Source organism: Actinacidiphila sp. bgisy145, assembly GCF_057708125.1.
In genome coordinates this window covers 167,750-275,309 of sequence record NZ_JBYIRL010000004.1, presented here as the reverse complement: position 1 = coordinate 275,309, position 107,560 = coordinate 167,750, and the positions used below count along the sequence as shown (strand labels likewise).

Annotated in this window: 99 protein-coding genes and 2 pseudogenes (1 of these 101 only partly in view); 49 read left to right on the top strand and 52 right to left on the bottom strand. The window is 73.3% G+C overall.

Features of this window, described 5'->3' with window-relative positions; translation table 11 throughout:
- Positions 1–16: 16 nt before the first annotated feature.
- The 4 genes and pseudogenes from tnpA to AC3ERT_RS06220 all read left to right on the top strand — a co-directional run.
- A pseudogene (gene tnpA / locus AC3ERT_RS06235) lies at positions 17–409 on the top strand (IS200/IS605 family transposase); the annotation flags it as partial.
- Positions 410–781: 372 nt separating this feature from the next.
- Positions 782–1,042: a hypothetical protein gene (locus tag AC3ERT_RS06230; protein ID WP_435173086.1), complete on the top strand. Its 261-nt coding sequence runs from the start codon at positions 782–784 to the stop codon at positions 1,040–1,042.
- Positions 1,043–1,075: 33 nt separating this feature from the next.
- Positions 1,076–1,867, top strand: coding sequence for an inositol monophosphatase family protein (locus tag AC3ERT_RS06225; protein ID WP_435173084.1), 792 nt, complete (start codon positions 1,076–1,078; stop codon positions 1,865–1,867).
- A gap of 49 nt (positions 1,868–1,916) precedes the next feature.
- A complete protein-coding gene (locus AC3ERT_RS06220) occupies positions 1,917–2,897 on the top strand; it encodes a phosphotransferase family protein (protein WP_435173082.1) in 981 nt (326 codons plus the stop codon).
- Here AC3ERT_RS06220 and AC3ERT_RS06215 read toward each other — a convergent pair.
- On the bottom strand, positions 2,822–4,156 hold the full coding sequence (locus tag AC3ERT_RS06215; RefSeq protein ID WP_435173080.1) for an MFS transporter: 1,335 nt from the start codon (positions 4,154–4,156) through the stop codon (positions 2,822–2,824). The genes AC3ERT_RS06220 and AC3ERT_RS06215 overlap by 76 nt on opposite strands.
- 89 nt (positions 4,157–4,245) lie before the next feature.
- Here AC3ERT_RS06215 and AC3ERT_RS06210 point away from each other — a divergent pair, with 89 nt between their 5' ends.
- A complete protein-coding gene (locus tag AC3ERT_RS06210; RefSeq protein ID WP_335977084.1) occupies positions 4,246–5,007 on the top strand; it encodes a DeoR/GlpR family DNA-binding transcription regulator in 762 nt (253 codons plus the stop codon).
- 93 nt (positions 5,008–5,100) lie between these two features.
- Entirely contained in the window at positions 5,101–6,105 is a 1,005-nt protein-coding gene (locus tag AC3ERT_RS06205; RefSeq protein ID WP_435173078.1) for a hypothetical protein, read from the top strand.
- 130 nt (positions 6,106–6,235) lie between these two features.
- Here the strand turns inward: AC3ERT_RS06205 and AC3ERT_RS06200 are convergent, their stop codons facing one another.
- Positions 6,236–6,373: a hypothetical protein gene (locus AC3ERT_RS06200; RefSeq protein ID WP_435173077.1), complete on the bottom strand. Its 138-nt coding sequence runs from the start codon at positions 6,371–6,373 to the stop codon at positions 6,236–6,238.
- Between the two features lie 250 nt (positions 6,374–6,623).
- Here AC3ERT_RS06200 and AC3ERT_RS06195 point away from each other — a divergent pair, with 250 nt between their 5' ends.
- A complete protein-coding gene (locus AC3ERT_RS06195; protein ID WP_435173076.1) occupies positions 6,624–7,025 on the top strand; it encodes a hypothetical protein in 402 nt (133 codons plus the stop codon).
- Positions 7,026–7,226: 201 nt separating this feature from the next.
- Here the strand turns inward: AC3ERT_RS06195 and AC3ERT_RS06190 are convergent, their stop codons facing one another.
- From AC3ERT_RS06190 to AC3ERT_RS06180, 3 genes are read right to left on the bottom strand one after another with little or no spacing between them, the layout of a single operon-like run.
- Complete coding sequence (locus AC3ERT_RS06190; RefSeq protein WP_435173075.1) at positions 7,227–8,015, bottom strand: SDR family NAD(P)-dependent oxidoreductase; 789 nt, start codon at positions 8,013–8,015, stop codon at positions 7,227–7,229.
- A 32-nt stretch (positions 8,016–8,047) separates the two neighbouring features.
- On the bottom strand, positions 8,048–8,263 hold the full coding sequence (locus tag AC3ERT_RS06185; RefSeq protein ID WP_435173074.1) for a DUF397 domain-containing protein: 216 nt from the start codon (positions 8,261–8,263) through the stop codon (positions 8,048–8,050).
- Complete coding sequence (locus tag AC3ERT_RS06180) at positions 8,260–9,081, bottom strand: helix-turn-helix domain-containing protein (RefSeq protein WP_435173073.1); 822 nt, start codon at positions 9,079–9,081, stop codon at positions 8,260–8,262. Before AC3ERT_RS06180 ends, AC3ERT_RS06185 begins: the two co-directional genes overlap by 4 nt.
- 437 nt (positions 9,082–9,518) lie before the next feature.
- Here AC3ERT_RS06180 and AC3ERT_RS06175 point away from each other — a divergent pair, with 437 nt between their 5' ends.
- Both AC3ERT_RS06175 and AC3ERT_RS06170 read left to right on the top strand, forming a co-directional pair.
- Positions 9,519–10,115: a DUF6907 domain-containing protein gene (locus AC3ERT_RS06175; RefSeq protein WP_435173071.1), complete on the top strand. Its 597-nt coding sequence runs from the start codon at positions 9,519–9,521 to the stop codon at positions 10,113–10,115.
- Positions 10,112–10,741: a hypothetical protein gene (locus tag AC3ERT_RS06170; protein ID WP_435173069.1), complete on the top strand. Its 630-nt coding sequence runs from the start codon at positions 10,112–10,114 to the stop codon at positions 10,739–10,741. Before AC3ERT_RS06175 ends, AC3ERT_RS06170 begins: the two co-directional genes overlap by 4 nt.
- 87 nt (positions 10,742–10,828) lie before the next feature.
- On the opposite strand, the gene AC3ERT_RS06165 is transcribed toward AC3ERT_RS06170, so the two are convergent.
- Together AC3ERT_RS06165 and AC3ERT_RS06160 are read right to left on the bottom strand one after the other, a co-directional pair.
- Positions 10,829–11,368, bottom strand: coding sequence for a class IV adenylate cyclase (locus tag AC3ERT_RS06165; protein WP_435173068.1), 540 nt, complete (start codon positions 11,366–11,368; stop codon positions 10,829–10,831).
- Positions 11,369–11,509: 141 nt separating this feature from the next.
- Positions 11,510–12,418 carry a helix-turn-helix transcriptional regulator gene (locus tag AC3ERT_RS06160; RefSeq protein WP_435173066.1) on the bottom strand — a complete coding sequence of 303 codons (909 nt, stop codon included), beginning with the start codon at positions 12,416–12,418 and terminating at the stop codon, positions 11,510–11,512.
- Positions 12,419–12,614: 196 nt separating this feature from the next.
- Between AC3ERT_RS06160 and AC3ERT_RS06155 the strand changes: the two genes are divergently transcribed.
- Positions 12,615–13,472: an SDR family NAD(P)-dependent oxidoreductase gene (locus AC3ERT_RS06155; protein WP_435173064.1), complete on the top strand. Its 858-nt coding sequence runs from the start codon at positions 12,615–12,617 to the stop codon at positions 13,470–13,472.
- On the opposite strand, the gene AC3ERT_RS06150 is transcribed toward AC3ERT_RS06155, so the two are convergent.
- Entirely contained in the window at positions 13,469–14,272 is an 804-nt protein-coding gene (locus AC3ERT_RS06150; protein ID WP_435173062.1) for an SDR family oxidoreductase, read from the bottom strand. The genes AC3ERT_RS06155 and AC3ERT_RS06150 overlap by 4 nt on opposite strands.
- A 198-nt stretch (positions 14,273–14,470) precedes the next feature.
- On the opposite strand from AC3ERT_RS06150, the gene AC3ERT_RS06145 reads away from it, so the two are divergent.
- Positions 14,471–15,352 (top strand): MmyB family transcriptional regulator, encoded by an 882-nt coding sequence (locus AC3ERT_RS06145; RefSeq protein WP_435126299.1) that lies wholly within the window; start codon positions 14,471–14,473, stop codon positions 15,350–15,352.
- Between the two features lie 251 nt (positions 15,353–15,603).
- On the opposite strand, the gene AC3ERT_RS06140 is transcribed toward AC3ERT_RS06145, so the two are convergent.
- Positions 15,604–16,335, bottom strand: coding sequence for a TetR/AcrR family transcriptional regulator (locus AC3ERT_RS06140; RefSeq protein WP_435173060.1), 732 nt, complete (start codon positions 16,333–16,335; stop codon positions 15,604–15,606).
- 194 nt (positions 16,336–16,529) lie between these two features.
- On the opposite strand from AC3ERT_RS06140, the gene AC3ERT_RS06135 reads away from it, so the two are divergent.
- From AC3ERT_RS06135 to AC3ERT_RS06125, 3 genes are all read left to right on the top strand, one after another.
- Positions 16,530–17,123, top strand: coding sequence for a flavodoxin family protein (locus AC3ERT_RS06135; RefSeq protein WP_435173058.1), 594 nt, complete (start codon positions 16,530–16,532; stop codon positions 17,121–17,123).
- Positions 17,124–17,191: 68 nt separating this feature from the next.
- Positions 17,192–18,181 (top strand): aldo/keto reductase, encoded by a 990-nt coding sequence (locus AC3ERT_RS06130; RefSeq protein ID WP_435126162.1) that lies wholly within the window; start codon positions 17,192–17,194, stop codon positions 18,179–18,181.
- Positions 18,182–18,239: 58 nt separating this feature from the next.
- Entirely contained in the window at positions 18,240–18,746 is a 507-nt protein-coding gene (locus AC3ERT_RS06125; protein WP_435173057.1) for a DUF1990 domain-containing protein, read from the top strand.
- Here AC3ERT_RS06125 and AC3ERT_RS06120 read toward each other — a convergent pair.
- The 6 genes from AC3ERT_RS06120 to AC3ERT_RS06095 form a co-directional block, all read right to left on the bottom strand.
- Complete coding sequence (locus AC3ERT_RS06120; RefSeq protein ID WP_435126156.1) at positions 18,743–19,267, bottom strand: DinB family protein; 525 nt, start codon at positions 19,265–19,267, stop codon at positions 18,743–18,745. The two genes, AC3ERT_RS06125 and AC3ERT_RS06120, sit on opposite strands and share 4 nt — an antisense overlap.
- Before the next feature lie 160 nt (positions 19,268–19,427).
- Positions 19,428–20,078, bottom strand: coding sequence for an ABC transporter permease (locus AC3ERT_RS06115; protein WP_435173097.1), 651 nt, complete (start codon positions 20,076–20,078; stop codon positions 19,428–19,430).
- Positions 20,079–20,092: 14 nt separating this feature from the next.
- The gene (locus tag AC3ERT_RS06110) at positions 20,093–20,842 is read right to left on the bottom strand and encodes an ABC transporter permease (protein WP_435126150.1); all 750 of its coding nucleotides are present in this window, start codon (positions 20,840–20,842) and stop codon (positions 20,093–20,095) included.
- Complete coding sequence (locus AC3ERT_RS06105; RefSeq protein ID WP_335977147.1) at positions 20,839–22,023, bottom strand: ABC transporter ATP-binding protein; 1,185 nt, start codon at positions 22,021–22,023, stop codon at positions 20,839–20,841. Before AC3ERT_RS06105 ends, AC3ERT_RS06110 begins: the two co-directional genes overlap by 4 nt.
- 157 nt (positions 22,024–22,180) lie before the next feature.
- Positions 22,181–22,693, bottom strand: coding sequence for a hypothetical protein (locus AC3ERT_RS06100; protein ID WP_435173055.1), 513 nt, complete (start codon positions 22,691–22,693; stop codon positions 22,181–22,183).
- Between the two features lie 5 nt (positions 22,694–22,698).
- Complete coding sequence (locus AC3ERT_RS06095) at positions 22,699–22,860, bottom strand: hypothetical protein (RefSeq protein WP_435173054.1); 162 nt, start codon at positions 22,858–22,860, stop codon at positions 22,699–22,701.
- Between the two features lie 5 nt (positions 22,861–22,865).
- On the opposite strand from AC3ERT_RS06095, the pseudogene AC3ERT_RS06090 reads away from it, so the two are divergent.
- From AC3ERT_RS06090 to AC3ERT_RS06080, 3 genes and pseudogenes are all read left to right on the top strand, one after another.
- A pseudogene (locus AC3ERT_RS06090) lies at positions 22,866–23,165 on the top strand (winged helix-turn-helix domain-containing protein); the annotation flags it as partial.
- Positions 23,162–24,322 carry a sensor histidine kinase gene (locus AC3ERT_RS06085; RefSeq protein WP_435173052.1) on the top strand — a complete coding sequence of 387 codons (1,161 nt, stop codon included), beginning with the start codon at positions 23,162–23,164 and terminating at the stop codon, positions 24,320–24,322. The pseudogene AC3ERT_RS06090 and the gene AC3ERT_RS06085, both read left to right, overlap by 4 nt.
- Positions 24,323–24,380: 58 nt before the next feature.
- Entirely contained in the window at positions 24,381–25,097 is a 717-nt protein-coding gene (locus AC3ERT_RS06080) for a type 1 glutamine amidotransferase (RefSeq protein ID WP_335977160.1), read from the top strand.
- A 487-nt stretch (positions 25,098–25,584) separates the two neighbouring features.
- Here AC3ERT_RS06080 and AC3ERT_RS06075 read toward each other — a convergent pair whose 3' ends face one another.
- Together AC3ERT_RS06075 and AC3ERT_RS06070 are read right to left on the bottom strand one after the other, a co-directional pair.
- The gene (locus AC3ERT_RS06075) at positions 25,585–25,986 is read right to left on the bottom strand and encodes a hypothetical protein (protein ID WP_435173051.1); all 402 of its coding nucleotides are present in this window, start codon (positions 25,984–25,986) and stop codon (positions 25,585–25,587) included.
- A 64-nt stretch (positions 25,987–26,050) separates the two neighbouring features.
- Positions 26,051–27,211, bottom strand: coding sequence for a Gfo/Idh/MocA family oxidoreductase (locus AC3ERT_RS06070; protein WP_435173049.1), 1,161 nt, complete (start codon positions 27,209–27,211; stop codon positions 26,051–26,053).
- A gap of 205 nt (positions 27,212–27,416) precedes the next feature.
- Here AC3ERT_RS06070 and AC3ERT_RS06065 point away from each other — a divergent pair, with 205 nt between their 5' ends.
- Both AC3ERT_RS06065 and AC3ERT_RS06060 read left to right on the top strand, forming a co-directional pair.
- The gene (locus tag AC3ERT_RS06065; RefSeq protein ID WP_435173047.1) at positions 27,417–28,424 is read left to right on the top strand and encodes a helix-turn-helix transcriptional regulator; all 1,008 of its coding nucleotides are present in this window, start codon (positions 27,417–27,419) and stop codon (positions 28,422–28,424) included.
- 149 nt (positions 28,425–28,573) lie between these two features.
- Complete coding sequence (locus AC3ERT_RS06060) at positions 28,574–28,807, top strand: hypothetical protein (protein WP_435173046.1); 234 nt, start codon at positions 28,574–28,576, stop codon at positions 28,805–28,807.
- A 144-nt stretch (positions 28,808–28,951) separates the two neighbouring features.
- On the opposite strand, the gene AC3ERT_RS06055 is transcribed toward AC3ERT_RS06060, so the two are convergent.
- Both AC3ERT_RS06055 and AC3ERT_RS06050 read right to left on the bottom strand, forming a co-directional pair.
- Positions 28,952–29,320 (bottom strand): hypothetical protein, encoded by a 369-nt coding sequence (locus AC3ERT_RS06055; protein ID WP_435126130.1) that lies wholly within the window; start codon positions 29,318–29,320, stop codon positions 28,952–28,954.
- Positions 29,321–29,608: 288 nt separating this feature from the next.
- Positions 29,609–30,277, bottom strand: coding sequence for a pentapeptide repeat-containing protein (locus AC3ERT_RS06050; protein WP_435173045.1), 669 nt, complete (start codon positions 30,275–30,277; stop codon positions 29,609–29,611).
- A 106-nt stretch (positions 30,278–30,383) separates the two neighbouring features.
- Between AC3ERT_RS06050 and AC3ERT_RS06045 the strand changes: the two genes are divergently transcribed.
- Positions 30,384–31,835: an FtsW/RodA/SpoVE family cell cycle protein gene (locus AC3ERT_RS06045; protein ID WP_435173043.1), complete on the top strand. Its 1,452-nt coding sequence runs from the start codon at positions 30,384–30,386 to the stop codon at positions 31,833–31,835.
- The gene (locus tag AC3ERT_RS06040; protein ID WP_435173041.1) at positions 31,832–33,322 is read left to right on the top strand and encodes a penicillin-binding transpeptidase domain-containing protein; all 1,491 of its coding nucleotides are present in this window, start codon (positions 31,832–31,834) and stop codon (positions 33,320–33,322) included. The genes AC3ERT_RS06045 and AC3ERT_RS06040 overlap by 4 nt, the downstream gene beginning before the upstream one ends.
- Here the strand turns inward: AC3ERT_RS06040 and AC3ERT_RS06035 are convergent.
- Together AC3ERT_RS06035 and AC3ERT_RS06030 are read right to left on the bottom strand one after the other, a co-directional pair.
- Positions 33,300–34,295: a polysaccharide deacetylase family protein gene (locus AC3ERT_RS06035; protein WP_435126120.1), complete on the bottom strand. Its 996-nt coding sequence runs from the start codon at positions 34,293–34,295 to the stop codon at positions 33,300–33,302. The two genes, AC3ERT_RS06040 and AC3ERT_RS06035, sit on opposite strands and share 23 nt — an antisense overlap.
- 221 nt (positions 34,296–34,516) lie before the next feature.
- Positions 34,517–35,626 (bottom strand): ferritin-like domain-containing protein, encoded by a 1,110-nt coding sequence (locus tag AC3ERT_RS06030; protein ID WP_435173039.1) that lies wholly within the window; start codon positions 35,624–35,626, stop codon positions 34,517–34,519.
- A 174-nt stretch (positions 35,627–35,800) separates the two neighbouring features.
- Here AC3ERT_RS06030 and AC3ERT_RS06025 point away from each other — a divergent pair, with 174 nt between their 5' ends.
- The 3 genes from AC3ERT_RS06025 to AC3ERT_RS06015 all read left to right on the top strand — a co-directional run bounded on the left by AC3ERT_RS06025 (position 35,801) and on the right by AC3ERT_RS06015 (position 38,518).
- Entirely contained in the window at positions 35,801–36,691 is an 891-nt protein-coding gene (locus AC3ERT_RS06025) for an AurF N-oxygenase family protein (RefSeq protein ID WP_435173038.1), read from the top strand.
- Positions 36,692–36,960: 269 nt separating this feature from the next.
- The gene (locus AC3ERT_RS06020) at positions 36,961–37,644 is read left to right on the top strand and encodes a hypothetical protein (RefSeq protein ID WP_435173036.1); all 684 of its coding nucleotides are present in this window, start codon (positions 36,961–36,963) and stop codon (positions 37,642–37,644) included.
- A 100-nt stretch (positions 37,645–37,744) separates the two neighbouring features.
- The gene (locus AC3ERT_RS06015) at positions 37,745–38,518 is read left to right on the top strand and encodes a bestrophin-like domain (protein WP_435173034.1); all 774 of its coding nucleotides are present in this window, start codon (positions 37,745–37,747) and stop codon (positions 38,516–38,518) included.
- Between the two features lie 392 nt (positions 38,519–38,910).
- Here the strand turns inward: AC3ERT_RS06015 and AC3ERT_RS06010 are convergent, their stop codons facing one another.
- Complete coding sequence (locus AC3ERT_RS06010) at positions 38,911–39,483, bottom strand: TetR/AcrR family transcriptional regulator (RefSeq protein WP_435173032.1); 573 nt, start codon at positions 39,481–39,483, stop codon at positions 38,911–38,913.
- Positions 39,484–39,567: 84 nt separating this feature from the next.
- On the opposite strand from AC3ERT_RS06010, the gene AC3ERT_RS06005 reads away from it, so the two are divergent.
- Positions 39,568–40,518: an NADP-dependent oxidoreductase gene (locus AC3ERT_RS06005; protein ID WP_435173030.1), complete on the top strand. Its 951-nt coding sequence runs from the start codon at positions 39,568–39,570 to the stop codon at positions 40,516–40,518.
- A gap of 110 nt (positions 40,519–40,628) precedes the next feature.
- Here the strand turns inward: AC3ERT_RS06005 and AC3ERT_RS06000 are convergent, their stop codons facing one another.
- On the bottom strand, positions 40,629–40,937 hold the full coding sequence (locus AC3ERT_RS06000) for a hypothetical protein (RefSeq protein ID WP_435126112.1): 309 nt from the start codon (positions 40,935–40,937) through the stop codon (positions 40,629–40,631).
- A gap of 41 nt (positions 40,938–40,978) precedes the next feature.
- Positions 40,979–41,590, bottom strand: a complete 612-nt coding sequence (locus AC3ERT_RS05995; protein WP_488180721.1) for a hypothetical protein — start codon at positions 41,588–41,590, stop codon at positions 40,979–40,981.
- 12 nt (positions 41,591–41,602) lie between these two features.
- Here AC3ERT_RS05995 and AC3ERT_RS05990 point away from each other — a divergent pair, with 12 nt between their 5' ends.
- Positions 41,603–42,019: a hypothetical protein gene (locus tag AC3ERT_RS05990; RefSeq protein ID WP_435173026.1), complete on the top strand. Its 417-nt coding sequence runs from the start codon at positions 41,603–41,605 to the stop codon at positions 42,017–42,019.
- On the opposite strand, the gene AC3ERT_RS05985 is transcribed toward AC3ERT_RS05990, so the two are convergent.
- A complete protein-coding gene (locus AC3ERT_RS05985; protein WP_335977192.1) occupies positions 42,000–42,704 on the bottom strand; it encodes a TetR/AcrR family transcriptional regulator in 705 nt (234 codons plus the stop codon). The two genes, AC3ERT_RS05990 and AC3ERT_RS05985, sit on opposite strands and share 20 nt — an antisense overlap.
- Before the next feature lie 75 nt (positions 42,705–42,779).
- Here AC3ERT_RS05985 and AC3ERT_RS05980 point away from each other — a divergent pair, with 75 nt between their 5' ends.
- The 3 genes from AC3ERT_RS05980 to AC3ERT_RS05970 all read left to right on the top strand — a co-directional run bounded on the left by AC3ERT_RS05980 (position 42,780) and on the right by AC3ERT_RS05970 (position 46,463).
- Positions 42,780–43,034: a hypothetical protein gene (locus AC3ERT_RS05980; RefSeq protein WP_335977193.1), complete on the top strand. Its 255-nt coding sequence runs from the start codon at positions 42,780–42,782 to the stop codon at positions 43,032–43,034.
- A 288-nt stretch (positions 43,035–43,322) separates the two neighbouring features.
- The gene (locus AC3ERT_RS05975) at positions 43,323–44,861 is read left to right on the top strand and encodes a chitinase (RefSeq protein ID WP_435173095.1); all 1,539 of its coding nucleotides are present in this window, start codon (positions 43,323–43,325) and stop codon (positions 44,859–44,861) included.
- Between the two features lie 357 nt (positions 44,862–45,218).
- The gene (locus AC3ERT_RS05970; protein WP_435173024.1) at positions 45,219–46,463 is read left to right on the top strand and encodes a C40 family peptidase; all 1,245 of its coding nucleotides are present in this window, start codon (positions 45,219–45,221) and stop codon (positions 46,461–46,463) included.
- Positions 46,464–46,472: 9 nt separating this feature from the next.
- Here AC3ERT_RS05970 and AC3ERT_RS05965 read toward each other — a convergent pair whose 3' ends face one another.
- From AC3ERT_RS05965 to AC3ERT_RS05945, 5 genes are all read right to left on the bottom strand, one after another.
- Entirely contained in the window at positions 46,473–47,774 is a 1,302-nt protein-coding gene (locus tag AC3ERT_RS05965; RefSeq protein WP_435173093.1) for a styrene monooxygenase/indole monooxygenase family protein, read from the bottom strand.
- Between the two features lie 26 nt (positions 47,775–47,800).
- A complete protein-coding gene (locus AC3ERT_RS05960; protein ID WP_335977197.1) occupies positions 47,801–48,409 on the bottom strand; it encodes a GTP-binding protein in 609 nt (202 codons plus the stop codon).
- Complete coding sequence (locus tag AC3ERT_RS05955; protein ID WP_435173022.1) at positions 48,390–48,848, bottom strand: DUF742 domain-containing protein; 459 nt, start codon at positions 48,846–48,848, stop codon at positions 48,390–48,392. The genes AC3ERT_RS05960 and AC3ERT_RS05955 overlap by 20 nt, the downstream gene beginning before the upstream one ends.
- On the bottom strand, positions 48,845–49,279 hold the full coding sequence (locus AC3ERT_RS05950) for a roadblock/LC7 domain-containing protein (protein ID WP_335977572.1): 435 nt from the start codon (positions 49,277–49,279) through the stop codon (positions 48,845–48,847). Before AC3ERT_RS05950 ends, AC3ERT_RS05955 begins: the two co-directional genes overlap by 4 nt.
- 239 nt (positions 49,280–49,518) lie before the next feature.
- Positions 49,519–52,560 (bottom strand): nitrate- and nitrite sensing domain-containing protein, encoded by a 3,042-nt coding sequence (locus AC3ERT_RS05945; RefSeq protein WP_435173020.1) that lies wholly within the window; start codon positions 52,558–52,560, stop codon positions 49,519–49,521.
- Positions 52,561–52,901: 341 nt separating this feature from the next.
- Here AC3ERT_RS05945 and AC3ERT_RS05940 point away from each other — a divergent pair, with 341 nt between their 5' ends.
- On the top strand, positions 52,902–53,657 hold the full coding sequence (locus AC3ERT_RS05940) for a protein phosphatase 2C domain-containing protein (RefSeq protein ID WP_435173019.1): 756 nt from the start codon (positions 52,902–52,904) through the stop codon (positions 53,655–53,657).
- 93 nt (positions 53,658–53,750) lie between these two features.
- On the opposite strand, the gene AC3ERT_RS05935 is transcribed toward AC3ERT_RS05940, so the two are convergent.
- The gene (locus tag AC3ERT_RS05935; protein ID WP_435173017.1) at positions 53,751–54,254 is read right to left on the bottom strand and encodes a MarR family winged helix-turn-helix transcriptional regulator; all 504 of its coding nucleotides are present in this window, start codon (positions 54,252–54,254) and stop codon (positions 53,751–53,753) included.
- A gap of 198 nt (positions 54,255–54,452) precedes the next feature.
- Here AC3ERT_RS05935 and AC3ERT_RS05930 point away from each other — a divergent pair, with 198 nt between their 5' ends.
- The gene (locus AC3ERT_RS05930; RefSeq protein WP_435173015.1) at positions 54,453–55,337 is read left to right on the top strand and encodes a lysozyme; all 885 of its coding nucleotides are present in this window, start codon (positions 54,453–54,455) and stop codon (positions 55,335–55,337) included.
- A 114-nt stretch (positions 55,338–55,451) separates the two neighbouring features.
- On the opposite strand, the gene lon is transcribed toward AC3ERT_RS05930, so the two are convergent.
- Positions 55,452–57,875, bottom strand: coding sequence for an endopeptidase La (lon, locus tag AC3ERT_RS05925; RefSeq protein WP_335977203.1), 2,424 nt, complete (start codon positions 57,873–57,875; stop codon positions 55,452–55,454).
- Between the two features lie 210 nt (positions 57,876–58,085).
- Positions 58,086–59,024, bottom strand: coding sequence for a class I SAM-dependent methyltransferase (locus AC3ERT_RS05920; RefSeq protein ID WP_335977205.1), 939 nt, complete (start codon positions 59,022–59,024; stop codon positions 58,086–58,088).
- Between the two features lie 147 nt (positions 59,025–59,171).
- On the opposite strand from AC3ERT_RS05920, the gene AC3ERT_RS05915 reads away from it, so the two are divergent.
- From AC3ERT_RS05915 to AC3ERT_RS05900, 4 genes are all read left to right on the top strand, one after another.
- The gene (locus AC3ERT_RS05915; RefSeq protein ID WP_335977207.1) at positions 59,172–59,885 is read left to right on the top strand and encodes a spermidine synthase family protein; all 714 of its coding nucleotides are present in this window, start codon (positions 59,172–59,174) and stop codon (positions 59,883–59,885) included.
- Between the two features lie 74 nt (positions 59,886–59,959).
- The gene (locus AC3ERT_RS05910; RefSeq protein ID WP_335977209.1) at positions 59,960–60,673 is read left to right on the top strand and encodes a response regulator transcription factor; all 714 of its coding nucleotides are present in this window, start codon (positions 59,960–59,962) and stop codon (positions 60,671–60,673) included.
- On the top strand, positions 60,670–61,869 hold the full coding sequence (locus tag AC3ERT_RS05905; protein WP_335977211.1) for a HAMP domain-containing sensor histidine kinase: 1,200 nt from the start codon (positions 60,670–60,672) through the stop codon (positions 61,867–61,869). The genes AC3ERT_RS05910 and AC3ERT_RS05905 overlap by 4 nt, the downstream gene beginning before the upstream one ends.
- 259 nt (positions 61,870–62,128) lie before the next feature.
- Entirely contained in the window at positions 62,129–66,004 is a 3,876-nt protein-coding gene (locus AC3ERT_RS05900) for a multifunctional oxoglutarate decarboxylase/oxoglutarate dehydrogenase thiamine pyrophosphate-binding subunit/dihydrolipoyllysine-residue succinyltransferase subunit (protein ID WP_335977213.1), read from the top strand.
- An 87-nt stretch (positions 66,005–66,091) separates the two neighbouring features.
- Here AC3ERT_RS05900 and fxsT (AC3ERT_RS05895) read toward each other — a convergent pair whose 3' ends face one another.
- From fxsT (AC3ERT_RS05895) to AC3ERT_RS05840, 12 genes are all read right to left on the bottom strand, one after another.
- Positions 66,092–69,511, bottom strand: a complete 3,420-nt coding sequence (fxsT, locus tag AC3ERT_RS05895; protein WP_435173012.1) for an FxSxx-COOH system tetratricopeptide repeat protein — start codon at positions 69,509–69,511, stop codon at positions 66,092–66,094.
- Positions 69,508–70,914: a CHAT domain-containing protein gene (locus AC3ERT_RS05890; RefSeq protein ID WP_435126070.1), complete on the bottom strand. Its 1,407-nt coding sequence runs from the start codon at positions 70,912–70,914 to the stop codon at positions 69,508–69,510. The genes fxsT (AC3ERT_RS05895) and AC3ERT_RS05890 overlap by 4 nt, the downstream gene beginning before the upstream one ends.
- A complete protein-coding gene (locus AC3ERT_RS05885) occupies positions 70,901–73,105 on the bottom strand; it encodes a hypothetical protein (RefSeq protein ID WP_435126068.1) in 2,205 nt (734 codons plus the stop codon). Before AC3ERT_RS05885 ends, AC3ERT_RS05890 begins: the two co-directional genes overlap by 14 nt.
- Positions 73,102–74,031 carry an AAA family ATPase gene (locus AC3ERT_RS05880; RefSeq protein ID WP_335977224.1) on the bottom strand — a complete coding sequence of 310 codons (930 nt, stop codon included), beginning with the start codon at positions 74,029–74,031 and terminating at the stop codon, positions 73,102–73,104. Before AC3ERT_RS05880 ends, AC3ERT_RS05885 begins: the two co-directional genes overlap by 4 nt.
- The gene (locus AC3ERT_RS05875; RefSeq protein ID WP_335977226.1) at positions 74,028–74,408 is read right to left on the bottom strand and encodes a CU044_2847 family protein; all 381 of its coding nucleotides are present in this window, start codon (positions 74,406–74,408) and stop codon (positions 74,028–74,030) included. The genes AC3ERT_RS05880 and AC3ERT_RS05875 overlap by 4 nt, the downstream gene beginning before the upstream one ends.
- A gap of 57 nt (positions 74,409–74,465) precedes the next feature.
- Positions 74,466–77,474 (bottom strand): FxSxx-COOH system tetratricopeptide repeat protein, encoded by a 3,009-nt coding sequence (gene fxsT / locus AC3ERT_RS05870; RefSeq protein WP_335977228.1) that lies wholly within the window; start codon positions 77,472–77,474, stop codon positions 74,466–74,468.
- A gap of 96 nt (positions 77,475–77,570) precedes the next feature.
- Entirely contained in the window at positions 77,571–79,184 is a 1,614-nt protein-coding gene (locus AC3ERT_RS05865) for an aKG-HExxH-type peptide beta-hydroxylase (protein WP_435126064.1), read from the bottom strand.
- Entirely contained in the window at positions 79,181–80,377 is a 1,197-nt protein-coding gene (locus AC3ERT_RS05860) for an FxsB family cyclophane-forming radical SAM/SPASM peptide maturase (protein ID WP_435126061.1), read from the bottom strand. The genes AC3ERT_RS05865 and AC3ERT_RS05860 overlap by 4 nt, the downstream gene beginning before the upstream one ends.
- A 152-nt stretch (positions 80,378–80,529) precedes the next feature.
- Positions 80,530–80,730, bottom strand: a complete 201-nt coding sequence (fxsA, locus tag AC3ERT_RS05855; protein ID WP_335977231.1) for an FxSxx-COOH cyclophane-containing RiPP peptide — start codon at positions 80,728–80,730, stop codon at positions 80,530–80,532.
- A gap of 162 nt (positions 80,731–80,892) precedes the next feature.
- Positions 80,893–84,282 (bottom strand): SAV_2336 N-terminal domain-related protein, encoded by a 3,390-nt coding sequence (locus AC3ERT_RS05850; protein ID WP_435126058.1) that lies wholly within the window; start codon positions 84,280–84,282, stop codon positions 80,893–80,895.
- A 7-nt stretch (positions 84,283–84,289) separates the two neighbouring features.
- On the bottom strand, positions 84,290–85,312 hold the full coding sequence (locus tag AC3ERT_RS05845; RefSeq protein ID WP_335977234.1) for an AAA family ATPase: 1,023 nt from the start codon (positions 85,310–85,312) through the stop codon (positions 84,290–84,292).
- A 36-nt stretch (positions 85,313–85,348) separates the two neighbouring features.
- Positions 85,349–87,433, bottom strand: a complete 2,085-nt coding sequence (locus AC3ERT_RS05840) for a VMAP-C domain-containing protein (RefSeq protein WP_435126054.1) — start codon at positions 87,431–87,433, stop codon at positions 85,349–85,351.
- A 333-nt stretch (positions 87,434–87,766) separates the two neighbouring features.
- On the opposite strand from AC3ERT_RS05840, the gene AC3ERT_RS05835 reads away from it, so the two are divergent.
- From AC3ERT_RS05835 to AC3ERT_RS05825, 3 genes are all read left to right on the top strand, one after another.
- Positions 87,767–87,949, top strand: coding sequence for a DUF6104 family protein (locus tag AC3ERT_RS05835; protein ID WP_335977236.1), 183 nt, complete (start codon positions 87,767–87,769; stop codon positions 87,947–87,949).
- A 186-nt stretch (positions 87,950–88,135) separates the two neighbouring features.
- Positions 88,136–89,056 carry a DUF4097 family beta strand repeat-containing protein gene (locus tag AC3ERT_RS05830; protein WP_335977237.1) on the top strand — a complete coding sequence of 307 codons (921 nt, stop codon included), beginning with the start codon at positions 88,136–88,138 and terminating at the stop codon, positions 89,054–89,056.
- 1 nt (position 89,057) lies between these two features.
- On the top strand, positions 89,058–90,089 hold the full coding sequence (locus AC3ERT_RS05825; protein WP_435173010.1) for a PadR family transcriptional regulator: 1,032 nt from the start codon (positions 89,058–89,060) through the stop codon (positions 90,087–90,089).
- On the opposite strand, the gene AC3ERT_RS05820 is transcribed toward AC3ERT_RS05825, so the two are convergent.
- Together AC3ERT_RS05820 and AC3ERT_RS05815 are read right to left on the bottom strand one after the other, a co-directional pair.
- Complete coding sequence (locus AC3ERT_RS05820) at positions 90,079–91,041, bottom strand: zinc-binding dehydrogenase (RefSeq protein ID WP_435126047.1); 963 nt, start codon at positions 91,039–91,041, stop codon at positions 90,079–90,081. The two genes, AC3ERT_RS05825 and AC3ERT_RS05820, sit on opposite strands and share 11 nt — an antisense overlap.
- A 143-nt stretch (positions 91,042–91,184) precedes the next feature.
- Positions 91,185–92,399 carry an NAD(P)-dependent malic enzyme gene (locus AC3ERT_RS05815; protein ID WP_435173008.1) on the bottom strand — a complete coding sequence of 405 codons (1,215 nt, stop codon included), beginning with the start codon at positions 92,397–92,399 and terminating at the stop codon, positions 91,185–91,187.
- Between the two features lie 436 nt (positions 92,400–92,835).
- On the opposite strand from AC3ERT_RS05815, the gene AC3ERT_RS05810 reads away from it, so the two are divergent.
- The 4 genes from AC3ERT_RS05810 to AC3ERT_RS05795 all read left to right on the top strand — a co-directional run bounded on the left by AC3ERT_RS05810 (position 92,836) and on the right by AC3ERT_RS05795 (position 96,491).
- On the top strand, positions 92,836–93,798 hold the full coding sequence (locus AC3ERT_RS05810) for an ABC transporter substrate-binding protein (protein ID WP_435173006.1): 963 nt from the start codon (positions 92,836–92,838) through the stop codon (positions 93,796–93,798).
- Position 93,799: 1 nt separating this feature from the next.
- Positions 93,800–94,867: an amino acid ABC transporter permease gene (locus tag AC3ERT_RS05805; RefSeq protein ID WP_435173004.1), complete on the top strand. Its 1,068-nt coding sequence runs from the start codon at positions 93,800–93,802 to the stop codon at positions 94,865–94,867.
- A gap of 52 nt (positions 94,868–94,919) precedes the next feature.
- Entirely contained in the window at positions 94,920–95,672 is a 753-nt protein-coding gene (locus AC3ERT_RS05800) for an amino acid ABC transporter ATP-binding protein (RefSeq protein WP_335977579.1), read from the top strand.
- A gap of 186 nt (positions 95,673–95,858) precedes the next feature.
- Positions 95,859–96,491, top strand: coding sequence for a CGNR zinc finger domain-containing protein (locus AC3ERT_RS05795; protein WP_435126037.1), 633 nt, complete (start codon positions 95,859–95,861; stop codon positions 96,489–96,491).
- Here AC3ERT_RS05795 and sodX read toward each other — a convergent pair.
- Positions 96,395–96,820 carry a nickel-type superoxide dismutase maturation protease gene (gene sodX / locus AC3ERT_RS05790; protein WP_335977250.1) on the bottom strand — a complete coding sequence of 142 codons (426 nt, stop codon included), beginning with the start codon at positions 96,818–96,820 and terminating at the stop codon, positions 96,395–96,397. The two genes, AC3ERT_RS05795 and sodX, sit on opposite strands and share 97 nt — an antisense overlap.
- Before the next feature lie 134 nt (positions 96,821–96,954).
- Here sodX and sodN point away from each other — a divergent pair, with 134 nt between their 5' ends.
- Positions 96,955–97,350 (top strand): superoxide dismutase, Ni, encoded by a 396-nt coding sequence (gene sodN, locus AC3ERT_RS05785; protein WP_335977251.1) that lies wholly within the window; start codon positions 96,955–96,957, stop codon positions 97,348–97,350.
- Positions 97,351–97,540: 190 nt separating this feature from the next.
- Here sodN and AC3ERT_RS05780 read toward each other — a convergent pair whose 3' ends face one another.
- Together AC3ERT_RS05780 and AC3ERT_RS05775 are read right to left on the bottom strand one after the other, a co-directional pair.
- Entirely contained in the window at positions 97,541–98,359 is an 819-nt protein-coding gene (locus AC3ERT_RS05780) for a class I SAM-dependent methyltransferase (RefSeq protein ID WP_435173002.1), read from the bottom strand.
- The gene (locus tag AC3ERT_RS05775) at positions 98,356–99,369 is read right to left on the bottom strand and encodes an NsdA family TPR-like regulatory protein (protein ID WP_488180723.1); all 1,014 of its coding nucleotides are present in this window, start codon (positions 99,367–99,369) and stop codon (positions 98,356–98,358) included. The genes AC3ERT_RS05780 and AC3ERT_RS05775 overlap by 4 nt, the downstream gene beginning before the upstream one ends.
- A gap of 427 nt (positions 99,370–99,796) precedes the next feature.
- On the opposite strand from AC3ERT_RS05775, the gene AC3ERT_RS05770 reads away from it, so the two are divergent.
- The 5 genes from AC3ERT_RS05770 to AC3ERT_RS05750 all read left to right on the top strand — a co-directional run bounded on the left by AC3ERT_RS05770 (position 99,797) and on the right by AC3ERT_RS05750 (position 105,728).
- A complete protein-coding gene (locus AC3ERT_RS05770) occupies positions 99,797–100,006 on the top strand; it encodes a hypothetical protein (protein WP_435172998.1) in 210 nt (69 codons plus the stop codon).
- A gap of 11 nt (positions 100,007–100,017) precedes the next feature.
- Positions 100,018–101,133, top strand: coding sequence for a hypothetical protein (locus tag AC3ERT_RS05765; RefSeq protein WP_435172997.1), 1,116 nt, complete (start codon positions 100,018–100,020; stop codon positions 101,131–101,133).
- The gene (locus AC3ERT_RS05760; RefSeq protein ID WP_435172995.1) at positions 101,130–101,486 is read left to right on the top strand and encodes an ASCH domain-containing protein; all 357 of its coding nucleotides are present in this window, start codon (positions 101,130–101,132) and stop codon (positions 101,484–101,486) included. The genes AC3ERT_RS05765 and AC3ERT_RS05760 overlap by 4 nt, the downstream gene beginning before the upstream one ends.
- Positions 101,487–101,598: 112 nt before the next feature.
- Positions 101,599–101,955 carry a hypothetical protein gene (locus AC3ERT_RS05755; protein WP_435172993.1) on the top strand — a complete coding sequence of 119 codons (357 nt, stop codon included), beginning with the start codon at positions 101,599–101,601 and terminating at the stop codon, positions 101,953–101,955.
- 134 nt (positions 101,956–102,089) lie between these two features.
- Positions 102,090–105,728 (top strand): tetratricopeptide repeat protein, encoded by a 3,639-nt coding sequence (locus tag AC3ERT_RS05750; RefSeq protein WP_435172990.1) that lies wholly within the window; start codon positions 102,090–102,092, stop codon positions 105,726–105,728.
- A gap of 292 nt (positions 105,729–106,020) precedes the next feature.
- Here the strand turns inward: AC3ERT_RS05750 and trxA are convergent, their stop codons facing one another.
- Both trxA and AC3ERT_RS05740 read right to left on the bottom strand, forming a co-directional pair.
- Entirely contained in the window at positions 106,021–106,368 is a 348-nt protein-coding gene (trxA, locus tag AC3ERT_RS05745) for a thioredoxin (RefSeq protein WP_435126032.1), read from the bottom strand.
- Positions 106,365–106,784, bottom strand: a complete 420-nt coding sequence (locus AC3ERT_RS05740; RefSeq protein WP_435172988.1) for a MerR family transcriptional regulator — start codon at positions 106,782–106,784, stop codon at positions 106,365–106,367. Before AC3ERT_RS05740 ends, trxA begins: the two co-directional genes overlap by 4 nt.
- Positions 106,785–107,048: 264 nt before the next feature.
- Between AC3ERT_RS05740 and AC3ERT_RS05735 the strand changes: the two genes are divergently transcribed.
- Positions 107,049–107,560, top strand: partial view of an N-acetylmuramoyl-L-alanine amidase gene (locus AC3ERT_RS05735; protein WP_435172986.1) — the 5' portion only. 1,510 nt of this gene lie beyond the right edge of the window; the window shows 512 of its 2,022 coding nt (coding positions 1–512); its start codon is at positions 107,049–107,051; its stop codon lies off the right edge, out of view.

Below are 107,560 nucleotides of genomic sequence, written 5' to 3'. Positions count from 1 at the left end.
CGCCGAGTATCAGAACATCCGTACTGGCCGACACTGTGCCTTCGTTCTGCACGCCCACCTGGTTTTCGTGACGAAGTACCGGCACAAGGTCTTCAAGGACGCCCACCTGACGCGCATGGAAGAGATCATGCGGGCCGTCTGCGCCGAGTTCGCATGCGAGCCGGTCGAGTTCAACGGCGAGAACAACCACGTCCACCCGCTCGTGAACCTCCCGCCGAAAGTTGCCCCGTCCAAGCTGGCCAACAGCCTCAAGGGCGTCAGTTCCCGCAGGCCCCGCCAGGAATATCCCGAGCTGGTCCGACACTACCGGCGGGCACAGAGGCCGTGGTCCGGCTCGTACTTCGCCGGGTCGGTCGGCGGGGCTCCACTGTCGATCGTGAAGCAGTACATCGAGCAGCAGAACCGGCCCGTCCGAGCAGAGGCCGACAGTGCGGACCCATGCGCACAGCGCGAGCCAGAGCACTTCTCAGAATCGCCTCACCACCGGACTAAAGCCCGGTGCACTGCGATGAGACCCGGTAGCTGAACAGCGCCGCGGCGGCTGCCCCGCACACGGCGAGTGCCGCCGACACCACGGACACCGAGTCCATCCGTCCCCCCGCCTCGCGGCGCCGTCCCCGGCCGCCAGGTTACCGAACGGCGCTTCGGGGGCGGGCGGACCGGGGAGAAACCCGGGGAAAACCGATGGAGCCGCGCGGGCGGGCGCCGTTACGGTGCTCCCGTCCGCAGGCGGCCCGCCGTGCTGCTTCTGGTCCTCTTCCCACGGGAACGGTGTAGCCCCATGACCAAGACCTGGGCCGTCGTGCCCACATGCCCCTCGATCGCCCTCCTGCACCGCCGCGGGTTCGGCGCGGTCCGGCTCCGCGTACCCGGTCTGCCCCGGGTGCCGCGCGGCACGCACCGCGCCGACCGCCCCGCCTGGCAGTCCCCGTACGGTCCCCCGTCCCACCGCAGCCACCGCGGCCGCTGGGCCCCCGAGCCGGGCGTGGCCCGGACCCTGGCCGCCACCTACCGCGGCGTCCTGTGCAGCCGCTGCGACTGACCCGCCGCGCGGCGGGTGGCTAGGGTGAGCGGCATGAGCGAGGGGTACGCGGACGACGCCGAGGTGGCCGCGGCCGCGGCGCGGGCCGGGGCGGACGTGGTGCGGCAGATGTACGGGCGGCCGCTCGCCCGGATCGACAAGGGCGGCGGGGACTTCGCCACCGAGGCGGACGTGGCGGCCGAGGAGCGCATCCTCGGCGTCATCCGCGCCGCGCGCCCCGGGGACGCGGTGCTCGGCGAGGAGGGCGGGCGGCGCGGCGCCGCCGACGCGGCCCGCCAGTGGCTGGTCGACCCGCTGTGCGGCACGCTCAACTACGCGGTCGGCACGATGCTGGTGGCCGTCAACGTGGCGCTGCGCGGCGGACCGGCGGCGGTGGCCGACCCGTTCGGCGGCGAGGTGTTCGTCACGGACGGCGCCACCGCCCGCCTCCGGCGCGGCGGCTCCGACGGGGACGCCCCGCTCACGCCCACCGCCGCCTCAGGACTGGTGGACGTCAACCTCGACCCGCCGTTCCTGCACGCCCCGGGCTTCCATCCGGCCGCCCTGCTGGCGCACCCCGCCTTCGTCAGCCGCTTCCGGCCCCGCGTGGGGTCCACCAGCCTCGCCCTGGCCTGGGTCGCCGCGGGCAAGCGCGCCGGCTACGTCACCGACGGCCCCGACCTGACCGGCAGCGTCCACTTCGCCGCGGGCATCGCCCTGTGCCGCGCCGCGGGCTGCGTGGTCACCGGCATCGACGGCGCGCCCCTGGGCGAGACGGTCGGCGGCCTCGTGGCCGCGGCCGACCGGGAGACCCACCAGGCCCTGATGGCGGCGGTCCGCGGCTGACCCGGGCGCCCACCTACCCGTACGCCCCACGCCGTACCAGGAGGACCCGTTGGAGAGCATCACCAAGAACCGGCAGTCGCCGGCCGCGCTCCGCGCGATGGTCGAGCGCGCGTACGGACCCGCGCAGGTCCCCGAAGGCGAGGACTGGGCCGAGGAGTTGGGGTTCGGCTGGTTCAACGCCGCCTACCGGATACGGCTGCGCGACGGCGCCCGGGTCGTGGTGAAGATCGCCCCGCCGGCCGCGGTGGAGGTGCTGACGTACGAGCGCGGCGCGATGGACACCGAGCTGGCCGCCATCGAGTTGCTGCGCAAGCACACCGACGTACCCCTCCCCCGGGTGGACTTCGTGGACCGCAGCCGCGAACTGTGCGACAGCGGCTACTTCTTCATGGGCCACGTCGACGCGGACAACCTCGCCGTCCTCGCCGAAGGGCTCCCCGCGGCCGAGCGCGACGCCTACATGGAGCGGCTCGGCGCGCTCAACCGGGAGATCAACGCGGTGCGCGGACCCGGGTTCGGCCCGCTTTCCGGGCCGCCGGAGCCGAGTTGGCGGCGCGCCTTCTCCCGGATGTTCGAGGACATCGTGGCCGACGGCGAGCGCCGCGCGATCGACCTGGGCCGGGGGTACGACGAGATCCGCGCGGTGCTGGCCGCGCACGCGCCCGCGCTGGACGAGGTGACCGAGGCGCGCCTGGTCGAGTGGGACCTGTGGATCGGCAACGTCATGGTCCGCGACGGCGCGATCACGGCGATCCTCGACCACGAACGGGCCTTCTACGGCGACCCGTTGATGGAGTGGGGGTTCACCGGGCACCAACTCCCCGCGTTCGGCGACTCGTCGGCGTTTCTCCGCGGTTACGGCATGCCCGAGCCGACCGGGGACGCGCTCGTACGGCGCCGGCTGTACTGCCTGTACGTGGCGCTGGTGATGGTGGTGGAGACGTACTACCGCGGTCACACCGAGGAGTCGGCGCGCGACTGGGCCCGGGAGCGGCTGGCGGAGTCGATGGCGCTGTTCGGCACGGCCTGACCGCCGGAACCGGAGCCGGACCCGGCGCCCGTGTCGGCGCGCAGCACCCCCGCCGCCGGCGCCGCGACCGCGCACAGCACCGTCAGCAGCAGGAACGCGTGGTTGAGCGCCACCACGTGGGTGAGCCAGCCGATGACGGCCGGGCCGGAGAGCATCCCGAGGTAGCCGATCCCGGAGACCCGGGAGACGTTGGTGCCCGCGGCCGCGGGGTCCACGCGCCCGGCGGCGCTGAAGAGCTGGGGCACGCACCCGGACAGGCCGAGCCCGAACAGCGCCCACCCGGCGAAGGCGGCCCACAGCCAGGGCGCGAGGGCGACCACGGTGATCCCGGCCGCGGCGGCGGCCGACCCGTACCGCAGGACGGCCAGCGGCCCGAAGCGGCCGGAGACGCGGTCGGCGAGCAGCCGCCCGAGGGTCATGGCCGCCGCGTAGGTGCCGTAGCCGATGGCGGCGACGTCCGAGGGCGCGCCGAGGACGTCCTTCAGGTGCAGGGCGCTCCAGTCGTTGGCGGCGCCCTCGGCGAGCATGACCATGGCGGCGAGGAGGGCGAGTACCCAGATCCGGCCGGGCGCCTTGCGCCGTCGCGCGGACGCCGCGGGTGCGGTATCGGGTGCAGTCTCGGGTACGACCTCGGGCGCGGTTCCGGATACGGCCCCGGGCGCGGTCTCTGGCGCGGTCCCGGATACGGCCCCGGGCACCCCCTCCGCCGGCAGCAGCCCGCGCGCCGCCACCACCGCGACCACCACCCCCACCGCCCCGGACACCCCGAGCGTGGCCGCCGGCCCCGCGCCGGCGCCCGCCGCACCCGCCGCGACGAGAGAGGCGAGGACCCCGCCGACCGAGAACGTCGCGTGGAAGGCCGACATGACCGGCCGCCCGTACGCCTTCTCCACGTGCACCGCGTGCGCGTTCATGCTCACGTCCAGGCAGCCGTCGAAGAAGCCGAACACCAGCAGCGCCCCGGCCAGCGTCCACGGGTCGCGCGGCAGCCCGGGCAGCACAAGGGTGGCCGCGCACAGCGCGGCGGAGACGGGTACGACGACGCGCGCGCCGATCCGGTCCGACAGGCGGCCGGCGACCTGCATCCCGGCGAAGGCACCGAGCCCCAGCAGGACGAGCAGCAGGCCGAGGGTGGCGTGGCTGATGCCGGTGCGCTGTTCGATGGCGGGGATGTGCACGACCCAGGTGCCCATCAGGGTGCCGCACAGGACGAAGTACACGAAGGTCGCCGTGCGGGCGGACCGGAGCGAGCGTTCCATGCCCACACCGTAACGACCATCATGCGTGTTTGAAAAGTGCCTCTTCGAACAGTTTGCATGTGCGTTCCGCGGTGGTGTTCAATCGCCGTATGAGCAATGCGGACCGCCACCGGCTGATCGCGCGCGAGGTCGGGGCGGCGGGGTCGGCCACGGTCCAGCAACTGGCGGAGCTGACCGGCGCCTCCGAGATGACCATCCGGCGCGACCTCGACGCCCTCGCGGCCCAAGGCGTGCTCGAACGCGTCCGCGGCGGCGCCCGCACGCTGCTGCTGCGGGGCGAGGAACCGCCGTTCGCGCTGCGGCTGAGCGACGCGGTGGACGCCAAGCGGCGGATCGCCGCCGAGACGTCCGCGCTGATCGCCGACGGCGAGACCGTCGTGCTCGACAGCGGCACCACCTGCCTGGAGGTCGCCCGCCTGCTGCGCGAACGGCCCGTCACCGTCGTGCCGTTGTCGCTCCAGGCGATCCGCCTGTTCGGCGAGCAGCCCGGCCCGGCCACCCTGCTCGTGCCCGGCGGGCAGCCGCGCGCCGCCGAGGGGGCCCTGACCGGCCCGCTCACCCTCGCCTCGCTGGCGGCCCTGCGCTTCGACACCGCCGTCATCGGCTGCTGCGGCCTCAGCGCGGCGGAGGGCCTGACCGCGTACGACCTCGACGACGCGGCCGTGAAGAAGGCGGCGATCGGCGCCTCCCGGCGGGCGGTCGTGGCGACGGACGGCGGCAAGCTCGGGCACACCGCGTTCGCCTTCGTCGCGGCCGCGGCCCAACTCCCCCGCCTCGTCACGGACATCGACGCGCCCGCGGCGGAGATCGCCGCGCTCGAGGAGGCCGGGACCACCGTCCACACGGTCTGAGCCTGCCGCGCCGGGCCGGACGGTGGGCAACCGCGGTGGGCCGCGGCGCGTCCCCGTCAGGAAACGCCCCCGACCAGGCGAAGGCCCCGTTCCATGACGCAGCACGACCGACCCGCACCGTCCGATCCCCCGCAACGAGGCGCCGCCGCCACGGTGTTCGCGGTACTGCGGCGGCAGCGCGGCGCCCTCGTCCGGGCGACGGCACAGGTCGTCGGGCTGGCCGGGCTTGCCTGGCTGCTGCTGACGGCCGCCGTGTTCGCCTGCTCCTGGCCGCTGTTCACGCACATGCGCAACCAGCGCAACTGGTACCACTACGTCGAGGACCCGTACGTCCACGACCACACCGGGCTGGCGAAGGTCGCGCTCGGCACGCTTCCGCTCTTCCTGCTCCTGCTGGGCATCGCCAGCGCGGCCCTGCAAAGCGCGTGCTCGCGGGCCGTCACGGCGGCAAGTACCGTACGGCCGACAGGCGTTGAGGCCGAGCCGGGCGCTGCTTCGGGCCGCACCCGGATACCGGCCCTCCTCACCGTCTACACGCTGCGCGGGCTGATCACCTGGCCCCTGGTGCCGCTGGCCGTCGTCGCCGCGCACGGCCTCTTCGGCTACCACCCCAACGGCCGCGACGCCCACTCCTGGAGCAACACCCTCCTCACCTGCCTGCTGGTGCTGGCCGTCCTGGCCGCCGTCCTCCTGCGCGTCGGCCTCGCCCTCGCGCCCGCCGCCGCTGCCGCCGGCCTCAACGCCCGTACGGCGCTGCGCCGTTCCTGGTCCCAGGTCTGGACCCGCGCCGGAGCCAGCCGCGTCCTCGCCCTCACCCTGCCCGCCGCCGCGCTCTGCGCCCTCCTCGCGCGCCTGGCCACCCAGGTCGCCCTCCCCGCCCGCCCCGCCGTGCGCCACCTCCTCGCCGACACCACCGGCAACTTCTTCGCGGGCTACTACGCGGGCATCCTCGCCCCCGTCATCCTCGGGCTGCTCACTGCCGCCGCCCTCACCTACCCCTTCACCTGCACCGCCTTCGCCACCCTCCACGACCGCCTGCCCGCTTCTGTCCAGCCCTTTCGCGGGGGGCGGGTGAGGGGGCGCCAGGACCAGCCGTGAGCGAGGGTGACCGACTGGAGGGACCGCTTCAGTACGCCCGAGTCGAAGCGGGTGGTCTCGCTCAAGGTGCGGCCGCCCCTCTGGGGTACGGGTCCACTCGTACGCGACGCACCGCTTGGAGAGCTGCCCGTCACCCTTCCGCGAAGCCGGGGCGAACGGTGGGGGCGCCATGGGACGCTGAACCGGCGGCCAGCAGGGCCGCCCACAGTTCCTGCGCGGTGCGCACGGGGACGCCCCGCTCGGGGTACAGCACCGGGTGCCTGAACACGCGTGCGCTCCTCCGCCGGTGACCGGGACGGTAGCTGCGCAGCGTCCCGCCCGGGTCTCCCACCCGCAAGGGGGCGTTCCGGCCGGGGAGCGCGGCGACCCGCCCGTTGCCCGCGGGCGGGCGGGTTCGCGCAGGTCAGAGGGGTGACGTCCCGGGGTGTGCCCAGATCGCCGCGGCGGCTGGCGGTGCGCGGCGGGCGGGGGCGACCGTAGGCCGTAGTTGATCAGTGCCGCCGAAAGGACTTGCCACCGTGAAGAAGAAGATCGCCTCGCTGGGCGTGGCCGCGACCGCCGCCGCGGGCATCCTCATCATGCCGGGCACCGCCCAGGCCTCCTCCGGGGGCGGCTGCACCAGCGCGTGGGCCGACGACGGCGACCAGGTCAGCGCGTGCATCAGCGCGAGCGGGTCGAACCTCGAGCCCGACGGCTACGTCATCGACGCGCACATCTGCACGACGGCGCACGTGCTGCTCGCCGACGAGACGACCAAGACCCTCGTCCTGGACGACAACGTCGGCTGCGGCACCGGCCACGTCGGGCCCTTCGCGTACAAGGGCGTCAACGGGCACAAGTACCAGAGCGAGGTCTACATCGAGGAGTCCAACATCCAGATCGTCTCGGCCGCCAGCCCGGTCGAAACCCTCTCCTACTGACCCCGGCTCCCCCGAAAACCGGCCCGCCCGACACGGGGCGGGCGGGCCACGCTCAGCGGTTGCCGGCCCAGATGACGCGCTCCGCGAAGGCTGTCAGCGCAACGGGGGTGCTCGGCGGACTCGGAGCAACTCGTCACGGGGAGGGGTCGCTCGGGGCCGGCCGAGGCGCCGGAGGGCGGCGGGGGTGGACGGGGGTGGGGGTCAGGTGGCGGTGTAGCCGCCGTCGACGGAGAGGATGGAGCCGGTGACGTAGGAGGCGGCGGGGGAGGCGAGGAAGGCGTAGGGGGCGGCGATCTCCTCGACGGTGGCCCGGCGGCCGAGCGGGGTGAAGGTGCGGATGCGCCGGTCGGAGGCGGGGTCGTCGTGGGCGGTGACGGCGTCCATGATGTTGGCGACGTACCCGGGCGCGACGGCGTTGACCCGGATACGGTGTGCGGCCCACTCCGCCGCGAGGGTGCGCACGAGTTGGTTGACGCCGCCCTTGCTGGCAGCGTAGGGAGCCAGGGTCGGGATGCCGACGGCACCGGCGATGGAGGACGTCATCGTGACGGACCCGCCGCTGCCCGCGGAGATCCAGTGGCGGGCGGCCGCCTGAGCGGGCTGGAAGGCGCCGCGCAGGTTGACCGTCAGGATGCGGTCCCACTCCTCGGGGGTGTAGTCGACGGCGGGCTTGATGATGTCGATGCCCGCGTTGCAGACGACGTGGTCGAGGTGGCCGAAGACGCGGACCGCTTCTTCCACCAGGCCGCGGGCCAGATCCGCGTCGGTCACGTCGCCGGCGAGGGCGGCGACCCGGGGCCGTTCGCCTGGGCCGTGCGGATGCCGCGCCCGCAGGACCTCCGCCGCTGCGGCGGTCTCGGCCGCGTCGTAGCCGTTGACGAGGACCCGCGCGCCCTGGGCCAGCAGGGTGCGGGCGACGGCCAGCCCGATCCCGCGGCTGGACCCGGTCACGACGGCCACGCAGCCGGTGAGGTCGAACAGATTGCTCACGTCGGGCTTCCTCCCGGGTGCGCCGACCGCGGTCAAACGGCCGGGAACTCCCCCGCCCGCACCGCGGATACGAACGACCTCCACGCGTCCGCGGAAAAGGCCAGCGCGGGCCCCTCGGGGTCCTTCGAATCACGGACCGGGACCACCCCGGGAACGTTACGAGCGAACTCGACGCACTCGCCGCCGTTGCCAGCGCTGTAGCTGCTCTTCACCCAGTTCGCGGCACGGAGGGCGGGGAGGGTGCTCATGGGCTGTACTCCTTCATCACGGCGCGGATGAACGCCAGCGACTCTCTCGGCGGCATCGCTGCGGCTCGCAGGCGATCGTACTGTAGCTGCGCTGCCGATACGCTCGGCTCGGATTCGTCAACGTATCCCCGCTGCATGGTCTCCGAGTAAAGCAGCGTGCCACCTTCGGCTTGGGTGAGCAGTACGAAGAGCGATGGCCCGCCCGGCAGTCCCTGATCGAAGGGCGAAACCTGAATCGTGACGTCTGGCGACTCCGCTTCATCGAGCAAGCTCGCCAGTTGAGCCGACATGACGTCGCGGCTGCCGACTACCGTACGCAGCGCCGACTCGTGGAGGACGATCCACAATAGGGGCTGCTCCACTCGTTGCCTCAGCGCTGCACGTCGCGCAAGACGCGTCTCGACCCGTACGGCAAGCTGATCCGCGTCGTCCCTCGGGTGCGCCTGGCGAAAGATCTCTGTTGCGTACTCACGCGTTTGAAAGATTCCCGGGATGACCAGCGGCGCGTAGTGCAGGATCACCGTCGCGTCGCGCTCAAGGTTGACGTAGGGGATGAACCAGCCCGGGTGGCCGCGCTCGCTCACCCGGACGCGTAGGCGCGCGAAAAACCCCGGGGTGCCGAAGATGCGGTCGCACGCTTCCGCGAACTGCTCGGACGCGAGGAGCTTGCCGCTCTCGACGCGGGTGACGTAGGGGCGTTCGTACCCCGTTTCCAGGGCCAACTGGGCCTGGGTCATGCCGCGTTGCTCGCGGGCGTAGCGGACCTCTTGCCCGAAGTAAGCGGCACCGTCCTGCCGTTGCGATGTGTGTGCGTTCATGCGCTCCCCCCGTGCTCGGAGTTCGGGAACCTTTGGAACCCGGTGTGGGCTGGCGACGGTACCCCTTGACAGGGGAACCTGGAAACACAGAGCGAGGGGGCGGACACGGAGAGGCGACCGTCATGCCGTACGGCGAGGGCACCTGGGTGGTGGACACCCGGACCGGGGACGCGGGCCAGGTGATGCGTAGTACCGCGTGGTCACTCTCCCTTCAGCGGCCGGGGAACCGGGGGCTATGGGCGGCGGAACCGTGCAGCGTACGGCAGGCGCGCCCCGCGGAAGTCGCTTCGGCGGAAGCCGCCTGCCGGGCCCGGGAACTACGCGTAGGGCACCCGGGGGAAGGCACGGACGGCGAGCCCTCGCCCCGCACCCTCGGGCCCACCCGTTGGCTCGTAAAGCTCACTTCGAAAGAGATCGCGCAGAAAGGGAAATTGCACATGGAACCCACCACCGTGGAGGGCGGGCCGTTCCCGTTGCTGGGGCAGCCCGGCAAGGACGGGAGCGAGGCTTTACCGCTTGCTGAGGCGCCGCAGGCACGCAAGTGGCGGATCACGACGACGAGTCGGCACACCGTGAGCGGCTACCTGCCGCCGTGGGCGGCGGAGGACCCCAGCGAAGTGGACGTGCCGATCGAGCACTTGGCGGCGCGGCTGGTGGACGTCCACCACTACGCGGACTTCGACGGGCAGACGCTGCGGAGGGTGCGGCGGACCGGGCAGGACGGCGGGGAGCCGGGGACCCTGCACCTGCTGTGCGGCAGCATCGACTGCGTGCCGTACGCGGCGGACCCGGAGCCGCGGGTGCCCACGGTGACGGTGAACGTCACGCCGGAGTGCTGGCTGAGCGAGTTGGGCCCGGCGGACGTGCTGGCGCTGGCGGAGCAACTGCGGGCGCAGGCGGACCGGTTGGCGTACGAGGTGCACCCGGCGCTGCTGGGGGCGCGGGCGGACTGGGCGGCAGCGCACGACGAGGAGGAGGGTGCGGGCGGGCTGGCCGTACGCCCCGCCGCCGGGGACTTCGGGGGGTGCGCGTGAACGCCTCGCAGCCGCCGCGGCAGCCGGCACCCACCGTGCCGTACATCGCGACCTGGAGCGCGGAGGAGCGGTCGGCCGGGCCGGTGGTGCTGCGGGCGGACGGGCGCGGCATCGCCTACCGCGACGAGGTGCCCCACGACCGGGACGCGGAAGGGGTGTTGTGGATGCGCTCGGGTCTGGCGCGGGGGCGCGGGAAGCCGTCGTTCGGCGCCGTGCACCCGGCGCGGCAGCGGCGCGCGATGCGGTTGCTGCTGTGCCAGGTGTGCGCGGAGCCGGCGGACCGCGACGCCGAGGGTGTGCTCTGGCTGCTCGGGGACGACCGGGACGACTGGCCGGGGTGGCCGGAGGAGATGGGCGCCACCCATCCGCCGATCTGCCGGCCCTGCGCGCTGGTCTCGCTGCGCCTGTGCCCGTACCTGCGGCGCGGCCACGCCGTCTACCGCGTCGCCTCCCCCGAGGTCGCCGGCGCCCACGGCATGCTCTTCGCCCCCTCCCCCGATCCCGCCTCCCCGCGCCCGGTCCCCCTCGGCCCGGCCCTCCTCCCCTACGACGGCCCCCTCACCCCCTGGCTCCTCGCGGCCCAACTCTCCGTCCGCCTCCACCACTGCACCCCCACCACCCTCTGACCGGGCCACCCCTTCACCGGCTCCCGCCGTACTCCCGCCCGAGCCGCCGCACCTCGGCGTCCTTGAACGCAGACCGGTCCCTCTCCCTCACTCGAAGGTGAGCCGGGGGATCGTGTCGAGGTCGATGCCGTAACGGCGATAGACGGCGGTCGTGTTCTCGCTGGTGAGCTCGTGTGCGGGCAGCCCGAGGGCCGCCGCCACCTCGTGGACGTGGTCGCCGCTGGTCCCCTCGATCTCCAGATAGGGCGGAATGAGCGGCCAGTGGTCGATCTCGACGGCCGCGCCGAGCAGTGCCCACGACGAACGCCGGTTCTCCTGGTACGCCTTCGGCAGGTAGCCGAGCTTGCCGAGGATCGCGTGCGTGGCGTCGAAGTCGCCCACGGTCGTCTCGGTCTCCCGCACCCCGTCGATCGCGTCGCTCAGGATCTCCTTCACGCACAGCGTCGCGGTCTCACCGTTGGCGCGCAGCCGCACCCACGTCCCCGGGCCGCCGGGGATGTCGTACACGTACCGGCGCTGGAGCCGGTCCCCGGTGTGCTCGGCACCGGCCGCCAGCAGCCTGGCGCGGATCTCGTCGGGGTCGATCCCGAGGGCCTTCGCCTCGAATTCGATCGCGGTCGTGCTCATCGCGGCTTCCTCCTGTGGGCTGGGGGCTTGGGGTCCCCCTCGCGACGGCGCCGGGCGGTTCCGAGGCGCCGTACGGCCAGCACACCACGCCGACCGGGCGGGCCGCTGCGGGGTGGGAGCGCCACCACTCGCTCGGGTTCCTCAGTCGTGCGGCGCTGGGGACTTGGCTGCGGCGGCTCCGGTGTGCGCTGTCGCGTTCGTCCATTGGGACAGCAGGCGCAGCGAGGTCTCGGAGGGGCTGCCGGGTTCGGTGGCGTAGACGAAGAGGGTCTGGTCCAGGTCGTCCCCTGGGGTGAGGGCCTGGTAGGTGACGGTGAGGTCGCCGACGAGCGGGTGGTGGTAGTCCTTGGTGCCGGTCGTGCGGCGGTGCACCTTGTGGTCCGACCAGAAGCGGCGGAACTCCTCGCTGCGGATGGACAGCTCGCCGACCAGGGCGCTCAGGCCGGGGTCGTCCGGGTGGCGGCCCGCGTCGAGGCGGAGCATGGCCGCGGTGTCCGCGGCGACGCGGGCCCAGTCCCGGTACAGCTCGCGCGCGTGCGGGTCGAGGAAGACGAAGCGGGCCTGGTTCCGCTCGGCCGCGGGCAGCGCGCGGAACTCGGTGATCAGGCGCCCGGCGAGCTGGTTGTGGGCCAGCACGTCAAGGCGCCGCCCGAGGACGAAAGCAGGGCGGCAGGTCTGCTGGAGGGCGTCCAGCAGGTCCCAGGTGGCGCGGTGGACCTGCTGGGGGCGGGGGCGGCGGCGCCGGGCGGGCCGGGACCGGGGCCGCCCGAGCGTGTGCAGGTGGCTGCGCTCGGCGTCGTCCAGGTGCAGGGCGGTGGCGAGCGCGTCGAGTACCTCCGCCGAGGCGCTGCGGCTGCGGCCCTGTTCGAGCCGCGTGTAGTAGTCCACGCTCACACCGGCCAGCCGGGCGAGCTCCTCCCGGCGCAGGCCGGACACCCGGCGCCGGCCCCCGCCCGGGTCGTCGAGCCCGGCTTCCCGCGGGGTGAGGCGCGAGCGGGCGGAGCGGAGGAATTCCGCCATCGGTGCGCTGTCGGGGTGCTCACGGTCCATCCCTCCAGGGTCGCGCACGCGCCGGCGCCGCGGGAGCTGGAAGGTGGCCCAGTTCCTCCCCCGATCAGGCGGGCCCTCCTGCGGCCTCTTCTGCCTGCTCAAAGCTGGTTCGGTGGAAGCCGTCCCCGCCGCCGGGAGTGGCGGTCGGGGCAGCGTCCGAACAGAGGAACAGGACAGAGGAACAGGGAGGAATCTCATGTCGACGTGGTTCATCACCGGTGCGTCCCGAGGGCTGGGGCTGGAGATCGCGCGGGCCGCGCTGCAAGGCGGCGACACGGTCGTGGCCGCGGCCCGCAACCCGCGGAAACTGCCGGCCGACCTGCTCGGCTCCGACTGCGTCCTCGGCGTCGCCCTCGACGTCACCCGGAGCGAGGAGATCACCGCGGCCGTGGAAGCGGCGGTGCGGCGCTTCGGCACGGTCGACGTCCTCGTCAACAACGCGGGCCGCGGCCTGCTGGGTGCGCTGGAGGAGGTCACGGACGCCGAGGCGCGTGCGCTGTTCGACCTCAACGTCTTCGGGCTGATCGCCATGACCCGCGCCGTCCTGCCCGTCATGCGCGCGGCCGGGGCGGGGAAGATCGTGCACATCGGCTCCCGCTCCGGGTTCGAGGGGGAGCCCGGGGTGAGTATGTACAACGCCTCGAAGTTCGCGGTGGCCGGCATCGGCGAGGCCCTCGCGGCGGAGCTGGCGCCGTTCGGCATCCAGAGCATGGTCGTGGAACCCGGTGTCTTCCGCACCGACTTCCTCGACACCAGCTCCCTGTCGACCGCGGCCCGGCGCATCCCCGCCTACGACGGCACGCCCGCGCACGCCACCCTGGACTGGGCCGGCACCGCCAACCACACCCAGCTCGGCGACCCCGCCAAGGGCGCCGCCCTGATCCACGAGGTCACCTGCGGCGACGAGCTCCCCGGGCACCTGGCGCTCGGGCGCGACGCGATCGAACGCCAGCGGGTGAAGATCCGCAGCCTTCAGGCCGACCTCGCGGCCTGGCAGGACCGGTCCGCCGCCACCGCCTGCGACGACGCTGACGATACGGAGGGCGCCGCCTAGGTGCCCGTCGCGGTCGTGGCGATGCCGCCGTCGACCGGGATGACGGTGCCGGTGAGGTAGCGCCCGGCCCGGCTGGCGAGGAAGACGGCGACACCTGCCATGTCGTCGTCGCGGCCGAGCCGGCGCAGCGGGGCCTTCGCCGCGATCGTGTCGCCGACGGCCTCGAGCGTGGCCGCCATCATGTGCGACGGGAAGGGCCCCGGGGCCACCGCGTTGACCGTGACGTGCTGGGGGCCCAGTTCCCTGGCGAGCACCCGGGTGAGCTGGTGGAGCCCCGCTTTGCTGCTGGCGTAGGAGTAGTTGGGCGACTCGGCGACGTGGATGGCGGCGATGCTGCCGATGTTGACGACCCGCGCGGGGTCGTCGGCGGTGCCCGCCCGGCGAAGTGCGGGCAGCAGCGCCTGCACCAGCCAGAACGGCGACTTGAGGTTGAGGTCGATCACCGTGTCCCACGCCTCGTCCGGGAACGTCTCCAGCGGCTCGCGCCACATCGCGCCCGCGTTGTTGACGAGGATGTCCAGGCGTTCCGCGTCGGCCGTGACGAGATCGGCGAGGCGCCGGCACTCGTCGTGCCGGGACAGGTCGGCGGGGATGGCCTGGACGTCGCCGAACGCGGACAGTTCCTGCTGTGCCTGCGCGCACGCGTCCGGGGTGCGTGAGCTGATGACGACGCGGGCGCCGGCCTGGAGCAGGCCGCGCGCGATCATCAGCCCGATCCCCTTGGTGCCGCCCGTGACAAGTGCGGACTTCCCCGTCAGGTCGAATAGGTCTGCGTGCGCGGCGAATTGGTTGTCTGCCATGGGTCTCCGTCCTCGGAATCGGTCTCCGCAGCCTAGGCACGTATTGCGGGCGGCCGGGAGGCCCTGCTGTTCGGGGAACTGCCGATTCCCCCTTGTCCGAAGGCGCATTGCCGCGGGTACGGGGCGCGTTGCCGAAAGGGGCACTGGCAGGGCCTGTCTCCGCCTGCGGGCAGGGCTTATGGTGAAGCGGTGGCCAGCATCGATCCGCGTACCGAGATCAAGGAATTCCTGACGTCGCGCCGCGCGCGGATCGCGCCCGAGCGGGCCGGGCTGGCCGCCCACGGCGGCAACCGCCGGGTCAAGGGACTACGCCGGGAAGAGGTGGCCCTCCTGGCGGGGGTGTCGGTCGACTACTACGTGCGGATGGAGCGCGGCAGCCTGACCAGCGCCTCCGACGGGGTGCTCGACGCGTTGGCCGCCGCCTTGCAGCTCGACGAGGCCGAGCGCGACCACCTGTTCCACCTCGCGCGGCAGTCCCGGGCGCCGGGCGGTCCGCACCGCCGGCGGCCCGCGGTGACGGTGCGCCGGGCGCTTCAGCAGGTGCTCGACGCGCTCACCGACGCGCCGGCGTGGATCTGCAACGGCCGTTATGACGTACTGGCCACGAATCACCTGGCCCGCGCGCTGTATTCACCGGTGCTCGCCGACACGCGGCGGCCGGCGAACACCGCGCGGTTCGTTTATCTGGAATCCGATGCGGCCCGCGCGTTCTTCGTCGACTACGACCGGATCGCCCGCGATGTGGCCGCGAAACTGCGCATGGAAGCCGGCCGCGATCCGCGCGACGGGGAACTGGTCGCCCTGGTCGGGGAATTGTCCACGCGCAGTGAGCTGTTCCGGCAGCGGTGGGCGTCCCAGGACGTCCGGCTCCACCGGTCCGGGCACAAGCGGCTGCACCATCCGGTGGTGGGCCGGCTCGACCTGGACGTCGAGTCGATGGAGCTGCCCGCCGACCCCGGCCTGCACCTGAACGTCTACACCGCGCCCGCCGGCACACCGACCGCGGGCAATCTGGTGCTCCTGGCATCTTGGGCGGCCGGCCAGGGGAAGCCGCCGACCGGGGCTCCCGCGCTCGGCTGAGGGGTCGGTCCCGGGTGCGCCCGGTGGGCTGCGGCTCCCCGCCGCGGGGGTCTCTGCTTGTCGGCCGGGTGCCGCCCGGTGGAGGGCTGGTCGCGCAGTTCCCCGCGCCCCTGGATGTGGTTGCCCGCCGTCGTCAGGTGCGGTCGCTGCGTGCTGCCGAGCAGCCGTACCTGCCCGGGGGCGCGGGGACTGCGCGACCAGCCCGCCGCCGTCGGGTTCGGGCCGCACCTGCCCCGGGGCGCGCGGGCGGTTCAGCCCGCCAGCTGCCGGAGCCATTCGCGCAGCAGAGCCGTCTCCGTGGATCTCAGGGGCACCCCGGCGCCCGCGGCGGCGGGCGGTTCGGCGGTGGGCGCGGTTTCCAGCGCCGCGTCGAGGGCGAGCGCGCGCGAGGCCAGGTCCGACCCGGACGCGGCGGGCGCGTCGGTGGTGACGGAGGCGATGACGGTGTCCCGCAGCCGTGCCGACGTGGTCAGGTCCCGCTGCGCGGGCGGTTCGCCGATCAGCGCCAGCGCGGCACCCGTCGTCGCCGCGTGGATGACGCGGGTCGCCTGCTCCACCGGGACCCGGAGCCGCCCGGCCTCGGCCGCGCGGCGCAGCACCCCCACCAGCAGGGCGTGCGCCTCGTCCGCGGCGGGGGGACGCTGCCCGGGCCGCACCGTGCCGTACATGAGCATGTAGAACGCGGGGTGCCGCAGCCCGAAGTCGACGTGCAGGTCCCAGCCGCGGTAGAGGTCGGCGACCGGGTCGTGCGGGGTCAGCGCCAGCGCCTCCTCCTTCTCGGCGAGGTACATCTCGAAGCCGTAGGCGGCCAGTTCGGCCAGGAGGCCGTCCTTGTCGTCGAACATCCGGTAGAGCGCGGGGGCCGTGATGCCCGCGGCCGCGGCGACCGCCCGCGTGGAGACCGCTTCGCTGCCGCCCTCCTCCAGGAGCTTGGCCGCCACCTGTAGTACCTGGCGCCGCGCGGCGCGTCGTCCCTCGTCCATGGAACAACGATACCCGATTTTGCATACCGCCGTTATATCGATGCTACCGTTCTTAGCGGAACGGCGATACCGGCCTGATGGCGGGTGCCACCGGTCCGCGGGGCTCGGCATGCCCCGCGCCCCGGCCGGGGCCGCCGGCCCTCGCCGAGGCACCACCGCACACGCCGCCACCGCGGCAGGAGAGGAACACCCCCATGTCCGACATCTCGATCGTCATCGCGTCGCACTCCGGCTACGGCCACACCGCGCAGCTCGCCACCGCCGTCGCGGACGGCGCCCACTCCGTGGCCGGGACACAGGTCCACCGCGTGGACGTCGCCGCCCTCAGCGACGCCGACTGGGACCTGATGGACGCCGCGGACGGCATCATCTTCGGCACCCCCACCTACATGGGCACCGCGTCCGGGGCGTTCCACACCTTCGCCGAGGCCACCAGCAAGCGCTGGATGTCCCGCGCCTGGAGCGACAAGCTCGCCGCGGGATTCACCAACTCCGGCTCCATGAGCGGCGACAAGTTGCACACCTTGCAGTACCTCTCGCTCCTGGCGGCCCAGCACGGGATGCTCTGGGTGAGCCTGAACCTCCTGCCGGGCTGGAACACCACCACGTCCGGCCCCGAGGACGACAACCGCCTCGGCTTCTACCTCGGCGCCGGCGCGCAGAGCTTCAACGACACCCCCGACGTCCATGACGCGGACCTCAGCACCGCCCGCCACCTCGGCCGGCGCGTCGCCGAGCAGACCCGCATCCACCGCGCCGGACTGGCCGCCGCGACCCATGCGCACTGACCCGGCCCGCACCGACCTGTCCGTCCACGAACCGCACTTCAGACCACACTTCATCGAAGGAGCGCACCATGCACACCCGGACGCTCGGCAGCCAGGGCCTGGAGGTCTCGGCGATCGGCTACGGCGCGATGGGCCTGACGATGGCCTACGGACCCACCGACGAGGAGGCCGGCGTCGCTGCCCTCCGCCGCGCCCACGAACAGGGCGTGACCTTCTTCGACACCGCCGAGATGTACGGCTGGGGCACCGGCTCCAACGAGATCCTGGTCGGAAAAGCGGTCCGGGACTTCCGCGACGACGTGGTGCTGGCCACCAAGTTCGGCGTCGACATGTCGGTCCCGCCCGAGCAGATCGGCGTCCGGCTCGACAGCCGGCCCGCCACCATCCGCAAGGTCGCCGACAACAGCCTGCGCTACCTCGGCGTGGACCACATCGACGTCTTCTACCAGCACCGCGTCGACCCCGAGGTGCCCGTCGAGGAGGTCGCGGGCACCGTCGGGGAGCTGATCGACGCGGGCAAGGTGAAGTACTTCGGACTCAGCGAGGCCGGACCCGAGACGATCCGCAGGGCGCACGCCGTGCAGCCGGTCTCCGTCCTCCAGACCGAGTACTCCCTGTTCGAACGGGACGTCGAGCAGCTCTTCCCGGTCCTGGCCGACCTCGGCATCGGCTTCGTCGCCTACTCGCCCCTCGGCCGCGGCTTCATCACCGGCACCGCCAGGCCCGCCGGCCGGTACGAGGGCAACGACATCCGAAACGCCGACCCGCGCTGGCAGCCCGGCAACTTCGAGAAGAACCTCGAAGCCGTCGAACAGCTCGCCGCCCTCGCGGCGGCCAAGAGCGCCACCGTCTCCCAGCTCGCCCTGGCCTGGCTCCTGACCCGCGGCGAGCACGTCGTGCCCATCCCCGGCACCCGCAGCCCGCAGCGCATCGACGAGAACGTGGGCGCCGCCGACCTCACCCTCACCGATGCCGACCTCGCGGCCATCGACGCGATCCTCCCCCACGGCGGCTTCGGCGCCCGCTACGCCGGCGGCAACGTGCCGACCTGGACCTGATCCCCGTCCCGAGCGTGGGGGGCTTGCGCCCCGGGGCGAGGGGCAGTTCGATCGGCGTATGAGCGGGACACGTGCCGGTGTGACGTACGACGCCGTGGGGATGACGAAGGGAGCGGCGGCGCCCGAGGGGTTCCGGGCGCTCACGGTGCGGACGCGGCTCGGGGGCGGGGCGTATGAGGACGCGGTGCGGGTGCTGTCCGGGTGGGGGATGCACCGCGGGACACCGGGGATGAGGGTGCCCGTGGGGACGCCGGCGGCCGCGCTGGGGGTGCGGGTGGAGCTGCGGTGGGGGCCGGTACGAGCGCCGTGCGAGGTGGTGTGGACGGTCGCGGAGCCCGATCGCGCGGGCTTCGCCTACGGGACACTGCCCGGGCACCCGGAGTGCGGCGAGGAGTCCTTCGTGATCCGCCGACTCCCGGACGGCGCAGCGGAGTTGACGGTGCGCGCGTACAGCCGCCCGGCCGCGTGGTGGCTGCGTACGGCCGGCCCCTTCGGCCGGTGCGGGCAGCGCGCCATGGCCCACCTGTACGGGAGGGCGCTGCGCCGGGCATGTGGGGGAGGCTAGGCCGCGTAGGGGTTGCCGGGGAGCCAGGCGGTGCCGTCGGACAGTTCGCGGGCCGCGTCCAAGTGGCCGCAGTGGCAGGCGACTTCGGTGAGGACGTGGATGAGCACGTGCCGTACGTCGGGCAGCCGCCAGTCCGGCCACAGCTCCACCGGCCAGGCGGCGAGGGGCTGTTCGGGGTGGGCCGAGGCCAGGACGGCGTCCGCCCGGGCGATGGCCGCGCGGTACTCCGCGAAGACCTCCGCGGCGCCCATCCCCTCGGGGACGGACCAGTGCGGCCGCGCGCCCGCCGCGAGCTGCCCCGCCACGTCCGGCGCCCCCGCGACCACCCCGGCGAACCAGAACAGCTCGACGTCCACGGTCAGATGCCGCACCAGCGCCAGGCAGCTCCACCCGCTGGGCAGCGCCGCCCGCCGCAGCTCCTCCTCCGAGAGCCCGTCGAGAATCCCCAGTACGTGCTTCCGCTGGCCGTCCAACGCCGCTTTCAGGGCGCCGATTTCAGCGCTTCCCGTGCCACCTGTCATGCCCGGCAGGCTAGCGCGGGGGTACGACAGCCCGGTCCGGTGTCACACGGTGAACGCCCCGGTGGCCGCGTCGAGGGCCGTCACCGGCGTCGATGCCCCAACGCACGGGCCGGCTCGCACAGGATGGCGAGCCGGCCCGGGAACTGCGGGAGGGGGAAGGTCAGTTGCTGCGCCGCACCCCGGGGGAGACCACGGCCCGCTCGACCAGCCAGATCAACCCGACCATGGCCAGGGCGAGCAGCGCGATCAGCGTGGCGCCGCCGACCACGGTGGCGTAGTTGCGCTGGTAGAGCCCGTCCACGATGTAGCGGCCGAGACCGCCGAGGCTGACGGTCGCGGCGATGGCCGCGGTCGAGACGACCTGGATGGCCGCGGAGCGGAACCCGCTGATGATCAGCGGGAGCGCCGCGGGCACTTCGACCTGGAAGAGGACCGCCGCGGGGCCCATGCCCATGCCGCGGGCGGCGTCCACCGGCGCCGGGTCCACGGTGCGGATCGCCTCGTAGGAGGTGACGAGGATCGGCGGGACCGCGAGTGCGACCAGCGGGATCATCACCGGGACCAGGCCGATGCCCAGCCAGAAGAACATCAGCACCAGCAGGCCGTAACTGGGCAGTGCGCGGCCCGCGGTGGCCACCAGCGCGAGGGCGTTGCCGCCGCGCCCGGTGTGGCCGGTGATGAGGCCGATCGGCAGCGCGATGGCGGCCGCGATGGCCAGCGCCTCGAAGGTGTAGCCGAGGTGCTCCTCCAGGCGGTGCGGGACGCCCGCGTACCCGTGCCAGTGGGCGCCGTCGCTGAAGAAGACGTTCATGAAGTGGAAGATGTTCACTTGGCCGCGCCTTCCAGCTGGGCCGGGTGGTCGGACCGGGCCGGACCGTCGGACTCGACGGCCGCCGCCAGGCTCGCCCGCTTCGCCGCCTTGCGCCCGCGCGGCATCCACGGCGTGAGCAGCGTGCGCAGGCCGATGAGCAGCAGGTCCATGACGACGCCGAGCACCGCGATCGACACCACGGACGTGACCGCGAGGTTGGAGCGGTGGTAGGCGAGCGCGTCCCCGAGCAGGTTGCCGAGCCCGCCCTGGTTGCCGATGATCGTGCCGACGCTGACCAGGCTGATGCTGGAGACCGTCGCCACCCGCAGCCCGGCGAAGATCGCGGGCACCGCCATGGGCAGCTGCACCTGGAAGTAGCGCTGGAAGGAGTTGAAGCCCATCGCCTCGGCGGCGGCGAGCGTTTCCGGGGGCACCGATCTGACGCCGTCGACGATCGACGGCAGCAGGATCACCAGGCTGTAGACGGTCAGCGGGATGATCACCGTGGTCGCGCTGTCGCCGGTGTAGTCGATCAGGAAGACGAAGAACGCGATCGACGGGATGGCGTACAGGATCGTGGTGACCCACAGCACCGGCGGGTAGAGCCAGCGGAACCGCACGCACGCCTGGGCCAGCGGCAGCGACACCGCCAGTCCGATCGCGACCGGGATCAGCGACTCCTCCAGGTGGATGCCGATCAGTCCGGCGTAGGAGTGCTGGAGGTCGCTGGGGAGGTCGAAGAACCCGTTGCCGCCGCTGCTCATCGGGCGACCTGCACCGGGCCGGCGTCCTGCCCGCTCTTGTTCTGCTTGCCGCGCTTGCCGTGGTTCCCGCCGCGCTCGGCGTGCGCACTGCGGATCGCCGCGCCGATCGTCGCCTGCGAGGTGACGCCGACCACGCGCCCGTCGCCGTCCACGGCGACCGCCCAGCCGGTGGGCGAGAGCACCGCGCAGTCCAGCGCGTCCCGCAGCGACTCGCGGCCGAACTCGAACGGCCGCCCGTAGCTGATGAGTTGGTCGGCCGACAGGCTCTTCCCGCCGCCCGCGAGGTACTTCGGCTCGGCCCAGCCCAGCGGCTTGCCATCGGCGCCGGTGACCAGCAGGTAGGGCACCTCGGCGGCGGCCCGCTCCGCGATCTGCGCGGGCGTGGTGTCGACCGAGACCACGGGCGCGGTGGTGAGCTCCAGGCCCGCGGAGGTGAAGAACGACAGCCGCCGCACCCCGCGGTCGGTGCCGAGGAAGTCCTCGACGAAGTCGTCGGCCGGGCGGGACAGCAGCTCGTCCGGCGGCGCGAACTGCGCCAGCCGGCCGCCGGTCCGCAGCACCGCGATCATGTCGCCGAGCCGGATCGCCTCGTCGATGTCATGCGTGACGAAGACGATGGTCTTGCCCAACTCCTCCTGGATACGCAGGAGTTCGGCTTGAAGTACCTTGCGGACGATCGGGTCGACGGCGGAGAACGGCTCGTCCATCAGCAGCACCGGCGGGTCCGCGGCGAGCGCCCGGGCCACCCCGACGCGCTGCTGCTGGCCGCCGGAGAGCTGGTAGGGATAGCGCTTGGCGAGCGAGGAGTCCAGGCCGACCCGCTCCATCAGCTCCGACGCGCGGCTGCGGGCCCGGTTCTTGTCCCAGCCGAGCATGCGCGGGACGGTGGCGATGTTGTCCAGGATCGTACGGTGCTGGAAGAGGCCCGCGTTCTGGATGACGTAGCCCATCGACCGGCGCAGCGCGTTGACCGGCTGCTGGTGGATGTCGGCGCCGTCGATCAGGATGCGCCCCGAACTCGGCTCCACCATGCGGTTGATCATCCGCATGGTGGTGGTCTTGCCGCAGCCCGAGGGGCCGACCAGCACGGTGATGGCGTTGTCCGGTATCTCCAACGACAGGTTGTCGACCGCGGTGGTGCCGTCGGGATACCGCTTGGTTATCGACTCGATCTGTATCAAAAGTCCGTGTCCCCTCCGGGATTGGCATCGCTGCGGCCTGCTCCCGGGCACGCGCGCACAGCCGTCGCGGGCAGAGTCTAGACCGGCAGTATGACAACAGTTTGAATCCGGCCAGGACGGCCGGTCTTATGCCCCGGTACGTACCGCGGACCCTACGTCACACGTCCCGGGCGCGCAGCGCCCACACCCCGGCGAGCAGCGCGCCCGCCGCCCATCCCGCCGCCACCGCGAGCCCGGCCCACGGCCCGATCGGCAGCGCCCGCACCGCGTCCGGCACGGTGGTCCGCACCCCCAGCCCCGCACTGGTCGGCCCGACCCGCACCAACCGCCGCTGCCACACCGGGTCGTCCACCAGCGCCGCCGCCACCGGGAAGAGGTACAGCAGCGCGAGGACGCAGCCGACCGACGCGCCCGGGTCCCGTACGACCGCGGCCGTACCGAGCGCGAGCACCGCGGCCACCGCCAGCCCGAGGTGCACCCCGGTCAGCGCGGTTTTGGCCGCGTCCGTCCCGGGGCGGCCGTCCACCGACCCGGCGGCCAGCGCACCGACCGCGACGGTCAGCACCACGAGCGCGCCGAGCAGCGGCCACGTGGCGGGGGACGTGCGTGCCTTGGTCCACTCCGTGCGGACCGCGTCCCGCAGCGCCCCGCACCGGAGGCGCCCGTCCACGGCGTTCACCCGTCCCTCCGGCGCAGCAGCGCGTACGCGGCGGTGAGCACGGCCGCGGTCCAGCCGAGGAGGACCGCCAGCCCCGCCCACGGCGCCAGCGGGTAGTAGCCCTCCGACGCCGTGTAGAGGCCCGCGACCTGCCGGTAGCGGACCAGCGTCTGCTGCACGGCGAACGCGGCCGCCGGTGCTCACCGCCGGCGGAGTGCGGTTGGACCCCGCCCGGCGGACCGCCTTCCGCGCCGGGCGCCGACTCGACCTGAGCCCGAAGGAGTTCGCGCTGCTGGAGTGCCTGCTCGGGGCGCGCGGCGCGGCCGTCTCCGCGGAAGAGCTGCTGGACCGGGTGTGGGACGAGGCCGCCGACCCGTTCACGACCACCGTGAAGACCACCGTGCGGCGGCTGCGGCTGAAGTTGGGCGAGCCGCCGCTGATCGAGACCGTCCGCGAGGGCGGCTACCGGATCGAGGAGTCGTGACGGCGGTGCGGGCGGTCCGGCCGCTGCCGTGGCCCCGTACGGTGCGGATGCGGCTCGCCGTGCTCTACGGCGGCCTCTTCCTGCTCTCCGGTACGGTCCTGCTCGCCATCCCCAACCTGTTCGTGGGGTCGACCTCGACCATCCGCGCGCCCGGCACCGCGGCAGCGGGCCCGCACCCGCCCGGGTACGGCCCCTCGCTGGCGGAGACCCAGCACGGCCGCGACATGCGGCAGTACGTCACCGGGTCCGCGGTCGCGCTGGTGGCGCTGGTGGCCCTGTCGGTGGCGCTGGGCTGGCTGCTGTCCGGGCGGCTGCTCCGGCCGCTGCGGACGATCACCGCGGCCGCCGGGGAGATGTCCGCGGCCGGCCTCGGGCGGCGGCTGGCGATCCGCAGCTCGGGCGACGAGTTCACACAGCTCGGGCAGACCCTGGACGACCTGTTCGCCCGGCTGGAGGCGTCCTTCCAGGCCCAGCGGCACTTCGTGGCAAACGCCTCGCACGAGCTGCGCACACCACTCGCGGCCGAACGCACCCTGCTCCAGGTCGCGTTGGCCGATCCCGGCGCCGACGCGGCGGCGCTGCGGGAGGCGTGCGAGCAGGCGCTGCTGCTCGGGGCGCGGCAGGCCCGGCTGATGGAGGCGCTGTTCGCGCTCGCCACCGGGGAGCGCGGGGTGCGGCAGTGGGAGGACGTCGACCTCGCGGAGGTCGCGGCGGAGGTGCTGGCCCGCCACGGCGAGGAGGCTGCCGGCCTGGACGTCGAGGTGGCGGCCGACCTCGGCCCGGCCCTCGTACGCGGCGACCGGGGCCTGGCCGACCTCCTGCTGGACAACCTCGTGGGCAACGCGCTGCGCCACAACCGCCCCGGCGGCCACGTCCGCGTCCGCACCTGCGGCTCCCCCGGCGGCGGAGGACACCTCGAGGTCGCCAACTCCGGGACGGTCGTGCCGCCGGAGGAGGTCGACCGCCTCTTCGAGCCCTTCCAGCGGCTGGGCACCGCGCGCACCGGCGGGCCCCAGCACGGCCACGGACTGGGCCTGGCCATCGTCCGCGCCGCCACCACCGCCCACGGCGCGGCCCTCACCCTCACCCCGCACCCCGGCGGCGGCCTCACCGTACGCGTCGACTTCCCGCCCGGCCCGGCTGCGAAGGCGCGGTGAGGATGGGCTTGGATGGGGGGAACGGACGGCGAACGGCAGTGGAAGGGCAGGTCACGGCATGACGGTGACGGCACTGGTGGTGCAGAACACCCCGACCGGCGGGCCGGGGCGGTGGGAGCGGTGGCTGTACGAGGGCGGGCTGACACTGGAGGTCGTGCACGGCTACGCGGGCGACCCGCTGCCGGAGCGGCTGCGGCCGCGCTACCAGGCGCTGGTGGTCCTCGGCGGCGGCTACCTCCCGGACGACGACGCCCGCGCGCCCTGGCTCGCGCGCACCCGTGAACTGGCGGGCGAGGCCCTGGAGTTCGGCCTTCCGGTGTTCGGGATCTGCCTGGGCGGCCAGTTGCTCGCCCAGGTGGGCGGGGGCGCGGTGCGCGGCGAGCACGGCCGGCCCGAGGTCGGCGACGTAGAACTGACGTTGCGTCAGGAAGCGGCGGACGACCCGCTGTTCACGGGCTTGCCGAGCCGCCCGCACGCCATCGAGAACCACGTGGACGCCATCACCGCCCTGCCCCCGGGCGCCACCTGGCTCGCCTCCACCGAGGGCTGCCCCTACCAGGCGTTCCGGCTCGGCGGCAGCGCGTGGGGCGTCCAGTTCCACCCCGAGGCGGCCGCCGACCGCATCGCCCACTGGGACCCCGACCGCCTGGCCCGCCTCGGCGCCGACCGCGACACCCTGCACCGCGACGCCCTGGCCGCCGACGCCGCCGCGGCGGCCGTCTGGCAGAAGGTGGCCCTGCGCTTCGCCCACCACGCGGCCACCACCGCGGCGTGACGCCGCTGGGCATCCCCCCGGGTGTCCGGCCGGGCATTCCCGGGCGACCCCCGGGGCGGCGCGGCGGAGGTTTTTAGCCAGAATGAAACGCAACGACTGTCCGATTCACTCCTGTTGACGGGGGCGGGCGGTGAAGTCCAGGATTGTGCCGAACGTCGATCGACACGCGCGGCCGGCACCCGACCAGGGCCGCGGCCCGAAAGACCGGCCGGGCCGGCGGCTCCCCCCGTGGTTGCCGGCCCGGCTGCCGTCCGTTCCGGTGCCCGACGTGAAATCGCCACGCCGAAAACCGCGTGCTTCGCCACACCATCCGCCGAAGGCGCGTAACGTAGGACCTGCGTGGCGGCCCCCATCCCCCCCCGGGGCCGTCACTGCACTCGTTCGGCGGCTCCGGGTGAACCCGGAGCCGCCGTTTTTTCGTGCGGGAGGTGCCGTACGGCCGGTGCGGTCCCGTGCGGCGCGTACGGTCAGTGGCGACCAGTGGCGGTCAGTGGCCGAACAGGTGCCGGCCGTGGCGGCGGGACCCGGTGTGCGCGGGACTCACCCGCTGCGCGCCCGCCCCGGCCGCGGCCGCCTCCTCGTTCTCCCGCCGCGCGACCAGCGCGTCCCGCTCGCGGTCGGCGGCGGCCGCGTCGTGCCGCAGCGCCCGGTACCGGCGCGACCTGCGCCGGTACAGCGCGCCCCCGCCCATCGCCATCAGGCAGCCGAGCCCGAAGATCAGGGCGAGGGCGAGCCCGGCGCAGAAGAGCGCGAGGCCGTTCATGGTCGCGATGTGGTGGCCGAGCACGGTCACGTCGTAGTGCGGGCCGCCGCCGAGGTTGTCGGCGATGGCGAGCCCGACGAACGCGGCCGTACAGGCGAGGAGCAGCAGTCCCAGCAGGATCAGCATCTGCGGTCACCTCCGAAGAACGGGGACCCCCCTCTGCTGACCGGCTACCCCCGTCCGCCGGAGGTCACGCCAATCGCAGGGCCGCCTCGCGCACCGCGCGCGTGTCCGTGCGCACATCCGCCAGCCCCGGCAGCGCCTCCCCCGCCGCGCCCCGCGACCCGGGCTCCCCTCGCAGCTGCCGCGCCCAGGCCAGCAGCTGGCGCCGGAACCCGGTCTGCCCCGGCTCGGCGGTGTACACGCGCCGCTCGGCCGGCCCGCCCGCCGGGTCCCAGCTCTGCACGGTCAGCGTGGCTGCCTCGTCCCGCGCGTACGGCGAGGGCAGCGTGAGAGTGGCCACACCGTCCGACGCGGTGAACTCCAGCACCTCCCGGTAGCGGCGGTGCGCGGGCAGCCGCTGGTGGGTCATGTCGACCAGCAGCCCGTCGTCGGGCCGCCACCGGCAGCTCACCCCGGCGCCCTGGGCCCACCCGTCGGCGTGCAGCAGCCGCCCGGCCAGCTTCCGGCCGCTGCCGGCCAGCACCGCGTGCACCAGGTTGACCTGGTGGATCAGCGAACCGCCGAGCCCGCGGGCGTACGCCTCCCGCTGCGCCTGAGAGGCAGCCGGCCCGAGCGCGCGGGCCAGCGCCTCCCGGGCCGGCGGCGGCTGCGGGCCGAAGGGCGGCGGGTCGTACGGCAGCAGGTGTGCGACCTGGTGCGGCGCGTTCGGGTCGTGGATGTCCACGGTCAGGCGGCGGGCCCGGTCGAGCCGGGCCCGGCAGTGGTCGAGGAAGAGCCGCACCACCGGGTCGTGCCGCTTCATGTACCCGGCGGTGACCGGCAGGCCGGTGCGGCGCTCGGCCGCGGCCAGCTCCTCGATCTCCGCGGGGTCGAGGGTGACGGGTTTCTCACAGAGCACCGGCAGGCCGGCGGCCAGGCACTCCAGGACGACGTCGCGGTGCGTCCACCACGGGGTGCAGACCAGCGCGGCCCGGGCGCCCGCGCGGGCGGCCGCGGTGACCGATGCGTACCGGTCCACCGCGCCGAGGCCCACCCGGTGCAGGGCGGCGATGTGGGCGGGGTCCGGCTCGACCACGGCGGCGAGGTGCAGCTCGTCCGGGAGGTCGCGCAGTTCCCGCAGGTGGGCGGCGTGCGCCACCTTCCCGGCGCCCACCAGCACCACGGGCACCGGGCCCCCGCCCGCCCGCTCCCCGCCGATTCCTGCCCGTTGTGCGGGCCATCCGTTCATTCCGCGATCCTCCCGAAGCTGGCGCCGGACGCGGCCGTGATCGATTATGGGACGGTCCGGATCGGTCCGGAAAACGGAACCGTCGAAACCCTGTGCGGCAGGCAGGCGACGCGACCGTTGATAAAGTCGCCCTGTGGCGGCGCACCGGGGATACGGCCCGCCCCAGGACAGCCACGCAGGGTTGCAGTGAGGGTGAGGGGGAGACATGGCCAGTTCGGCAAGGGGCAGCGGCCCGGACCCGGGCGCCACCGCATTCGCCCTCTACCAATGGCTCCTGGGCAACGGCTCCGCCGAGCCGACCGAGATCGCCACCCAACTCGACCTGTCCGCGCAGGACGCCGAGGCCGGCTGGCAGGAACTGCGCTCGCTAGGCCTGGTCCGGCAGAGCTGGCACCCCGGCAAGGTCGACAGCGTGGAGCCGGACACCGCCCTGATCAGGCTGCTCAACCGGCAACGTGACACGCTGCGCGCGCAGAGCGAGGAGCTCGCGTCGATCGTGCAGGCCGCGGACACCCTCATCGAGCGCTACCGCCCGGTGGTGTCCCACGAACCGGCCGAGGTCGAGGTGGAAATCCTCACCGGCCACGCCCGCAGGCGCGAGTTCGTCAGGGACTTCGATGCCACTGTGACGGAAGTCGTCTCGTCAATGCACCCGGGTCCGCTTCCGCCCCCCGAATACCTGGAGAACTCCCTCAACTCCGACCGGGCCTTTATCGAGAAGAACATCCGGGTCCGCGCCCTTTACGGCCAGAGCGTGAATTCGGGCCCACGGCAACGCAAATACCTGACGGACCTGGCGGCGGCGGGCGCGGAAGTCCGGCTCATTCCGGCGGTCCCCTTCGACCTTCTGGTCGCGGACGAGCACACCGCGCTCACCAGGGCCGACCCCTCCGACCCCAATGGTCCGGCCGTGGTCATCCGCGGCCCGGTGCTGGTCCGCTCCTACCTGGCCATGTACGAAGACTGCTGGCTGCGATCGGTCCCCTACGCTACGAAGGCCACCGTCGGCGACGACCCGGGACGCGAGCTGACCGAGCAGCACCGCACCACCCTGCGCCTCCTCGCCAACGGGCTCACCGACGAGCGCATCGCCCGTAAACTAGGGGTATCTCTGCGCACGGTGAGCCGCCTGGTATCCGAAGTGATGCGGTACCTTGAGGCGGAAAGCAGGTTTCAGGCGGGCGTACTTGCCGCGACCAACGACCTGATCTGATGTGCGCGATTGCGCCATGGCGCGACTCCGCACGACCGGAATGTGGCGTTCCTGTGTTATCAGTTGGCAGCATTGGTATTGCTGTGCATTCTGCGTGCCCCCCGAACGCATGCGGCTCACTACCAGCCGTTGTCAGCTAAGGAAAACCCATGTCGTGTAAATGGCTCACCACCCACGCACCTTCGGTGGCTGCGTTGACGCTCGCTCTCACTCTCGGGGGCGTGGGTGCCGCGGCCGCCACCAGCACCGACGCGTGCCCGTCGCCCGCCCAGACGTCGAACTCGTCGACCCATGTGACGCGCCTCGCGTACGACACGGGCAGCGACGCCGACTCCGGCACCACCCACACGGTGTCGCCGGCAACGTGGTACCCGCCGGCCTGAGCACCGGCAGCGTGCGATTCGCGCTGTACGGCCCGAGATGATTCACGGGCCGTACAGCGCTTCCTGCGTGTGGGGGGCCGTTGTGTGTGGGGGGAACGGCTTCGCAGGAAGTTCGGGGTGGGTGGGGTGACAGGTAGTGGGGGGTCAGGCCGCGCGGCCGGTGGAGGTGGGGGTCGCGGAGAAGGTGGGGGTTCGCAGGGCCCGCAGCGCCTGCCGGAGCACCGCGTCGATGTCCGCGGCGGCGTCCTCGGCGGCCGGATGTACGGCCAGCCAGCCGAGATGCCTCCGGAGGAAGGCCGCGAGGGCCGGCACCGTCCGCAGGGGGAGACGGACGGTGCGGCCCTCGACCATCAGATCGGCCCAGGAGGCAAGAGTGCCTCGTACAGCGGCGCGCGCCTCGACAGCCGGCCCGTTCAGGGGGATGCCGGGCCGGGCAGTGCCGGTCTCACGATCGCCGGAGTCCGGCGCCGCTACGAGGGGTGCCTCCAACTCGCCGTATACCCGGGGAAGCAAGGCGAGTTGCCGATCCAGCCGCTCCTGGCAAGGCTCACACAGGGCCGGGTCCGTCTCGACACACAGATGGTGTGCGCTCCGGAACTCGGTCTCCTGCACTGAGTCGTTCCTTCCTCGCCGGGGGCGGTAAGAAGAGAGAACCAGGAACCGGGTGATCCGGACAATGCCCACCGACCGGCCGGAATCCGCAATGGCGCGTTCGCGCAGCAGAACCGCGGTCAGCCCTGTGACCTGGGGCGTCGGAACGCGAGCCATGTGGCGTGCGGGGCAGGCACGTTCGCGCAATCCTCAGCGGTCCCGCACCGTGATGCCGAGGGTCTGCGCCAGCGCGGGAGCGAGGTCCAGCAGCTGGTGCGAACCGATCACCGCGCCGCGCAGGCTGTCGTACCCGTCGGCGAGGTCGATGGCGACCGCGCCGCGCAGGTCGGCGCGCTTCAGCTCCGCCCGGCCCAGCCGGACCTGCTCCAGCCGGCTGCCGGGGAAGGCCGCGCCCGTCAGCCGGGCGCCGCCGAGGTCGACGTCCCGCAGCACGCAGTCCTCGAAGACCACGTCGTCCAGCCGCGCGGCGCGCAGGTTGACCGAGTCGAGCTTGCAGCGGCGGAAGACCACCCGGCGCAGCACCGCGCCGAACGCCTCGACCCCGGCGAGCGAGCAGCCGACGAGCGCCGAGTCCAGCCAGGTGCTCTCGGCGAGCGAGACGCCGGTGAAGCGGGTGCCGGACGCCCACAGGTCGTTCATCCGGGCGCCGCGCAGGTCGGTGCCGTCGAAGGAGCAGTCGGTGACGGCCGATTCGAGGAAGCGGGACCCGGCGGCGCGGCCGCCCGGCGGGACGTCGAGCCGGTCCAGGTGCACGGTGTCGTAGTCGCCCTCGACCTCCAACGGGCCGGTGTGCGGGCGCAGCAGGTGCGCGTAGGGCAGGTCGGCGAGGTCGTCCGGGGCGTGGGGCACGGCGGTCATACCGATCACCCTAGGCCGGGGCACCGACAGAGCCGGCCGTGGCGAACACCAGCACGCAAGGCGACTTAACGGACATACCGGTCGGCGGTTGCTAGCGTGACCGCCCATGAGCGCAACGTCGGCGACCGCTCCTCCCCCGCCCACCCCGCCCCACCCGGCCGCCCAGACCGGCGCGGCGCGGCCCCGCCCGGCCGCCCGCCGCGGTGTGGAGCTGTGCCTGCTGGTGGCCGCGGTGGCCATCTCGGTCTGCGGCTACGCGGACGTGGGGCTGGCCCGCAGCGGCGCGGCGCCCAAGGACGCGCTGTCGTACGGCGCCGGGCTCGGCGGGCTGGCGCTGCTGGCGCACCTCGCGGTGCGCGCCCGGGCCCGGTACGCCGACCCGCTGCTGCTGCCGGTCGCGGTGCTGCTCAACGGTGTGGGGCTGGTGCTGGTCCACCGGCTGGACCTGGAGCCGGTGCTCGGCCCGCGGGCGGCGCCGGCCCAACTGGTGTGGTCCGCGTGCGGGGTGGGCCTGTTCGCGGTGGCGGTGCTGCTGCTGCGCGACCACCGGGTGCTGGCGCGGTACACCTATGTGAGCGTGACCGCGGCGCTGGTGCTGCTGGCCGCGCCGATCGCCTTCCCGGCGGTGAACGGGGCCCGGATCTGGATCAGGGTGGCCGGGTTCTCCATCCAACCGGGCGAGTTCGCGAAAGTGCTGCTGGCGGTCTTCTTCGCCGGCTACCTGGCGGCGAACCGCGCGGCGCTGGCGTACGCGGGCCGCCCGCTGCCGCTGGCGGGGCGGCTGAAGGGGCTGCGGCGGCTCCAGTTGCCGACCGGGCGGGTGCTGGGGCCGGTGATCGCGGTGTGGCTGGCGAGCGTGGGCGTGCTGGTGCTGGAGCGCGACCTCGGCACGTCGCTGCTGTTCTTCGGGCTGTTCGTGGTGATGCTCTACGTGGCGACCGGGCGGGTCGGGTGGACCGCGGCGGGGCTGGCGCTGGCGGCGGGCGGCGCGGTGGCGGTGGGCGCGACCGAACCGCATGTACACGCGCGGGTGCGGGACTGGCTGCATCCGTTCGCGTCGATCGGCGCCGGGCAGGGGCCCGGCCAGCTCGCCCAGTCGCTCTTCGCCTTCGGCGACGGCGGAGCGCTGGGCACCGGGCTCGGCCGGGGCTCGTCCTACCTGGTGGGCTTCGCCGCGAAGTCGGACTTCGTGCTGGCCACCGTGGGCGAGGAGTTGGGGCTCGCCGGGCTGTGCGCGCTGCTGGCGCTGTACGCGCTGCTGGTGGCGCGGGGCTTCGCGGCGGCTCTGGCCACCCGGGACCCGTTCGGGCGGCTGCTGGCGGCGGGGCTGGCGTCGATCGTGGCGCTCCAGGTGTTCGTGGTCACCGGCGGGGTGACGGACCTGATCCCGCTGACCGGCATGGCGATGCCGTTCCTGGCGCAGGGCGGCTCGTCGGTGGTGGCGAACTGGCTGGTCGTGGCGCTGCTGGTGCGGATCAGCGACCGGGCCCGCCGCCCGGACCCGCAAGGACCGGCCCCGGAACGCCGACGCCCGCAACTGCCCGGGAACCCGGCGTGAACCGCTGCGTACGGCACGCCGCCGTCTTCTGCCTCCTGCTGCTGCTCGCCCTGCTCGCCAACGCCACCCGCGTGCAGCTCGTGGCGGCCGGCGGCTACGCGGCGAACCCCGCCAACCGGCGCGCGGACATCGCCCGCTACGCCCAGCCGCGCGGCGACATCCTCGTCGGCGGCCGCGCCGTCACCGGATCGCGGCCGGCCGGCGGCCCGTTGAGGTACGTCCGCAGCTACGCCGACGGCCCGCTGTACGCGCCGGTGACCGGCTTCTCCTCGCAGACCTACGGCGCCACCCTGCTGGAGGGCACCGAGGACAGCCTGCTCGACGGCACGTCGGGCGCGCTGGACGACCAGCCGCTGTGGCGCGAGATCACCCGGGCCCGGCAGCGCGGCGGCGACGTCCACACCACGATCGAGCCGGCCGCGCAGCAGGCCGCGTACGACGGGCTGGCCGGGCGCAGGGGCGCGGTGGCCGCGCTCGACCCGGCCACCGGGCGCATCCTCGCGCTGGTCTCCTCGCCGTCCTACGACCCGGGGCTGCTGTCGGGTGCGGGCGCGTCGGTGACGGCGGCCTGGAAGCGGCTGAACGCCGACCCGCAGCAGCCGATGCTGGACCGGGCGATCCGCCAGACATACCCGCCGGGTTCGACGTTCAAGGTGGTCACGGCGGCCGCCGCGCTGGCCGCGGGCGAGGTCACCGATCTGCGGGCGCCGACGAACTCGCCGGACCCGTATCGGCTGCCGGGCACGGACGTGGCGCTGACCAACGAGGGCGCGGGCTGCCGCGACGCCAGCGTCTACGACGCCTTCCGCTACTCCTGCAACACGGTGTTCGCCAAGCTCGGCGCCGACCTGGGCGCGGCGGACGTGGTGGCGCAGGCGGAGCTGTTCGGCTTCAACGACAGCCGGTTGCGCATCCCGCCGAGCGTCGCGAAGAGCAACGTGGACACCGTCATGAGCCCGGACCAGGTGGCCCTGTCCTCGATCGGGCAGTACGACACCACCGCGACGCCGCTCCAGATGGCCATGGTGGCCGCGGCGGTCGGCAACGGCGGGCGACTGATGGCGCCGTACCTGGTGGACCGGGTGACCAACCACGCCGGGAGCACCGTCTCGCAGGCCCGGCCGCACCTGCTGCACCAGGCGGTGGACGCGCGGACGGCCGCGGCGCTCCAGGAGCTGATGGAGGGGGTGGTCACCGAGGGCACCGGGACCAGCGCGGCGCTCCCGGGCGCGGTGGTCGGGGGGAAGACCGGCACCGCGCAGCACGGCCTGGCCAACACCGGTACGCCGTACGCCTGGTTCCTGTCCTACGCCAAGCCGCCCGGCGGGACCCGGGCGGCGGTGGCGGTCGCGGTGGTGGTGGAGGACGCCGACGCGGTGCGCGCGGACATCTCCGGGGGCGGGAACGCGGCGCCGATCGCCCGCGCGGTGATGGCGGCGGTGCTGCGGCAGCCCGCGGCCGGGCTCAACCGACCTGCGGGAAGCTGAACGCGTAGCCCTGCTGCTGGAGCCAGGTCAGGGTCTGGTCGAGCGCGGCGACGGTCTGCGAGCGGTCGCCGCCGCCGTCGTGGAAGAGGATGGTCGGGCCGTTGCCGATCTCGTACTTGACGGTGTTGACGATGGTGGACACGCCCTTGCGCTGGTAGTCCTCGGTGTCGACGTTCCAGCCGAGCGGGCGCATGCCGTGCTGGGCGGCGAAGGCGCGGCTGGCCGGGGTGAAGGCGCCGCCGGGCGCGCGGTAGTAGTACACCCGGGCGCCGCCGGACGCGGTCTCGATCATCTGCTGCGCGTCCCGGATCTCGGACTGCTGGTAGGCGACGGACTTCTTGTCCATGCCCTCGTCGTGGTGGACGGTGTGGTCGCACAGCCGGTGGCCGGCGGCGACGACCTCGCGGACCAGGGACGGGTTGTCGCGGGCCTGCGGGCCGATCATGCAGAAGGTGGCGTGCACGCCGTGCTGCTTGAGCACCGCCAGCACCTTCGGGGTCCAGACCGGGTCCGGGCCGTCGTCGATGGTGATGTTGACGGCTTTGCCGGACGCCTCGGCGGCGTGCACGATCGAGTCGGGGACGACCGGGTACTGCTGGTTCGTGCCCTTGCCGCCGGACTTCCCGTCGCCGGTGCCGCCGGTGCCGCCGCTGCCGGGCTGTGCGGAGTGGTTGGTGCCGGTCGGGCCGGAGGCGGCGGAGGCGGAGTGGCCGGAGCCGGGCGAGACGACCGCGGTGACCACCGCGGCGAGGACGACGACGGCCACGGCGACGGCGATCGCGACGAACCGCGGGGTGGACCGGCGCGGCCGCTGCGGCCCGCTGCTGTTCCAGCCCGGTCCGCCGAACCCGGCCGACCCGTACCCGGCCGATCCGTGCTCGGCCGGCCCGTACTCCGCCGGTCCGAACTCGCCCGGCCCGGTGAACTCGCCCGGCCCGTACGGCTGCTCCGGTATCTGCCCCGGTTCCGTCATGTGCTTCCCCGCCCGCTTTCCGTCTCGCTCGGCTCCTTGCGGCGGCAGGTCTCCCCGTCCGCGTTCGGTCGGATAGATGCCACCGCCCGAGCCGCGGTTCCGCGCCTGGTCAGCGGTACCGGCACCGTTACAGAATCCGGACGGCGCCGCCGTGCGAGGCGGCGCACCGGTGCCCCGGGCGCGAGACCCCGGGGCCCACGGTACGGGAGGGACCGGCGGCGTCAGGAACCGTCGGCGCCCCGGGCCACCGCCTCGGTCACCTCGGCGACGCGGGCGGCCTCCTCGGCCGCGAACCGCTCGGCGTCCAGGCGTTCGGCGATCTCCTCGTCCTGGGTCATCAGCAGGTCCAGGTTGGAGTCGCCCAGGTCGAACACGCCCAGGTCCAGGTACGCCTTCTGGAGCCGCGGCCCCCACAGCCCGATGTCCTTCACGCACGGCACGATCCGGCTGAAAAGCAGCTTGCGGAACAGGTGCAGGAACTCCGACTCCTCGGTCAGCGCGACCGCCTCGGCCGGCGGGATGCCGAAGTTCGCCAGCACCTCGGTGCCGCGCAGCCGGTCCCGCATCAGGTAGCAGCCCTCGATCACGAACTCCTCGCGCTCGCGCAGTTCGGCGTCCGACAGCTGCTTGTAGTAGTCGCGCAGCGCCATCCGCCCGAACGCGACGTGCCGCGCCTCGTCCTGCATCACGTACGCGAGGATCTGCTTCGGCAGCGGCTTGTCGGTGGTGTCGCGGATCATGCCGAACGCGGCCAGCGCCAGGCCCTCGATGAGCACCTGCATGCCCAGGTAGGGCATGTCCCAGCGGGAGTCGCGCAGGGTGTCGCCGAGCAGCGCCTGGAGGTTGTCGTTGATCGGGTACAGCATCCCGATCTTCTCGTGCAGGAACCGGCCGTAGATCTCGGCGTGCCGGGCCTCGTCCATGGTCTGGGTGGCCGAGTAGAACTTCGCGTCCAGGTCGGGCACCGACTCCACGATGCGGGCCGCGCAGACCATCGCGCCCTGCTCGCCGTGGAGGAACTGGCTGAACTGCCAGGAGGTGTAGTGCTGGCGCAGCAGCCCGCGTTCGCCCGCGCTCATCGCGTCCCAGTAGCGGGTGCCGTACAGGGTCATCGCCTCGTCGGGGGTGCCGAGCGGGTCGTACGGGTCGACCTCCAGGTCCCAGTCGATGCGGCGCACCGCGTCCCACTGCTTGTCCTTGCCCTTCTGGTAGAGGGCGAGCAGGCGGTCGCGGCCGTCGTCGTACTCCCACGAGAAGCGGGCGGCGCCGTGGGCGGGGACCTGCCAGGTCCACTCGGTGGGGGGCTGCGGGTAGAGACCTTCCGTCGACATCGACACACTCCGATCGGGCGGCTGCGGATGTTCTGCGGGCGCGCTGTGGGGGTTCTGCACGGGCGCTGTGGGCGTCGTCACCGTTGTCGCACGGGGACTTGACGGGCTTGTTGACACAGAGTCTCATAAGAACCGTACCCAAGGTAACCCTCGTGCGGCGGAGGCCGGTTCACCATGGACGCAACCTTGATCAGCCGGGAGAAGACGGCAGAGCGGCTGCTGACCGCCTCGGCGAAGCACTCGTTCGACCCCGACACGGAGCTGGACTGGGAGGCCCCCTTCGAGGAGGACGCCTGGTTCTGGCCGCCGGAGCTCGTCTCGCTCTACGACACCCCGCTGTGGCGGCGCATGCCGGAGGAGCAGCAGCGCGAACTGTCCCGCCACGAGGCGGCGTCGCTGTGTGCGTCGGGCGTGTGGTTCGAGACGATCCTCATGCAACTGCTGCTGCGGCACACGTACTCGCTCGACCCGACCAGCGCGCACGTGCGGTACGCGCTCACCGAGATAGCGGACGAGTGCCGCCACTCCAAGATGTTCGCCCGCGCGGTCACGAAGTTCGGCACCCCGACCTACGGGCCGACCCGCCTCGACCACTCCCTGGGGCGCATCCTCAAGACGTTCTCCACGACGCCGGGTTCCTTCACCGGCACCCTCCTCGCCGAGGAGATCCTCGACTGGATGCAGCGGCTGACCTTCCCCGACGAGCGGGTCCAGCCCTTCGTCCGCGGGGTGACGCGGATTCACGTCGTGGAGGAGGCCCGGCACATCAGGTACGCGCGGGAGGAGCTGCGCCGGCAGATGGAGACCGCGCCGCGGTGGGAGATCATGCTCACCCGGACCATGTCCGCCGAGGCCGCCCGGGTCATCGCGCGCTCCCTGATCAGCCCCCAGGTCTACGCGAGCGTCGGCCTGAACCCCGCGGAGGCGGTCGCGGCGGTGAAGGAGAGCGGGCACCGGCGGGAGATGATGCGGCACTCGGCGAAGAAGCTGATGGACTTCTTCGACGAGATCGGGCTGCTCAGGGGGCCGTCGATGCCGCTGTGGCGGGCGTCGGGGCTGCTGTAGTCGGCGTCGGGGCTGCTGTAGCGGTCGCTTCCGCCCGCGCGGCCCGCGGCCCGCAGCCCGGCCGGTGGCTGGAACTCGCCGCCGCGGCGGCCCTTCACAGGGTCGGCCGCGGGCGTTCCGGCGTACCTGCGTTCGGGTTCCGGGGCGGCGGAGGGGGTGTGGTCGAACAGTTCGGATGAGCGGTGCGCGGCGGGTGAGAGGGTTCGCGTCATTGCGGGGCGTTCGAGGAGTGTCGCCCATCTGGGCCATTTAGCTTAATAGTTATGGAAATGGGGAGACCGAGGGCCCGCCGGGGCGGGTGGTGCGTGCGGGCCGCCGTGGCCCTGGCGGCCGGCGGGGTGGCCGTGTTGGCGGCGGCCGGGGTGGGGCAGGCCGCCGGGGCGCGGGCGGACGCCCCGCGGGGCGGGGGCTGCGTGATCGTGGTGCTGGCCGGGGTCGTGGTGCAGATCGGCGGACCGTGCGGGCCGGCCGCGCCGACGTCCGGGCCGCCGGCTTCCGTTCCTCCCACGTCGGTCGGCCCCACCTCCAGCGGTGTCCCGACCTCCTCGGCGCCCGGGTCGGGCGCTCCGCCGTCCACGGCTCCTCCCTCCGCGGTGCCGACCTCGGCTGCTCCGGCGCCCGGGGCGCCGGGGTCGGGCGCTGCCTCGTCCACGGCGCCGACGCGTTCGGGGCCGGCGGCGGATTCTCCGGGCAGGTCCCCGGCGTCCGCCGGTACGGCCTCCGGTACGGCCGCGGCGCCGTCGGCCGGTGTGCCGGTGCCGGTGGGGGTGGCGGGTGCGGGCGGCCGGGCCGTCCACGCGTCGGGCGAGGACGTCTACGAGGCGGGGCAGGAGGCCGCCGTTCCCGGCCGGGAGGGGGGTTGGGACCGGTGGTGGGGGATGGCGCTGGTGGCCGTACTGCTGCCGGCGGTGCTGGCGGCGGCCGTACCGCGCGGGGTGCCGCGCCGCCACTGAGGCCGCTTCGCCGTTGCGACAGCTCTGCCGTTGAGGCCGCATTGCCTTTGAGGTGCTTCGCGTTGACAGCCCGTCAGGTGCCCGTACCCAGGGAGTGGCCATGTCCATCTATGTCGTCTCGCTGCTGGCCACGGTCGGCGGCGGGTGTCTCGCGCTGCTGCTCGGGCGGTTCCTCGGGACGGGACGGCGGGCGGCGGCCGGGGAGTTCGGCGGGCAGGCGCAGTCGCTGATCGGCGCGGTGCTGCTCAGCTCGTTCATCCTGCTCACCGGGTTCCAGGTGGCCGGGAGCTGGTCCGCGCTCAGCGACGCGCGGGAGGGGACGTACGACGAGGCGCGGGCGCTGGCGGACGCGTACTGGGCGGTCGGGGGGCTGGCGCCGGCCGACCGGGCCAGGGCGCGGGAGTTGCTGCGGGTGTACACCGGGGAGGTGCGGGGGGCGGAGTTCCATGAACTGGCCCGGGGGCGGACCAGTGCGGCCGCCTGGCGCGACCTGGACGCCGTGCGCTCGGCGGTGCGGGCCGCGCCCGCGACCACGGCCGGGCCGCAGACGGCGAAGGCGGCCGCGCAGACCGCGCTCAACTCCGTCTACCAGGACCGCACCGAACGCGCCGCCCAGGTCAAGGGGCAGATGCCGCGGGTGACCTGGATCGCCATGCTCGTCGTCGGCGCCTTCCTCGTCGCCTTCCCCGCGCTCCTCGGGCTCACCGCCACACCGCGGCACCTCGCCGCGCTCTGCTTCGTCGGGGCCGTCGTCGCCTTCGCGATCTGCTTCTCCGCCCAGCTCAACTCCGCCTTCTGCCAGCCCTTCGGCGTCCGCCCCACCGCCTTCACCCTGGCGACCACCCGCTTCAGCCAGCTCGACACCCCCCGCTGACTTTTTTCCCCGGTGACGCGGCGACTCCGGCGGTGGGGTCCGGGACTGCATATTTACGGCGCCCACGGGCGATGCCGCAGAGTTGCCCTTCGCCCCGGCGCCACAAATATACGAACGTCCCGAACCCCACCCCCTCCGCCACCGCTCGCCTCTCCTGTCTCCTGAGCCCCCACGGCGCCGACCCACTCCACCTCGCGCTCGTCTTCGGCATCGACGAGAAGACCGCCATCCGCTACGCGGACTCCGCCCGGCAGCTTCTCCAGGCCGACCTCGAAGCCGGGGTATCGCCGAGGTGAGCCCAAAAGGGACCGCTTCGGTCAGTCCATGCAGGCCGACCCGGGACGGGACACCGTCGTGTCCGTTGTGGACGGCTTCGGGAGTCGTAGGCCGACTCAGCGGGTCGTCGGAGCCGGCGGCGCGACCGCCTCACGCAGCTCGGCGGCGGCCTGGGCCATGAGCTGAGCGAGGGTGGTGTCCGGCTCGGCCAGCCAGCGAGGCATGGCGCGCCGGTGGATCGCCAGCACCACGTCGATGATGAAGCGTGCCTTGCCGGGCTCGACGCCGCGGCGCTCAAGCGCTGGCGCCAGCGCGTCGGCGATGTCGGCGAGCTTGATCAGATCGCGCTCAGCCAGTGCCGGGTTGGCGGCGATCACTCTTCCCCGGCGCAGCAGGAACTCGCGCGGGCGGAAGATCTCCTCGGCGGTTCCCAGCGCGGTCAGCAGCGCCTCGATCGGCGTGAGGCCCGGGTCGGTCGCCTCGACCTGGGCGACGAGGTGGGCCTCGAGTTCGTCACCGGCGAAGAGGACTTCCCGCTTGTCGGGGAAGTAGCGGTAGAAGGAGCGCTCCTTCAGGCCGGCTGCGCCCGCGATCTGCGCGACCGAGGTGCGCTCGTACCCCTGCGTCTCGAACAGCTCGAGCGCCGCGCGCTCGAGCCGGCCCTGTGCGTCGGATTCCCATCTCGGCATACCCGCCAGGGTACGACAACAGCATCTGTTGTCGCGGTGATAACGTCGATGACAACAGATGCTGTTGTCACTCGGGAGATCGTCATGAAGGCTCTTCAGTTCGACCGGTTCGGGTCCCCGGACGTGATCGTGCTCCGCGACGTCCCACAGCCGGAGCCGGGACCCGGTCAGATCCGGATCGCCGTGCGGGCGTGCGGCCTGACACCGGCCGACTGGCACGTCGTCGACGGTCTCCTCGCCGATCATCTGCCGCCGCTGCCGCGCGGGCTCGGCCTTGAGATCGCGGGCACCGTCGACGCGCTCGGCGAGGGCGTCACCGGTGTCCAGATCGGCGACCGCGTGTTCGGCCCGGCCACCTTCGACGGCCCGACGGCCGGTGCTGCCGAGTACGCGCTGATGCCGGCCTGGGCACGTATCCCCGAAGGCGTCACCGTCGAGCAGGCCGCCGCGCTGCCGATGGCGGCCGAGACGGCGTGGCGCGCGCTCGACGACCTCGGCGTCCAGCCGGGTGAGCTGCTGCTCGTCCACGGCGCGGGCACCACCGTGGGTGAGGCGGCGGTGCGCTTCGCGCTGCACCGGGGTATTCGGGTGATCGCCACCGCCGGGCAGACCCGGGCGGCAGCTCTGGAAGAGATCGGCGCCCAGGTGACCGCCTACGGCGAGGGCATGGCCGAACGCGTCAGGGCACTGTCCGGAGGCCACATCGATCGTGCCCTCGACGCGGCGCCGACCGGCGGCCGGATCGACCGCGCCGACCAGCCCAGCCCGGCCGGCGGTTCACTGCCGACGCTGATCGAGCTGACCGGGGACCCCGGCCGCGTCCTCACCGTCTCGGACTTCGCCGCCGCGGCCGAGCTGGGCGTCCGGACCACCACCGAGATCCGCTATGAGCAGATGGACGAGTTCGCCCGGCTCGCCGGCGAAGGCATCTTGGTCGTACCGGTCGCACGTACCTACACGCTCGACCAGATCCAGGAAGCGGCCGAGCTCAGCCAGTCCCGCCGACCCGGCGGCAAGCTCATGCTCGTCCTGTGATCGCCCGGCCGGCCTGACAAGGCGAGACCACCTCGACAAGGAGCGGGGGCAGACATCTTTTCCAGGCCGGCCTCGAAGCCGATCCCGCGTGTTCGCCGCGAAACCACGGGTCAACCCCCGACCATGGCAGTCTCGGACCCACGGGTTCCCGCTGAAGAAGCTTCAGTTTCCGCGAACTCGCGGGGATCTCGGCCCTGTTCTCCCGAAGCTGCCGCGAAGTGACAAGTAGCTCCCTGTAGCGGATCAGGGGTGAGCTTGTCGGCCGTTTCGTTCTTCTGACCTTCCCGAAGGTTGCGCTCGGCCAGGTTGGTCGTGTCATGACACGACGACTGCTCGCCCTGCACCTGCTCCAGTCCGCGCTGGTGCACGTCAACACCCTGCTGCTCCAGGACATTCTGAGCATCCAGCGTCGCGGTCACCGTCGAGTGCCATGGGACGTTCCTCCTGCGAATGGGGCTGGTTACCGGGATCGGGGCTTGGGGGTGTTCTGCGTTCGCGTTGTCTGCGTCCTGTCGGTCGCGGCGGCAGGGGTGGTCCCGGCCGTGCGTGGTCCGGGGGTCTTGGCAGTGGTGCTGGTGCCGCGCAGCAGGGAGGCGAGCGCGGCGAGGAAGGCGAGGGTGGCGCCGAAGGCGAACACGACGACCAGGCCGGAGTGGAAGGGCCCGGAGATCAGGTGCGGGAAGAACTCGCGTCCGGTCAGGGTCTGCTGCTGCGCCGCCGTCAGGTGGGTCAGGGTGCCGCTGGGCTGGAGCAACTGCTGGACCGGGTTGACGCCCAGTTGGGCGGCGAACAGGGACGAGACCGGGGGAAGGCTGCCGGCCTGGATGGCGACGTGGGCCGGGACGCCCTGCTGCCGCAGGCCGGCGGTCAGGGGCAGCATGAAGATGCCGGCCCACAGGGGCGTGTCGCCGTAGTCGTAGCCGTGAAGCGGTAGCCAGATGCCTTGCAGCCAGATGACCAGCACGAACTGCATCCCGCCCCGGCCGACCGGGGTCCGGGCCCGGCCGTGGCGGCCAGGCAACACGCCGCCAGCGCCGATCGACCCGGGCATGCCGAGCGCGAACATCCGCATCGGGTACGCGAGATGCTCGACCCTCGGGCAGGAACTCGACTCCCAGCCCGCAAGGGCAAGCACGGCGGCCGGCAGGGCGTACCGCGGTTCGGGGCGGTGCACAGTCTGCGGCAGCGGCTGTGCATGACGGAGCTGCGCTGCCAGATCTGCGGGGTCGCCGCGGACCGTGCGTCCGAGGGCGTGCTGTGGCTGGTCGACGCCGACCCGTGGGACCTGGCGCCCGGGGGCGAGACCACCGCGCACCCGCCGGTCTGCCGCCCCTGCGCCCACCTCTCCGTGCGGGCCTGCCCCCATCTGCGCACCCGTCAGGTCGCGTTGCGCGTCCGCACCTTCCGCCCCGCCGGGGTCCGCGGCGCCCTCTACGCCCCCGCGCCCGGCGGCCCCCGGCTTCACGCCCGTCGCTCGCGCCCTACGGGAAGAGGGTGGTGATGTTGGTGAGGAGGAGGCGGCCGGGGCTGGTGGGGGTTTCCTGGGAGAGGGCGCGGGCCGCGGCTTCGGCGGCTTCGGGGTCGGTGAGGGCGGTCGCGAGGAGGAGCGCGGTGAAGTGGTCGACCAGCCAGGCGCGGAGTTCGGGCAGGGGCGGCTGCTTGCCGTTGTCGAGCCAGAGGAGGGAGACCGTCTCGACGGAGGCGATCCAGGAGCGGACCATCATGGTCAGGCGGGGCCCGGGTTCGGCCACGCCGAGGTGGTGCAGGACCTGGGCGGCGGCGCCGCTGCGGACCCCCTCGATGATGGCCTCGGTACGGCTGGTGCCCACGACCCCGCCGCCGCGCAGCAGCGCGCCGTACGCGGCGTCGTGCTCGTCGACGTAGCCGAGGTAGCCGTCGAGGGCGTCGGCGAGGCGCTGGGTGGGCGGGCCCTCGGCGGGGACGCCGAAGAGGCCGACGAGTTCCTCGGCGGCGCCGAGCACGGCGGATTCGTAGAGCTGCTGCTTGCCGCCGGGGAAGTAGCGGTAGACGAGGGGGCGGGAGACACCCGCGGCGGCGGCCACGTCCTCGACGGAGACGTCCTCGGGGCGGCGGTGCCCGAAGAGGTCGAGCGCCGCGGCCAGCAGCTGCTCCCGGCGCTGCTCGACGCTCATCCTGCGGTAGGCGGGCACCGCGCTGCTGGTCATACCGGAAGCGTAACCACCTCGCCTCGCCGGGGTCGCGGCCGCATCCGGTCGCGTGGGCGTGGGAGCCTGGGCGGTGTGCGACACGAGAAGACCGAGTTCGTCGGTGGGCCGCTGGACGGCCGGGTGCTGGAGGTGATGGTGGGGATGACGGGGCAGCCCCCGCTGGACTACCGGGTGCCGGTGCCCGCGCCCGAGGGCGGCCCGGAGCAGGTGCACGTCTACCACCGGGAGCGCGGCGGGCGCGACCGCACCCGCTGGGTGTTCGTGTACGACCCGGACGGCAGCCCGCACCCGGACCGCCCCAGGTGGCCGTGGTCGAAGCGGCGTTGAGCCGTAGGGGCGTTGAACCGTAGGGCCGTCGCACCGGTACGGGCGTCGAGCCGGCGCGGGGGTGAACGACGGGTGCCGGCATGCGGCCAATCTTGGTCCGGACCATTGACGCGTATTGGTCTGGACCTGTTTGCTGCCTGGTGACATGAGCACTCCTCGCCGAAGGAGCATCCCCCCATGCCCACCCCCACCCCCACTCCGCCCGGCCCGCACGGGCCCTCCCCCGCCCGCAGACGCGCCCTGGCCGCCGCCGCCACCGCCCTCGCGGGCGCCCTCGCCGTCGGCGGCATGGTCGCCCTCGCCCCGTCGGCGAGCGCCGGCGAGTTCCTGAGCAACGGCGGCTTCGAGGCCGGCTCGCTGAACGGCTGGACCTGCGACGCGGGCGCCCAGGTCGTCAGCGGCTCGGCGCACAGCGGCAGTTACGCGCTGAAGGCCGCGCCGTCGGCGAGCACCACCGGCCAGTGCGCGCAGACCGTCACCGTCGCCCCGAACACCGCGTACACGCTGACCGCCCAGGTGGACGGGTCGTACGTCTACCTCGGCGTGGACGGCGGCACCTCCACATGGACCGCGGACACCGGCTCCGGCTACGCGCCCCTGAGCGTGTCCTTCACCACCGGCGCGACCCAGACCAGCGCGAAGATCTACGTGCACGGCTGGTACGGCCAGCCCGCCTACCTCGCCGACGACATCTCGCTCCAGGGCCCGGGCAGCGGCGGCACCACCACGCCGCCCACCACGCCGCCGACGACACCCCCCACGACTCCCCCGACGACTCCGCCCACGACGCCCGCCTCCCCGCCGTCCTCGGACCTGCCCACCCACGCGCTCGTCGGCTACCTGCACGAGACGTTCGCCAACGGCTCCGGCTACACCAAGCTCGCCGACGTCCCCGACGACTGGGACATCATCGACCTCGCGTTCGGCGAGACCGACTCCCCCACCTCCGGGCAGATCCACTTCACCCGCTGCTCGGTCAGCGAGTGCCCGTCGGTGGAGTCCGACGCGGACTTCAAGGCGGCCATCGCGGCGAAGCGGGCCGCGGGCAAGAAGGTGCTGCTGTCGATCGGCGGCGCGGGCGGCGAGGTCCAGCTGACGACCACCGCGGCGCGCGACGCGTTCGTCTCCTCGGTCAGCGGCATCATCGACCAGTGGGGCCTGGACGGCATCGACATCGACTTCGAGAACCAGTCGCTCTCGCTGAACGCCGGCGACACCGACTTCAAGAACCCGACCACCCCGGCCATCGTCAACCTGATCTCGGCCGTCAAGTCGCTCAAGGCGAAGTACGGCGACAAGTTCGTGCTGACCATGGCGCCGGAGACGTTCTTCGTCCAGATGGGGTACCAGTACTACGGCTCGGGCCCGTTCAACGGCCAGGACCCGCGGTGCGGGGCGTACCTGCCGGTGATCTACGCGCTGCGCGACGACCTGACCCTGCTCACCGTCCAGGACTACAACTCCGGTCCGATCATGGGCCTGGACAACCAGTACCACACGATGGGCGGGGCGGACTTCCACATCGCGATGACGGACATGCTGCTCACCGGCTTCCCGGTGGCCGGCAACACCTCGAACATGTTCCCGGCGCTCGACCCCTCGCAGGTCGGCATCGGCCTGCCCGCCTCCGTCAACGCGGGCAACGGCTACACCTCACCCGATCAGGTGGACCAGGCGCTGGACTGCCTGACGAAGAAGACGAACTGCGGGTCGTACACCACCCACGGCACCTGGCCCGGGCTGCGCGGCCTGATGACGTGGTCGATCAACTGGGACGGCTTCAGCGGATGGGCGTTCAGCCACAACTTCGACAACTACTTCGGCTGACACCCCGCGGAAGGCGCGGCGCCGTTCGGGGAACGGCGCCGCGCGGTACCTCGCGTGATATTCGGCCGATCCGGCGGCAACCGGGCGGCAAACGGCGGCAATCGGCCCGCGGAAGGCGGTGGCAGGGCCGGCGGCGGTGACGGATGATGGCACAGTGGGCCGCAAGTGGCCCCGGACCGCCCCGCGCGCGCCGCCGCCCCACCGCCCGCCGCCACCGGCGCCCGCCGGGCCATGCGGATGGCGGACGGCGGATGACCGTTCCGCGGAGATTCAGCCACTACCTCTGTCGAAGATATGACAATCCATGATTGGCTACCGTCGCTGCTTGTTACCCGCCGGTCATGGGGAGATGAGGGAATGTCAGTGGCCCGTCAGCCCAGCTCGTGGTTCCGCTCGGCCGTGGTGTGCGGCGCACTGCTCGCCGCGGCGGCGCTGTCCCTGCCCGCCGCCCAGCAGGCGTCCGCGCAGCCGTACGACCCGCCGGCCGACCAGGTCCCGCTGTCGACCCTGCTGACCCAGCTCCAGACCTACTACCAGCAGACCGAGACGGCCACCGAGGCCTACAACCAGGCCAAGGAGACCGCCGACCAGAAGCGGACCGCGGCCCGCAAGGTGGACAAGCAGCTCGCCAACCAGAAGGCCGCGGTCGCCGCCAGCCGGGCGCAGCTCGGGCTGATGGCCACCCAGATGTACCGCAACGGGGGCGTGTCGCCCTACCTGTCGCTGCTCAGCGGGCAGAGTCCGCAGGACTTCTTCGGGCAGCGGCACGTCCTGGGGCAGATGGCCCAGCAGCAGCGCAGCGTGCTCGGGCGGCTCACCTCCGGCGAGGCGCGGCTGAAGACGCTCAACACGCAGGCGCAGAAGGCGCTCGACACCGCCGAGCAGGCGCAGACTGTCGCCGGGGCGAAGCAGAAGGACGTCCAGAAGCACCTCAAGCAGGTCGAGGGGATGCTCTCCGGACTGACCGGGGTGCAGATCGCCGAGTTGCAGAAGCTGGAGCAGGCCGACACCGACCAGGCCCAGCAGCGCTTCATGGACTCCAAGGCGCTGGGCGGCGACCCGGCGCTGCGGGCCCCCTCGAAGGCCGGCGACCGCGCGATCGGCTACGCCTTCGACCAGCTCGGCAAGCCCTACGTGTGGGGCGCGCAGGGGCCGGACTCGTTCGACTGCTCCGGGCTCACCTCGCAGGCGTGGGCCCACGCGGGCACCACCATCCCCCGCACCAGCCAGCAGCAGTGGGCCCAGCTCCCGCACGTGCCGCTGGAGTTGCTGCGCCCGGGCGACCTGGTGATCTACTTCAAGGGCGCCACCCATGTCGCGCTCTACATCGGCGACGGGCTGGTCATCCAGGCGCCGCGCCCCGGGTCCTACGTCAAGGTCTCGCCGATCGCGGCGAACCCGATCCTCGGCGCGGTCCGCCCCGACCTCGGCGAGCAGCCGATCAGCGACTACACACCGCGGTCCATCCCGAAGAACGCCGAGCAGCCGCTGCCGATCGCCGCGGAGACGAAGGCCCCGGCGAAGCCCACGAAATCCAAGAAGTCCACGAAGTCCGCCAAGTCCACGAAGTCCGGCGCCAAGGGCAAGGCCGAGGACGAGTAGCCGCCGGGCTCAGCCGGCCGCGGGAGCCCCGCCCGCCTTGCCCGCCCCGCGCGCCTCGCCCGCCGTGCCCGTCTCCGCCGCCTCGCGCACCCGCGCGAGATACGCCCGCGCCGACGCCGCGTCGTAGAACCACCCCTCGAAGTCCGCCGGTTCGTCGAACCCGCCCGCGAACCGGTCCGCGACCGGCTGGAGTTCACCCGCCGCGCGGAGCAGCTCGAGGACGTGGTCCGGCGGCGGCGCCAGCATCGCGTGGGTCCACCTGGTGGCCGGCGCGGCCAGCGCCCAGTACCGGTCGAAGGTGCCCTGCATCCAGGCGCGGTCGAACGGGCGGTCCCCGTGCGCGATGATCCGCTCCAGGTGGACCGCCGCGCACCGGGCGGCGTTGTTCGCCCCCTGCCCGGTGACGGGGTCGTTGGCGACGACGACGTCCCCGACGCCCAGCACCAGTCCACCGGAGGGCAGTTCAGCGACGGGGTGGCGTACGACCGGGGTGACGCGGCCGGTCAACGTGCCGCCCACGTCGGTGAGTTCGACCTCCGAGGCGCGGGCGTGCTCCCAGGGGACGTGGCGCCGCATGAGGTCGAGGGTGAGCCGCAGGTGCTGCCGGGGGTCCCGGACGCCGGTGAAGACGTCCGCGGGGCCGCCGGGGAGCGCCTCCCAGAAGAGGATGTCGCAGGGCCCGGACGTGGTCAGGGCGGGGATCGCGAAGAACTCGCCGACGCTCGGCACGAGGTTGCAGTGCAGCGCCCGTGTGTCCGGGTGCTCGGGGCGCGGCCGCAGCCCGTGCACGTAGCAGACCGCCAGCGCGCGCTGCGGGGCTCGGTACGGGGAGCGGTCCGGGTCCCGCCCGAACATCGCCGCCGGCTCGCCCCGGCCCGCGGCGACCAGCACCAGGTCGTAGGCGCGGGAGAAGTAGTCCAGGTCGGAGACGGCGGCGGCGTGCACGACCACCTTGCCGCCGCGCTCGGCGAACGTCTCCAGCCAGCCCGCCATCTTCACCCGCTGGTCCACCGACTGCGCGGCCCCCTCGAGCCGGCCGAGCCAGTCGACCGCGCGGGTGCCGTCGGGCGCCGTCACCGACACGCCCAAGTCCGTGATGTCCGGGGCCTGTTGCCGCCAGAAGTCGATGCCGAGCCGCCGCTCGTGGGCGAGCGCGCCGGCGAACATGACCTGCGTGGACAGCACCCGGCCGGTGCGTATCTCGTCCGCGGTGCGGTGGGTCATGACGGTCACGCCGTAGCCCCGCGCCTGGAGGCCCAGGGCGAGTTGGAGACCGGCCTGGCCGGCTCCGACGATGAGCACGCTGCGGATGGCGGTTCGCCTCCCCGTTCGTCAGGTCACAGCGGTGCCTCGGCCATCGCGTGCGTCACCAGCGCGAGCAGCGCGTCGACCACGGACCGCCGCTCGCGGGCGTCGATGACCAGGACCGGGATGTGGTGCGGGACGGCGAGGGCGTCGCGTACGTCGTCCGGACCGTAGGCCGCGGTGCCCTCGAACTGGTTGACCGCCACGGTGTACGGCAGGCCGGTGCTCTCGAAGTAGTCCAGCGCCGGGAAGCAGTCCGCCAGCCGGCGGGTGTCGGCGAGCACCACGGCCCCTATCGCGCCGCGCACCAGGTCGTCCCACATGAACCAGAACCGCTGCTGGCCCGGCGTGCCGAACACGTAGAGCACCAGGTCCTTGTCGAGCGTGATCCGCCCGAAGTCCATGGCGACCGTGGTGGTGGTCTTCTCCGGAGTCGCCGCCAGGTCGTCCAGCGCCTCACTGGCCTGGGTCATGACGGACTCGGTCGTCAGCGGGGTGATCTCCGACACGGCGCCGACGAACGTGGTCTTGCCCACGCCGAACCCGCCGGCGACGACGATCTTCGTGGAGACCGGTGCGCGTTCGCGCGTGGTCTGCCAGTCCCGCAAGCCCTCCTGCTGGTCAAAGCCTGCGAAGTCCACTGAGCACCCTTTCGAGCAGCGCGCGGTCGGGCCCGCCGGGACCGTACCCGGTGCCGTACACGCGAATTCTTCCCTGGTCGGCCAGGTCGCTGATCAGGACCCGGACGACGCCGAGCGGTATCCGCAGGAGCGCGGAGATCTCGGCCACCGACCGCAGCATGCGGCACAGTTCGACGATCGCGCGCAACTCCGGCATCACCCGCTCCGCCCAGTCGCCCCTTGTGAGGGCGGGCTGTTCGTCCGGTCGCTCGATCGTAGCCACGAAAGTCTCGACCAGCAGCACCTGCCCGGCTCCGGTCCGCCCGCGGGTGAGCGCGTAGGGCCGCACCCGGGAGGTCCGGCGGTCGCTGTCGCGCTGCCTGGGCACCCCGGTGGCGGCGGTCGGCCGACGACCCGTCGGCGGGCCGGCGGAGCCGGTCGGACCGGGCGGCCGGCTCACCTTTCGCCCGCCATGACCTGCCGCAACTCACCGCGCAGCGCCGGGGTCAGCACATGGCCGGCCCGGCCGACGAACAGGGCCATGTGGTAGGCGATGACGCTCAGGTCGCAGTCGGCGGAGGCATGCACGCCAAGGAGTGAACCGTCGCTGATGGACATGACGAACAACATGCCGTCCTGCATCGCGACGGTGGTCTGCCGCACCCGGCCGCCGTCCATCAGGCGGGCCGCGCCGATGGTGAGCGAGGCCAGCCCGGAGACCACCGCGGCGAGGTCCATCCGGACGTCGGAGACCCGCGCGGGTCCGGCCGCGGGCCGCGGGGCGACGGGGTCGGGTTCGGAACTGAGCAGCAGCAGGCCGTCGGAGGAGACGACCGCGACCGAGCGGACGCCGGGCACCTCGTCGACGAAGTTCGCCAGCAGCCAGTGCAGGTTGCGGGCGTCGTGGCTGAGGGCGCCGGGGTGGCTGCCGGTGCCGGAGTGGGCACCGGTGCCTACGGGGCCGCTCTGGCCGTTCGTGCTGGTCGGGCGGGTCGGGATGGTGGGGCTGATGGCGCCGCCGGGGCCGGTCGGGCCGCTGGGGGCAGAGCCTTCGGTGAGGCCGGTGGTACCTGGGGTGCTGGTGGTGCTGGTGGTGCCGGCGTGCGTACTGGCGTGCGTGCGGACCGCGTTCAACGGGTCGCCTCCTCGACGGTTTCTCCCGGGCTGGCTGATGGTGCGGGCGGCGGCGCCGCGTGGTCGGCCGCGCCCCGGGTCTCCAGCGCGGCGTCCCTGCGGCCGTCGCGCAGACCGCGCTGCAACCCGGCGAGCTGGCGGCGCAGCCCCTCCGCGTCGAGGGGCTCGGTGCGGCGCCGGCCGTCCTGCGCGGCGGCCCGTATCCCGCTGGCCTTCCGGACCCGGCGCGGCAGCGGCCCGTCCAGCCCGGGGGGCGCGGACGGGGCGTCCGGGGAGTGCGCCGGCGCGCGCTCGGCGCGCATGTGCTCGGCGGGCGCCAGGGGGGCGCGCGCCGCCTCGGTCCCGCCCGACGGCAGGGCGGGCTCCGGAACGATCAAGGTTTCCGCCACGAGCGGCTGCACTTGCACGGCCGGGGCGGCCCCCGGGGGCATCGGTGCAGGTGGAACGTCCAGGCGTTCGACGCGTACCCGCGACTCGGCGGGGGCGTCCGCGGGGTGGGCGGGTACGAGGCCGGTCGCGCCCTGCTGCTCGGGCAGCAGCCCGCGCTGGGCGAGCGGCCGCCGACTGGGCAACGGAGGCGCGGGGGGCGCCGGTTCGGCCGGCCGCGGTACGGGGGCGGCGGGCGCGGCGGCGCTCTCCGCGAATACGGCGGCGGGCTGCGCGGGCAGAGGCGCCGAGGGCGCCGGTTCGGCCGGCTGCGGGCGCACGCGGCGGTCGAGCGGCGGAAGCCCGCCCGGCGCCGCCCCCGCGGCCTCCTGAGCGCCGTCTGCGGCCGCCCCGGGCGCCGCCGGCTCCGGCGGTACGGCCGCCGGCTGCGCGGGCACCAGCGGTACGGCCAGGGGCGGCAGGGCGCCGTCCCGCACCGGTTCCACGGCGAACGGCCCGACGCCCAGCGGGACTTCCGCGGACGGCAGCCCGGCGGAGTCCGGCACCGGCGACTCCGCACCGGGGCCGTAAGCGGAGGCCGCGGACTCCGTACGGGCCGCGTCCGCGGACGGCAGCCCGGCCGAGGCCGGCACCGGCGACTCCGCGCCGGGGCCGTAGGCAGCCACGGGGGCCGCGGAGGCCGCGGGCTCCGTGCGGGCAGCCGTCTGCGCCGGCGCGTTCGGGGGCGTGCCGTACGCCGTTTCGCGCGCCCCCTCGCGCTGGGCGGGCAGCACCTGGGTGAGCGGGTCCGCGCTCGGCACCAGCAGCCGCGGCAGCATCACGACCGCCGTGGCGCCGCCGTTCGCGTGCGGCCGCAGCTGGACCCGCACTCCGTGCCGGTGCGCCAGCCGCGCCACCACGTACAGGCCGAGTCCGGCCGCCGCGCCGGGCGCCGCCGGATCGGGTTCGGCCAGCAGCGCGTTGAGCCCGTCGATCCGCTCGGCGGGCACCCCGATGCCCGCGTCCTCGACCGCGACCATCACCTCGCCGCTCTCCATCACCCAGCCGTTGAGGTGCACTTCGGACTCGGGCGGGGAGAACGCGGTGGCGTTGTCGAGGAGTTCGGCGATGAGGTGGCCGATGTCGTCGGCGGCGCGGCCGGCCACCTCGGCCTCGGGCATGGTCAGCACCCGCACGCGTTCGTACCGCTCGACCTCGGAGATGGCCGCGCGGGCCACGTCGATCAGCGGCACCGGGCGGGCGGTGGCGCCGTGGCTGTGCTCGGTCCCGGTGAGCAGCAGCATGTTCTCGCTGTTGCGGCGCATCCGGGTGGCGAGGTGGTCGAGGCGGAAGAGCGTGGCGAGCCGGTCGGGTTCCTGCTCGTGCTCCTCCATGCCCTCGATCAGGGTGAGTTGGCGCTCGATCAGGCCGAGGGTGCGCAGTGCCAGGTTGACCTGGACGACCTGGGTGGCGTTGCGCGCGGTCGCCTGGTTCAGCTGCTCGGCCAGCTCCTCGCGCGAGCGCAGCAGGTCGTCGCGGGTGCGGGCGAGTTCGGCGGCGGTGGCCAGCGCCGACCGGTGGTCGGCGGCGAGCGCGGTGTGGGCGGCCTCGGCCTCGGCGCGCTCGGTGTCGAGTTCGGCGGCGCGGGCGCGCAATGTACGTGCGTCCTGGGCGAGGGAGTTGATACGGCGGGCGACGGCGGCGAACTCGTCGGAGCCGATCGCCTCGGCCTGCTGGCCGCTGTCCGTGGCGGCCTTCGACCAGCGGTGCAGGGCGGCGAGCGGGCGGGTGAGGGTGCGGAAGAGCGTGACCAGCACCGCGGCCAGCAGGAGCAGGCACAACGCGGCCAGTGCGGCCCGCAGTTCGAGGACGGTGACCTGGTGGTCGCGGTGGGAGGCGGCGGTGGCGGCCTCGTCGGCGGCGGCGGACGCCTCGACGCCGCGCATCAGCGAGAGCCGGGCGGTGAGCGCCGCGGCGACCTTCCCGGTGCCCAGTTCCCGGTCGGCGGAGGTCAGTTCGCTGCCGCCGAGCAACTGGTCCAGGTCGCGGTCGGCTTCGGCGGTGTCGGCGCCGGTGACGGTCCGGTCGTAGGTCCTGCGCAGGGCGGCGGGCGCGGTGGCGTCGAACTCGGCGAGCGCGGCCTGCTCCTGGAGCCGGGCTGCCTGCGCGGCGGCGACCAGGGCGCGCTGGGTGCCGCTCGCGGTCAGCCCGGCGACGAGCAGGCCGCGCTGGACCGAGGCGGCCGCGGTGGCCCGGGCCAGCGGGGCGCCGACCGGGCCCATGGCGCGTCCGAGCGCGTCGATCAGCGGCTGGTAGCCGGCGACGGCGGCCTGTGCGGTGGCGGCGGCGAGGGCGGCCTTGCGGACGGCCGGCAGGGTGGCGAGCGCGGTGCGCAGGTCGGCGGAGAGGTGGCCGCCGCCGGTGACGTCGGCGAGTTGGCGGTCGGTGCGCTGCCGGTCGGCGGCGGACGCGGCGGGCTGGCCGGCCGCGACGGCCCCGGCCAGGTCGTCCCGCTCGTCGGCGAGGTCGGCGGCCAACGCGGCCGCGCGGGTGGCGAGCCGGGCGGCGCCGACCCGGTCCTGGGCGGACGACAGGTCTCCGGTGGCGAGGGCGACACCGGGCGCCGCCGCGGCCAGGACGATGGCCGAGCAGAGCAGCAGGGCGGCGAGCATGCGCTGCCTGACCCGCCGTTCGCGCCGTCGGAGACGTCGTTCACGCACTGTCGGTGCTCGCATTCACGGGTTGCGGGGCCCGGGGTCGCCCCGGGATACGTGCAAAGTCCCTCAGACCCTCGCAGGCCAGCGGGGAGGGGAGCCAGGCGTCGCCCCCTCGGACACCCGAACGAGTGAATCGCACCGGTGAGTTGACCGACAAGTCGGGTACGGGCGCCACCATGCGCACCGTGCCCGCCGCGCCGGACACGGCCTGGCACCCGCCGTTCCGCTTTGAGAGGATGCCCGCGCACAGCAGGGCGTTGCCGTGGTCCGGACCAGCCGGCTGCGAGACTGGGCGCATGCGGATCGAGACGGCGACCGAGCCCGGCACGGCGGGCGTGCCCAACGAGGACTTCGCGGCGGTGGCGCTTCCGGCGTCCGGCGCCGGCGGGGTGGTGGTGGTCCTGGACGGGGTTACGCCCCCGCCGGACAACGGCGGCTGTGTGCACTCGGTGCCGTGGTTCACCGCGCGGTTGGGCGGCGCGCTGCTCGAACTGGCGTCCGCCCGGCGGGAGTCGGCGCTCGCGGAGTGCCTCGCGGAGGCGATCGCGCGGACCGCGGCGGCCCACCAGGACACCTGTGATCTTTCTCACCAGCTGACGCCGCAGGCCACGGTCGTGGCCGCCCGCTGGGACGCGGAGGCGGTGGAGTACCTGGTGCTGTCGGACTCGGCGCTGCTGGTGGAGGACACTGCCGGGGTGGTGACGGCGGTGCTGGACGACCGGATCGACCGGCTGCGCGCGGCCGGGCTGCGACTGGCGCCGCTGCGGAACCGGGAGGGCGGCTTCTTCACGGCCGCGGCGGACCCGGCGGTGGTGGAGCGCGCGGTGACCGGGCGGCTGCCGCGCGCGGACGTCACGGCGCTGGCCGCGCTGACCGACGGCGCCGCGCGCGCGGTGGAGTACTACGCGGTCGACGACTGGACGGGCACCTTCGCGCTGCTGCGCAAGTCCGGGCCGGAGCGGCTGTTCGCCCGGGTGCGGGCGCTGGAGGCGGAGCAGCCGCCGCCCGGCAAGCAGCATGACGACGCGACGGCCGTGCTGGTGGAGCTGTAGCCGCGGCGGTCAGCGGTAGCCGTGGCGGTCAGGTGCGGCCGCGGCGGTCCCGGCGGCCCGCACGGTCCGGGCCGCCGTGCAGGCGCGTCGGCGTCAGCCGTCCTGCGTCGCGTTGAGGCGGTGCAGCAGGCGGGCGAGTTCGGCGACGTCCCGCGGGTCCCACTCCGCGAGCTGCCCGAGGTAGCGCTCGCGGCGGGCGCGCCGCACCCGGGCGAAGCGCTCCCGGCCCTCGTCGGTCAGCCGCATCAGGTAGGCGCGGCCGTCGGCCGGGTCGGGCTCGCGGGTGACCAGCCCGAGCTCCTCCATCGCCCGCAGCTGGCGGCTCATCGTGGCCTTGCCCACGCCGAAGTACGCCGCCAGCTCGGTGGCCCGCTCGGGTTCGGCCTCGTCCAGCCGGACCAGCAGGCCGTACGCGGCGGCCTCCAGTCCGGGGTGCACCTCGCGGGCCACCTCGCCCGAGGCGGCCCGGGCCCGGCGGAAGAGGACGGTCAACTCCCGTTCGAGGGAGCCCGCCACGCTGTCGCCGGGCACCGGCTGCGGCTCGCCCGCACCGTCCGTTCCGCCCGCTTCGCCTGCGGCACGGTTCGCTTCGGTCACAGGAGCCCCGCTTTCAACGGCTGAAAGTTTGCTTCACCCACGGTGGTTTCCGCAGCACGCCAAGTATTTCGCAGGCGTAGACCAACGGCGGTTCCCGGCCCCCCTTTCCACGCGCGTAGCGTCCAACGTACCGTCAGATCTGTCATGACCACACCATGACGCTGCGAGTCCCCCGACCTGCCCCTCATGGAGGCACGCATGTCCCACGGAGTTCCCTCCGTCGTGCACGGCACCGGCTCGGCAAGAACCCGGCTGGCGGTCCTCGTCGGCCTGATCGTTTCGCTGCTCACCTTGGCGTTCACCGTCCCCGGCGCGGCCCATGCGGCGGCTGCGACCGGTACGGCGAAGAGTGCCGGCCACCTCACCCACCCGGAACTGGACTGGATGGGCTCCACCGTCCCCGCCCACGAGGGCTCGGACACCGGCTCCGGTTCCGACACCGCGGTCCCGATGGCCACCCAGACGCCCGGCATGGACGTCTCCGGCTACCAGGGCAACGTCAACTGGACCACGGCCTGGGCGAACGGCGGCAAGTTCGCCTACGTCAAGGCGACCGAGAGCACCACCTACACCAACCCGTACTTCACCCAGCAGTACAACGGGTCCTACAACGTGGGCATGATCCGCGGGTCGTACCACTTCGCCACGCCGGACACCTCCGGCGGCGCGACGCAGGCGGACTACTTCATCGCGCACGGCGGTGGCTGGTCGGCCGACGGCAAGACCCTGCCGGGCGCGCTCGACATCGAGTACAACCCCTACGGCGCGACCTGCTACGGCCTGAGCCAGGCCAGCATGGTCAGCTGGATACACGCCTTCGCCAACGAGTACCACGCGAAGGAGGGGGTCTACCCGGTGATCTACTCGACCTACGACTGGTGGTCGACCTGCACCGGCAACAACAGCGGCTTCGCCACCACCAGCCCGTTCTGGATCGCGAAGTACTCCACCAGCGCGGGGACCCTGCCGGGCGGCTACACCTACTACACGTTCTGGCAGCACGCCGACAGCGGCACCTTCCCCGGTGACCAGGACTACTTCAACGGCGACACCACCCGCCTCAAGGCGCTCGCCCTGGGCTGACCGGGACCGCCCCGGGCCACCGGCCCGGACGCGGACGTTCCCCGCGCCCCTGAAGTGGCGGCTCCTTCGGCGGAAGGACGCCCACCACCACGGGGCGCGGGGAACGGCGGAGGCTCACGCCGCGAGCGGGACCTCCTCGGCGGAGGTGTCCGCGGCCGCCGGCTCGAGCGCCAGCTCGAGCACCTGGCGGACGTCGCCGACCGGGTGGACGTCGAGGGCCGCGAGGATCTCCGCGGGGACGTCGTCGAGGTCGGCCTCGTTCCGCTTCGGGATCACCACGGTGGTGATCCCGGCCCGGTGCGCGGCCAGCAGCTTCTGCTTGACCCCGCCGATCGGCAGCACCCGCCCGGTCAGGGACACCTCACCGGTCATGGCGACATCGGTGCGGACGCGGCGGCCGGACAGCAGGGACGCCAGCGCGGTCGTCATGGTGACACCCGCGCTCGGCCCGTCCTTCGGCACCGCCCCGGCCGGGACGTGCAGGTGTACGCCGCGGTCCTTCAGGTCGCCGACCGGCAGCTCCAGTTCCGCCCCGCGCGAGCGCAGGAAGGAGAGCGCGATCTGCGCGGACTCCTTCATCACGTCGCCGAGCTGGCCGGTGAGCTGGAGCCCGGACCCGCCGGTCTCCGGGTCCGCGAGCGACGCCTCGATGTACAGCACGTCGCCCCCGGCGCCGGTCACCGCGAGCCCGGTGGCCACACCCGGCACCGCGGTACGCCGCTCCTCCGGGTCCTGCGCGGCCTCCGGCACGTGGTGCGGCCGCCCGATCAGCGCCCGCAGGTCTCCGGCGCCGACCGTGAACGGCAGCTCGCGCTCGCCCAGTTCGTGCTGCGCCGCGATCTTCCGCAGCAGCCGCGCGACGGTCCGCTCCAGGTTCCGCACACCGGCCTCGCGGGTGTACTCCCCGGCCAGCCTGCGCAGCGCGTCCTCCTCGAGCCCGACCTCCTCGGCGTCCAGACCCGCGCGCTCCAACTGCCGGGGCAGCAGGTGGTCGCGGGCGATGACGACCTTCTCGTCCTCGGTGTAGCCGTCCAGCCGGACCAGTTCCATCCGGTCCAGCAGCGGCTCGGGGATGGCCTCCAGCACGTTGGCGGTGGCGAGGAACACCACGTCGGACAGGTCGAGTTCGACCTCCAGGTAGTGGTCCCGGAAGGTGTGGTTCTGCGCCGGGTCGAGGACTTCCAGCAGCGCGGCCGCCGGGTCGCCCCGGTAGTCCGAGCCGACCTTGTCGACCTCGTCGAGCAGCACCACCGGGTTCATCGACCCGGCCTCCTTGATCGCGCGCACGATCCGGCCCGGCAGCGCGCCGACGTACGTCCTGCGGTGGCCGCGGATCTCCGCCTCGTCGCGGACGCCGCCCAGCGCCACCCGGACGAACTTGCGGCCCATCGCGCGGGCCACGGACTCGCCCAGCGAGGTCTTGCCGACCCCGGGCGGCCCGACCAGCGCCAGCACCGCGCCGCCGCGGCGCCCGCCGACCACACCGAGGCCGCGGTCGGCCCGGCGCTTGCGGACCGCCAGGTACTCGGTGATGCGCTCCTTCACGTCGTCCAGACCCGCGTGGTCCGCGTCCAGCACGGCCCGCGCGCCCGCCACGTCGTACGTGTCCTCGGTGGTGCTGTTCCACGGCAGTTCGAGGACGGTGTCCAGCCAGGTGCGGATCCACGAGCCCTCCGGGGAGGCGTCCGAGGAGCGCTCCAGCTTCTCGACCTCCTTCAGGGCGGCCTCGCGGACCTTCTCGGGCAGGTCGGCGGACTCCACCCGGGCCCGGTAGTCGTCCGTTTCGTTGTCCGGGTCTCCGTTCAGCTCCGACAGCTCCTTGCGGACCGCCTCCAGCTGCTGGCGGAGCAGGAACTCGCGCTGCTGCTTCTCCATGCCCTCCTGGACGTCCTTACGGATCGTCTCGGCGACGTCCTGCTCGGCGAGGTGGTCGCGCAGCCACTGCGTGGCGAGCTTCAGCCGGGCCACCGGGTCGGCGGTCTCCAGCAGCTCCACACGCTGCTCCACGCTCAGGAACGGCGAGTAGCCGGAGTTGTCGGCGAGCTGGCCGGCGTCGTCGATCTGCTGCACCCGGTCGACGACCTGCCAGGCGCCGCGCTTGCGCAGCCAGCTCGTGGCGAGGGCCTTGTACTCCTTCATCAGCTCCGCGACGGTGCCCGGCGCCTCCTGCGGCGCGGGCTCCTCCACCACGGTGCCCTCCACCCACAGCGCCGCGCCCGGGCCGGTCGTGCCGGCGCCGATCCGCACGCGCGAGCGGCCCTTGATGACGGCGCCGGGGTCGCCGTCGGAGAGGCGGCCGACCTGTTCGACCGTGCCGAGGGTGCCCACGGCGGCGTACCTGCCGTCGACCCGGGGGACGAGCAGGACCCGGGGCTTGCCGCTGCCGCGGCCCGCGTGGGCCGCCTGTGCGGCTTCCACCGCGGCCCGTACCTCCGTGTCCGTCAGGTCGAGCGGTACGACCATGCCGGGCAGGACGACCTCGCCGTCGAGGGGCAGTACGGGGAGGGTGAGGTTGGAACTCTTCGGCTCAAACGCCATGATCGCTCCCTATGCAAGCAAGTTGAGTACACCTCACTCAATGCAAGGGGCTTCGCCGATGTTCCCCGGTCCACGTTCGCCCTGAGCGATCAGGGCGCCCCGTCCCCCGGAAGGGGGCGCCTCCTGTCCGCCCGGGACCTTGCGGCCGTACGTGGCCGGTCGCGCAGTTCCCCGCGCCCCTGACTTGCTCGGGTCCTTCCGGGGTCCGGGTTACCGCGCCCGCAGGAACGCGGAGGTCGAGACGCGCCCGAGAAGGACAAAACGGGTGGAGCCGGCGAGGTAGGCGTCGGCGCCCTGCTGGACGCCGGCCCACTTGTCGTCGCCGTAGTCGTCGAGGACGACGACCGCCCCGGGGGCGGCGATCTGCTCGGCCCACTGAAGGTCCTCGGCGACGCCCTGGGCGGAGTGGTCGCCGTCGATGACGATGACGCCGTACTCGCGGTCGGAGACGGCCGCGCGCACGTCCGGGTCGCCGGAGAACCCGACCTGGACCCGGGCCCGCTCCCCCGCCTTGCCGCCGAGCGCGAGGTTCGCCCGGACCACGTCGAGCCGTACCGGGGTGCCGGTCGGGTCGAGGCCCTCCAGCCCGCCGGGCTGGAGCTGGGTCCCGACCAGCGGGTCCACCACCGTCAGCTCGGGCTCGATCCCGGCGCGGTGCAGCATCCGCAGCATCGTGGCGGAGAACAGCCCGTACAGCGTGCCGATCTCCAGCACCTGCGCGTTGGGCGGGTCCAGCAGCGGCACCGCGGCGAGCTTGCCGCAGACGTTCTGGGTCGAGCCGGCCAGCCGGCCCACCGCCAGCGCCTCCAGCGCGATCACGTTGCGGAAGGCGATCGTGACGTTGCGCCGGGCCGCCTTCGGGTCCGCGCCGGTGGTCTCGGCGACCTGCGCCACCAGCTGGTCGATCTGCGCCGCGGTGGGCAGCCGCGGGCCGCTGCGGCCGGTCCGGTCGAAGAGCAGGCCGACCGCGTACTCCTGGCCGCGCAGCTCGTCGACCTGGCGCCGCAGCTTCTCCAGCTCCTTCACCTCCCGCCGCAGGGTGTCCATCTCCTTGCGCAACCGCGACACCGGACGCTGCACACGGCGGTCGACGAGGGAGGTCGCGGGACGCAGGAGCCGCTTGGCCACAGGGCTGTTGAGTATCGGCATGGGGCGGAACCTACGCCCCGGCTGTGCGGCCCGGACCAGCGCCGGGCGCAGTTCACCGGAAGTCCTCCGGTACGGGAGTTGAACGCCCGGTGACCCGGCGGCCGACGGGCGGCCATGGAATTCCCCCGGGTACGCCAAAATGAGGTCATGTCTGCGACGAACACCGAGGAACCGGTGGTGCTGGACCGGCGCGACGGCCCGTACGGGGAGGCGGTGCTGCGGCGGCGGGGCCCGCACCTGGAGATCATCGCCAACGGCACCTTCCTGATGGACACCTCCGACGGCCGCTCGGAGCGGCTGCTGGTCGACGCGGCGCTGGCCGCGCTGCCGCCCGGCCGGGACGGCGCGAGCGTGCTGATCGGCGGGCTCGGCGTCGGGTTCTCGCTCGCGCACGCCGCCGCCCAGCCGCGCTGGGCGCGGATCGACGTCGTCGAGCGGGAGCGGGCGGTGATCGACTGGCACCGGGCCGGCCACTTCGCCGCGCACACCGGCGGCGCCCTCGACGACCCGCGGGTGCGGCTGGTCGAGGCGGACCTGCTGGCCTACCTGCGCACCGCGCCCGGCCCCGCAGCCGCGCCCGCCGCGGGCCCCGAACGCGGTTACGACGCGCTCTGCCTGGACATCGACAACGGGCCGGACTGGACAGTCACCGACAATAACGGCAGTCTCTACAGTCCCAGCGGGCTTGACGACTGCCGGGAGCTGCTCCGCCCCGGCGGTGTCCTGGCCGTGTGGTCGGCGCAGCCCTCGGCCGCCTTCGAGGCCGCTTTGACGGGGGCGGGGTACTCCGGGGTGCGGACACTCGAGGTTCCGGTCGCGCGCGGGGTGCCCGATGTGGTGCATGTAGCCGTCAAGGCGTGAAGGCGTCATAGTCAGGGCCGCGGCCCGCCCCGTACGCTGCCGGTATCGGACGAGCTTGTGGGGCGGAAGCGGAAGTGGACAGCGCACAGACGACGGGCGCGCAGCGCCGTGTCCTGGTGGTCGAGGACGACCAGACGATAGTTCAGGCGATCGCGGCCCGCCTCCAGGCGGAGGGGTTCCAGGTGCGCACGGCGAGCGACGGCCCGTCCGCGGTGGACGCGGCCCACAGCTGGCAGCCCGACCTGCTGGTGCTCGACGTGATGCTGCCCGGGTACGACGGGCTGGAGGTCTGCCGCCGGGTGCAGGCCGACCGGCCGGTGCCGGTGCTGATGCTCACCGCGCGCGACGACGAGACGGACATGCTGGTCGGGCTCGGCGTCGGCGCCGACGACTACATGACCAAGCCGTTCTCGATGCGCGAGCTGGCCGCCCGGGTGCATGTGCTGCTGCGCCGGGTGGAGCGGGCCGCCGACGCGGCGTCCACCGTGCGCGGCGCCAGCATCCACCTCGGCGACCTGGAGATCGACCACACCCAGCGCCGGGTCCGGGTCGGCGGCAGCGACGTGCACCTGACGCCGACGGAGTTCGAGCTGCTGGTGTGCCTGGCCCACCAGCCGCGGGCGGTGCTCTCCCGCGAGCAGCTGCTCGCCGAGGTGTGGGACTGGACCGACGCGTCGGGCACCCGCACCGTGGACAGCCACGTCAAGGCACTGCGCCGGAAGATCGGCGCGGAGCGCATCCGCACCGTGCACGGTGTCGGCTACGCCCTGGAGAACCCGACGCCATGACCCCGGGCCCCATCGGGGACCCCGCGCGCACCCGGGACCCGGCGCGGGCCCTGGGCGCGTTGTGGTGGACCCGCCGCCGGGCGCCGCGCGGCAACCGGCGGCCGGCCCGGGTCGTGGTGCGCGCGTGGCTGAGCCGGCTGTGGGAGGCGCTGCGCCCCTGGGACCCGACCCGCTCGATCAAGGCGGCGCTCCAGGCGCTGGTGATCGCCTCCGTGATGATCACCACACTGCTGGTGACGCTGGCGATCCACTCCAGGACCGAGCTGCGGGTGATCACGATCTTCTCGATCATCGCCTCGCTGCTGATCACGCAGATCGTCGCGACCAACCTGACCGCGCCGCTGCGCGAGATGACGGCGGTGGCGCGGGCGATGGCCGGCGGGGACTACAGCCGCCGGGTGGCCCGCAAGCGCCGCGACGAGGTCGGCGAGCTGGCCGAGACGTTCAACCGGATGGCGGCCGACCTGGCCGCCGTGGACCGGCACCGCAAGGAGCTGGTGGCGAACGTCTCGCACGAGCTGCGCACGCCGATCGCCGCGCTGCGCGCGGTGCTGGAGAACGTGGTGGACGGCGTCTCGGCGGCCGACCCGGAGACGATGCGGCTGGCCCTCCAGCAGACCGAGCGGCTGGGCAAGCTGGTCACCCAGCTGCTGGACCTGTCCCGGCTGGACAGCGGCGCGGTGCGGCTGGACGCCAAGCGGTTCGAGGTGTGGCCGTACCTGTCGGCGGTGCTGAAGACGGCGAGCCTGGGCGCGGACCGCGGCAGGTCCGGCGGCGCCCAGACCCGGGCCCGGGCGGACGTGCCGCTGCACCTGGACGTCTCGCCGCCGGAGCTGGTGGCGTACGCCGACGGGGAGCGGCTGCACCAGGTGGTGGCCAACCTGGTGGACAACGCGATGAAGCACAGCCCGCCCGGCGGCCGGGTGACCGTACGGGCCCGGGGCGGGCCGGTGCCCGGCAGCCTGGACCTGGAGGTGTGCGACGAGGGGCCGGGCATCCCAGAGGCGGACCGGGTGCGGGTCTTCGACCGCTTCCACCGCGGCTCCCATCCGGGCACGGACGGCGGCACCGGTCTGGGCCTGGCGATCGCGCGCTGGGCGGTGGACCTGCACGGCGGGCGGATCGAGGTGGCCGAATCCCCGCGGGGCTGCCGCATCCACGTCACCCTCCCGGGGAAGCCGGCGCAGCAGCGTTGACGCGGCGCCGCCGCGGCGGTCGGCGGGGTGGGCGGCGAGGCGGGCGGAACACGCCCGCGGACCCGCCGCCGGAGGCCCGCCGGCGGACGGGCAAACCCGCAAGAGGGACCACTTTCCCGCCACGATCCGTCCCGAAACCAGTCTTCGGGTGTGACTTACGCGACGACTGCCCCCCTAAACTGCATGGAGACGCCAGGTAGGCGTAGCCTTTATTCCCGCTGTCCACCATCTTGTGAAGCGGAAGAGGGCGGTTGCCGCCGTGTCGCCACAGTCCCCCAATAGCTCTAGTGTCTCCACCGACCACGAAGCGCAGGGCGAGGGCCCCGCAGCGGGTTTCGGCCCGAACGAGTGGCTCGTGGACGAGATCTACCAGCAGTACCTCCAGGACCCGAACTCGGTAGACCGAGCCTGGTGGGACTTCTTCGCCGACTACAAGCCGGACGGCTCCGCCGCGCCGGCCGCCCCGGCGGGCCAGGGCGGTGCCTCGGGCGCCGCCGCCCGCGCCAGCGCGGGCGTACCCGGCTCCACGCCGCCCTCGGCCCCGGCCGGCCCGCAGGCCGCCGCGGCTCCCGCCCCGGCTCCCGCGGCGCCCCCGGCCCCGGCCCGCCCGGCTCAGGCCGCCGCTCCCGCGCCGGCCCAGCCGGCTCCCGCCGCGGCCCCGAAGCCCGCCGCCGCCCAGGCCCCGGCCAAGGCCGCCCCGGCGCCCGCGGCCACGCCCGCCGCGAAGCCGGCCGCCGCACCGGCCGCCGCGCCCGCCGCCACGCCCGCCGCGACGGAGTACGTGCAGCTGCGCGGCCCGGCCGCCGCGGTCGCCAAGAACATGAGCGCCTCCCTGGAGCTGCCCACCGCCACCTCGGTGCGCGCGGTCCCGGTGAAGCTGCTCTTCGACAACCGCATCGTGATCAACAACCACCTCAAGCGGGCGCGGGGCGGGAAGGTCTCCTTCACCCACCTCATCGGCTACGCCATGGTGCAGGCCCTGAAGACGATGCCGTCGATGAACCACTCCTTCGCGGTGAAGGACGGCAAGCCGACGCTGGTCAAGCCCGAGCACGTGAACCTCGGTCTGGCCATCGACCTGGTGAAGCCGAACGGCGACCGCCAGCTCGTCGTCGCGGCCATCAAGAAGGCCGAGACGCTGAACTTCTTCGAGTTCTGGCAGGCGTACGAGGACATCGTCCGGCGGGCCCGCGCGGGCAAGCTCACCATGGACGACTTCTCCGGCGTCACCGCGTCGCTGACCAACCCCGGCGGCCTGGGCACGGTGCACTCGGTGCCGCGGCTGATGCCCGGCCAGTCGGTGATCCTCGGCGTCGGCTCCATGGACTACCCGGCCGAGTTCCAGGGCACCTCCCAGGACACCCTGAACAAGCTGGGCATCTCCAAGGTCATGACGCTGACCAGCACCTACGACCACCGGGTGATCCAGGGTGCGGCGTCCGGCGAGTTCCTGCGGATCATGAGCCAGCTGCTGCTGGGCGAGAACGACTTCTTCGACGACATCTTCGCCGCGCTGCGCATCCCGTACGAGCCGGTGCGGTGGCGCACCGACATCGACACCGGGCACGACGACGACGTCACCAAGGCCGCGCGGGTCTTCGAGCTGATCCACTCCTACCGGGTGCGCGGCCACGTGATGGCCGACACCGACCCGCTGGAGTACCGGCAGCGCAAGCACCCGGACCTCGACGTCCTGGAGCACGGGCTGACCCTGTGGGACCTGGAGCGCGAGTTCGCCGTCGGCGGCTTCGCGGGCAAGTCCCTGATGAAGCTGCGCGACATCCTCGGGGTGCTGCGCGACTCGTACTGCCGCACCGTCGGCGTCGAGTACATGCACATCCAGGACCCCAAGCAGCGCAAGTGGATCCAGGACCGGATCGAGCGCCCGCACGCCAAGCCTGAGCGCGAGGAGCAGCTGCGCATCCTGCGCCGCCTGAACGCCGCCGAGGCGTTCGAGACGTTCCTCCAGACCAAGTACGTCGGCCAGAAGCGGTTCTCGCTGGAGGGCGGCGAGTCGGTCATCCCGCTGCTGGACGCGGTGCTGGACGCGGCGGCGGAGTCCCGGCTGGACGAGGTCATCATCGGCATGGCCCACCGCGGCCGGCTGAACGTGCTGGCGAACATCGTCGGCAAGTCGTACGCGCAGATCTTCCGCGAGTTCGAGGGCAACCTCGACCCGAAGTCGATGCACGGCTCCGGCGACGTGAAGTACCACCTGGGCGCCGAGGGCACCTTCACCGGTCTGGACGGCGAGCAGATCAACGTCTCGCTGGCCGCGAACCCCTCGCACCTGGAGACCGTCGACCCGGTCATCGAGGGCATCGCCCGCGCCAAGCAGGACGTCATCAACAAGGCGGGCACCGACTTCACGGTGCTGCCCGTCGCGCTGCACGGCGACGCGGCCTTCGCCGGCCAGGGCGTGGTGGCCGAGACGCTCAACATGTCGCAGCTGCGCGGCTACCGCACCGGCGGCACCGTGCACGTGGTGATCAACAACCAGGTCGGCTTCACCGCCGCCCCGGAGTCCGCGCGCTCGTCGATGTACAGCACCGACGTGGCCCGGATGATCGAGGCGCCGATCTTCCACGTCAACGGCGACGACCCGGAGGCCGTGGTCCGCGTGGCGCGGCTGGCCTTCGAGTTCCGGCAGGCGTTCAACAAGGACGTCGTGATCGACCTGATCTGCTACCGGCGCCGCGGCCACAACGAGTCCGACAACCCGGCGTTCACCCAGCCGCTGATGTACGACCTGATCGACAAGAAGCGCTCGGTGCGCAAGCTCTACACCGAGTCGCTGATCGGCCGCGGCGACATCACCCTGGAAGAGGCCGAGCAGGCGCTCCAGGACTACCAGGGGCAGCTGGAGAAGGTCTTCACCGAGGTCCGCGAGGCCGTCGCGGCGCCGGCGGAGAGCCAGAGCCAGGACAGCCAGGCGGAGTTCCCGGTCGCGGTGCCGACCGCGGTCAGCACCGAGGTGGTCAAGCGGATCGCCGAGTCCCAGGTGAACATCCCCGACCACGTCACGGTGCACCCGCGGCTGCTGCCGCAGCTCCAGCGCCGGGCGGCCATGGTCGAGGACGGCACCATCGACTGGGGCATGGGCGAGACGCTGGCGATCGGCTCGCTGCTGCTGGAGGGCACCCCGGTCCGGCTGGCCGGCCAGGACTCCCGGCGCGGCACCTTCGGCCAGCGGCACGCGGTGCTCATCGACCGGGTGACCGGCGAGGACTACACCCCGCTGCTGTACCTGTCCGAGGACCAGGCCCGCTACAACGTCTACGACTCGCTGCTCAGCGAGTACGCGGCGATGGGCTTCGAGTACGGCTACTCGCTGGCCCGGCCGGACGCGCTGGTGATGTGGGAGGCCCAGTTCGGCGACTTCGCCAACGGCGCCTCCTCGATCATCGACGAGTACATCTCGGCGGCCGAGCAGAAGTGGGGCCAGACCTCCGGCGTCACCCTGCTGCTGCCGCACGGCTACGAGGGCCAGGGCCCGGACCACTCCTCGGCCCGGATCGAGCGCTACCTCCAGCTGTGCGCGCAGAACAACATGACGGTCGCGTTCCCGACCACCCCGGCGAACTACTTCCACCTGCTGCGCTGGCAGGTGCACAACCCGCACCACAAGCCGCTGATCGTCTTCACCCCGAAGTCGATGCTGCGGCTGAAGGCGGCGGCGTCGAAGGCCGAGGACTTCACCACCGGCCAGTTCCAGCCGGTGATCGGTGACACCACGGTGCAGCCCGAGGCGGTCCGCAAGGTCGTCTTCTGCACCGGCAAGGTCTACTACGACCTGATCGCCGAGCGGGAGAAGCGCGGCGCGGGCGATGTCGCCATCATCCGGATCGAGCGGCTCTACCCGCTGCCCGGCACGGAGATCCAGCAGGCGCTGGCGCCCTTCACCAAGGCCCAGAAGTTCGTGTGGGCCCAGGAGGAGCCGGCCAACCAGGGGGCGTGGCCGTTCATCGCGCTCAACCTGATCGACCACCTCGACCTGGTGCTGGGTGCCGCCCCGGACAACGCGGACCGGCTGCGCCGGGTCTCCCGCCCGTCCTCGTCGTCGCCCGCGGTGGGCTCGGCGAAGCGGCACCAGGAGCAGCAGCAGAACCTGGTGAACGAGGTCTTCGAGATCTGACCTCCGGCCCGGCTCAGCCCCGGGCCCCGTACGGCCGCCGGCCCCCTGTCCCGTCCCGGGCAGGGGGCCGGCGGCCGTTCCCGGCGCTCACGCGCTGAACGGCTCGAAGTCCCAGCACGGCAGGGCGCCGGCCCTGGCCGCGGCCGTCCGCGGGTGGCCGGGGCCGAGGGCGGCGGTCAGGGCCCGCACGGCGTCCTGGTCGAGCAGGTCCGCCTCGGCCGCGCGGCCGGCGCCCCGCAGCGCCGCCGCGTGGGCGGAGCGGCACATCGCGGTGAGCACATGGGCCGGGCCTAGGGCCCGTTCGGCGCGGGCGGCCGCGTCCCGTGCCGCCTCTTCGGCAGCGGGGTCGCCGGCCTCCTGCCGCACCACGGCGGCGTTCAGGGCGCAGCCGGCCGTCCAGGGGTGGTCCGGGCCGACCGCGCGCTCCATCGCCGCCAGCGCCGATTGTGCCCGCGTGTCCGCCTCGCGCCGCTCCCCCGCCGCCCGCAGCACCAGCGCGTGGTTGGCGAGCGCACCGGCGGTGTACGCGTGCTCGCCGCCCAACTGCCGCCGGTAGCAGTCCAGTACGGTGCCGGTCAGCGCCCGCGCCCGGTCCAGGTCGCCGTGGGCGCGCTCGTGGCAGGAGTACGACGCGGTGACGCGCAGCGTCAGCGGGTCGGTCTCGCCGAGCACCCGCTCGCAGCGGTTCACCAGCCGCCCGAGGGTCGCCAGCGCCCCCGGCCCGTCGCCCGCCTGGCCCTGGCACTCGGCGAGGTTGTGCTCGGCGCGCAGCGACTGGGGGTTGTCCGGGCCCAGCACCTCCGCGTGCCGGGCGCAGTTGATCTCCTGGGCCCGCAGCGCCTCCTCGGTCAGGCCGAGCAGGCGCAGGTCGAGCGCCCAGGAGTCGGCCGAGGACAGGGTGCGGGCGTGGCGGGCGCCGAGCCGGTCGCGCTGGGCGGCCAGGGTGCGCCGGTCCAGTTCCAGGGCCTCGGCGTAGCGGCCGAGCAGGCGGTAGGTGACGGCCACGTTGTTCTGCGCGGTCAGCTCGCCGCCCTCGTCGCCGATCCGGTGGTAGCCGGTGCGCACCAGCTCGGCGAGGTCCAGCGCCTCGTGGTAGCGGCCCAGTTGGCGCAGGTCGGCGGCGAGGCTGCCGGCGGCGCGCAGGACCAGCACGTCGTCCCGGCCGCGGTCGGCGCTCAGCCGTTCGTAGGCGTCCCGGTCCAGGGCCTCGCTCTCGGTGTACTCGCCGAGCGCGCGCAGCAGGTTGGCGCGGTTGTGCGCGAGGTCCCACAGCCGGGCGTCGCCGGGGTCGAGCAGCTGCGGCCAGTACTCGTTGGCGCGGGCGGCGGTGCGCAGGCCGGCGCCGTACTCGCCGGACAGGAAGAGGTAGCGCAGGCAGCGGATCACGGTGGTCTGGACGGCCGGGTCGGCGGTCTCCAGGGCGCCGGATGCCTCCAGGTGCGGCACGATCTGGGCGTAACGCGGCCAGTGGGCGGGCTCGTTGGGGCGGCCGGGGTCGGCGGCGACCAGGGCGGCGCGCACCACCCGGGAGTAGCGGCTGCGCTCCTCTTCGGGCAGGTCGGCCCGGACCGCCTGGTAGACCAGCCGGTGCATCTGGACGACGTCGGTGGAGCCGGCCGGCTCCACGGCGCCGTTCTCCTGCGGGTCGGACTGGATCACCGACCACTGGGCGAGCTTGCCGACGGCCGCGTCCCACGCCTCGGGGTCCGCGGTCAGCCGGGCGAGTTCGGGGGGGATCTCGGCGCCGGTGCCGTCGTCCCCGCCGGCGGCGCCGCGGCCGAGCAGGTCGCGCAGCAGCCGGACCGGGACCGGGCCCGGCGCGAAGAACACGCACAGCCGCAGCAGGTCCACCGCCTCGGGCCGGTCCTCCCGCAACCGGTTCAGCAGGATCGAGAACGCGGTGAAGTACGTCATCTGGAAGTCCGCGGCGACCTTCAGACCGGACTCCACCTCGGTGCCGCGGCGCAGCAGTTCGACGTACTCGTCGACCGGCATGAGCGAGTCGTTGAGCGCGCCCGCGTTCTGGTCCAGCGCCAGCGGCAGGTCGCCCAGCGCCTCGGCGAGCTTGTCCGCGTCGGCGTCGTCCAGCCGCGGCGCCCGGCGCCGTACGAACGCCACCGACTCGTCCCGGTCGTAGACGGGCACCTCGACCAGGGCGCTGTTGTACTCGCCCCACTCCCGGTTCTGCGAGGTGATCAGCACCTGTCCCGGCCCGGCCGGCAGCAGGTCGTGGACGTCCTCCGGCCGGTCCGCGCCGTCCAGCACCACCAGCCACCGCGCGTACGGGTCCCCGCGGCGCAGCGCGTCCCGTACCGCCCGCAGCCGCTCGCCGTACTCGCGTCCGGTCACCAGGCCCAGGACGGGCGCGAGGCCGGCCAGGTGCTCGCGCAGGGTGCCGCGCTCCCCGGCGGGCACCCACCACACCACGTCGTACTCGGCGGCGAAGCGGTGGACGAACTCGGTGGCGACATGGGTCTTGCCGACGCCGGACAGGCCGATGAGCGTGCTCACCGCGGCGCCCGACGGGGCCTCGGCGAGCCGGCGGTGCAGCGCGGTGAGGACCTCCTCGCGGCCGGTGAAGCGGGTGTTGCGGCGCGGCACACCGCCCCACACCGCCGGCTGCTCCAGCGGGAAGCGCGGGCCGTCCGCGGTCTGCTCCGGCGGCTGGGCGCGCTCGACGCCCAGCGCCGCGAGCAGCCGCGCCTCGGCTTCCGGCGCGGCGGTGTCCCACAGGTCGGCGCCCTCCAACAAGGCTGCGGCGGCGGGCAGTTCGGCGGCGCTGACGCGGACTGCGGCGAAGTGGCCGGCATGCGCCGGGACCACCGCGCGCAGCGCCTCGTTCCACTCCTGCGGGTCGCGCAGGCCCAGCCGGAAGTACCAGGCGCTGAGTACCACCAGCACCCGGTTGCCCGACAGCAGCAGGTCCCGCAGGCCCTGCTCGACCGAGGCGCCCGGCGCGACGTTCCAGCGCTGCAACGACACCTGGACGCTCTGAAGTTCGAGGCGGTGCGCGATCCACACCGCCCAGGGCCGGTCGGTGCCGGCGTAGCTGACGGTGACGCGGTGGGCGGGTGGCGGGCCACCGGTCCGGCCGGGCGCGGCCAGTACCGCGACGCCCTCGACGGGGAGGGCGGCCGCAGCTCCCGTGGCCACGATCCGCACCGGCAGCCCGGCCGTACGCACCGGGACGCCGTGCCCGTTGAACACCGACAGCCGCAACTCGGCAGGTCCCGGGCGGCCGTTCGCGGTGACCACGAACCGCGCCGGACCGTAGGTGCCGCCGAAGCGGTGCAGCACCACCGAGGGGTGGCCGAGTGCCTCGCAGAGCAGTTCGGGGCCGCCGTCCAGCGCGACACCGAACGCGAACTCCTCCTGCTCGTAGGGCCATTCGCCGGGGTCGCAGGTGCTGCGCAGGTCCACGGTGACCAGGTAGCCGCAGCCTGCCTCCGCCACGCGCGGCCGGGCCACGACCGGTTCGACGCGCAGCCGCGCGCCCTCGCCGCTCACCGCGCCTCCGGTCCGCGGCGGCCGGAGGTGAGCCGGAGCGTGGTCAGCGGGTGCCCGTAGTAGACGTACATGAAGTGGTAGAGCAGCGTGAGCACCCGGCGCTGGGCCTCGACGTCCTGGCCGCCGCCGGGCTCCCGGGTGCGCGGGAGCCGCCGGGGCAGCTGGCCGACCGCCAGCGCCCGGAAGTCGCGGAGCATGTGGGCCAGCGGTACGCCCGGCCGCTCGCGGGCGTACTTCACCAGGTGCCGCAGCAGGGCGCGCGCCTCGCTCTCGCCGACCTCGCCGCGGGTGGCGATGCACGCCTTGGCGCCCTTGCGCAGGAAGAGTTCGGAGAAGCCGCGCAACGCGTCCTCACCGCCGCCCTTGTTCTCCACCAGCCGCCCGGAGTGGCAGACGTTGAGGCAGACCAGGGTGCCGTCGCTCCCGGTGCCGCCCCGCAGTGCGCGCATCGCCGGCTCGTCCATCTCGTGCCAGGTGAGCATGCCCGCCGTGAGGTCGTCGATGCGCTTTCCGTGGGTGCCGTGGCAGCCCATGTAGACCAGGCCGAGGCCGGGGTGGTGCGGGTCGCCGGGGCGGTCCGGGTGGTCGGGGCGGTCCGCGCGGCCGGGGTTGTCGGGGTGGTCCGGGCGGTCGGGGTCGCGGCGGCGCTCGTCGAGGCGGTCCAGGAAGCGGTCCACGTCGGTGTGCGGTTCGTGGTCGAAGGGCGCGAAGACGTCGATGTCCTGGCGCATCCGCCCGTCGAAGTAGCCGAGGACCCGGCCCGAGCAGTCCGCGGGCACGTCCAGCAGCGGGCGCCGCAGCTCCCGGATCGTGGTCCAGCGCGCCACCGGCACGGCGGCCCCCAGCGGCAGGTCGGGACCGCCGTCGCCGGTGGTGAGCAGCAGCAGTTCCCACGGGATCTCGTAGTCGGTGTCGTCCCAGACCACCACGTGCAGCGCGGCGCCGTGCCGGGCCCGCTGGTCGTTGAGCCAGCCGACCAGCGGCCGTTGCAGCTGCGACCAGTGCCGCACCGCGCGGTAGAACTGGCTGGGCACCGCGCCGGCGGCGTGCACCCGGGCCAGATTGATGTCCGTGGGAGGCAGTTGGGGCTCGGGCGGCCCGTACGGGCGCTCCTCCTCGGACCCGCCGCAGGTGCCGGTGAGCACGTACGCGGGCTCGCCGGCGGCGGACCGGGCGCGCTGCACCCGGAGTTGGGCGAGGCCGCCCGGCAGCCGCCCGGTGGGGTCGGTGGTGGCGGTGCCCAGCGCCTCGGGTGGGGTGTCCGGGACCGCCGCGTCCGGTGCGCGGGCCGGGCGCGGCACGGGCAGCGGCGCCGGCCGCGGGCTGCGCGGGCCGGCGCCCGCCGCGCCGCGGACCCCGGTGATCCACGCGGTGGCCCGCCGCATACGGTCAGCCGGCGGCATCCTCGTCCCCCTCCGTCGCGGGCCCGGCCACCACGCTCCCGCCGAGCGCGTCGGCCAGCTCGAACGGCAGCTCCGCGTACGGCTGCGCGCCGGTGTCCAGCACGACCGTGTGCAGCCGCATCCGGCCCATCGCGCCGAACTGGCCGGCCGCGACGAGCGCGTCCTGCACCCCGCGCCGGCCCACCGGCCCCTCGTGCATCCCGGTCAGGCTGGTGCGCAAGGGTATGTTGCCGCGGCCGTCGCTGGCGACGACCAGCCATGCCTCGGCGAGCGCGGTCGGCTGCTGCTGGAACGCGCGGCGCACCAACTGGGCGGCGAGCAGCAGCCCGTGGGCGAGCGGGCTGGCCCGGCCCGGGGTGCGCTCCAGTGCCTCGGCCAGCCGCGGGTCGAGCACGTTGCGGGCGTGGAAGGTGTGCGCGCGCAGCTCGTCGGCGGTGGGCGCGCCGCCGACCTCGACCACGGCGACGGTGGCGCGGGCGGCGTACGCCCACTGCACGTACGGGGCGATGGCCTGCTGCCAGTCCGGCCCGGGCCGGCTGGTGTGGTCCAGCAGCAGCACCAGCATCCGCTCGGGTTCCGCGGCGCGGGCGTGGCTGCGCAGGTCGCCCGCGGTGATGGCCAGGGCGCCGCGGTCGCGGACCCGGCCGGGCAGCCGCTGGTGCTTGGCCGCCTCGATGACGGTCGGCACCAGTGCGAGGTCCCGCAGGTCGGTGGCGCGGCGGATGCCGGTGACCGGGCCGCGGTCGGCGGCCGGGCCGGAGGCGCGCCGCCAGGCCGCGCGCAGCGGCGCGTACTCCCGCAGCGGCTCGGCCTCGTCCTCGGGGTAGGGGCCGCCGGGCTCGGGCCGGGCGGGCGCCGGGTCGGCGAAGGGGGTGAGCGGTTCTTCCGGGCCGGGGGCGGGCAGTTCGGTCGTGTGGACCGCCGAGCCCGGCTCGGCGCCCTCCGGCTGCGGCGGTGCGGCGGGCGGCTCGGGCGGCGGCAGCGGCTCGGGGCGGTCCGGCCGCGGCCGGTCGGTGTCGGGCGCGGGCGGGCGGTCCGGTGCGAGCCCGATCAGCCGGGCCGCCTCGGCGACATGGGCGGCGGTGGTGGCGGGCGCGGCGGGGTCGGCGAGGCCGGCCAGCGCGCGGGCGATGCGGGCCAGCGCGAGGGCCCGCCGCTCCCCGGGCTGCTCCGCGACGCGGGCGAGCGCCTCCTCGTCGAGCGGCGGTCGGCGGTACCGCCCGGCGGCCGGGCGGCCAGCCGCCGGACCGTCAGCGGGCAGCCGGTCACCGGCCGGACCGTCAGCGCCCGGACCGTCGGCGGGCAGCCGGTCGGCGGCCAGACGGTCTACGGCCGGACCGTCGGCGGGCAGCCGGTCGGCGGCCAGACGGTCTACGCCCGGACCGTCGGCGGCCGGGCTGTCAGCGGGCAGGTGGTCTGCGGCCGGACGATCAGCAGCAGTCCGGTCGGCGGCCAGACGGTCGGCGCCCGGACCGTCGGCGGCAGTCCGGTCGGCGGCAGTCCGGTCGGCGGCAGTCCGGCCGCCGGCCGGACGGTCTGCACCCGGACCGTCGGCGGCCGGACCGTCAGCGGGCAGCCGGTCAGCGGGCAAGCGGTCGGCGGCCAGACGGTCGGCAGCAGTCCGGTCGACGGGCAGCCGGTCAGCAGCAGTCCGGTCAGCAGGCAGCCGCAGTCCGGGCACCGCCAAGCGCAGCGGAAAGCGGTCGAGCAGGTGCGGGGAGACCCGTCCGGCGTCCTCGGTGCGGCAGAAGGCGAGCCAGCGGGCGCGCGGCCGCCAGGTCGCGCTGGCCCCGTGCCGCTCGACGGAGGCCGCCTCCGCACCCAGCACGGTGACCGCTGCCCGCAGCCCCGGCAGCGGCAGGCGGGCCAGGTCCGGCACGACCACCGCGCGCGGCGGCGCGGCCGGGTCGGCCTCCACCAGGTCCCCGGGGAGCACGTCCAGCGCGATCCGCCCGCGTGCGGGCCGCAGCCGCGTCCGCGACCACAGGTCGTCCTCGCGTACGGCCGCACCGAGGTGCACCACCTGCCCGCCCTCGGCGACGGCCGCGGAGAACAGGCCGACGACCTCGGCGGTCAGCGCCGGCGGGACGTCGAAGAGTAGGACGCCGGACAGGCGGGGGTCGGCGGCGGCGCAGGCGAACACCCGCAGGAGGCGGCCGAACGACGCATCGGCGGGGTCGCGGCCGGTCATGACAGCAGCTGGTCGAGGCGTTCGAGGTCGTCCGGCGCCCAGTCGGCCGAGCCGCCGTGGGTGCTCTCGGGGCGCCGGTGCCGCAGCGCGAGCGGCGCGGTGACCCGCAGGTGGGCGGCGGTCACCGCGGGGGCGCCCTCGGCGGCGGCCTGGGCGCGGGCGGCCTGGAGCATGACCACCTCGCCGCGGTGCCCGACCACCTGGAAGGCGGCGGCGGTCTTCGCGCAGAGCCCGACGACGTCGTCGCCGACCTCGACGTCGAACAGCCGGGCCCTGGCCGCCAGCAACTGGTCGCGGCGCTCCCGGTCCAGCCGGCGCCCCTCGGCCAGCCACACCGATCCGGGGTCCGCGCTCTCCTCGTCGAACCGCAGCACCGCGCGCAGCATCGCGTGCCGCCCGGCGGTGTCGAGCGGCTGGGCGGTGGCCATCAGGCCGAACCGGTCCAGGAGTTGGGGCCGCAGCCCGCCCTCCTCGGGGTTCATCGTGCCGACCAGGCCGAACCGGACGCTCATCACCTTGTCCAGGCCCTCCCGCTGCACCGACAGCACACCGGTGGAGGACACGTCGAGGATGATGTTGACCACGTGGTCGTTGAGGAGGTTGACCTCGTCGATGTAGAGCAGGCCGTCCGCGTGGGCGGCCTCCAGCAGCCCGGGCTGCTCCGTCGTCTCGCCGCGCAGCAGCGCGTTGAGCTCCCAGCCGCCCAGGACGCGGTCGTCGGTGGCGTCGATGGTGAGGGTGACCGGCAGCCGGCCGCGGGCCATCAGCGCGAACGCCCGCACCACGGTGGACTTCGCGGTGCCCGGCTGACCGGAGATCAGCACCCCGCCGATCGCCTCGGCGATGAAGTTCAGCTCCAGCGCGAGCTTCAGCTCCTCCTGGCCGACGACGTAGCTGTACGGCAGGATCGTGATCCCGGCCGTCACGACGCGGCGCCGGTGTGCCAGCGGAACGTCACCTGTAACTGGGCCTCGGCGGAGCTCTGCACGACGTAGGCGCCGAGCGAGGCGTCCATCTTGATGCCGAACTGCATCTCGACCTCCTGCGGCCGGGTGCCGTCCGGCAGCGCCCGGAACCGGGCGGCGGCGACCTCCGCGCAGCGGCAGGCGAGCGCGATGCCGTCGTCGTACACGTCGCGGGACAGTTCGGCGACGCGCCGGGCCGGATTGCCGCGGGTGGCGCCGTACACGCCCTCGGCGGGGCCGGCCGGGCCGGACTGCTGCGCCGGGCCGGGCTGGACCTCGACCTGGACCTGGACCGGCGGCGCGCCCGAGGCGCCGGGCGGGCCGCTGACTACGGGCATCTTCCTCGTCCCCCAAGGCGGTGGTGGCGTGCGCGGGTCGCGGCGGGCGCGGCCCGGTCAGGAGCTGAACGGTTCGAAGTCCCAGTACGGGCGGCTGCGGGAGCGCCCGGAGATGGTGTGCGGGTGCTGCGGGCCGAGCGTGCGGGCGAGCGCCTCGAGCGCCTCCTCCTCGACCTTGTCGGCCTCCGGGCGGCGCCGCAGGTTCCGCAGGTCGGTGGCGAGCGCGACCCGGCAGGACAGGCTGAGCGGGTGGTCCTTGCCGAGCCGGGCGGCGGCCCGGTCCGCGGTGATCCGGCTCAGCTCGGCGGCGCCCTCCGGGTCCCCGGCGAAGTTGCGGGCCGCGGCGACGTTGAGCGCGCAGCCCAGCGTCCAGGGGTGCTCCTCGCCCACGACGCGGCTCATCGCGGCGAGCGCGTCCTCCACCTCGATCTGGGACTGCTGGCGCTCGCCGGCCGCCCGCAGCAGCAGCCCGTGGTTGGCGAGCGCGCCCGCGGTGTACGGGTGGCCGGCGCCGAACTGCGTGCGGTAGCGGGACAGCACGGCCTCGCCCAGCTCGCGGGCGCGGTCCAGGTCGCCGTGCTCGCGCTCGAAGGTCGACAAGGTGGCCGCCACCCGCACGGTCAGCGGATCGCTGTCGCCGAGCACCCGCTCGCAGCGCTCCAGCAGCGAGGCGAGCAAGACGGCCGCCTTGGGCCGGTCGCCGCCGCGCTGGTGGCACAGCGCGAGATTGTGCTGGGCGCGCAGCGTCTGCGGGTTGTCCGGGCCGAGCACCATGCGGTGGATGTCGGCGTTGCGCTCCTGGACCGAGGTGGCGTCCTCGTAGCGCCCGAGCAGCCGCAGGTCGTGGGCGTAGGAGTTCTCCGACGACAGCGTCAGGTTGTGCCGGTCGCGCAACTGCTCGCGCAGCGCCTCCATGGTCTGCCGGTCCAGTTCCAGCGCGTCGTGGTAGCGGCCGAGCAGGCGGTAGGTGACGGCGATGTTGTTCTGCGCGACCAGGGTGCGGGCGTCCTGCGGGCCGAGCAGTTCGCGGTAGCTGTCGCGGACCCGCTGGGACAGGTCGAGCGCCTCGTCGTACTCGCCCAGCGCCCGCAGGTCCGCGGCGAGGCTGCCGGCCGCGCGCAGCGCCAGCAGGTCGTTGGGGCCGCGGTCGGCGCTGAGCCGGGCGTGCGCGCGGCGGTCGATGGCCTCGGTGGTGGTGTAGTCGCCGGTGGCCCGGATGGCGTTGGCCTGGTTGTGCAGCAGGTCCCACAGCCGGGGGTGGTCCGGTTCCAGCAGCCGCGGCCAGATCTCGGCGGCGGCCGCGGCGATCCGCTGGGCGGCGCGGTACTCGCCCGAGAAGTACAGGTAGCGCAGGCAGTTCAGGACGGTCGACTGGATCTCGGGGTTGGTCGAGCTGAGCGCGCCGGACGCCTCCAGGTGCGGCACGATCTCGGCGTAGCGCTGCCACAGCCGGGTGTCGTTGGGGCGGCCGGGGTCGGCGGCGGCGAGCAGCTTGCGCACCACCCGCGAGTACAGGCTCTGCTCCTCGCGGGGCATGTCGGCGCGCACCGCCTGGTAGACCAGCCGGTGCATCTGGACGACGTCGGTGGAGCCGGCCGACTCCTCGGTGTCGGTCTCCTGCGGGTCGGACTGGATCACCGACCACTGGGCGAGCTTGCCGATGGCGGAGTTCCACAGCAGCGGGTCCTCGATGAGCCCGGCGAGCCGCTCGGGCACGTCGCGGATCGGCAGGTCGCGCAGCAGCCGGACCGGGATCGGCCCGGGCGCGAAGAACACGCACAGCCGCAGCAGGTCGACCGCCTCCGGCTTGTCCTCGCGCAGCCGGTTGAGGAGTATCGAGAAGGCGGTGAAGTACGTCATCTGGAAGTCGGCGGCGACCTTCAGACCGGGCTCCACGTCGGCGCCGTGCCGCAGCAGTTCGATGTACTCGTCGACCGGCATGTTCGAGTCGTTGAGGGCGCCCGCGTTCTGGTCCAGGGCCAGCGCGAGGTCGCCCAGCGCCTCGGCGAGCTTGTCCGCGTCGGCGTTGTCCAGCCGCGGCGCCCGGCGGCGTACGAACGCCACCGACTCGTCGCGGTCGTAGACGGGCACCTCGATCAGGGCGCTGTTGTGCTCGCCCCACTCCCGGTTCTGCGAGGTGATCAGCACATGTCCCGGCCCGGTCGGCACCAGGTCGTGGATCTCCTCGGGCTGGTCCGCGCCGTCCAGCACCACCAGCCACCGGAAGTACGGGTCCCCGCGGCGCAGCGCGTCGCGCACCGCCCGCAGCCGCTCGCCGTACTCCCGCCCCGTGACCAGGCCGAGGGCGGGGGCGAGGCCGGCGAGCTTCTCGCGCAGGGTGCCGCGCTCGGAAGCGCGCACCCACCACACCACGTCGTACTCCAGGCCGAACCGGTACACGAACTCGGTGGCGATATGGGTCTTGCCGACGCCGGACAGGCCGTGCAGGGTGACGACGGCCGCGCCGGGCTCGGCGGCGGTCAACTGCTGGTACAGCCCGTACAGCAGCGCCTCGCGGCCGGTGAAGCGGGTGTTGCGGCGCGGCACGCCGCCCCACACCGAGGGCTGCTCCAGCGGGAAGCGGGGGCCGCCGGCGCCGCTGAGGGTGTCGCCGGCGGACGAGCGCGGCGGGGAGACGCCCAGCCGGGACAGCACCCGACGCTCGGCCTCCGCCGCGCCCAGTCCCCACAGGTCGGCCGCGCTGAGCGAGGCCGCGGCGCTGGGCAGCGAGGCGGCGGTGACGCACACCGCGGCGAAGCGGTCGCTGTGCTCGGGGACGACCTCGCGCAGCGCCTCGTTCCACTCCTCCGGGTCACGCGGGCCGAGCCGGAAGTACCACTCGCTGAGCACCACCAGCACCCGGCCCTCGGACAGCAGCAGGTCGCGCAGGCCCTGCTGCACGCTGGTCCCCGGCAGCAGGTCCCAGCGCTGCATCGACACCTGGAGGCCGTGCCGCTCCAGCCGGCTGGCGATCCATGCCGCCCACGCCCGGTTGTACCCGGCGAAGCTGATCGTCACCGGTCCCCGTGCGGCTGCTGCTGAAGCGGTGTTCCGCCCTCCGGCCATGCGACCGACTCCCTCGTTGTGCGCGCAGAGTGCTCTGACGGTGCGACAGGTGACTGCGTCAGAAACTACACCGAATGCTCCCCCGTTGACGTGCCGTCATGCCGGTTCGCGCCCGTTCGTGGCAGTCTGCGCCCGTCTTCTGCGCCAGATGGCCCGGGCGGTCTCCACATAGGCGCTCGCGCGGGCCAAATGGCCGTCGGGCGGGGCGTGTTCCGCCAACCGGGCGTGGTGCGCGGCCATCGCGGTGGCCAGCGCCCGGCCCTGCCGGGTCAGGGCCCGGGCGCCGAGCAGTTGGGGCAGCGCGGCGCCGACCTGCTCCCGGCAGCGGCAGTGGTCGGCCCAGGCGGCGTCCCGGCGGGCCGGGTCGGTCAGCGCGGTGGCGGCCCGCAGGTGGAAGTCGGCGAGCGCGAGGTGGGCGTAGGCGCCGTGGAAGAGCCCGTCGAAGGGCCGCGGGTCGGGGCGCCAGGGCGCGAAGTAGCCGGGCGCGTCGTCGGCGGTGTGCAGCACCACCAGCTGGGAGACGGCCAGCAGCTTGGCGTGCTGGAGTTCGTGCACCAGTGTGGCGGCCAGCTCCAGGCCGTCGCGCGGGGTGCTGGACAGCAGTGCCCCGAACGCCTCGCCGCGGGTGGCGCTGCACTGCGCGCCGGGCGCGCCGGTCAGCGGCACCACGCAGTCCAGCAGCGCGGCCACCTCCTGGGCCCGGGTGGTGCCGCCCAGCCGCAGCCAGGGCCGCGCGTCGCGCCAGGCGGTCCGCCACGCGGCGTGCCCGGCGGGGTCGAGCCGGTCGGCGAGGTCAAGGCCGTAGGGGTTGGTGCGGCGCTCCTCGTCGCGGTAGGGGTCCACGTCGTCGATGAGGACGGCGCGGCCGTCGGGGTGGCGCAGCGCCTGGAGCGGGCGCCAACCGGGGGCGGCGGAGCGCCAGATGCCGTCGGGGCCCTCGCGGACCTCGACGGCGCCGGGGCCGGGGGCCGGGGGCCGGGTGCCGTCGGGCGGCAGCGGGAGGAGCCACAGCCGGTGGGGTTCGCCGACGACGCGGACGGTGGGTACGGGGGCGGGTACGGGGGCGGGGTCGCCGGGTCCTTGGCCGCGGGTTCCGCCGGTTCCGACGGGTCCACCGGGTCCACCGGGTCCACCGGGTCCGACCGGTCCGGGGCCGCCGGGCGCGCACCTCGCGGCGCCTGCCGCGCGGCCCGGCCGGTGGCCGCCGATCGTGGGCAGCCGCAACTCCCCGCCGTACGCGGGTACGTCGACGGTGAAGCGCAGACCGGCGCGGGCGGCGGCGGCCGCCGCGAGCGCGGCCAGGTGCGGCAGCTCCGCGGCGGCGCGGTGCGCCTGCCCGGGCCGCGTCAACGCGCGTAGGCAGCGCTCCGCCCAGGCCCCGGTGTGCGGGTACTGCACGACCCGCCGGGTGGCGGCGCTGTCCGCGCGGTCGGCGGCCTCCAGCAGCCGCCAGTCGCGCAGCACCCGGTCGGCGGTGCCCTCGGGCAGGGTCCCGGCGGGGGCGGTCGCGACCGCCTCCAGCAGGGCGCGCAGCGTCAGCAGCCGCCGCGCGTGCTGGTGCGCGACGAGCAGGTCGAGCAGGCCCGGGGTGCTGCCGGTGCTGCCGAGCACCGGCAGCATGTCGGCGGGCAGCCCGTCGCGGCCGGCGCCGCCGGGGGCGCCGGGCCCGCGGGGCGGGGTGGTGGGGCCAGGGGTGCCGAGCGGGTTCACCGGATGGTCTCCCGGGTCGTGTGGCGGCCGGACCCGGTACCGGCCGCCTGGGCGAGCCGGCGGGCGGTGTGGCGCACGAGGTGGGCGAGGTCGGCGCAGTACACCGACGGGTTGCGGAAGCCGGCGCCGGCCCGGTAGCGGTGGGCGTAGTGGCCGCCGCCGCAGACCGCGACCAGGGCGCAGGCCCGGCAGGTGGCGCCCAGCGCGGCGAGGCCGGCCTGCCGGGCGGCGACGCCGGGGTGGGCCAGCGCGTCGTCGAAGCTGTGGTGGAAGACGTCGAGGCCGGTCGCGGCGGCGCCCTCGTACGCGGACTTGAGCGAGTCGACCTGTTCGATGCTGCCGTCGGTCTCGACCACCACCGCGGTGAACGGCTGGAGGCCGAGCCGTTCGATGGCGGCGGGCACGCCGAGCAGCAGGGCGACGCACTCCTCGAACAGCCGTATCCGGGTGCGGCGTTCGGGCGCGTCCCACCAGCGGTCGAAGACGGCCGTCAGCCAACTGCCGTACGGCGCGGGGTCGTCGGGCGCGGCGGGCAGGCCGGGGGGCGGGGCGCTCCAGTTGCCGTGCGGCAGCAGCAGGTCGACCGCGGGCGGGCCGAAGGCGAGCAGCGCGTCGTAGACCTCGACCGGGTCGTGCCGCAGGTCGACGACGCACAGCACGCCGCCGTACGCCTCGGGCGCGTGGGCGGCCAGCAGCCGCAGGCCCGCGGCGGCCGCCGGCCACGAGGGGCGCCCGGCGTGGTCCACCCGCTCGCGGTTGTGGTGGGGCAGCCCGCCGTCGAGGCTGACGCCGATCCGCAGCCCGGCGCGGGCGAGGGTGCGCACCCGGTCGCGGGTGAGCAGGGTGGCGTTGGTCTGCACGCTGCCGTGCACGGTGCAGCCGGGCGGCAGCGCCCGGCGGATCACGTCGAGGTCGGCGGCGAGGCGTTCGGCGCCGGCGAGCAGCGGCTCCCCGCCGTGGAAGACCACGGCGACCTCGCTCAGGCGGTGCGCGGCGGCGTGCTCGGCGATGCGCGCGGCGGTGCGCGCGGTCACCTCGGCGGCGGGCACCCGGGGGCGGTCGCGCCAGGTGCGGTCGGGGCCCGCGTACAGGTAGCAGTAGGTGCAGGCGAGGTTGCAGCGGCTGTGCGTCTTGAGGATGAACTGCCGGATCGGAAAGGGCGGGCGTCCGGGTGGCCCGGCCGTGTGCCGCACGTCCTCACCTCCCCCGGGCGCGGGCCATCGAGGGGCTTCCCGCCGGCCCCCGCGGTTGTTCCCGCCAGTTGCGGGGCGGCAAACACCCGTCCGGTGAAATGGCCGTATCCCTTCCGGAGCGCGGCCGGAAGAGAGCCGGCGCGCGGCGGCGCTCACGTGTCGTTGTCGAACCCCCACAGCGCCTCGCTGCCCGGCTTCGCCACCCGTGCGCGCAAGTCGCCGACCAGCGCGGACAGTACCGGGTGCTGCACGGTGCGCAACTGCTCCAGGTCCATGCCGAGCAGGTCGATCCCGGCCTCGCGAAGGGCGGGTTCGGTGTACGGCTCCGCGCCTTCGTTGGGTCGTTCCTCCATCGTGCTCCTCCCCGAACCTAAAGGTGTGCTGCCCGCCCCGCGCTCCCGCCGTGCTGCCACCGCCCGCCCCGACCGCCCGTCAGGTCCATGGTGCCCCACCAGGCGCGCGGCAACCACGCCTGCCCGCACGGGAGTTCGGCCTGTACGGGGGTGACGTGCGGCTCAACTGGTCAGGGCGTCCAGGCGCGCGCCGGTGTCGCGGCCCTCCTCGCCTCCGTCGTCGGGGAGTTGGCGCCACTCGCGCAGCGCCGCCCGGTAGGCGTCGGCGGCGGCGCGGGGCCGGCGGGCCGTCTCGTACGCGTCGCCGCGCCAGTGGTGCGCGCGGGCCGCCAGCCGCACCATCGGCTCGGGTTCGGCGGCCGCCCGGGCGGCGTCGGCGGCCGCGGCGGCCGCCTTGCGGTAGGCGTCGGCCGCCTGGTCCAGGCGCTCGGGGCGGCGCGAGTGGCTGGGCACCAGGCGGTGCGACTCGCCCAGCTCGAACCATATCCGCGCGGCCAGGTCCGCCACGTCGGCGCCCTGCGCGGCCAGCCCGAGCACCTGCTCGGCCTCGCGCAGGTCCACCAGTTCCTGTTCGGCCCGGTAGCGCAGTATCAGCGCGCGCCCCAGCATCAGCAGCCGCTCCGGCTGGCGCGGGTCGGACTCGGGCGTCTCCATCCGGCAGTCGCGCAGCACCAGCACCGCGCGGTTGACGAACGTCCAGCCGCCGGGCAGCTCCGAGCGCGCCAGCAGCGCCGCGCCCCACTCCGCCATCAGGCCGCTGTACTCCGTGCGGTCGCGGGGGGTCAGCCGGGCCGCCTCCTCGAACCGGGCCGCCGCCGCCTCCAGTTCGGTGGCCGGCCCGCCCGCGGCGTGCCGGGCCAGCCTGATCCGCCCGGCGCGGGCCAGCAGCGCGGCCCGCTGGAGCCGGTCGCGGGTGCCGTCCAGGGCGTCGTCGACCAGCCGCTGCGCCTCCACCAGCCGCCCGCCGGTGAGCAGTTCGGCGTCGACCAGGGCCAGTGTGGCGGCGGTGACGGCGTCACGGTCGGCCTCCTCGCGGCGCAGCGCGGTGAGCGCGCCGGCGTAACTGCGGGCGGCCTGCTGGGCGTAGGTCTGGCGGCGCTCCCGGCTGTCGGCGGCGTCGGCCAGCCGCAGCAGGGCGCGGCCGTGCGCGAGCAGCAGCGCGCTGGGCCGCGGGCGGCGCGGCGACCAGGAGTCGGCGACCGCCTCCAGCGTCCCGACGGTCTCCTGGAGCAGCACCGCGTCGCCGCTGATCACCCACTGCTCCTCCAGCACCGCGACCCGCTCCAGGGTCGCGTCGAGCAGCTTCGCGGAGTCCAGGCCGGGCGCTGCGCACACGGCCGTGAACTCCCGGTCGGCGCGCTGGAGGAGTTCGAGCGCGCCGCGGTTGTCGCCGGCGGCGGCCCGCTCCTGGGCGGTGGCCTGGAGCACCCGGGCCCGCACCGAGCGGGCGGGCAGCGAGGAGTGGTGGGCGGCTGCGGTCTCGGACGCCTCGCGGGCCTCCGCCAGCAGTCCCGCGCCGCCGCGCAGCCGCCACAACCGCAGCAGCTGCTGGGCCAGTTCGGTCCACAGGTCGGGGTCAAGGCCGCGCATCCGCTCCTCCGCGGCGGCCCGCCGCAGCAGCCCCACCGCGTCCAGCAGGTACTGCACCAGGCCCTCGGCGGTGAACCGGTCGGCGAGGTCCCGGGCGCGCTGCACCACCGTGGAGGACTGCACCGCCGCGGAGCCGGGGTACGGTCCTGGCGCGCCGTCGTCGGGCAGCGGCATGAAGCGCTCCAGCACCCGCGCGGCGACCTCCGCGAACGGCTGCCGCGACTCCGCGACGGTGCCCTCCTCGCCGCCGCGCCCGCCGCCGGCGCCGCCTGGTCCGGCGCCGAGGGCGGCCCGCCGCACCGCGGAGCGCACCGCGGCGTCGGCGGTCGGGTCGCCGGGGCCCTCGGCGAGCTGGGTGATCGCCAGCGCGGGGAAGTTGGGGCCGGACTTGCCGAACCGCTGCTCGACGTACTCCGAGCAGTGCTTGAGCACCAGGCGCGCCTCGTCCACGCCGAGCGGGCCGAGCAGCGCGTCGCGGACACCGGGCGCGAAGTGGTACCAGCGCTGGTCGTCGCCGCTCCTGCGCACCACCAGGCCGCTGAGCAGCACCTCGGCCAGTTCGGCCGGGCCGGAGTCGGGCAGCATCGTGCGCTGCACCAGTTGGATCACCGGCAGGAACAGCGGGGCGGCGGCCAGGTAGACCGCGAGCTGGGCGGCGGCCGGCGAGGCGGCGGCGCGGAACTGGCGGACCAGCGCGGGCACCGGCACCGTCGTCCGGCGCGGCCGGGAGCGGACCGCGGGCTGGTCGGCGCGCACCCAGCCGACGGCGGCGGGCACCTCGCCCGCGCCCATCCCGGCCAGCAGCCGCGCCCAGGAGCCCAACGCCGCGGCGGTGGGCGGCAGTACGGGCACCGGCAGCGCCTCGGGCTCGGGCGGCACCCCGGTGGAGCCGGGCGAGAACCGCAGCGGCGAGGAGAGCAGCATCCCCTCCGAGCGGTGCAGCACCCCGTAGGAGACGGGCAGCAGGGTGCGGCTCCACAGCCGGGCGGGCAGCGGCTGGAGCACGCCGACCGGGCCGTGCCGGCTCAGCCGGTGGAGCAGCCGGTGGGCCTGCCCCGAGCGCCACAGCGGCCCGGCGCAGTCGCTGACCATGAGGGTGATCCGGCGGCCGGTGGGGTCGCCGAGCTGCTCGGCGGAGAGCAGCCCGGCCGGTTCGGGTTCGAAGCGGCTGCTCACGCCGAGCGTGCCGTCGGGGGTGGCGTGCAGGTAGCGGACGTGCACCTCGTGGAAGGCGCCGAGGCGTTCGAAGACGCCGGCCAGTTCGCGGAGCATCCGCTCCCAGACGAACATCGAGGAGGAGGTGTCCATGAGCAGCTGCATCGAGGCGTCGCCGTGGGAGGTCGGGCGGAAGACCGGCAGCAGCAACCCGCCCGCGCGGGCGGCGTGTTCGGCGGTCGCGGCCTCGTCCAGCTCCTCGCGCAGCGGCCGGGCCGGGCTGCGGTAGCGCTGCAACGGGCGCAGCGCGGCCTGGAGTTCGAGCAGCTGCGGCAGGGCGCCGGCCTCCGGGACGGCGACGCCCAGCGCGGTGCCCAGGGGTGCCGCGCCGACCGGGCCGGCCACGCCCTGCCCGGGGTAGAGGCCGATCAGCCGTTCCTCGGACGGGTGTTCGGCGGTGTCGGAGCGGGTCGGGGGGACCAGGCGGGTGCCGGCGCCGTCGGTGCCGTCGGGGCGGTGCGCGTGCGGGTAGTCCACGCCGCCCGGCGAGGCGCGGTGGGCGCCGCCCAGGCCCTCCGGGTCGGGCCGGGCGGTCGGGCGGGACCAGCGGGCCAGCCACAGGGCGTCGGCGAGCTCGCCGGGGTCCGGGTCGAGCCCGGCCCCGCGGATCGCCCCGACCACCCGGGCCAGCGGGTCGGTGCCGCCGCGACCGCCGCCGTCCGCGCCGCCGTCCGGCGCGCCGCGCGCCGTCAGGTCGCCGCCGACGGGTGCGTCGTCGGGGTACCGCCCGGGGCCCTTCTCGGCCATGGCCGCCTCACCTTGGCCTGTCGAGCCGCTGGATGAGCATGTCCGCGAGCCGCGCGCGGGACGGCGGCGCCGCGTGGTGGGTGAGGTATATGGCGTTGAGGAGCTGGTCGGTGGCGAGCAGTTCGCTGCGGGAGCGCTCCAGGAAGCGGCGCACCAGGTCGTCGCCGAGGGTCGCGGCCTCGTCGCCGAGGTGGGCGCGCACCACGGTGGACAGCCGTTCGTGGTCGGGCCGGCCCAGTTCCAGGTGGATGCAGCGGCGCAGCAGCGGCGGCGGGAAGTCCCGCTCCCCGTTGCTGGTCAGGATCACGAACGGGAAGGCCCGGCAGCGCACCCGGCCCTCGCGCAGCGTGACCCGGTTGCCGTCGTCGGTCAGCACCTCGACCTGCGGCTCGCGCTCGGCCAGCCGCTCCAGCTCCGGGATGCCGAACTCGCCCTCCTCCATGACGTTGAGCAGGTCGTTGGGCAGGTCGATGTCGCTCTTGTCCAGCTCGTCGACGAGCAGCACGCGCGGCTGCGCGGTGGGCAGCAGCGCGGTGCCCAGCGGGCCGAGCCGGATGTAGCTGCCGATGCCGCCGGGGGGCGCGGTGCCGGAGTTCGCGGCGATCTGGGTGTCCTGGAGGCGGGCGATCGCGTCGTAGCGGTACAGGCCGTCCTGGAGGGTGCTGCGGCTGACGATCGGCCAGTGCAGCACCCGCCCCAGGCCCAGTTCGTAGGCGACCGCGTGGGCCAGGGTGCTCTTGCCGGCGCCGGGGCTGCCGGTGACCAGCAGCGGGCGGCGCAGGTAGAGCGCCGCGTTGACCATCTCCAGCTCCTCGGGGCTGGGGCGGTGCAGTTCGGCCATGTGCCGGTAGGCGCCCAGCCTTCGCGCGGAGGAGCTGTCCGGGCCGGGGCCCGGTCCGACCAGCGGGCCGCCGTCGAAGTCCCGCCAGGGGGGCGGCTCGGGCAGGTTGTCCATGCCGGTGTGCGGTTCGCCGGTGCCGCGGTAGATGAGCCACTCGCCCGATGCGCCCGAACCGGTCACGTCACTCATCGCGGTTCCCCCGTCGGTCCCGGGTGTCGGTGTTCGTCATGGAGTCTCCAACAGCTCGTCGGTTCCGGGAAGGGTCAGGGGACGGGTCGGATCGTCGTACAGCAGGGCCAGGGCGCCGGACCAGAACGCCTCGGGCACGCCCTCCGCGACGGCGGCCCGCAGGTCGGCGAGCCGGGCGGGCAGCCCGGCGGCGGTACGGGCGGCGCGGACCGCCCGCGGCACCCCGCGGTGCAGTTCGGAGCAGACCTGCCGGGACTCGATCGGGTCGCGCCGCCACAGCGCCACCGAGTAGCCGCAGCGCAGCAGCCGGTGCAGCGCCTCGGGGGCGGCGGCGCCGCTGCGGCACAGCACGGGCAGCATCTCCTGCGGCCGGGCGCGCAGTTCGTCGTCGTCGGGCAGCGGCCGGGTCTGCGAGTCCTCGCAGTCGAGCACTTCGGGGTCGGGCGCGCGGCGGTGCAGGGCGTGCCAGCGGCCGAGCCGCTCCTCGGCGACGTCCGCGTCGGTGTCCGGCGGCGGGTCGGTGCGGCGGACCACCACCGGGCGCAGCGCGCCGAGCGTGGCGCCGTCCGGGTCCAGCCGCCAGGTGTCGGCGGCGAAGGCCATCAGGGAGCCGGGGACGGCCAGTTGGAGCGCGGCGACGTAACCGGGCTCGTCGCAGCGGCGGAACGCCTCGGTGAGCGGCGCGGCCAGCCGCGCGGGCAGGTCGGCGACCGCGGTGCCGCGGAAGTCCTCGTCCACGCAGTCGACTTCGCCGCTCTCCGGGGAGACGGTGACCCGCCAGTCGAAGCGATCGGGCTCCCAGCCGCGCGGGATGATCTCCAACTGGGCCTCGCCGCGGGCCCGCAGGGCCGGGTCCGGGCCGGTCTGCGCCGGCACCTCCGCGTGCCGGGCCCGCAGCCGCGACGTCCACTCCCCCATCAGGGAGGTGCGGAAGAGCATGGTCAGGTCCTGGTCGGCCGCGGTGGACTGGGCCCACTCCCACAGCTTGCGCTCGTCGGACTCCCGTGCCGGCTGGGTGCGTTCGGCGGTGGCGGCGAGCACCGCGTAGCGCAGCACCGCCTCCAGTTCGGAGCCGTGCGGCAGGTTGTAGAGCATGCCCAGGCCGTCGCGCCAGGCGCGCGGGGCGACCGCGAAGCCCTGGCCGGCGGCGCCGCGCACCTCGGTGACGATGTCGCCGAGCGCGCGGGCGGAGGGCGGCGGGAGCTGGGCGAGCAGGCCGAGCAGGGTGGTGCGGCGGCCGGGGGTCAGGGCGCGGCCGGCGGAGGCGCCGATCTCGCCGTGGGCCTCGGTCCAGCCGTAGAAGTCCCGGTTGAGCAGGAACTTGTGGTGGTCGGCGTGGTAGAGGTCGTGGGCGGTCATCACCCGGTGGTAGAGGTCGTCGGCGGGGTTCTCGGCCGTCGGCAGCAGCCGTAACTGCTGGATGCTGACGGCCAGTCCGCCGTCGCGTTCGGCCCGGCGGGCCTGGAGCACGCCGATCACCTCGCCGCGCACCAGGTCCACCACGGGCCCGCCGGACAGGCCCTGCGGCATCTCGTCGTCGTTGCTCAGCCGGATCAGACCGCCGCCGCCGACGCCGAGTTGGCCGCTGATGACGCACCGCCCGCTGTACGGCACGAGGACGTCGCCCATCGGCAGCCAGCCGAAGTACGCGACCGGGTTGGTGGTGTAGCCCTTGGCGGTGCGCTCGGTGAGCCACACGCAGGGGTGGTCGAGCGGGTCGACCAGGCGGATCAGGGCCAGGTCGGGGGCGGCCCACCCGGTGGGGACGCGGTCGGCGGCGCGGTAGCCGGACCCGCCGGCGCCGTAGCCGGTGCCCTGGTTCTGCCCGGGGACGCCTGCGGCGGGACCGGCGGGCTGGGCCCACTCGACGACGCCCGCGAGGAGCCGGTCGCGGTAGCCGACGCGCACTTCCTTGCGGGGCGCGCCCACGAGTGTCACCTCCCCTTCGGCCCTCGCGACGTGGGCGCAGGTGAGCACCCAGTTCGGCGCGACGAAGAAGCCGCTGCCCAGGAGAGGATTCCCGGCGTCCGCGCCGTGAATGCGTACGGTGGCCTCCTCGGCGAGCGGGACCAGGATCTCGGCGGCCTGGGCCAGCTGCTCCGATGCGCCCCCGGACGTCACCGTGCGCCCCTTGCCCGGCCGTCGGCGCACGCGGCGGCGCGGGTCGGCGCCCCCGCGCGGGCCGCGGCGGTGCGCGGCGCGCCGCCTGCCGCCGCCCTCGGGCTCCTCACCGCCGTCCGCACCTGCTCAATCCCCCCACTGCCGGGTCGTGCAAGGAAGGTTATCGCCCGCCCGACCTGCGCGGGGTCCTTCCCGGACACTGCCTATCCTTGACCGTGTGCGGGCCTGGGGACCGCCGGCCCCGCCGCCCGCCCGGGCGGCACCGCCCCCCGGCGCCTCCTGCGCTGTCCCTGCCCTGCCACAGCCCGTCCCACCCCTGTTCCGGAGCAGATCTTGTACTTCACCGACCGCGGTATCGAGGAACTGGCCGACCGGCGCGGCGAGGAGGAGGTGAGCCTGGAGTGGTTGGCCGACCGGCTGCGCGAGTTCGTCGACCTCAACCCCGAGTTCGAGGTGCCGGTCGAGCGGCTGGCCACCTGGCTGGCCCGCCTGGATGACGAGGAAGACGACGAGTAGCGGCTTCCGGTTGCCGGAAAACCGGCCGTACCCCGCGGGCGCCCCGACCAGGGCCGCGGCCCCGCCCCGCGCCCGGGTGCGGGGCGCCTGGCGACGACAACCGCTTGACTTGTGCAGCACGCGATATATCGTGTCTTTCGGAAGACGCGATATGTTGCGTTGGCCGGGTACCCGAGGAGGGGCACGATGAGCGGGACGTCGGAGCGGCACGTCGCCGGGCCGGAGAAGTTCGTCTTCGACGAGCGGATCGACACCCTGAAGGTCCGGATCGTCAACGGAGCGGTCAACGTCGTCGGCGCCGACGACGGCCCGGCCAGAGTGGAGATCACCGCGCTGGACGGCCCGCCGCTGAGGGTCCGGCTGGACCACGGCACGCTCAGCGTCGGCTACGAGGACCTGGAGTGGAAGGGCTTCACCAAGTGGCTGGAGCGCAAGGGCTGGACGCGGCGCGCCGAGATCTCCCTCGCGGTGCCGCAGCACACCAGGGTCGAGGTCGGCGTGGTCGGCGCGAACGCGGTGGTCTCCGGGATCAGCGGCGCCACCACGGTGCACGGCGTCAACGGGGACGCGACCCTGGTCGGGCTGAGCGGCCCGGTCAAGGCGCACACCGTCGGCGGCAACGTGGAGGCGCAGGCGCTCTCCGGTGACCTGCGGTTCAGCACCGTCTCCGGCAACCTGACCGTGGTCGACGGCGCCGGGCGGGAGGTCCGCGCCGACTCCGTCAGCGGCAGCATCGTGCTCGACCTGGACCCGTCGGCCGGCGGCGAGGTGCGGCTGAACACCGTCTCCGGCGAGATCGCGCTGCGCATCCCCGAGCCGGGCGACGCCGAGGTCGACGCCAACACCACCAGCGGCAGCGTCTTCTGCGCCTTCGACGAGCTGCGGGTGTCCGGCGGCTGGGGCGCGAAGCGGATCACCGGGCGGATCGGCCGCGGCACCGCCCGGCTGAAGGCGACCACGGTGTCCGGCTCCCTGGCGCTGCTGCGCCGCCCCCCGGTGGACGACCCCGACAGCCCCGGCGGGCCCGAGAGCCCCGACAGCTCTGACAGCCCCGAGGGCCCCGGCCACCCGGACGGCGACGCCCCCTCGCTGCGGAAGGACGTCTGACATGCCCCCCGTCTTCGCCCACGGCCGGCTGCGGCTGTACCTGCTGAAGCTGCTCGACGAGTCCCCCCGGCACGGCTACGAGGTGATCCGCCTGCTGGAGGAGCGCTTCCAGGGCCTGTACGCGCCCTCCGCCGGCACCGTCTACCCCCGGCTCGCCAAGCTGGAGCAGGAGGGCCTGGTCACCCACTCCACCGAGGGCGGCCGCAAGGTCTACGCGCTGACCGCCGAGGGCCGCGCCGAACTCGCCTCCCGGGCCGACGAGATCGCCGGGCTGGAGGCCGAGATCCGCGAGTCGGTCTCCTCGCTGGCCGCCGAAATCCGCGAGGACGTCCGGGGCGCCGCCGGCGACCTGCGCCGCGAGGTGCGCGCCGCCTCCCAGCAGGCCCGCGCGCACCCCGACGACCGCGGCGGGGCGCACCAGCAGTGGAAGGAGCAGACCAAGCGGGCGAAGGAGGAGAGCCGCCGCGCCAAGGAGGAGGCGCGTGACGCCCGCCGCCAGGCCAAGGCGGCCCGCGAGGCCGCGCGCGAGGCCACCCGCGACGCGATGGACTCCGCCCGCGACGAGATGCAGCGGATCGCCCGGCAGGTCCAGGAGCATGTGCAGTCGCACGCGAAGGCCGGCGACTGGCAGAGCGGGCTGCGCGAGGGCCTGGCCGAACTCACCCGCGAGCTGGGCCAGTTCGGCCAGCCGCCGGCCGGCGCGGCCAAGCCCGCACCGCCCACCGCCCCGCCGCCGCCCGCGCCCCCGGCCCCGCCCGCGCCCCCGGCCCCGCCCGCGCCCCCGGCCCCGCCCGGCGCCGGCAAGTCCACCGCGGGCGAGCCCGGCGCCGACGAGCCCGACGACGGCCTGCCGCCCTCCGACGACCCGCGCCGCGACCTCGAACGGCTGCTGGACCGCTTCCGCGACAGCGTCCGCGACACCGCCCGCGACCACGGCGTCACCGACGCGCAGCTCCGCGAGGTACGGCGCCACCTGTCCACCGCGGCGGCGCACATCACCGCCGCGCTGCACGGCCGCGGACCTACGTCGTGAGCACCAGCTTGCCGAACACCTCGCCCGCCGCCAGCCGTTCGAAGCCCTCCCGGGCCCGGTCCAGCGGCAGCACCGAGTCGATCACCGGGCGCACCCCGGTCGCGGCACAGAACGCGAGCAGGTCCTCCAGCTCGTCCTTCGTGCCCATCGTGGACCCGACGACCTTCAACTCCAGGAAGAAGATCCGGTTGAGCTCCGTCGCGGGCGGGTTGGCGCCGCTGGTGGCACCCGAGATCACCAGGGTGCCGCCCGGGCACAGCGACTTCACCGAGTGCGACCAGGTGGCCGCGCCGACCGTCTCGATCACCGCGTCCACCCGCTCCGGCAGCCGCGCGCCGGGCTCGTACGCCCCGTGGGCGCCCAACCCCTGGGCCCTCTCCCGCTTGGCGGGGCTGCGGCTGGTGGTGTAGACGCGCAGGCCGGCGGCCTTGGCCAGTACGATCGCCGCGGTGGCCACGCCGCCGCCCGCGCCCTGCACCAGCACCGAGTCGCCCGGGCGGACCCCGGCGTTGGTGAAGAGCATCCGGTAGGCGGTCAGCCATGCCGTGGGCAGGCAGGCCGCCTCCTCGAAGGACAGCTCCGGCGGCTTGGGCAGCAGGTTCCACGTCGGCACCGCGACCTGCTCGGCGAAGGTGCCCTGGTACTTCTCGGTGAGGAGCGAGCGCCGCTCACGCGGGCCGACCCCGTGCCCGGTCTGGCCGATCACCGAGTGCAGCACCACTTCGTTGCCGTCCTCGTCCACCCCGGCCGCGTCGCAGCCGAGGATCATCGGCAGGCTCTCCTCGCCCAGCCCCACCCCCCGCAGCGACCACAGGTCGTGGTGGTTGAGCGAGGCCGCCCGCACCTCGACCCGGCTCCACCCCTCGCGCCGCTCCGGCGCCGGCCGCTCCCCCGACTCCAGCCCCCGCAGCGGCTGCTCGGCATCGATCCGCCCCGCATACACAGCAAACATCCCCCGACCCTAGGCCCCCTACCCACCAGTACGAAAGCACCCCTGCTGCGCAGCGCCGAACGCGCCACCGCACGGGGCGCCGGCGGCCCGGGAGGGCGGTCGCACGCGCCGCTCGTCCCGGGCCGGGGCCAGGTCGGTCACGGCTACCTGCGGGCGGTGCCCTCGGCGCGGGCGGCGGCCGCAACGGCCGCGGTGACCGCCGGGGCCACGCGGGGGTCGAACGGGGACGGGATCACGTGGTCGGCGGACAGCTCGCCCGCGACCACCGCGGCGAGCGCCTCGGCCGCGGCCAGCTTCATGCCCTCGGTGATCGCGGAGGCCCGCACCTGCATGGCGCCGGCGAAGATCCCCGGGAAGGCGAGCACGTTGTTGATCTGGTTGGGGAAGTCGCTGCGCCCGGTGGCCACCACCGCCGCGTAGCGGTGCGCGACGTCCGGGTGCACCTCGGGCGTGGGGTTGGCCATCGCGAAGACGAAGCAGCCCGGCGCCATCCGCGCCACCGCCTCCTCCGGCACGGTGCCGCCCGAGACGCCGATGAAGACGTCCGCGCCGGCCAGCGCGTCGGCGAGCGAACCGGTCAGCCCCGCCTTGTTCGTATACGAAGCCAGCTCCCGCTTGACCTCGTTGAGGTCGTCCCGGCCCGCGTGCACCACGCCCTTGCGGTCGGTGACCGCGACGTCCCCGACGCCCGCCTCCACGAGGATCTTCGCGATCGCGACCCCGGCCGCGCCCGCCCCGGAGATCACCGCCCGCAGCTCGCCGAGCGAACGCCCGGTGAGCGTGGCCGCGTTGCGCAGCGCCGCGAGCGTGACCACCGCGGTGCCGTGCTGGTCGTCGTGGAAGACCGGGATGGCCAGCGCGTCCTTCAGCCGCCGCTCGATCTCGAAGCAGCGCGGCGCGGAGATGTCCTCCAGGTTCACCCCGCCGAAGGACGGCGCGAGCCGCACCACCGTCTCCACGATCTCGTCGACGTCCGTGCAGGCCAGCGCGATCGGCACCGCGTCCACCCCGCCGAACTGCTTGAAGAGGATCGCCTTGCCCTCCATCACCGGCAGCGACGCCTCCGGCCCGATGTCGCCCAGCCCGAGCACCGCGGTGCCGTCGGTGACCACCGCGACGACCTGCGACTTCCACGTGTAGTCGTGCACCAGCTCCGGCTGCTCGGCGATCGCGGTGCACACCTCGGCGACGCCGGGCGTGTACGCGAGCGACAGGTCGTCCGCGTCGCGGACCGGGACGGTGGCGGCCACCGCCATCTTGCCGCCGCGGTGCAGGGCGAACACCGGGTCGATCGGGAACTGCTCGTCCGTCGCCGCGGCGTCCGCGACGTTGCCGGGATTGACGATCTCCGCTGCCACTGTGTGACCCCTTGGTCGAGAAGTGAGGGTTGAGGTGCCCATCCGCCGGCTGGGCGGGGCGGGTGGGCGGAGCGCCGGCGCCACCGGGGTACGAGTAACCGAGGTGGCAGCGCGGCGCCGGGCGTGCCGCACGCACGCCGTGGGCCCCGGATGGGGGTGAAGGTCCTGTTGTACCGGAAGCTGTACCGGAAGCCGCCGCCCCTCGCGGGGGCGGTCAGGACGACACGGCCGCATCGTGGTCCGGCCTTGGTGTGCCGGCCCGATGGCAGCCCGGGGATGGCCCGTTATCCGATTTTGACACAACGAGAACCCTGTCAGGGGCTGTCCGGATGGCAAGATGCACGGATCACACTGGGTGGCGGTACTCGAAGACGCGTGCCCCCCACACCCAAGGTCCGAACGCAGTGACATGCTCGTTTTGTTGGAGGACACAGCGATGACCGCAGGCTCCCCTCGGTGTACATCCCCCCGCACCCGCATCACCGCGGTCGCCGCCCTCGCGGTCGCCGGCGCCCTGGTCCTCACCGGGTGCGGCGACCAGACCAAGAAGGACGACTCGGGTAGTTCGTCCGGCGCCACCTCCTCGACCAGCAAGTCCGCGGCCCCGCTCTTCGCGAAGCTGCCGAAGAAGTACCAGGACGCCGGTGTCATCAAGGTCGGCACCGACGCCTCGTACGCGCCGATGGAGCAGACGTCCGACGGCAAGATCATCGGCATAGACCCCGACCTCGGCGCGGCGCTGTCCAAGCAGCTGGGCGTACGGTTCGAGTTCACCAACGGCCAGTTCGACGGTCTGATCACCTCGCTGTACACCGGCCGCGAGGACATCGTGATGTCCGCTATGAGCGACACCAAGGACCGCCAGCAGGGACTGGACGACAAGGGCAAGAAGACCGGAAAAGGCGTCGACTTCGTCGACTACTACATGTCCGGCTCCTCGCTGCTGGTACAGAAGGGCAACCCGAAGAACATCAACGCGCTCGCCGACGTGTGCGGCCGGACCGTCGCGGTGCAGCGCGGCACGATCTACGAGGACGCCTTCAAGAAGCAGAAGACGGCCTGCGGCTCCAAGGGCCTGACGATCCAGGCGTTCGACACCGACGCCGAGGCGCAGACCCGGGTCAAGGCCGGCGGCGCGGTCGCCGACCTCAACGACACCCCGGTGGCCGCGTACATCGCGCAGAAGTCCGGGGGCGGCAAGGACTTCCAGATCGCCGGCTCCCCCGCCGACGCCGGCCCGTTCGGGATCGCGCTCGACAAGAGCAACAGCCAGCTGCGGGATGCCCTCCAGCAGGCGCTGAACGCGATCATCCAGGACGGCAGCTACGCCCAGGTGCTGCACAAGTGGAACGCCGACAGCGGCGCGGTGAAGACGGCCTCGATCAACGGCGGCTCCTGACATGGCCGGTGCAGTGACCGGCCCGGACCCGTCGGACACCCCGTCGGACACCCCGTCGGAGACGCCAGCGGAGACCCCGTCCGAGACCCCGTCCGAGACCCCGTCCGAGACCCCGTCCGAGACCCCGTCCGAGACCCCGTCCGAGACCCCGTCCGGCGGCGGCGCCGCGGTCCCGCCCCAGGTCGTCCCGTACGAACCGATCCGCGCCATCCCGGTGCGCCACTACGGGCGCTGGGTGGCCGGGCTGGTCGTCCTCGGGCTGCTGGGCTGGCTCGGCTACGCCTTCTCCCAGGGCGACATCCTGTGGGGCACCGTCCGCAGCCGGCTCTTCGACCACACGATCCTCCAGGGCACCTGGCACACCATCCTGATCTCGGTGTGCTCCATGGCCATGGGCCTGGTGCTGGGCGTGCTCCTGGCGGTGATGCGGCTGTCGAAGAACCCGGTGACCGGCGCCGTCGCGTGGCTGTACATCTGGTTCTTCCGCGGCACCCCGGTGTACGTGCAGCTGCTGATGTGGTTCAACCTCGCGTTGATCTTCCACACCATCAACCTGATGCCGCTGTACAAGAACGACACCACCGCCGTGATGACCCCGTTCGTCGCCGCGCTGCTGGGCCTCGGGCTCAACGAGGGCGCGTACATGGCCGAGATCGTCCGGGCCGGCATCCAGTCGGTGGACGTGGGGCAGTCCGAGGCGGCGCAGGCACTCGGCATGACCGGCGCGCGCACCATGCGCCGGATCGTGCTGCCGCAGGCGATGCGGGTGATCATCCCGCCGACCGGCAACGAGTTCATCAACATGCTCAAGACCTCGTCGCTGGTCTCGGTGGTGCAGTACACCGAACTGCTGCGCGCGGCCACCAACATCGGCAGCGACACCACCGCGATCATGGAGATGTACTTCGTCGCCTCGATCTGGTACCTGGTGCTGACCAGCGTCTTCAGCGTCGGCCAGTTCTACCTGGAGCGGCGGTACGCGCGCGGTTCGCAGCGCTCGCTGCCGCAGACCCCGTGGCAGAGGATCAGGACCAACCTGTCCACCGTGCGCCGACCGAAGGTGGCCTGAGATGAGCACGACCAGCAAGGGCGCCGGGGCGGCGGGCTCCGGCGGCGGACCGATGGTGCGGGCCGAGGCGGTGCACAAGTCCTTCGGGGCCGCGCACATCCTCAAGGGCATCGACCTGGAGGTGGCGCCGGGCGAGGTGTTCTGCCTGATCGGCCCGTCCGGTTCCGGCAAGTCCACCTTCCTGCGGTGCGTCAACCACCTGGAGCAGATCAGCGCCGGACGGCTGTACGTCGACGGCGAGTTGATCGGCTACCGGGAGCACGGCGGGAAGCTCTACGAGCTGCGCGACCGTGAAGTGGCCGCCAAGCGGCGGGACATCGGGATGGTCTTCCAGCGCTTCAACCTCTTCCCGCACCTGACCGCGATCGAGAACGTCATGGAGGGCCCGGTGCAGGTGCGCCGGGAGAGCAGGGCGGTGGCCCGGGAGCGGGCCGCCCGCCTGCTGGACCGGGTGGGGCTGGCCGACAAGGCGGCCAACTACCCGTCCCAGCTCTCCGGCGGCCAGCAGCAGCGGGTGGCGATCGCCCGGGCACTGGCGATGGAGCCCAAGCTGATGCTCTTCGACGAGCCGACCTCCGCGCTCGACCCCGAACTCGTCGGCGACGTGCTCGACGTGATGCGCGGGCTGGCGGAGGACGGCATGACGATGATCGTGGTCACCCACGAGATGGGCTTCGCCCGCGAGGTCGGCGACGCGCTGGTCTTCATGGACGACGGCCAGGTCGTGGAGTCCGGCCACCCGCGTGACGTGCTGACCAGTCCGAGGCACGAGCGCACCAAGGCGTTCCTGTCCAAGGTGCTGTGACCGCCGGCGGGTCCCCGGGGCGTCCGGGGGCCGCCCCGGGGACCCGCCGGTGCGGGCCGGCCGCACCGGCGTGCCCGGCCCGCACCTCGCCCGCCCGGCATACCCCGGCCCGCACCGGCGTACGTAATACCCTGGTAGCCCGAGCGGCCGTTACGCAGGCGTGGCCGCCCCCAGTAAGGACCCCAAGTGGAACTGGCTTACTACGCGGATTACGCCGTGCGCCTGGTGAACACCGAGGAACCGCGGCGCGGCACCGACACCCTGACCTCGACCGACGCCGTACGGGACCTGCTCGGCAGCAACTCGCAGCTGCTGGGCCGGGTCACGGAGAGCGACGTGGCGCGGCTGCGGGCGGTACGCACCCGGCTGCGCGGCGTCTTCGAGGCGGCCGACGCGCAGGAGGAGGTCCGCGCGGTCGACGTGCTCAACGCGCTGATGCTGGAGTTCCCGGTCAGCCCGCAGGTCTCCGGCCACACGCTGGTCAACGAGGAGACCGGCCGGCCGGACTGGCACCTGCACCTGGCCGACCACGCGGCGAACGCCGCCGCCGCGTACTCCGCGAGCGCCTGCATGGGGCTGGCGGTCCAGGTCACCTCCCTGGGCGTGGACCGGCTGGGAATCTGCGAAGCATCCCCATGCCGCAACGCGTATGTCGACACATCGACGAACCGTTCGCGCCGGTACTGCTCCGACCGCTGCGCCACCCGCGCGAACGTCGCGGCCTACCGGGCCCGCAAGCGCCTGGAGAACGACCGGTCCGCGCGCAGCGGGCGCACGCAGGACGCCACCCAGGACGCCACGCCCGCCACCGAGCGCTGAAGCTCCCCCGGTGGCCGGAAGCGGCCCCTGGCGCGGGCCAGCACCAGGTCGTCCGGCACGGTGCCGAACTCCCGGCTGTCGTTGGCGACGAAGGCGTTGTCCCCCATCACCCACCAGCCGTTGTCTCGGCGCTCGACCGCCCGTTTCACGATGAGCAGGTCCTGCTGGAGCGGGTGGCGCATCACCACCACGTCCCCCTCGCGCACCTGCTCGGCTCCGCTGCTGACCTTCTGGATCAGCAGCCAGTCGCCGTGCAGCAGTGTCGGTGCCATCGACGGGCCGGTGACCTCGACGAGCTGCCACGACAGCCTCGCCCCCTGCTCGCGCATCCTCCGCCTCCAGGTTCGTTGCTTCCACCAGAGTGACACCAGACTTTCGTCCTAAGCCACCTGGGGCAGCCGGGAAATCCCCTACCCCAGGGAGTAATGTCGCACCTGAAAGACGATCACGAGGAAGGACGGCCATGTTCACTCGCCTGTTCGCGCCCAAGGTGAAGGTAAGCGCCCACTGCGACCTGCCCTGCGGCGTGTACGACCCGGCCCAGGCCCGCATCGAGGCCGAGTCCGTGAAGGCGGTGCAGGAGAAGTACCAGGCCAACGAGGACGCTGACTTCCGCACCCGCGCTGTCCTGATCAAGGAGCAGCGCGCGGAACTCGCCAAGCACCACGTCTCGGTGCTGTGGAGCGACTACTTCAAGGCCCCGCACTTCGAGAAGTACCCGCAGCTTCACCAGCTCGTCAACGACACGCTGAAGGCGCTCAGCGCCGCCAAGGCGTCGAACGACCCGGCGACCGGCCAGAAGGCCCTCGACCTGATCGCCGAGATCGACACGATCTTCTGGGAGACCAAGAAGGCGTGACCTCCGGCTGGGCCGCCTGACCTGCACTTTCGCCGGCCAGGCTCCCCACCGGTCCGCACCCGGTCCGCAGGCCGCCGCCCCCGGCGTCCCTGACGGCCCGGGTGCGACCTTCTTCTGTGACACAGGTCACCACCACCCCTGTAGCGCGGCACAACAGGCCCCCGGTGGGCCTTCACCGCCGCAGGGAGCCTCACCGGCGGCAGACGAGGATGCCGCCGAAGCAGGTGATCTCGTACGCCCCGTGCCGGTCGACGTGGTCGGTCACCAACGTGCGGGCGCGGTCGATCGTCGCGTCGAAGGGCACATCATGCTGGTCCGCCCAGGCTCGGTACGAAGCCATGTGGGCAACCACGGGCCCGGGGTCGTGGACGGTGATGGTCCCCGGCAGTTCGACGACCTCCACGCGGCTGAACTCCTCACTCAGGAAGACCGGTGCCTCCTCCAGGGAGAAGCGAGCGCTGAGCGAGATGCGAGCCGGGCCCCGGTCGATGCCGAGGATGTCGCCGGCGGCCCGCTGCCAGAGGTCGTCGAGTTCGGCCTTGTCGCGGTCGCTGTTGGTGGAGGCGATCACCAGCCCGTCACCAGCCACGATCCTGGCCAGCTCCCTGACCGCCTGGGGGATGTCCGACACGTGGTAAAGCATGTGGAGCGCGAGAGCGGCATCGACGCTCCTCGCCGCCAGCGGTAGCCGTGTGGCGTCCGCCACGGCGACCGGGCCGGGGACGCCGGCGAGGATTCCGGCCGCGATATCGAGGCCGAGCAGAGACAGGTCCGGGCGGTCCTGGCGGAGCCGCTGGATGAACTTGCCATTGCCGCAGCCGATGTCGACCACTCGCCCGCGTACGTCGCCCAGCTGCTCGGCCACGAGGCCGGGCAGGTCGTACCGGGGCGTCTGCCACTGGTAGAGCGACTGCCGGGCGACCAGGTCCCGGTCTCCGTTGTAAGCGCTGCCCGCCAGGCGAACCCGGTCGGTGACGGCGGCGTCGCGGGCGGCGGACAAGTCGGTCATGTCGGCAACTCCGGAGGATGGGCGGCCGCCAGGGACGCCCGGACGACCGTGTGCTGGAGCCGGTCGCGCAGGTGCACCGCCTGCGCGGCTTTACCGTACTGCGGCCCTCCCAATTCCCGTCCCAGAAGGGTGAGTCGGCGCACGATGCTGGCGGACATGCGCTCCGGCGAGGACTCGAGAACAAAGCCGAGCACCTTTTCCGTGCCGTCCAGGTCGCCCAGAAGCAGACGCCCGCCGGCAAGGTCGAGGTGCGCGGCGAACAGGTCACCGACCGACTGGTCATCTCCGTCCGCACTGCGATAAAGGCGGATCGCCGTCTCCGCACTGACGATGGCCTGCCGGACATGCTCCGGCCCACCCACGGCCAGAAGTGCCGTTCCGGCGTACGCGAACTGCTTGGCCGCCGGGAAGTCGAAGACTCCCTGTACCTCCTCCTGGCCCGAGATCACCTCACGGGATCGTTCGGCATCCGACAGGGCGGCGAGCGCCCCTGCCGAGTCCCCGACTACCGCCAACGCCCGTGCCTCCAGGCTCGCCAGCCGTGCCCCGATGCTGCCGCTCTCCCTGTGCCGGCGACCGACCTGGGCGAGCTGTGCCGCCCGCTCGTACTGGCCGGTCCAATACGCGATCAGTGACTCCACGGCCCGCACCCAAGCCAGCATCCCCTCATGTCTGGCCGCCTCGGCACAGGCCCGTGCGGTACGGGCGTGGGTGGCAGCCGAGTCGTAGTCACCGAGGTCCAGGCAGACGTGAGCGGACAGGCCGCAGAGACGAGAGGCCGAAAGAAAGAGGTCGGTGGTCTGTCGGGGGCGTTGCCGTCCGCGCAGCAGCTCGAACACCCCGTCCCGTAACCGCTTGATCTCGGCGTACTGCTCCATCAGCGGGTGGCTGACGTAGGTCCGCGCGAGTCGGCCGACGTCCACCTCCAACTGCTCGACGACAAGCTCGTCGACATTGCGCTGAGCGATGAACCGAGCGAACTCCGCCGACCGCGCTGCGTCCTGCGACAGCGGAGCCCCACGGGGCGGGATACCTGAGGCGGCAGTGCGGGCAACTCGATCTCTGCGTCGTCAGCACTGGCCGCGCCCCGCCTGCCCTTGCTGACTGCCACAGCCTGGTCGAGTTGGGCGGCATCGACGTTGAAGACCCGCGCCAGGTACTTCCGGGCGTACGGAATCGGAATCCGTGCCTCACGCTCGTACCGCCCGATCTCCTTGCCGGTCTTCGCGGAGCGCCCCTCCAGGGCGTTGTACTCGTCGGCGACCCTCTGCTGAGTCCAGCCACGCGCGCTGCGCAGCCCGACGAGCAAGGCGCCGATCCCGCTGTCGCCCATGCCGTCCCCCAGGAACACGTGACCCCTGGCCCCCATAGTGGCCCCCACTTTGGCCCCCGTGCTGGCTCCCGACCCAATTGGGTCAATTCGCTTTGCTGTTGACCATGGCAAGCCGACTCACCAACGCGGCAACCAAGGCCACACCGGACCTCCTTCCGGCCACGGGCCGACACCGCACCAGGCTCTTCGCCCGCTATGTCGACGGCCGTGGCCTGCTGACCGTCTCGGCTACAGCGGCCAGCTGGGGCGCGGAGGAGCGGACGGGCTCCGGAAAGTGCGTCTGGGCCGCATCCGACCGCAACACCCGACACTAGGGGGAACCCACATGACCACGCACCCCGTCTCGCCGAACACCGTCCTCGCCAACGCCCTCCACCGCGCCGAGGACGTGCTGGCTCCACGCATCCTGGCTGCCCCGCCCGAGCGTGTCGTGTTGGTCGTCGGCACGCAGATCAACGGCGCCCCGCACATCGGCACCTCGCTCGTGCAGACCCTCGCCTTCGCTATGGCCGCCCGCCTGCGCGACCGCTTCGACCTGCCCACCGAGGTGCTCTTCAGCGCCCTCGACAACGCCCCGTACGAGCTGGCCACCGAACCGGCCAGCGGCAACCGCTACCAGCGCGCCTACGCCCAGGCCCTCGGCGAGCAGGCCCTGCTCGACCTCGTCACCGCCCTCTACCAGCCCCTCTTCACCGCCCTGTCCCGACGCCTGGGCATCCCGCACCACATCGAGACGTACACCCAGCAGCAGGCTGGCGAGCACTACCGCCGCACCTGGCTCCGCCTGCTCCCCCGCGTGGACGCCGCCCGCTGGTGGCTCGCCCCCTCCACCGGCACTCCTCACCTCCGCGTCCCCTGCCCTCACCCCGGCTGTGGCTGGGCTGAGAAGCACGCCGAACGCACCCGGGTCCGCCTCACCGGGCCCGAGTCGGCGGTGGTCTCCGCCGTCTGCCTCCACCACGGCCCGTACGAGGCCGCGATCACGCCCACCGCCGGCGCATACCTGGACCTGGCCACCCTGTACCGCAACCTGGTCAAGGAACTCGCCCTGACCAGCCCCCAGGGCACCCTGCACGTCATGGTCAAGGGCGGCGACTGGGTCTTCGGCTCCCACCTCGTCGACGAGGCCCTCCAGGCCGTGGGCCTCACGCGCACCCAGCTCCCGGCCCGCCTGTTCTGCCCCCAGGTCGTTACCGACACCGGCGCCAAGCTGTCGAAATCCCTCATACGAGAAGGCCGTGCCCCCTTGCCCGAGGGCGCCGCCCCTTGGATGCTCGACACCCGGCAGTGGCCCAGCACCGTCACCGAGTACGCCGACCAGTTGCTCGCCATGGCCGAGACCCTGCTCTCCGACCCCCGCCACTTCTTCCGCTCGTACTCGGCCGCCGAGATCGGCCGCCTGATCACCACACCGTCCCCCAGGAGCGTTCCCTCCCGATGACCGACCGCACCGCCCGCGTCCGCGAGCTCAACCTCTACCGCCAGTACTTCGAGCTCGTCGCCGCGGGCACCAAGACCATCGAGGTGCGGGTCAAGTACCCGCACCTCGCTGACCTCGCCACCGGCGACACCATCCGCTTCGGCATCAAGGGCACCGACGAGACCTGCGACGTCGAAGTCCTCCGGGTCACCGAATACCCCGACTTCGAAGCCCTCCTCGACGGCGAGGGCCCGGCGAACGTCAACCCGACCGCCACCCGCGACCAGCAACTCGCCAACATCCGCACCATCTACGGGCCCGAGAAGGAAGCCCTCGGCGCCCTCGCCATCGCGATCGAGCGGACAAGCCTCTGAAGCAAGTGGACCGACCATTCAGCCAAGACCAGCCGCCAACGGCCTCTCATCACTAAGGTGGTGCCTAGCCAATTAGGTGATCCACACCCCGGGGGTTCAGATGGACTTAGCGTTGGCCGAACTGGCACTTGCGGCGCTGGGGGGCGCCAGCGGAAGCCTAAGCGAAGCCGTCGCAACGGATCTATGGCAGCGTCTCCGCAGCCGCTTCTCGCGCGATGACCAGACCGTCGCCGTCCTGGACGCGCGAGATAGCAACGATCCCGCTGCCGTTGCTCTGCTTAGCGACGCCCTGCGTATTCAGGCCGCGGCCGACCCTGAGTTCCGTCGAGAGATGGAGGAGTGGTTGTCGCTCCTCTCTAAGCCCACTGGTTCCACCATCAACACTGTGCACGGTTCCCAGGGGCTCAATGCACCGGGGGGAACCTTCAGCGGTGAGGTGCACATGTCCTTTGGCCAGTCGGAACGATGACGATGGGCCCTGAACCCGCTCGGGACATGACGGCTAACAGCGTCGTGGCTTCCACAGGTCTCAACGCTCCAGCGGCACATTTCTACGACTCGGTCACCGTTAACGTCACGGGCCTCAGATCTCCCACTCCATCCTTGCAGGAACTGCTGGCACTCAGCTCTGTAGAGGCGCCCTACGGGAGGCTCCCTCAGTCCGTATTGGGACGCGACGACATCTTGACCGTCCTCACACGAACCGTGGATGATCCGCACATCCACGTCGTGTCAGGGATGGGCGGGGTAGGGAAGACAACGGTCGCCTTGAGCGCAGCGGAGCTGGCCAAGAAGGCTGGAGCTGAGGTCTTCTGGATCCAGGGCGGATCTGCGGCTGCCGTGACCGACGGGATGCAGCAGGCGGCCCTCCGCGCGGGGGCCCCAGCCGAACATGTCGCCCATGCTTGGGAGAAGGGCGGGCGGCCTGCAGCCGATCTGGTATGGCGCCAGCTGGCAGAACTGGATCGTCCCTGGCTACTCGTCTTCGACGATGCCGATGATCTCGACGCACTGTCGTGCCCTGGCGCCGCGCTCGCCGACGGCACGGGGTGGGTCAGGCCCCCGGCCGGCATGTCACGTGGCGTCCTCGTCACTACGCGCGATGGCAACGAGCGATCTTGGGGAGATCAAATTGCGATCTACCATCGGCTTGAAGTGCTGGAGCTCGAATTCGCAGGGCAAATACTCCAAGAAATGGCGCCTGCGGCAGGCGACGCTGCCTCTGCCAAGGCTCTAGCAGACCGGCTGGGTTCCTTGCCTCTGGCACTGCACTTGGCGGGCACATACCTGGCTATGGCGCACGGCGACCCATTGGCTGAAGCACAGACCTTCGCCACATACTCCGACGTACTCGACGACTCCCTGCTGTTCCTCGACGACGCGACCGAAGGTGTACACGGGGATCTGCGCAACGAGGAGGACCGAGCCCGAAGGACCATTGCAAGCACCTGGGAACTGTCCCTGTCCCTCCTCGAGCGACAGGGAACAGAGCATGCCCGTAGCTTGCTGCAGTTGCTGTCCTGCTTCGCCCCGACCGCTCCCCTGCCGAAGGCTCTGCTCCTTCCCTCCTCCATCGCCGCGCTGCCGATGTGGCCCGCCAACCTGCCACCCAGAGCAATCAAAACGGCCATGGGCGGTCTTCGCAGGTTTGGCCTCATCGGGGTCAACACGGATTCGACGGAACCCGTCTGCCAGATTCACCGACTCGTGGCCGAGGTCTCCGTTTCCCCTCTCCTCACTGAGCCCGAGGCGTATCGAAAGGTTTGGGATTCGGCAGCCGATCTGCTGGTGACTGGCACCCCCTACATGGAGAACCCCCGGGATCCGGCTTCCTGGCCGGCCTGGCAGGGGCTCATCCCGCACTGGCAGGCGATGTTGCAGCGATTCCCGCGATGGAACGGCACGGCCGATGATCGTCTCAACGGCCTGTTGATCGCTGCCGGGGTTGCTGTTTCATACCTGAACTTCCGAGGCGAGTACGCGGCGGCCTGCGAACTGGCGGACGAAGCGCTGGATCGTGCCGAATCTGCAGAAGCCGCTCCCTGGGTGGGAGTGAATATCCGCAGGCACCGGGCCATTGCAGTGGAAGAGATGGGCGATCTGACAGCGGCGGAGTCCGAACTTGACCGCCTATTGGAAGAGTGTGTCAGGCAGTTCGGGGAGGCCGACTCCACAACGCTGACCGTTCGATATCAGCGGGCGAGAGTAGCTTGCCAGCGCGGGAAACTGGAGGAGGCGGAGCGCGAGTACGATGAGGTGATCCGTCATGAGACCCGACTGTTCGGCCCAGACGCCGCCACCACGTTGCGTTCGCGGCACGGCCGTGCCATCTGCATCAGAGGCATGGGCCGCCTCAGCGAAGCTGCTGACGAGGGAAAAGTGGTGCTGGAAGGACTCCGAGCCGAGCTGGGAGAAGAGCACCCCGATGTTCTCGAAGCCCAGCACGAGTTCGCGGTCTCTCTGCGTGATCAAGGGGAGAACCAACGCGCCGAAGAGGTCTTCCGCCAGGTACTCGAACTTGAAGAAGGGGTTCTCGGCACTGAGCACCCATCCACTCTGATCACTCGCGCGAACCTGGCCATCACCCTCATCTTGCGCCAGGAGCTTATCGCAGCGGAGGCCGAGATCCGGGTCGTTCTGGACGCTCGGACGCGCATTCTGGGTTCCGATCACCCCGAGACGCTCGACGCGCGTCACAACTTGGCCATTATTCTCACGCAGCGAGGTGAACTCGATGCCAAGAATGCTGCGGCGGTCTTTACAGAGCTGACCGAAGCGCAGAAGAGACAGCTCGTCGACGACCATCCCAACGTACTGGCAGGTCGTAACAGCCGTGCTGCTGCACTCCGCTCTCTGGGGGAACTAGTTGAGGCCGAATCGGAGTACAGATCAATCTTCAATGTAGCGACGGCTCGCCACGGGGAGCGTCACTCAGCCACCCTCAAGGCCCGCTACGAGTGGGCCATGGCTTTGGGACGCGTCGGCCGAACGGACGAAGCCGTCTCCGAAGTGCGCAACGTCCTGGCCCTCCAGGAAAGGTTGCTTGGAAGCTCCCATCGAAACACCGCCAGTATCCGCGCATCGCTTGGCGCGCTCCTGCTGCAGCAAGGGCACCTTGCCGAAGCCGAGACACAGTTACAGCGAGCGCTTGATGCCCTGCCTGGCGACGACGGGGGGCGCCTGGACATCCGACACGACCTCGTAGCGGTGCTGCACGCACGCGGAAGGCTGCGAGAGGCCATCCGGCAGCTACGTGAGATCGCCGACCAGGAACGGCAGAAGTCGGGGCCGGCTCATCCCAATACGATTACCGCGCGCAACAGTCTCGGGGTCGCGCTGAAAGACTTCGGAATTATCGAGGAAGCGGCTTCCGTCTACCGCGAAGCGCTAAAAGACGCAGCCTGCAAGCACTCCGACGATCAACCCTTGGTACTGACGCTACGGCATAATCTCGCCGTTGCCATGCGCATCCAGGGACATCTTGAGGAGGCAGAGAGAGAACATACGACGGTCCTGCAGATCCAGGAACGTAGGCACGGGGTCGAGCACCCCGATACGCTCGCCACTCGCCTTTCCCTCGCCCGCATTCTGAGTGACAAAGGGTTCGCGAAGGAGGCCGAAGTCGCGTACAGGGAGATCCTGTCGACATCTACCCGTGTCATGGGGCCTGATCATCCAAGGACCCTTTTCGTCCAGGGTAACTTGGCATACCTGCTGGCCGATCAGAGGCGATTCCCTGAAGCGGAGACCGAGTACCGCGATGCGCTGTCCGCATGCCGGAAGACCCTGGGAGTCGACCATCCCGAGACTCTGACAAATAACCACAACCTGGCCATGGCGCTAGGAAATCAGGGAAAACTCGCGGAGGCCGTTCCCCGATTCCGCGACGTCGTGGAGCGCCGGGACCGCACGCTGGGGCCTGACCATCCTGACACGCTGCTAGCACGTAAGAACCTCAGCGAGAGCCTGAGCCGGGCAGGGCAGCCAGCCGACAGTGCAGAGGAGTTCAAAGAACTGGCCGCCGGATGGGCACGCACACGCGGCGCTGACCACGAGTCTGTCTGGGACGCAAGGTACCGCCGAGCTCAGCTGCTATGGGAAGCTGGACAGCCTCGCGCCGCTCAGGAAGAGCTCGAATCTCTACTGGCCCGCGCCTTGGAAGCACGATCGGATGAGGATCCACGTGTCACCACGCTTCAACGGGTGCTGATGGCGGTGCGGGCCGACGATGGCGATTCCTAACGGCCGCGCGATTCGTACACCAGAGGCAGCAGTCCGCACACAGTCCGCAGGACACCCGATCGGGACCGTCGCACCCTATCGCCAGTCAACAGCAAAAGGCCAGGTCAGCGACCTGCGGTAGCCATCGCCGCAGGTCACCGACCCGGCCCATTGCTAGGAGACCAAGAAGGCGTGACCGCCCGCCGTATCCGGCAGGCGGTCGACGGTCCCGTTCCGTGTGGCGTTTCCCACGTTTAGGTGCGTGTGGGGGCGGCACCGGGTCGGGGCCGTTTTCGTGGGCGGGCGGGCGGGGTCAGATCTCGTCGGACAGTTCCTGCATCAGGCGCCGCTTGGGCCGCGCGCCCACCAGCGCCTTGACCGGCTCACCGGCCCGGAAGAGCATCAGCGTCGGCATCGACAGCACCCCGTAGGCGGACTGGGTGGCCGGATTGGTGTCCACGTCGAGCTGGACGACCCGCAGCCGGCCGGCCTCCTCGGCGGCGATCTCCGCGAGCACCGGCGCGATCATGCGGCAGGGCGGGCACCAGGACGCGGTGAAGTCGACCAGCACCGGCAGGTCGGAGCCGAGCACGTCGGCGGCGAAGGTCGCGTCGGTGGTGACGGGCACCCCGGGGTGCAGATGAGTGGTGGCGGCGGTCATGGCGTAGGAGTCCTCTCGGTCGGCGGTGCCAGCTCGCACATCGGTTCCCCCGCGGCCTCCGCGGCCAGCTCCGCCCGGGCGAGCTGCGCGGCCACCTGGTCCCGTACGGACCTCAACCGCGCCACGCACGCGTCCAGTTCGGCGAGCTTGCGGCGGTAGACCGCGAGCGAGTCCGCACAGGTGTCCCCGGCCTCGTGGCCGGCCCGCAGGCACTCCACGAACGGCCGGGTCTCCTCCAGGCCGAAGCCGAAGTCCTGCAAGGTGCGGATCTGCGCCAGCATGCGCACGTGCTCATCGCCGTAGGAGCGGTAGCCGTTGGCGGCGCGCCCGGCAGGCGGCAGCAGCCCGAGGGATTCGTAGTAGCGGAGGGTACGGGTCGTGGTGCCCGCCCGGTCCGCGAGTTCACCGATGCGCATACGGACGACCGTAGACCTTGACGTGCGCGTCAAGGCCAGCCCCGGCGCGCACCCGCGGCCGGTCCGGAATCACCCGACTCGCGGCGACCCGCACCCCGGCCGGTGAAGAAAACTTTCAGGATTTACGTCTAGGAGGTTGCTTACTGCCAGCCGACCTCGCCAGGCTGCGGCGCAGCACTTGCGCGAACCCGCGCCCGCGCACCCCCCGTGCGCGCACCGCGCGGGCCGCGCTCTGCCCGCCCGACCTGAACGCGAGGAGCCTGGATGCACCACCCCCTCACCCGCCCGCGCCGCGGCAGAACCGCCGCGCTGGTGGCAGCGATGTCGCTGCTGGCCGGCCTGTCACTGACCGCGGTGACCACCGCCGACGCGCAGGCCGCGGACCCGCAGTCCACCCGGCAGGCCGAATTCACCGCGGCCGCCGCCGAGTTCGGCGTGCCCGCGCCGGTGCTCGAAGCGGTGTCGTTCTACGAGACCCGGTGGGAGGACCACGCCGGGCAGGAGAACGCCGAGGCGGGCTACGGCCCGATGAACCTCACCGACCTCACCGCGCAGGACCTCGACGGCGACGGCCTGACGACCGCCTCCCCGCGCTACGCCGACCTGCTCAAGGCACCCGCCGAGCACACCGCGGCCGCCGCGGCCGCCCTGCTGGGCACCGACACCGCCACCGTGCGCGGCGACGAGGCGCAGAACATCCGCGGCGGCGCCGCGCTGCTCGCCTCGTACGCCAAGGGCTACGGGCACGGCCGGCTGCCGAAGACCGTGGACGGCTG

Coding starts and splice junctions, on each gene's coding strand:
- AC3ERT_RS06075 (WP_435173051.1), bottom strand. CDS start 25,986: ATGCTGATCCTGCTGGGACTGCTGCTCCTCGCCTGTACGGCCGCGTTC.
- fxsA (WP_335977231.1), bottom strand. CDS start 80,730: ATGGAGGAACGACCCAACGAAGGCGCGGAGCCGTACACCGAACCCGCC.
- AC3ERT_RS06035 (WP_435126120.1), bottom strand. CDS start 34,295: ATGACGGAACCGGGGCAGATACCGGAGCAGCCGTACGGGCCGGGCGAG.
- AC3ERT_RS05990 (WP_435173026.1), top strand. CDS start 41,603: ATGCTCGACCCTCGGGCAGGAACTCGACTCCCAGCCCGCAAGGGCAAG.
- AC3ERT_RS05805 (WP_435173004.1), top strand. CDS start 93,800: ATGGCCGGTGCAGTGACCGGCCCGGACCCGTCGGACACCCCGTCGGAC.
- AC3ERT_RS06025 (WP_435173038.1), top strand. CDS start 35,801: ATGGACGCAACCTTGATCAGCCGGGAGAAGACGGCAGAGCGGCTGCTG.
- AC3ERT_RS06010 (WP_435173032.1), bottom strand. CDS start 39,483: ATGCCGAGATGGGAATCCGACGCACAGGGCCGGCTCGAGCGCGCGGCG.
- fxsT (WP_335977228.1), bottom strand. CDS start 77,474: ATGGCCGGAGGGCGGAACACCGCTTCAGCAGCAGCCGCACGGGGACCG.
- AC3ERT_RS05760 (WP_435172995.1), top strand. CDS start 101,130: ATGACCGACCGCACCGCCCGCGTCCGCGAGCTCAACCTCTACCGCCAG.
- AC3ERT_RS06045 (WP_435173043.1), top strand. CDS start 30,384: ATGAGCGCAACGTCGGCGACCGCTCCTCCCCCGCCCACCCCGCCCCAC.
- AC3ERT_RS05940 (WP_435173019.1), top strand. CDS start 52,902: ATGCGGATCGAGACGGCGACCGAGCCCGGCACGGCGGGCGTGCCCAAC.
- AC3ERT_RS05780 (WP_435173002.1), bottom strand. CDS start 98,359: ATGACCGACTTGTCCGCCGCCCGCGACGCCGCCGTCACCGACCGGGTT.
- AC3ERT_RS05830 (WP_335977237.1), top strand. CDS start 88,136: ATGAGCGGGACGTCGGAGCGGCACGTCGCCGGGCCGGAGAAGTTCGTC.
- AC3ERT_RS06230 (WP_435173086.1), top strand. CDS start 782: ATGACCAAGACCTGGGCCGTCGTGCCCACATGCCCCTCGATCGCCCTC.
- AC3ERT_RS06210 (WP_335977084.1), top strand. CDS start 4,246: ATGAGCAATGCGGACCGCCACCGGCTGATCGCGCGCGAGGTCGGGGCG.
- sodX (WP_335977250.1), bottom strand. CDS start 96,820: ATGCGCGAGCAGGGGGCGAGGCTGTCGTGGCAGCTCGTCGAGGTCACC.
- AC3ERT_RS05850 (WP_435126058.1), bottom strand. CDS start 84,282: ATGGCCGAGAAGGGCCCCGGGCGGTACCCCGACGACGCACCCGTCGGC.
- AC3ERT_RS06120 (WP_435126156.1), bottom strand. CDS start 19,267: ATGACAGGTGGCACGGGAAGCGCTGAAATCGGCGCCCTGAAAGCGGCG.
- AC3ERT_RS06155 (WP_435173064.1), top strand. CDS start 12,615: ATGTCGACGTGGTTCATCACCGGTGCGTCCCGAGGGCTGGGGCTGGAG.
- AC3ERT_RS06060 (WP_435173046.1), top strand. CDS start 28,574: ATGTCGTGTAAATGGCTCACCACCCACGCACCTTCGGTGGCTGCGTTG.
- AC3ERT_RS05875 (WP_335977226.1), bottom strand. CDS start 74,408: ATGCCCGTAGTCAGCGGCCCGCCCGGCGCCTCGGGCGCGCCGCCGGTC.
- AC3ERT_RS06015 (WP_435173034.1), top strand. CDS start 37,745: ATGTCCATCTATGTCGTCTCGCTGCTGGCCACGGTCGGCGGCGGGTGT.
- lon (WP_335977203.1), bottom strand. CDS start 57,875: ATGGCGTTTGAGCCGAAGAGTTCCAACCTCACCCTCCCCGTACTGCCC.
- AC3ERT_RS06215 (WP_435173080.1), bottom strand. CDS start 4,156: ATGGAACGCTCGCTCCGGTCCGCCCGCACGGCGACCTTCGTGTACTTC.
- AC3ERT_RS05930 (WP_435173015.1), top strand. CDS start 54,453: ATGTCCCACGGAGTTCCCTCCGTCGTGCACGGCACCGGCTCGGCAAGA.
- AC3ERT_RS05885 (WP_435126068.1), bottom strand. CDS start 73,105: ATGACCGGCCGCGACCCCGCCGATGCGTCGTTCGGCCGCCTCCTGCGG.
- AC3ERT_RS06165 (WP_435173068.1), bottom strand. CDS start 11,368: ATGAGCACGACCGCGATCGAATTCGAGGCGAAGGCCCTCGGGATCGAC.
- sodN (WP_335977251.1), top strand. CDS start 96,955: ATGTTCACTCGCCTGTTCGCGCCCAAGGTGAAGGTAAGCGCCCACTGC.
- AC3ERT_RS06130 (WP_435126162.1), top strand. CDS start 17,192: ATGCACACCCGGACGCTCGGCAGCCAGGGCCTGGAGGTCTCGGCGATC.
- AC3ERT_RS05905 (WP_335977211.1), top strand. CDS start 60,670: ATGACCCCGGGCCCCATCGGGGACCCCGCGCGCACCCGGGACCCGGCG.
- AC3ERT_RS06125 (WP_435173057.1), top strand. CDS start 18,240: ATGAGCGGGACACGTGCCGGTGTGACGTACGACGCCGTGGGGATGACG.
- AC3ERT_RS05740 (WP_435172988.1), bottom strand. CDS start 106,784: ATGCGCATCGGTGAACTCGCGGACCGGGCGGGCACCACGACCCGTACC.
- AC3ERT_RS06065 (WP_435173047.1), top strand. CDS start 27,417: ATGGCCAGTTCGGCAAGGGGCAGCGGCCCGGACCCGGGCGCCACCGCA.
- AC3ERT_RS06180 (WP_435173073.1), bottom strand. CDS start 9,081: ATGAACGCACACACATCGCAACGGCAGGACGGTGCCGCTTACTTCGGG.
- AC3ERT_RS06175 (WP_435173071.1), top strand. CDS start 9,519: ATGGAACCCACCACCGTGGAGGGCGGGCCGTTCCCGTTGCTGGGGCAG.
- trxA (WP_435126032.1), bottom strand. CDS start 106,368: ATGACCGCCGCCACCACTCATCTGCACCCCGGGGTGCCCGTCACCACC.
- AC3ERT_RS06225 (WP_435173084.1), top strand. CDS start 1,076: ATGAGCGAGGGGTACGCGGACGACGCCGAGGTGGCCGCGGCCGCGGCG.
- AC3ERT_RS05890 (WP_435126070.1), bottom strand. CDS start 70,914: ATGCCGCCGGCTGACCGTATGCGGCGGGCCACCGCGTGGATCACCGGG.
- AC3ERT_RS06185 (WP_435173074.1), bottom strand. CDS start 8,263: ATGAGCACCCTCCCCGCCCTCCGTGCCGCGAACTGGGTGAAGAGCAGC.
- AC3ERT_RS06135 (WP_435173058.1), top strand. CDS start 16,530: ATGTCCGACATCTCGATCGTCATCGCGTCGCACTCCGGCTACGGCCAC.
- AC3ERT_RS06205 (WP_435173078.1), top strand. CDS start 5,101: ATGACGCAGCACGACCGACCCGCACCGTCCGATCCCCCGCAACGAGGC.
- AC3ERT_RS06020 (WP_435173036.1), top strand. CDS start 36,961: ATGGGGAGACCGAGGGCCCGCCGGGGCGGGTGGTGCGTGCGGGCCGCC.
- AC3ERT_RS06110 (WP_435126150.1), bottom strand. CDS start 20,842: ATGAGCAGCGGCGGCAACGGGTTCTTCGACCTCCCCAGCGACCTCCAG.
- AC3ERT_RS05810 (WP_435173006.1), top strand. CDS start 92,836: ATGACCGCAGGCTCCCCTCGGTGTACATCCCCCCGCACCCGCATCACC.
- AC3ERT_RS06080 (WP_335977160.1), top strand. CDS start 24,381: ATGACGGTGACGGCACTGGTGGTGCAGAACACCCCGACCGGCGGGCCG.
- AC3ERT_RS05800 (WP_335977579.1), top strand. CDS start 94,920: ATGGTGCGGGCCGAGGCGGTGCACAAGTCCTTCGGGGCCGCGCACATC.
- AC3ERT_RS06140 (WP_435173060.1), bottom strand. CDS start 16,335: ATGGACGAGGGACGACGCGCCGCGCGGCGCCAGGTACTACAGGTGGCG.
- AC3ERT_RS06070 (WP_435173049.1), bottom strand. CDS start 27,211: ATGAACGGATGGCCCGCACAACGGGCAGGAATCGGCGGGGAGCGGGCG.
- AC3ERT_RS06160 (WP_435173066.1), bottom strand. CDS start 12,418: ATGGACCGTGAGCACCCCGACAGCGCACCGATGGCGGAATTCCTCCGC.
- AC3ERT_RS05985 (WP_335977192.1), bottom strand. CDS start 42,704: ATGACCAGCAGCGCGGTGCCCGCCTACCGCAGGATGAGCGTCGAGCAG.
- AC3ERT_RS05920 (WP_335977205.1), bottom strand. CDS start 59,024: ATGCCGATACTCAACAGCCCTGTGGCCAAGCGGCTCCTGCGTCCCGCG.
- AC3ERT_RS05765 (WP_435172997.1), top strand. CDS start 100,018: ATGACCACGCACCCCGTCTCGCCGAACACCGTCCTCGCCAACGCCCTC.
- AC3ERT_RS05970 (WP_435173024.1), top strand. CDS start 45,219: ATGTCAGTGGCCCGTCAGCCCAGCTCGTGGTTCCGCTCGGCCGTGGTG.
- AC3ERT_RS05975 (WP_435173095.1), top strand. CDS start 43,323: ATGGTCGCCCTCGCCCCGTCGGCGAGCGCCGGCGAGTTCCTGAGCAAC.
- AC3ERT_RS05995 (WP_488180721.1), bottom strand. CDS start 41,590: ATGCGGATGTTCGCGCTCGGCATGCCCGGGTCGATCGGCGCTGGCGGC.
- AC3ERT_RS06115 (WP_435173097.1), bottom strand. CDS start 20,078: ATGAACGTCTTCTTCAGCGACGGCGCCCACTGGCACGGGTACGCGGGC.
- AC3ERT_RS05820 (WP_435126047.1), bottom strand. CDS start 91,041: ATGTTTGCTGTGTATGCGGGGCGGATCGATGCCGAGCAGCCGCTGCGG.
- AC3ERT_RS06005 (WP_435173030.1), top strand. CDS start 39,568: ATGAAGGCTCTTCAGTTCGACCGGTTCGGGTCCCCGGACGTGATCGTG.
- AC3ERT_RS05770 (WP_435172998.1), top strand. CDS start 99,797: ATGGCAAGCCGACTCACCAACGCGGCAACCAAGGCCACACCGGACCTC.
- AC3ERT_RS06050 (WP_435173045.1), bottom strand. CDS start 30,277: ATGACCGCCGTGCCCCACGCCCCGGACGACCTCGCCGACCTGCCCTAC.
- AC3ERT_RS05915 (WP_335977207.1), top strand. CDS start 59,172: ATGTCTGCGACGAACACCGAGGAACCGGTGGTGCTGGACCGGCGCGAC.
- AC3ERT_RS06030 (WP_435173039.1), bottom strand. CDS start 35,626: ATGTCGACGGAAGGTCTCTACCCGCAGCCCCCCACCGAGTGGACCTGG.
- AC3ERT_RS06150 (WP_435173062.1), bottom strand. CDS start 14,272: ATGGCAGACAACCAATTCGCCGCGCACGCAGACCTATTCGACCTGACG.
- AC3ERT_RS05845 (WP_335977234.1), bottom strand. CDS start 85,312: ATGAGTGACGTGACCGGTTCGGGCGCATCGGGCGAGTGGCTCATCTAC.
- AC3ERT_RS05945 (WP_435173020.1), bottom strand. CDS start 52,560: ATGCTCGCCGCCCTGCTGCTCTGCTCGGCCATCGTCCTGGCCGCGGCG.
- AC3ERT_RS05825 (WP_435173010.1), top strand. CDS start 89,058: ATGCCCCCCGTCTTCGCCCACGGCCGGCTGCGGCTGTACCTGCTGAAG.